The organism is Pseudomonas sp. Pseusp9, assembly GCF_059491265.1.
The window spans coordinates 2,820,932-2,936,274 of the sequence record NZ_CP168500.1 but is presented as its reverse complement, the minus strand read 5'-3'; the positions used below and the strand labels follow the sequence as shown (position 1 = coordinate 2,936,274).

Sequence of the window (115,343 nt, the reverse complement as noted above, 5' to 3'; positions counted from 1 at the left end):
CGTCTGTGGGGCAACGGCTGGATTCTGATTCTGCTGGCGCTGCTCAACTCAGGGATCGCGGTGTGCATCGCCTGCACTGTGGATTCGACGCGCAATTGGTACGCCATGGCCCGTGCCGAAGCGATCCCGGGCTGGCTGAAAAAAGTTCACCCTGTGCACCGCACTCCGCACACGGCGATCCTGACTCAAACGATTCTGGCGTTGATCGTCGCGCTGGTTGGCGGCAGCTTCATGCAACCTGACCAGGCCTTCTTCATGCTGGCGACACTGGCGACCATCATTTACGTGTTCGTCTATTTCATGGGCAATATTGGTGTCGCGCGTTTCTTCACCACAGTCATGCGCAAGGACTTGAATGTCATCGTGCATATCCTCTTCCCGATCATCTCGACCATCGCTCTGTTCACCGTTCTTTACTACTCGCTCGTGCCGCTGCCGGAACCTCCGGTGGGTTACGCACCGATCGCCTTCGTCGTGCTGATGATTCTCGGCTTGTGGCGTCTGGTGCATCTCAAGCGCAGCGGCAGTGACACCTGGAAGACGCTGTCCAAGTACGTGGTGGAGAACGACAACCGCACCGACGCTTCATCGCAACCGGTGTCACCTGCAGCCCATCTGTCTGCGGCACGCAAAGCCTGACACCCCGATTCAAGGCAGCCCCGGATTCACGGGGCTGTTTCAGCCAAACATGTTTTTACTGGGTTACTCAAGATGGTCAATAAGGTTAACGAATTTGATTACGTCATCGTCGGTGCAGGGTCGGCAGGCTGTGTCCTGGCCAACCGCCTGACCGAAGATTCCAGTGTCACGGTCTGCCTGATCGAGGCCGGGCCCAGCGATAAAAGCATTTTCATCAAGATGCCCGCCGCCCTGACCTTTCCCATTGAAAGCGATGTCTTTAACTGGAAGTTCGAGAGCGAACCCGAGCCCGAACTGCATGACCGGGTGATCGGCCAGGCACGTGGCCGCTGCCTGGGCGGCAGTTCATCGATCAACGGCATGGTCTATGTCCGGGGCAGTGCAAAGGACTATGACCATTGGCGCACGCTGGGCGTCGAGGGTTGGGACTTTGCCGATTGCCTGCCGTTCTTCCGCAAGATGGAAAGTTTCGAAAATGGCGCTGACCCTGCACGCGGTGCGGACGGCCCGATCACCGTGGTACGCAGCAAGGCTGACCACCCGCTGTACCAGTCGTTTCTGGACGCCGGCCAGCAATTCGGCCTGGACGACGCCGGCGACTACAACAGCGGCAATCAGGAAGGCGTGCATGTCACCCAAACAACCATCCGCGATGGCGTGCGTTGCAGTACCAGCCTCGGCTACCTGAAACCGGCGATCCGCCGGCCAAACCTGACCGTTCTGACCAATTGTCTGGTCAAGCGGGTGAACCTGGAAGGCAGTGTCGCCAGCGGCGTCACGGTGCAGCACAGGGGCGAGCAGAAAATCATCCACGCTGCCCGGGAAGTCGTGCTTTGCGCCGGCACAATCGGCTCGCCTCACCTGCTGATGCTATCGGGTATCGGCAACCGCGATGACCTTGCCGCCCATGGCGTGATATCCCGCATGCACCTGCCCGGTGTCGGTGCCGACTTGCAGGATCATGTGGTGGCGCCGTTGCGCTTCAAGTCACCCTCCGGCGTATCCATTTGCAAAGCGTTGAATACCTTCGGTCGATTGAAGCTCGGGGTGCAGTGGTCACTGTTCAAGACAGGCCTTGGGGCCACGCCGTTCTTCGAGGTGGGTTCATTCTTCAAGAGCAGCGACGACGTCGACTACTTCAATATGCAGCATGAATTCCTGCCCTTCCTCGCGGACTTCCAGTCCGGCAAGGTGCATATCGCCGACGGCTTCCAATACTTCGTCAGCCAGATGCGCCCGCACAGTCGCGGCAGCATCACGTTGCGCACAGCCGATCCACGTCACAAACCGGTGATTCGCTTCAACTATCTGACCGATCAGCGTGATGTTACGCAGATGGTCGATGGCATTCGCAAAACCCTGGAAATGGTCGAGCAGCCGGCCTGGTCGCGTTATCGCGGTGAATCGGTGGACACCCCCGGCCTCAAGGCGACGGACAGCGAGCTGGCCGCGTGGTTGCGCCAAGTGGCCAACACCGAGCATCACCCTACCAGCACGTGCCGCATGGGCGTGGACGACATGGCCGTCACCGACAACCAGGGTCGTGTACATGGGGTGAGCCGTCTGCGGGTGGTCGATGGTTCTATCCTTCCACGGGTTCCAACGGCCAACATCAATGCCCCCATCATCATGGTGGCAGAGAAAATCGCCGCCTCGATAGCCGCCCGATAAAGAGCGGCGCTGCCCGCCCGCGGGATGAAAACCGCGGTGGGCTTACATGCATTACCCGCACAAGGAAACCCGCAGCGATGGCGTACTACCGCACTCCTCACGACGTTACCGCTCTGCCCGCCTGGCAAGCGTTGAATGACCACCGCCAAGCCATGCAGGATTTCAGCATGCGCGAAGCCTTCAATGCCGATCCGCAGCGCTTTACCCAATTCACCCTCAGCAGTTGCGGCCTGTTTCTCGACTACTCGAAAAACCTGATCAACGCCGAGACCCGCAACTTGCTGGTGGGCCTGGCCAACGAAGTCGACCTCAAGGGGGCGATCAAGTCGCTGTTCGACGGCGAAATCGTCAACGCGTCCGAAGGCCGTCCAGCCCTGCACACCGCCCTGCGCCGCCCGGTTGGCGACAAGCTGTCGGTCAATGGCGTCAACGTGATGCCGGAAGTGCACAAGGTGCTGAACCAGATCACCGACCTCGTCGGCCGCATCCACGACGGTCTGTGGCGCGGTTACACCGAGAAGCCGATAACTGACGTGGTCAACATCGGCATCGGCGGCTCCTTCCTCGGCCCGGAGCTGGTGTCCGAAGCCTTGCTGTCCTACGCCCAGAAAGGCGTGCGCTGCCATTACCTGGCAAATATCGACGGCAGCGAGTTCCACGAACTGACCATGAAACTGCGTGCCGAAACCACGCTGTTCATCGTCTCGTCGAAATCCTTCAACACCCTCGAAACCCTGAAGAACGCCCAGGCCGCCCGTGCCTGGTATCTGGCCCAGGGTGGTTCGGAAGCCGAGCTGTATCGCCACTTCATCGCGGTATCGAGCAACAACGCCGCCGCGGTGGCGTTCGGCATCCGCGAAGAGAACATCTTCCCGATGTGGGACTGGGTCGGCGGGCGCTACTCGCTGTGGTCGGCCATCGGTTTGCCGATTGCCCTGGCCATCGGCATGTCCAACTTCAAGGAGTTGCTGTCCGGTGCCTACACCATGGACCAGCACTTCCAGAGCGCACCGTTCGAACAGAACATGCCGGTGCTGCTGGCCTTGCTCGGCGTGTGGTACGGCAACTTCTGGGGTGCGCAAAGCCATGCGATCCTGCCGTACGATCACTACCTGCGTAACATCACCAAGCACCTGCAACAGCTGGACATGGAATCCAACGGCAAGAGCGTGCGCCAGGACGGCAAGCCCGTGTCCACCGACACCGGACCGGTGATCTGGGGCGGCGTCGGCTGCAACGGCCAGCACGCCTACCACCAGTTGCTGCACCAGGGCACCCAACTGATCCCGGCCGACTTCATCGTGCCGATCGTCAGCTTCAACCCGGTGTCCGACCACCACCAGTGGCTGTACGCCAACTGCCTGTCCCAGAGCCAGGCGCTGATGCTCGGCAAGACCCTGCCGGAAGCCGAAGCCGAGTTGCGTGACAAAGGCATGAGCGAAGCGGACGTGCAAAAGCTTGCACCGCACAAGGTGATCCCGGGCAACCGTCCGAGCAACACCCTGGTGGTCGAGCGCATCAGCCCGCGTCGCCTCGGCGCGCTAGTGGCGATGTACGAACACAAGGTCTTCGTGCAAAGCGTGATCTGGGGCATCAACGCCTTCGACCAGTGGGGTGTGGAACTGGGCAAGGAGCTGGGCAAAGGTGTCTACAACCGCCTGGTCGGCAGTGAGGAAACCCCGGCCGAGGACGCCTCGACCCAAGGGTTGATCAACTACTTCCGTGGTCGCCACCGCGGCTGATCTGACGGAATCAATCGAAGCTAACCAGTAGCTATGGGTCGACTGCTGCCCTTCACGACAGGCAGCAATCGGCCAGAAGCAGACACTCGGTCGAAGCATTAGCTCTCAATACGATTTGCCCGGGGTGGTCCTCACATCAGGATGTAAAACGGAGCGCCAGGCAAACTCACGGTTCGCAAACCGTCACGACGTTCTTCCGAAGGGGTGACCAGGCTGAACCAGGTTTACTACAGCCGTCACCAGGTCATCTATAGACCAGGGCTTAGCCAGGTACGTAGTTGAGTAAGGCACTATTGAGGCATCCAGCAAGTAACCGGAGGTGAGAATCGTAGCGGTAGCGGGCCATTTCGCCTTCACCATCTTTATGAATTCCGCACCTTGGAGTTGACCTCGCAAAGCTTGATCCGTGATCACCAGCGGGCAACCGTCCGGCATGCTCCTTAAGTAGGTCAAAGCGTCATCGGCAGTGTCGAAGTCCAGGGAAAGGAGACCGATCTCGTTCAGAATATCGACTATCAACTTGCGAATTGTCGGGTCGTCCTCAACAACGACCGCCCATCCCATTACCAGCGAGAGCTTTCCCCGTTCACTGTACACACATGGCTCCTTAATCGGGTTCGAACTCCGAAATAGGCGGAGATACGGCATCACGGGGAAACACGGGGTTGCAGCCAGCTTGTGAATGCCGTCAAACCCTCGCAATTCCCCGAACTACCCCCGACCCGCCGCGAAAGACTGGCCCTGGAATTGGCCCAGCCATCCCCGGCGCTCTGCCGAACCAACCGCATTCCGAAAACCAGCCTGGTGCATAGCCGACGGTCTCAGCGACTGAGCTTGCTAATCTTTGAACCCTGCAGCCCCACCCCAGCCATCAAGCCCTTTTGATCAAAGATGAACGCATGGATATCAGACTGAATCGTTGACGTAGTCAGCGACTTGGCCACGCCTGCATCTTCGACCACGATGCTTGGGCCCACGCCGACCTCAAACCCGTTGCCAGTTTTCAGATCTTGCAGCGCAGAATCACTCATGAAGAACATCACGTACCCGAACCTCTGCACGCCTGCCTGAAGGCCGTATGAGGCTGCTGTCGTCGAGTAGTACCCCGTGACTTTGCCGTTCTCGATCAATTCGCCTTCGCCATGGTGAGCGCCGGCGATGAACCCCGCTTTCACCACATCCGGGAAAACGAGGATACCCTTGGCTTTCTGCGCCAGGGCGCGCGATTTCGGTGTATTGGCGTACAAACTCTGTAACGCCGCTTTCGCTTCCTGGTCCATCGCAGCGTCCGCAGCCTTCGTTCCGGAGGCGGAAGTGGATTGATCCATTTGGCAGCCCGCAGTGATTGCGAGGATTGAAATCATTGCCATCATTCGAAGGTATTTGATCATGAGAAATACTCCGTTTCTGCACTTGCCGTTGAGGAGCCTGAGTGATGACAGTCGCCGCGGATCAAAGACTGACGGGGCTGACCTTTATTGTGTCGCTACTCAAAGACAATAGACCTTAATCCTGATACGTGATTGGTCAAATGCTATGCAGATGCATGTTCAAATCAGTTCAATAGCGGTGTTGCACACAGCGCCCGCAATCGCCAGCCCACCCTGCCTCGAAAGTCCGTCCAATCCTGGGCAACCGAAATCCACCTTCCTCCGGCGACCTGCCGACCGAACACAATTCATCTTTCGCCGTAGTGAACCATCAAAAAATCGCTGGTAGTCTCGCCGCCACGTTCGCTCGGCATTAAGGGATGTTGGCGAAAATAGAAGCCCCGAGGCCGCGAACCTGCGGGGCTTTGCTTTTTCTGCCTGGAGCTACGTGGACCTCATGGCCGAGGAACTGCCAAGCCAGATTCTGACCTGCGCCCTTCCCTGCTTTTCAAAATCAACGAAAACCAGCCTGCCCTCAGGCCTCCAACCCGAACGGGTCGTCTACGCAATGGCTCGGCTGGGTAAACCAGCGCGGGCCAGTGGCGGTCATGTAGAAATGATCCTCCAGGCGAATGCCGAACTCGCCCGGCACACAAATCATCGGCTCATTGGAGAAGCACATGCCCTCGGCCAGCGGCGTCTGGTCACCACGCACCAGGTAGGGCCCTTCGTGAATGTCCAGGCCGATGCCATGTCCGGTACGGTGCGGCAGGCCGGGTAACTGGTAGTCCGGGCCGAGACCGGCGGCTTCCAGGCTAAGCCGCGCGGCGGCATCCACCACCTGGCAGGGTTCGCCCAGGCGCGCGGCGTCGAAGGCGGCCTGCTGGGCGGCCTTTTCCAGGTTCCACATGGCGCGCTGGCGGTCGCTCGGGGTGCCAAACACGTAACTGCGAGTGATATCCGACTGGTAGCCATGGAGCAGGCAGCCCGTGTCGATCAGCACCATGTCGCCGTCCTTGAGCTCCTGCGCGTGTTTCACCCCATGGGGGAAGGCGCTGGCCTCGCCGAACAGCACGATGCAGAAGGTCGAACCCGGCGCGCCCACCTTGCGGTGCGCCTCGCGGATGAACTCGGCAACCTCGGTGGTGCTGATGCCTGCGCGCAGGATGCTGGCGGCAGCCTTGTGCACTTCCAGGGTCATGTCTTTGGCGCGCTGCATCAGCGCCAGTTCTGCAGCGGACTTGTGATAGCGACACAGGTTTGTCACGCAAGAAGCGTCTACGAACTCGAAGCCCGACCCGAGGCGGCGGATTGCGTCGAACATGAAGAACGCCAGGGATGGGCACAGGCCCACCACTGCGTCGGCGGCAATGCCCATTCCAGCGAGCATATCGAGCAGCAGGCGGTAGGGACTCTCGTGCTCATGCCAACCATGGATAACCCCATCCACCTCGCGGAAGTCGCGGATGGTGCCCTCTTCGAAGGCCGGAGCGATATAGGCCAGCGGGCCGTTGGCGGGCAGCACGGCGCCGACCATGCGTTCGCTCGGGCTCCACTTCACCCCGGTGAAGTAGTACAGGTTGCTGCCAGCGTTCAGGTAGAGGGCGGCGATGCCCTGCTCGAGCATCAGGCCCTGGGCCTTGGCAATGCGTGACTGGTATTCGTCGAGGCCGATGGGCTGCATGCCCGCGGTCATCTTCGCCAGGCCGGCCAGCGCCTGTTCCGGAGTTTTGCCACCTACACCCACTGTCATCTCGTTCTCCCGAATTATGTTGCAGAGCACGAAATTTAAGCCTGACTTAAACTGGCGTCAATACGAATTTTCAGTGTCACTTAACTTCAATCAGGCGAAAAGCCTTTTCGGCAATGCGCTGCCCGCTATACTGGCGCCTTTTCAGAACACGAGCCACGCCGATGACCGCAGAACAGATCGGGGAACGGCTGCGCCGCTACCGCCGCGCCGCCAACAAGACCCTGAACCAAGTCGCCACTGAAACAGGCCTCACAGCCAGTTTCCTGTCCCAGGCGGAGCGTAACCTCACTGGCGTGTCCATCTCCTCGCTGGCGAGAATCGCAAATGCGTTGGGCATTCCGCTCAACACCCTGTTCGACCAGCCCGCCCAGCCCCAGCCCGACTCCCACCAGGGCCAGCGCGTGCGGTACTCCATCGGCAGCCAGCCGCTGGTCTACGAGCGCCTGTCCAGCAACTTCCCCGGTAACCTGATCAATGCGATGAAGGTGACCATGGCGGTGGGCTACCAGTCCGAGCTCATCTCCCACGAAGGCGCAGAGTTTACCTATGTGCTCTGCGGGCAAATCGTCTACACCATCGAAGGCCACACCTACCCGCTCGGCCCAGGGGGATCGGTGCATTTCGACTCCACCAAGCAGCATTCCATCGCCAATTCCGGCGACGAAGTTGCCGAAGTGCTGGTCGTCACCACCATGGGGGGCCTGCTCGACGATCACCCCACGGCCTGACGGATCGCCTCCAAAATGTAAGTGCCACTGAATTTAAGTTGAAATTAATTTTAGAATGACTTAATTTTTGCCTCGGCCGGTGGCGGCGCGAGCATCCCTCCCCCTTCAGCGCTACCGCCCGAGCCAGGACGTCGGCCTTCTGTTGCCTGTTCGCAAATGACGGGCAGCCTACAGCCCGTAAAGCCGCAGGGTCAGGTGCATCCCCCCAGGAATGGACTATCTGATCTGCTGCCCTCAAAAATAACAACAATGAGGTTCGCATGCGCAAAAAAACCACGCTCAAGACCATGATCGTCGCCGGCCTGATACTCGGCTCCGGTTTCACCCACGCCGCCAGCAGCCTGGTGTTCTGCTCCGAAGGCAGCCCGGCTGGTTTCGACCCGGGCCAATACACCACGGGGACCGACTTCGACGCGTCAGCCGAAACCGTATTCAACCGTCTCTCGCAGTTCGAACGTGGCGGCACCAAGGTCATCCCGGGCCTGGCGACCAGCTGGGACGTTTCTCCCGATGGCCTGACCTACACCTTCCACCTGCGCGACGGGGTCAAGTTCCACACTACCGACTACTTCAAGCCGACCCGCGACTTCAACGCCGACGACGTGCTGTTCACCTTCAACCGCATGCTCGACAAGGACATGCCGTTCCGCAAGGCCTACCCCACCGAATTCCCCTACTTCACCGACATGGGAATGAACGAAAAAATCACCAAGGTCGAAAAAGTCGACGACCATACCGTCAAATTCACCCTCAAGGGTGTCGACGCAGCGTTCATCCAGAACCTGGCCATGAGCTTCGCCTCGATCCAGTCGGCCGAATACACCGACCAGTTGCTCAAGGAAGGCAAGGCCCAGGACATCAACCAAAAGCCGATCGGCACTGGCCCGTTCGTGTTCAGCAAGTACCAGAAAGACGCCCAGATTCGCTACAAGGGCAACAAGGATTACTGGAAGCCTGAAGACGTGAAGATCGACAATCTGATCTTCGCCATCACCACCGACGCCTCGGTGCGCATGCAAAAGCTGAAAAAGAACGAATGCCAGATCACCTCCTACCCGCGTCCGGCCGATATCAAGCCGCTGCAGGAAGACAAGAACATCAAGATGCCTAGTCAACCAGGCTTCAACCTTGGCTATATCGCCTACAACTTCACCCACAAGCCGTTCGACAAGCTCGAAGTACGCCAGGCGCTGGACATGGCGGTAAACAAGAAAGCCATCATCGAAGCCGTTTACCAGGGCGCCGGCCAGTTGGCCGTCAACGGCCTGCCGCCGACCCAGTGGTCCTACGACGAGTCCATCAAGGACGCCGGCTACAACCCGCAGAAGGCCAAGGAGTTGCTGAAGGCTGCAGGCGTGAAAGAAGGCACACAAATCACCCTCTGGGCCATGCCGGTGCAGCGCCCCTACAACCCCAATGCCAAGCTGATGGCCGAAATGCTCCAGGCCGACTGGGCCAAAATCGGCATCAAGGCCAACATCGTCAGCTACGAATGGGGCGAGTACATCAAGCGCGGCCACGCCAGCGAGCACGACGCCATGCTGATCGGCTTCACCGGCGACAACGGTGACCCGGACAACTGGCTGGGCACCCTCTACACCTGTAACGCGGTCAACGGCAACAACTTCTCCAAGTGGTGCGATGATGGCTACGACAAACTGGTGAGGGCCGCCGAAGCCACCGCCGATGTGCAAAAGCGCACCGCGCTGTACAAAGAAGCGCAGCATGTCCTCAAAGCGCAGGTGCCGATCACCCCGATCGCCCACTCCACGGTCTACCAGCCGATGCGCGTCAGTGTGAAGGACTTCCAGATCAGCCCCTTCGGACTCAGCAGCTTCTACGGCGTCCACAACGAACAGTGAGCGACAGGGGCCGGCCAAGCGGCCCCCTTCGCCTTCCTCGAGCCGGCGCCAGACCGGCGAGGACTTTCTCACCGGCTACAACGAAAAAAATCAAGCGCCACACCGGAAAACGTCGAGCCGGAGCCTTTACTCACGCAGCCTGAACTGCTGAGAACGGCCAGCACGATGACCGGCATTACAAAAAAAACAAGGAGTGAGTCGCCCAAATGCTGAGTTTTATTACCCGCCGACTGGGGTTACTGATCCCCACGTTTTTCGGCATCACCTTGCTGACATTCGCGCTGATTCGCATGATCCCTGGCGACCCCGTGGAAGTCATGATGGGCGAACGCAGAGTCGACCCGCAAATGCACGCTCAGGCAATGGAACGCCTAGGTCTGAACAAACCCCTGTATGCCCAGTACCTGGATTACATCGGCAAACTGGCCCACGGCGACCTCGGTGAATCCCTGCGAACCCGTGAAAGCGTCTGGTCCGAGTTCAGCTCCCTGTTCCCCGCGACCCTGGAACTGGCCACGGCCGCCATGTTGTTCGCCGGCATCCTGGGCCTGCTGGCCGGGGTGATCGCGGCACTCAAGCGAGGGTCCCTGTTCGACCATGGGGTCATGGGGGTCTCCCTCGCGGGATACTCGATGCCGATCTTCTGGTGGGGCCTGATCCTGATCATGTTCTTCTCGGTGAGCCTGGGCTGGACCCCGGTGTCCGGGCGGATCGACCTGCTCTACGACATCGAGCCGCGCACCGGCTTCATGCTGATCGACACGCTGCTGGCCGATGACGTCAGCGCGTTCCTCGATGCCCTGCACCACCTGATCCTGCCGGCCATCGTGCTCGGCACCATCCCGCTGGCGGTGATCGCGCGGATGACCCGCTCGTCGATGCTCGAAGTGTTGCGCGAAGACTACATTCGCACCGCCAAAGCCAAGGGCCTGTCGCCGTCGCGCGTGGTGTTCGTGCACGGCCTGCGTAACGCCCTGATTCCGGTACTGACGGTGGTCGGCCTGCAAGTCGGCACCCTGCTCGCCGGTGCGGTCCTGACCGAAACCATCTTCTCCTGGCCCGGCATCGGCAAATGGCTGATCGAAGCCATTGGCGCCCGGGACTATCCCGTCGTGCAAAACGGCATCCTGTTAATCGCCTGCCTGGTGATTGTGGTCAACTTCGTCGTGGACATCCTCTACGGCTTTGCCAACCCACGCATCCGTCATCAGCGCTGAGATCATGACCATGACCACTCCAATTCCATCGGTAGCAGTCGATCAAAGCCTGCTGTACCCGTCGCCGTACAAAGAATTCTGGCAAGCGTTCTCCAAGAACAAAGGTGCCGTCGCCGGCCTGATGTTCATGCTGCTGGTGATTTTCTGCGCCATTTTCGCGCCGTGGGTTGTTCCTCACGACCCGAGCGAGCAATACCGTGACTTCCTGCTGACCCCGCCGGCCTGGCTGGAAGGCGGGCAGCTCCAGTTCCTGCTCGGCACCGACGAACTGGGTCGCGACCTGCTGTCGCGCCTGATCACCGGCTCGCGCCTGTCCTTGATGATCGGCTTGTCGTCGGTGGTCATGTCGCTGATCCCGGGGATCCTGCTGGGGCTGTTCGCCGGGTTCTTCCCGCGCGTGGTCGGCCCGACCATCATGCGTCTGATGGACATCATGCTGGCCCTGCCGTCCCTGCTGCTGGCCGTGGCGATCGTCGCCATCCTCGGCCCTGGCCTGATCAACACCGTGATCGCCATCGCCGTGGTGTCCCTGCCGTCCTACGTTCGCCTGACCCGTGCTGCGGTCATGGGTGAACTGAACCGCGACTACGTGACCGCCGCGCGCCTGGCCGGTGCCGGCCTGCCGCGCCTGATGTTCGTCACCGTGCTGCCCAACTGCATGGCACCGCTGATCGTGCAGGCGACCCTGAGCTTCTCTTCGGCGATCCTCGATGCCGCCGCCCTGGGCTTCCTCGGCCTTGGCGTACAACCGCCAACCCCTGAGTGGGGCACCATGCTGGCTTCGGCCCGCGACTACATCGAACGCGCCTGGTGGGTGGTGAGCCTGCCGGGTTTGACCATTTTGCTCAGCGTGCTGGCAATCAACCTGATGGGCGACGGCCTGCGCGATGCGCTGGACCCGAAACTCAAGAACGCCGCCTGAGGAGATTCCCATGTCACTGTTAGAAATCAAGAATCTCAACGTGCGCTTCGGCGACAAAAACGCCACGCCAGTCGTCGATGGCCTCGACCTGAAAGTGGACAAGGGCGAAGTGCTGGCCATCGTTGGCGAGTCCGGTTCCGGCAAATCCGTGACCATGATGGCGCTGATGGGGCTGATCGAGCATCCAGGCATCGTCACCGCCGACTCGCTCAGCTTTGACGGCAAGGACATGCTCAAGCTCAACAATCGCCAGCGTCGGCAAATCGTCGGCAAAGACCTGTCCATGGTCTTCCAGGACCCGATGACCGCGCTGAACCCGAGCTACACCGTCGGCTTCCAGATCGAAGAAGTCCTGCGCCTGCACCTGAAAATGTCCGGCAAGGCGGCGCGCAAGCGCGCCATCGAACTGCTGGAAAAGGTTGAAATCCCGGGTGCCGCCAGCCGTATGGACGCCTACCCGCATCAACTGTCCGGCGGTATGAGCCAGCGTGTCGCGATCGCCATGGCGATTGCCGGCGAGCCGAAACTGCTGATCGCCGACGAACCGACCACGGCCCTCGACGTGACCATTCAGGCGCAGATCATGGACCTGCTGCTGGCGTTGCAGAAAGAGCAGAACATGGGCCTGGTGCTGATCACCCACGACCTCGCCGTCGTCGCCGAAACCGCCCAGCGCGTGTGCGTGATGTACGCCGGCCAAGCGGTCGAAGTCGGTCAGGTGCCGCAACTGTTCGACATTCCGGCACACCCGTACAGCGAAGCGCTGCTCAAGGCGATTCCGGAACACAGCCTGGGCGCCTCGCGCCTGTCGACCCTGCCGGGCATCGTTCCCGGTCGCTACGACCGTCCGCAGGGTTGCCTGCTGTCGCCACGCTGCCCCTACGTGAAAGACAACTGCCGTCAACAACGTCCGGCACTTGACCCGAAAAGCAACAGCCTCGCGCGCTGCTTCTACCCGCTGAACCAGGAGGTGGCGTAATGGCCGTCGTTCTTACCGCCCGCGACCTGACCCGTCACTACGAGGTGTCCCGAGGCCTGTTCAAGGGACACGCCACCGTGCGCGCCCTCAACGGCGTATCGTTCGAACTGGAAGCTGGCAAGACCCTCGCCGTCGTGGGTGAATCGGGCTGCGGCAAATCCACCCTGGCGCGTGCCCTGACCCTGATCGAGGAGCCGTCCTCCGGCTCGCTGAAAATTGCCGGGCAGGAAGTCGCCGGTGCCGACAAGGCCCAGCGCAAGCAACTGCGCAAAGACGTGCAGATGGTGTTCCAGAGCCCTTACGCCTCGTTGAACCCACGGCAGAAAGTCGGTGATCAGCTTGCAGAGCCATTATTGATCAACACCAACCTGAGCGCCGCGGAACGCCGTGAGAAAGTCCAGGCGATGATGAAACAGGTGGGCTTGCGTCCCGAGCACTACCAGCGTTACCCGCACATGTTCTCCGGCGGTCAGCGCCAGCGGATCGCCCTGGCCCGCGCCATGATGCTGCAACCGAAAGTGCTGGTGGCGGACGAACCGACATCGGCACTGGACGTGTCGATCCAGGCACAGGTGCTCAACCTGTTCATGGATCTGCAGCAAGAGTTCAACACCGCCTACGTGTTCATTTCCCACAACCTGGCGGTGGTGCAGCACGTGGCCGATGACGTGATGGTGATGTACCTCGGGCGCCCGGTGGAAATGGGGCCGAAGAACGACATCTACGAACGTCCCCTGCACCCTTACACCCAGGCACTGCTGTCGGCCACGCCGACGATTCACCCGGACCCGAACAAGCCGAAGATCAAGATCGTCGGCGAGTTGCCCAACCCGCTGAACCCGCCGTCCGGCTGCGCCTTCCACAAGCGCTGCCCGTACGCCACCGAACGCTGCAGCACTGAAGAACCGGCCCTGCGCCCGCTCGACAGGCGCCAGGTGGCTTGCCACTACGCGGAAGACATCAACGACTGAGCCAGCGGGGTTGACAGGCCACGCCCTTGTCCGCCCCCACGCCAGCCGACGGACTGAGCGCCCCGGGTTTCCTGGACAGATCTGACGGACAACCCTGTGAAAGGAGATCTCCGTCAACGTCCGCTCCTGGCCGATTGCTGCCCGTGACGAAAGGCAGTAGGCGACTGTGGATTCAACCGGTCGATGCAACAGATTGGCTAAAACGTTCTGCGAGCTGGTCATCCGTTGGTCAGGAGCGGCCTGGTTTTCAAAAAATCATTGACGCATGTCAACGGTGACCACCTTGGCCGGGGCGCATATTGAAACCGAGGGAAGCAGTAATCCCTCGGCTCTGAGGTCGCCGCGACCTCTTGTGGTGAGCCCATATGAAGCTCCTGACCGACACCACCACCTTGGCGCGCATGAGTCTGGCCGGCAGCCAAGTTGGATATATTGCATATCCGAATATGGTTTTTTGCTTGGTGCGGCCTGGGATGGCTGCCCTCTATCATTGTTGCCGTAATCGCAAGTGCGCTTTGGCCGCTGATAGCGTTGGCAATTGGGTTTATAGTTTTTTATCTTAAAACATTAGAGCCTGGGACTCCTGAAAAATGTGTTCAGCACGGGTACCAAAAGGGGGCAGATTTATTTTCTCTCTTGCTCTTCCTTTAACTCAGGCGTGCAGTCGTCCTTATCATTAACGAAAAGCTGCAATCGGCCACTAACTGCCCTTCGAATCTATCGCCTCCTGCCGTCGGGCGACCTCTGATCGCGCCTTCGCCAGCACCTGGCCGGCCGCAAGCAGCCCAAGCAGCTAACTGTAATGGTCATTTTGATGGGAACTAATGCATACCTTCTCAGGCGTTTTTCCTGATCTCAGTCAATAGCCACGGCCAGAGGCGGTGAACAAAAACTACAGAACTTGCCGCTCTTTCTTTTTCCCCTCTGCCGGTTAGTCACACCGTCGGACGGAAACAGGAAGCTCTATGATTACCGCAGTCGGAGTTATTCACCATGCATGAGCGAGCCCTTGAGATACTTGTTAGAAGCTGTTTGGAGGATATTTTCGGAACTGGCTGGGGTCTGCTTGCTCAACAACTTTCGCTGCCCTCTGGACGTTTAGATATGCTAATTGCGGATGGTGCTGGAAATCGTCATCTCATCGAACTGAAGAAGGGGCGCGCTAAGCCGGACGCAATCACTCAAGCCATACGCTATTCCAAAGAACTGTCTGCCTTGCTGGATGGCGCCACAGTAATGCCATGGGTTGTTGCTCATGAGATACCCTTCCAGGTCGCGGAGCAAGCCGAAAACGCAGGGGTCAAGACGCTTGCTATCTCATATTCGAAATGTGAGGCACTGATGTTGGCGCGCGGTCTTGGTGAAAAAGATCTTATTGGCGAACGCAGAGCTGCCGGCGTACTACATGGAGGCACTGGAAAGTCAGGCCTATGGGAAGCAATCGACAATGAGGGGGCGTTCAGTGAAATGCCGCACCCCACGGCCTCGCTATTGCGCGGACTCGAAAGAACAATGCATTTCATTGTGCAGTCGGGAAGGATGCAAACCGCTGTTTACTACCGCGGAGTAAAACTTGGTGGTGTAAATCGCAAGCATCGTCACTGCTACATTTCGTCCGGTGTTGTCCTCCGAAGTGATTTTATTGAGTTTCTTTCGTGCCACGGGTTTAGGCGCAAATGCAAGACCCAGGCATCAAGCTCCCATGAGCATATTTGGTGGGACGTGCCGTTGCAGAAATCCATAGAGTTCGGTTTGGCATTGCAGCAGGCCAAGCTTGTCGTTGATCGCTCACTTCGCTTGATGTAAGTCTCTTTCGATTGCCACAGGAGCCTATCCAACTAGCTTCTCAAGATTTTTGAAGTACTGGTGCGGAAAGTGGATGGATTTACTTTTTCTGCCCTGGAACTGCATGGGGGCAGGCATGGCTAGGCTAAAGAAAATAAATACGTCCCGACTTTCGGAGTACTGACCATGTCCAATGGGTACTTATACCTGCTCGTCCACAGTGGCGGCGATGTGTTCAAGGTTGGTATCAGCAAGGTGCCTACCAGCCGTCTCCAAAAGCACACCCGCCAAGACTTCATCGTCGCCGAGGGTACGCTCTACAAGCTGCCAAGTATCGAAGCCGCGCGTCACATCGAGTTGCTAATCCTGCGCTCACTACAAAACGCACGCGGTAAGGGGGCGAGTCGCATCACTGATGGCCATACGGAATGTTTTCGTATTGGCTACCTGCGCCTGGTGAGTAACCTCCTCCACGCCGCGCTGGAGTCGCCGTTGGGTAAGGGCTATGAGGTGTGCGACATCGAGGGCCACAGCAAAGTCCCGACCAGAATGAACGGCTGGAACATTCCGGAGGTGCGGGCAGCACGTCTGGACAGCCCCCAATGCAGGGTCAATGGGGTGATATACAAGAGCTTTCGAAATGCATGGCTCGAGCTATTCGGAGAAGCAACTCCTGGCCGCCAAGCCGCACGGATAAAGTGGAAGAAGGCAGGTCAGCTGGAGATTCGAGGTCTGTTTTTCGAGAGGATTTAAGGACAGAGGAATTGGTCACAGATTTGCTTTCTCGACTCTAAGCCTCCACTCATGCCGACTGGATCTGATAGGCAGCTTCTGGCCGATTGCTGCCTGCCGAGACCGGCGGAAACCGGTCGAGGCTGTGTAAAAACGTTTTAGAACACGTTTGGCAGTCGGGACTGGAACAAAATCGCGCGCCTGCGCAAATTTCTGGTCTGCTGATTACACAGGTACCAGCAGATTCTATGTAGCAACGCAGACTTCAAAACGGCACATGCGTTTTTACACACCTTGGGCCAGAAGGAGACATTCGTTTGCGTCGGGATGCCCCTATCCTGTCGTCAGGCATCAAGCACTGTTGAGATGGTCGCGTATGAACTCGATGAACTGCCGGGTCTTCGCAGGAAGCAGCCGTGTTTCGGTCAGTGTGTAGACCGAGATGCGAGTGCGACTACAACGAAATGTGCCACATCCTCGAAGGCGAGCAGTCAGGCCCGCGCCTCGCCAGGGAGCGCCGGCAGCCCGTACGTCAACGCAAGTTCCAAGGCCGGTTACAAAGGGTATAACTATCAGAACAAAAGGCGGGTCACCCAGAACAGGCCCTCCAGAGGCAGCGCCCGGGCCAGGCGCTCCAGGCCTGATCGGCGCCTGCGGCGCGGAGGGATGTGATGAGTTCCAGAGAATGGCGATGGGTTCGCAAGAGCGTCCTTGGCTGCATCGAGCTGGCCTTGCTGGTCGCTCCACTGTGCGCCAGCGCCATGTTCAAGTGCCAGACCAGGGACGGAGCCATCAGCTACACCAGCCAAGCCATCGCCAGCGCCCGCTGCACTCGCCTCAATGGCACGGCGAACGCCGGTGTCGGTGCCAAGGCAATGGCCCTGCCACGGCTTGTACGGGACGACGACCCGGACGCGGTGCGGATTCGGGTGTGGACCTTCATCCACAAGGGCGTTCGTCAATATGTGAGCCGGCGCCCCGTCGGGATCTCCGCACGGGTCGATGTCCTTGAGCTCTATTACATCAAGGGCTGCTATCTGTGCATGGCGTCGAAGGATTTCAAGGTCGCCTCACTGCGCCTGGACACCCATTCCTATCGGCAGGAGATCGAAGCCGCTGCGGATCATTATGGTGTCGACAGGGCGCTGATTCGCGCAGTGATGCATGCCGAGTCGGCGTTTCACCCCAACGCCATTTCCCAGGCCGGCGCCCAGGGGCTGATGCAGTTGATGCCCGCCACTGCCGAGCGCTTCGCCGTGGACGATCCGTTCGACGCACGACAGAACATTCGTGGCGGCGTGCGTTATCTGGCCTGGCTGCTCAAGCGCTTCAACGGCAATCAGGTGCTGGCGTTGGCAGGTTACAACGCCGGCGAAGCGTCCGTGGTCGAGTACAACGGGGTGCCTCCCTACGCCGAGACGCAATCCTACGTCACCCGCGTGCAGTCTTTGACCGAACGCTATCGCAACCATCGCTAGTACCGCAGGGCGCATAACCCGGAACAGCTGGAAACAAGTGATTTACCCAGGGGGAAATGGGCTTGACGCCTCATCGCGCTACAGATCCAGCTGTAGATTCGCTACTATGTTTGCCCGCCTTCCCTCTCCGCGGATTTCTTCACTACTGGAGCCCGAATGCCTAGTCAAAAGGACTTCTGCGCTGAAAGCGGCGCACCGATGATCCCCGAGCAGCGCCGTGAATTGATGCTGCGACAGTTGCGCAAGCATCAGGTGCTGAGCGTTCATCAATTGATGGAAATGTTCGACTGTTCGCACATGACCATACGCCGCGACATCGCGCTGCTGGAGCAGGAAGGTCGTGCCTACTCGGTAACGGGTGGGGTGCGGATCGCCAGCCAGCTGCACAGCGAGCCCAGCCATCAGTTCAAGGCGGTGGTGGAGTTGCCGCAGAAACAGGCCATGGCCAAACTCGCCGCCCGGCTACTGCATGCCGATATGGCGATTTACCTGGATGCGGGAACCAGCACCCTGGAAATTGTTCCCTACATCAAGGCGCTGTCCGGCATGACCGTGGTGACCAACGATTTCGGCATTGTCCAGGCCCTGATCGAAGCGCCGCATGTCACGGTGATTCATACCGGCGGGCAACTGGATCACTCCAATCAATCGTGCGTGGGCAGCCTGGCGGTCGCCACCTTGCGTCAGGTCGTCACCGATATCGCGTTCATATCGACCAGCTCATGGGATTTGCGGCGCGGACTGACCACGCCTTCGGCGCTGAAGGTGGAGGTCAAGCAAGCTGCAATGCAATCGGCCTCGCAAGTGGTGCTGGTGGCCAGCAGTTCGAAATACGGCACTTTCAGTATGTACAGGATCGCCGGTCTCGAGCAGTTCGACATTATCCTCAGCGATGACGCGTTGGCCCCTGCCGCGGCCGATGGCATCCGCAAGCAGGGGGTCGAACTGTTACTTCCAGCGGACAATAGCGTGGCCTGAAACTGCGGGCTCCCGCTTCCAGCGGAGCCCATGGTCCAGCTTCGTATTACGCTTGACGCGCCTTCCAGTCCCGCAACCATTGCAAGCCGGCAGACGTGTTGCCTCGTGGCCGGTATTCGCACCCTACCCAGCCGTCATAACCCAACTGGTCGATCAGCTCGAACAGATAGGGATAGTTGACTTCTCCCAGGTCCGGCTCGTGCCGGTCAGGCACGCCCGCGATCTGGATATGGCCGATACCGTCGAAGTCCCGACGCAGTTTAGTGGCCAGGTCGCCCTCGACGATCTGGCAGTGGTAGCAGTCGAACTGGACCTTCAGGTTACTGGCGTCCACTTCCTTGCAGATGGCCTGGGCCTGATCCTGCCGATTGAGGAAAAAGCCCGGCATGTCCCGCGTATTGATCGGCTCAAGCAATACCGTGACGCCTGCCTTGGCTGCCTGAGCGGTGGCATAGGCGAGGTTCTCCAGATAAATGCCGTGATGCCGTGCCCGATCATTCTCGGAAGGCAGCAGGCCGGCCATGACATGGATGCGTGAATTGCCCAGCACGCCGGCGTACTCCAGGGCGCGATCAAAACCGCTACGAAATTCACTCTCTCGCCCTGGCAACGACACCGTGCCCCGCTCGCCCGCCGCCCAATCACCGGGCGGCGCATTGAACAATGCCTGCACCAGGCCGTTGTCGCTCAAGCGTTGTTTGAGTTCTTCAGCGCTGTAGTCGTAGGGGAACAGATACTCCACCGCTTCGAAACCATCGGCCGCCGCGGCGGCGAAGCGATCCAGAAACTCATGTTCCGGGTAAAGCATGCTGAGGTTGGCAGCAAAACGAGGCATGGTAGCTCCTGAGATATCGGGTTAGACAAAGGGCCAGATCAGCAGGGTAATACAAAAACCCAAGGTGCCGAGCAACGTGGTCAGCACCGTCCAGGTGCGCAAGCCGTCGGCCACGTTCAGCCCGGACAGCTTGGTGAAGATCCAGTAACCGGCATCATTGATATGGGACATGGCCAAGCCCCCGCCGCCCATGGCCAGGCACAGCAGCGCCATGTGGTTCGGGGTGAGATTGAGCGTTGCAATCAGCGGGCTGATGATGCCGGCAGTGGTCACCAGCGCCACGGTGGTCGAGCCCTGCACCGCGCGTAACAGCATGGTCAGCAGAAAGCCCAGTGCCAGTACTGGCAGACCGGTGGTGCGCAGCATATCGGAGACCACGGCACCGATTCCGGTATCCACCAGCACCTTGCCGAACACGCCGCCGGCACCGGCAATCAGGATCACCATGGCCACACCGGGCAAGGCCGAGCCGATCACGTCGGACACCTGATTGCGGCTCCAGCCCCGACGCGAACCCAGCAGCCAGGCACACAGCAAGGTATCGATCAGCAGCGCCACCAGCGGTGCACCCAGCACCGTCATGACGCCGCGCAGGGTCGATTCCGCAGGCAGCAACGAGGTAGACAGAGTCCCCAGCAGAATCAGGATGATGGGCAGCAGGATCAGACTGACGATCAGGCCAAAACCCGGCGCCGGTGCCGCTGGCAACTTGGAAACAATGCTGCTGGTGGACTCTTCCAGGCCCATGTGCGACACGGCCACGGCCGCTCGCTCAGGGCTCTTGTCGTTGCCATTGGACCAGGCGGCCAGGTCCTCGTTGGTGACATGCGGACCATAGACCTCGGCGCGGATATCATCGGTCATCGGGAACACCCGACGGGTCATGCGTCCGGCCACGCGGTAGCCGACATAGCAAAGGAACGCGGTCATTGGCAGGCCGAACATCAGTACACGGCCAAGGTCCGCGCCCAATTGGCTGGCAGCGGCCACGGCGCCCGGATGCGGCGGCAGGAAGGCGTGGACGGTCAACAAGGCGGCGCACATCGGCAGCGCAAACACCAGCAACGGCTTACGCGCACTGCGGGCAATACCGTAGGCCAGCGGCATGAGGATGATCACCCCCACCTCGAAGAACACCGGCACCCCGACCATGAAGCCGGCAATCGTCAAGGCCAATGGCGTACGCCGATTACCGAAACGGGTTATCAGCGTCTTGGCCAGCGCCTCGGCACCGCCGGAGAGCTCGATGATCCGTCCGATCATCGCACCCAGGGCAATGATGATCGCAATATGGCCCAGGGTCTTGCCCATGCCGCCTTCGATGGTAGCGACCAGATCGGCCGGCTTCACCCCGGCCACCAGCGCCACCAGGATGCTCACCAGCATCAAGGCTACGAAGGGCTGGAACTTGTACTTGAGCACCAGGAACAACAGCAGCGCAATGCCGACCCCTGCGGTCATCATCAAGAGTAAAGGGCTCATTTCAGAAACCCTCCACGCCCGGTGAACGAAACGGTGCCGCCACTGGATCTGAACATGCCGCAATGAAGATGAGTCATGTCGGGTTTTCCTCTTGTTATTGTATTTTTTGGCAAGCCGAGTCCGTCGAGAGTCGCTGTGCGTCTCCCGGGCAGGGCTTGCGGTATCGATCTGTCGAGTTAAGCCAACGCCTTACCAGTGCGCACCAAAAGTCTCTCGCAGCTCGTCCAGCGCCGCCTGATCGAGCGGTTCAGGCTTGGGATTGCTCATCAGCCAGAGTCGTGCGGTTTCCTCGAGTTCTTCCAGGGCGTAGCTGGCCCTGGACACCGAACTCTCCCAGACCACCGGGCCGAGTCGTTCGAGCATCACGCCGCGAACGCTGTTGGCCAGTTGGGCGACCTGTTCGGCAACTTTTGACGAACCCGGTCGCTGGTAGCCAATCAACGGGATATGCCCGACTTTCATGACCTGATACGGCGTCAACGGCGGCAGAATGTCGCCCGCCTGCCAGACACCGGCCAGGGTCAATGCCACCAGATGGGTGGAGTGGGTATGCACCACGCCACCGACGCCCGGGTTGCGGTCGTAGACCTGGCGATGCAGGGCCAGGGTTTTTGAAGGCTTGTCACCGGACACCCATTCACCCGCCAGATTGACCTTGGCGATGGTCGCCGGATCGAGGCGTCCGAGGCAGACGTCAGTCGGGGTGATCAACCAGCCGTCGTCCAGGCGCGCGCTGATATTGCCGGCGCTGCCGACGGTGTAACCGCGCTGGTAAAGACTGCAGCCTACCTCACAGATTTCTTCGCGCAGCGCGTTTTCGCTACTCGCTGCACGGCTCATTGCGCACCCCCGGCCGGGGCAAGCTGGCTCAAGGCTTTGCTGAAGAAATCCCGGCCGCCGAAGTTGCCCGACTTGAGTGCCAGCGCCAAGGGCTCGTCGGTGTTGCTGACGGTCGCCGGCACACCCGGATCGATCTGCGCGCCAATCTGCAGCAGCTGTACGCCCAGCGCCTGAACCACAGCGCCCGAGGTTTCTCCGCCGGCGATCACGAAACGGCGCACGCCGATCTGGCGCAGGCCCCGGGCAATTTCGCCAAAGGCGTTTTCCACCAGACTCCCGGCTTGCTCGATGCCCAGTTGCTGTTGCACCAACTTGACCTCTTCCGGTGAGCTGGTGGCGTAGATCAATACGGTTTGTTCGTTATCGCGAGCAAAGGCCAAGGCTTGCGCCACCACCGGCTCACCGGCAGCCAAGGCCAAAGGGTCAATGCGCAAGGCCGGTCGACCCGCTTCGAGCCAGGCTGCTACCTGTCCGTTGGTGGCGATCGACGCACTGCCGGCCAATACCACTTCCAGACCTGACACCGCCGGGAGTTTCGCGGCATCGAGGTCGCGCAGCTTGCCGGCCCGACGGAAGTTTTCCGGCAAGCCCAAGGCCAGTCCCGAACCGCCCGTCAACAACGGCAAATCGGCGCAGGCGGTACCGAGGGTGTACAGATCGCTGTCCGACAAGGCATCAGCGATGACCATGCCGACACCCTGTGCCCTTAGCTCTGCGATGCGTGCCCGCACCTGCTCAGTGCCACGGGCAATGGTGTCGTAGCGCAACAGACCGACATTCAGGCGGGTCTGCGATTGCAGGACCCGAACCAGATTGGCATCGGTCATCGGCGTCAGCGGGTGATGTTGCATGCCCGACTCGCTGAGCAGCTGATCCTGCACAAACAAGTGGCCGCGAAAGATCGTCCGGCCATTTTCCGGGAACGCCGGGCAGGCCAGGGTAAAGTCGCTACCCAGTGCGGCCAGCAGCGCTTCGCTGACCTGGCCGATATTGCCGGCCGCGGTGGAGTCGAACGTCGAGCAATATTTGAAAAAGATCTGCTCGCACCCTTGTTCGCGCAGCCAGGCCAGCGCGGCGAGTGACTGCTCGACCGCTTCGGCGACCGGCGTGGTACGCGATTTCAGGGCAATGACGATGGCATCGGCATCAAGCCCGGCGGCAATTTCCGCGCTCGGAATACCGATGCTTTGCACGGTGCGCATACCGCCGCGCACCAGCATGTTGGCCAGATCCGTGGCACCGGTGAAGTCGTCGGCGATGCAGCCCAGCAGCGGGCGTGCAGTGGATGTAGTCATGGGGTGTTCCTCGAACGGGCTCAGGCTTCAAACGGACTGGGGCTTGGCAGTCGGCAATTCGATGCCCGGGAAAATCTTGATCACCGCCGAATCGTCCTCACGGCCGAAGCCGGCACTGGACGCCTGCATGAACATCTGGTGAGCGGTGGCCGACAGCGGCAGCGGGAATTTGCTGGCCCGGGCGGTATCCAGCACCAGGCCCAGGTCCTTGACGAAAATATCCACTGCGGACAATGGCGTGTAGTCAGCCTTGAGAATGTGTGGCACGCGGTTTTCGAACATCCATGAATTACCGGCGCTGTGGGTGATCACCTCGTACAACGCATCGGCATCGACCCCTTCACGCAGGCCCAGCGCCATGGCTTCGGCAGAAGCGGCAATATGCACCCCGGCCAGCAGCTGGTTGATGATCTTGACCTTCGAACCCAGGCCATGGACGTCGCCCAGGCGATACACCTTGCCGGCCATTCCAGCCAGGATCGACTCGGCCTTGGCATAGGCGTCAGCCGGGCCCGACGTCATCATGGTCATCTCGCCAGCGGCAGCCTTGGCGGCGCCACCGGAAATCGGTGCATCCAGATAAAGCAAACCCAGCGCGGCCAGGCGCTGGCCCAGGTCCACCGCGTAGGTCGGAGCGACTGTGGCGCAGCCGATCACCAGGCTGCCCGGCCGCAGACGGGCCACGGCCCCGCCCTCACCAAACAATACGGTCTCGGTCTGCTCGGCATTGACCACCACGGTAATGATCACGTCACACTCAGCGGCCATGTGCGACGGTGACGGGCAAGCCACACCGCCCTCCCCGGCGAACTGCTCTGTCACGGCAGTACGTACATCACAGGCATGCACATTGAAACCGCTTCGCAGCAACGAGCGGGCAATGCCCAACCCCATCGCGCCCAGACCGACTACACCGACATTCTTGTTATTCATGGGGTACTCCAGAGGAAAGCAGCGACTGCTTCAACACCTGCAAGGTGCAGACGTTGGCCGCGTTGTAGACAGGGCTTCGGCAGACAGGATCAGCACCGAGCGGGTAAACCCGCTGGGCGGCGCTGTCGTTCAGGACGTGAGTCGGGATCTCGGCGAACATCAAGGCAGTCCTGTTTTTGTCGTGTTATCAGGTTGTCATACCGGTTGGGCAGATAATCCACCAATGAACGGATTATGTGAAGTGTTTTCTGCAAATAACATTTTTTAACATCGCTTGTGTTACGCCGAGCGAAAAGATGCTGCCTCCCGATGGAAGACAACCGAATCACGAACCCGTTGAAAACCTGGATTGGCCAAGGCTGGCGCTGGCTGCTGGCCACCGGTATCGGCGGTTTCTTCCTCGGCAATCTTTGCGACAAGATCGGCCGCCGGAAAACCATGGTGCGTGACTACTCCCATGGCCGCCGTGGTTCGGTGCATGTCCTGGCCAATGGCAGTTTTTCCGCTGCAGCACGCGAAGTGGGCCTATCTCAATCCCGGGTTTCCAGGATTGTGGCCGAGCTTGAAGCCGATCTCGGCACCTGGCGGTGACGGCGGTCTATTCGGGTCGTGGTCGATATTCTGTGCCTGGAGGACGGTGTGATGGTCGAGCACCGGGACGTGATCCAGGACGAGGCAACACGCGAAGGTTGCGCCGGCGGGCACCCCATGTTTGGACATCAGCTCCCCGGCTGACACTGCACACCACCTCGCTCGGCGGTCTCTGATCAACCAGCGCACTGCTGAAATATCACTGCCCGGGATCTTGAACGGGCAACCGATGGGCATTTGAGTGAAAGGAGAAAGGGAGGGCATCCGTTGCCCTCCCTTCTTCTGTTCCGCCCTCTTGCGACAGTACTGACCAGGACCTCAGGTGGCCAGAATGAAGTCCGTCTGATCAATGGCCGCACTGCTGACACCAACAAGACGGATGCTGTCCGTCCCGATCCCCACCACCGTATCCGCCCCATCAGCGGTGATGCTCACGGCAGCAGCGAACGTTGCGCTGGAGATCCCCAACACCGAGACATCGAGCAAGTCCTGTGCTGCGCCCGGATTGGCGCCGAAGTTCAGGATCTTATCGTTGCCGAAACCCAGGCCATCAAACACGAAAGAATCGTTGCCGGCGCCGCCATTCATCAGGTCGTGACCGCCACCGCCGTTCAGGACGTCATTACCCGCCCCCCCCACGAGTATGTTGTCCAGCCCGTTGCCGCTGCCCGCAAAGTTGCCGCTGCCGCCGAAAAACAGATTCTCGACTTCGGCACCCAGGGTGTAGTTCGCGAGCGAGGTCCACACCGTGTCGTTGCCGGCACCGGCGAGTTCGCTCACCACGTCCCCAGGGTCGGTGACTTCGTAGATATCGTTGCCGACACCGCCGTCCATCGCGTCGGCACCGCCGCGGCCAATGAGCACGTCGTTACCTGCGCCACTGATGAGGGCGTCGTTACCCGCACCGCCCACGATAATGTTATCGAGCAGGTTGCCGCTGCCCGCAAAGTTGCCGCTACCGCCGAAAAACAGATTGTCGACGTCGGCACCCAGGGTGTAGCTCGCGAGCGAGGTCCACACCGTGTCGTTGCCGGCACCGGCGAGCTCGCTCACCACATCCCCGAGGTCGGCAACTTCATAGTTATCGTTGCCAACGCCACCGTCCATCGCGTCGGCACCTGCGCCACCGATGACGATATCGTTACCGCCACCGCCGATGAGGACGTCGTTACCCGCACCGCCCGCGATCACGTTGGCCAGCGCGTTGCCGGTGCCCGCGAAGTTGCCGCTGCCGCCGAAAAACAGATTGTCGACGTTGGCACCCAGGGTGTAGCTCGAGAGCGAGGTCCAGACCGTGTCGATGCCGGCATCGGCAAGCTCGTTCACCACGTCCCCGAGGTCGGCAACTTCATAGTTATCGTTGCCAACGCCACCGGCCATCGCGTCGGCACCTGCGCCGCCGATGAGGACGTCGTTGCCCGCACCGCCCACGAGCGTGTTGTCGAGCGCGTTGCCGGTGCCCGTGAAGTTGCCGCTGCCGCCGAAAAACAGATTCTCGACGTCGGCACCCAGGGTGTAGCTCGCGAGCGAGGTCCAGACCGTATCGATGCCGGCACCGGCGAGTTCGATCACCACGTCCCCGGAGTCGGTGACTTCGTAGATATCGTCGCCATCTCCTCCGGCCATGATATCGGCACCCGTACCCCCGATGAGAATGTCATTGCCCGCGTCACCATTGAGGATGTCGTTGCCGCCCAAGCCGTTCAGGATGTCGTTGCCAGCACCTCCACTGGCCAGGTCGTCACCTACCGAGCCGGTCCATATGTCGGCACCGGCGGTACCGACAAACAGATCACCGACCACTGTCGTTGCCGCAGAGGTGACTCGCTCAAGTGTGCCGAGGTCATCGGTATAACTCGCCACGACCCGCAGTTGCTGACCGGACTGCGTCGAGTCGGGCGTGAAGGTCGTGCCCGTCGCACCGGCGATGTCGGTAAAGATCGCCCCGCTCCCCACTTGCCACTGATGGGCAATCACCGAGGTCGTGGTCCCGTTGGCGTCGGTGAACGCATCCGTGGCGGTCAAGCTCGAGCCTGGCGTCGGAGTCGTATCGCTGATCAGCACCGTGCCAACCGGCAGGACATTGACGGTGCCGGTACCGGCCGGTGTGATCGGTGCGGTCGGCGCCGAGAACACCTCCTCCAGCACGCCATTGGCGTCCTTGTAGACCGCCCTGACGCGCAGAGCCAGTCCGGTTGCCACGACGAGTTGCGGAATAGCCGGCACGGCGCCAATGAGGGTTGCCGGTGGTGCGACCCTGAGTTCCGAGCCCACCTCGACGGTCGTACCCTCCGCGCGTGCGACCTCACCGGCGGCAAAGAAGGTGATGTCTTCGAAGACCCCCGAGCCCGGGCGCGCTTCGAACTGCCAGAAGTAACTGATGGGGCTGGTGATCGCGCCGCCAGTCGCGACATTGTTGGCATCAGTGATGTCGGCCGCCGAGACGGTCAGCGTCTGGCCAACGGCTGGCGTGGGATCGTCGATCCTCAGCGAACCGACTGGCTCCGAGTTCAATCCACCGAGCACAACCGACTGATCGGCGAACTGCAACCGCTCGATGTTGCTGAGGGTGTCAATCCCGTCCCTGCCAGCGACACTGTCGGTGACCGTCAAGGTGCCGTTGGCGTTATTGACCACGGTGTAATCCGCAAGATTGCCGGAGAACAGTGCGGTGTCGAAGTCCGGACTGGTCGAGGTCAGGAGCTCACGGACGATCTGGAGCTGGCCGGGGTTATAGGTGCCGTTCAACATCAGCGGGACCAGCGGCGTCATGCTGTCGAAGGTGGCGATTTCCGGGCCGGTGCCGTCGATGTTCTGCCGCACGCTGATGCGTACGTTGAGCCACTTGTCGCCGTCGATGAGGTCATCGCCGCCACGGCCTTCGATGACGTCGCTGCCAGCGCCGCCAAGGACGATGTTGCCCCCGTCGAACTTGTCGTCGGCCGTGCCGGCGATGCCATCCGCCCCGTTGCCGGCGATGCCGACGAAGTCCCGCAGACCGCTGATGAGGTTGAAGTTGGTGAGCACGCTGCCCTTGGCGCCGGCCACTGCGAGCAATGCCGCGGTGGAATCGTCACCACTGAGGAAGTCGGCGTGTGACGACCCCGACAGCCCTTCCACCAGGTCCAGCCGGGCAAGGATCGACGCGGTGGAACCGGGCACCTGCGGTTGGTCGAAGAACCGCAGCCTGGAGTTGAGGCCAATGGTCACGCCAGCCGGGTCGTCCTTGAAGGTTGCCCAGTCATAACCGGAGAAGCCGATGAAACGGTCCGCCTCGCTGGGGCTGCCGATCATGATGTCATCACCGCCCTCCCCGTCGAAGTTGTCCGGTCCGCCATCGCCCATGAACACATCGTTGCCATTGATCGGATCGTTCCCGAATGCGTCGAAGTTGTCGCCGGCAACACCGTCGGCGGACCCGCCCTGGATCCAGTCGTCACCTTCGCCGCCGCGCGCGAACTCGTTCGCCTTGCTGCCGAGGATGAAGTCGTTGCCCAGGCCGCCGCTGGTATCGGCCGCGTCCTCGCCGGTGATGATGAAGTCCTGGCCGGCCTGGCCGAGGATCAGGTTGAGGCCGTTGCCGCCCTGGATGACGTCGTTGCCGTCCTCGCCGTGGATGACGTCGTCGCCGCCGATGTCGGTGATGATGTCGTCACCGGTACCGCCGAAGAGTTGGTCGTTGCCGTAGCCGCCATCGATCCGGTCGTTACCGGCATCGCCATAGACCGTGTCGTCGTCCGAGTCGCCGGCAATGAGGATGTCGTTGCCGGGCGTACCGCCCAACACGACCGTATCGGCACCGGTGTAGTGCAGGTAGTTGGTATCCAGGCCCGGTGTGGCAGGATTGTCGCGGATCACCAGTGGCGTGAGGAAGTCACTGCGTGGTGAGCCAATCGGATGGTTCGACGGGCCAAAAGGATCGGCATTGGCCGGCAGATCGTCCAGGGTGCCGACAATACCGTCGGGACCGGCTATCACACTCGGGTTGTACTGGTTCGCCTGGTTGGTCTCCAGAATGTAGGCCGGCGTCAGGAAAACCCTGCCCGGAAGGTGAGTTGCGTCGGTATTGGCCATGACCAGCGCAGAGAACGTGTTGTTCTCAAGCTCCGCGCCAAAGTCCATCGAGGCGGTGCGCTCCAGATAGTAGAAGCGGTCACCGTCCTGGAGTTTCTCCATCTGGTTCTCGAAGACGAAGTTGAAGGTCGAGCCGAGCATGCCGCCAAACGGCATCTTCTCCTCGGCCAGCCCGCCGACCCAGAAGTCAACGTTATCCAGGCCGGTGATGGTCACATCGTCTGCCGTGTGCAAGACACCGTCCGCACCAGCGGTGCTGGTCCAGGCGCCGGTGCTGTTGAGGAAGTCGACACGGTCAGCCGGTGCGGTCGCACCGCCCAACACCAGGTCCGCAGCCGCGGCGCGCTTGTCCGCCAGCGTGGTGGCAGCGGTGATGGTCGAGTGCGTGCCGTAGGCGGCGATGAAGTTGATCAACGATTCCGGGTGCTTCATGTGCTGCACGAAATCGGCCCAGCTCGTGTAGGGCTTGAGCTCGGCGTCGCCGGTAGGCCCATAGAACTCCCGCCGCGCCGCGTTCAGGGACGGAATGCCGGTATCGCGGCCGCGCGCCAGGTTGATGGCGGGCAGATCGAGCGGCAGGCCCAACAGGTTATTGCGCAGGGCTTCGGTGACGAACTCATCGATCTCGTTGCCCACCTGGCGGGTCACGCCGCGCACGATGGCGCCGGCGGCCTGTTCCGGAGTGGGACCGCTGCCCGCGAACTCCAGTGGGTTGAGGAAGGCCTGAATCAGCCCGATATCGCTCGAGGCGAAGTTCGGATCCAGCCGGTCGACCTGCTCCAGCAGCATCGAGTGCCCGAAGCGATAGACAGTGTGCGCGAACTCGGCAACGATGCTTGGATCGATCGCCGTGTCGTACACCTGCCCCGGGGCGAAGAACGGATCGACCATCGGTTGGATAGTACGCGCGAACTCCTCGAACACCAGGTGCTGGTACTGCATCTCGGTGCCGAATTTCGCGGTCTGGAACAGGCGCTCGCCGTTCCAGTCGAGGGTCGAGGTATCGGCGGGAACGGCAGTGACAGGCGTCAGCAGCCACTCGTTGAGGAACGATACATCGCCGCTTGCCGCTGTCGCCAGGACCACCGCCTTGGTGTGATCGACCAAGCGGTTGTGCTCATGGTGGAAGATGGAATGGACGGTGGTCAGACCGATGTTTTCGTTGACCCGGCCATCACCGGCAATGTAGTGCGCATCCAGCAGTTCGTTGTCGTAGAAGCCAGGCGCTGGCGTGCCACCCACGACATTGTCCGCATCGGGCAGCAGTGCTGCGCCGGTCTGGTCGTCCACCGGAACGGCGGTGTGGGCGATGTCGTTGAGGAAGGCATGGCCGGTGCGCACGGCATCGACCAGGCTGATGGGCGCCGCAGGATTGCCTTCAACGAGCACGTCGTCGGCCGTACCGGCAATGCCGTCCGGTCCCTTCATCACCACTTGTGGAAAACCGTTCGGACCCTTGATGAAATTGCCGTAGGCGTCGGTCGCCAGCAAAGGCACGTTGTCGAAATCGGCATCCGTGAGATTGATGCCGAGCAGATCATGGGCTTGCGCCTTGACCACCTTCCAGGTGGCCATGCCGCCGATCCCGACGTCATCGGCCGTACCGAACACGCCATCGGCGCCCAGATCACGATTTTCGATCAACTTGCCGGTGGCCACCGGATCGCCAGCCGCGTTGAGCTCATAGGCACGCAGGAACACCTGGTGCGAAGGGTGCGAGCTGTAGGTCTGGTTCTGGTCGACAAACGGCGAGGTGGTGTTGGTGTTCTCGTGGATGTCGTCGGCCGTGCCCAGAACGCCATCGGGGCCAGGTTGATTGGTGGCGCGCGTCAGCACCATGAAATTGGTCGGGCTACCGGGCACGAACAGCGGATCATCCGGCTGCAGCGGAATGAACACAGTGCCCGAGCCGCCCTTGGTGACCAGGTCCAGGCCATGGTCGAAGAACTGGCCGAAGAAGGTCATCCATTGGTTGAAGGGCGCAGTCAGGCCCGCGTCGGGGCTGATGTTCGGATCAAAGAAGGTCTGGAACGTCGTGCCGTCGGTACGGGTTCCCGTAACCACCTGCGCACCAGCCTTGAGGACATCGTCAGCCGTGCCGAGGATGCCATCCGCACCGGGATCGAAGGTGGCCGCGACCGCCGCCGGGTTGTTCGCGGTCTGATCGACGATCAGGTTACTGATGGTGCGCGGCTGCGAGTCGATCACCAGGCCGCTGGTCTGGGTGTAGCTCGTGCCGGCGTCGGCCGGGCGGAAGTTCGGCGTGGTCAGGCGCGGGAATACATTATCGGCGGCCCCGAACTCGGGATGGAGCAGGTTGTTTTCCGTCCCTTCGACCGTGCGTAAACCGAACGGCATCCGTACGTTGTCGAGCAGCGAGTTGAGGTTCTCACCGGCCGCGTTGTGTTCCGCAATCTTGATCTGGTCAAGGATGAACGCCAGGTCCGATTGCGTGTAACGCACACCGTTGCTGGGGGCCGTGGTCTGCGGATCGATCAGCGAAGGCGCCACTACCGGGCCCGGGGCCGCAGCCACTACTGCCGTCGTCGGTGCCGAGAATACCTGCTCGGTCACCCCATGATCGTCGGCATAGAAGGCTTTGACGCGGATTGCCAGGCCGGCAAGATCCGGTGTCACCGTGAAAGTGGACTGGTCGGCTCTGGTAAATCCGATACCGATGCGGCCTGGGCCGAGGATGATGTCCTCGAAGACGCCCGAACCCGGGGTCGCTTCAAACTGCCAGATGTAGCTGATGGAATTGTGGATCGCCCCACCCGCGTTGTCGCCATCGGTGATGCCTGCCGCCGACGCGGTCAGCGTCTGGCCAACGGTTGGTGCGGTGTTGCTCACCGTCAGCGCACCCACAGGCCCGGCGTTGACCCCCTGCACGAGGACCACTGCCTGATCGGAGAACTGCAGCCGCTCGATGTGGGTGAGACGGTCGGTTTCTTCCTTGCCGACATTGTCGGTCACGGTGACGATGTCGGTGCCGACGATATTGAGGGGAACGGCGGGATCAACGACGATGCCGTTGACTGCGATCGTGTAGTTCGCCAGAGGGCCCAGGAAGTTGACGGTGTCGAACGCAGCCCCGCCTGTGGATGTACCGGGCAGGATCTCACGCACGGCGACGAGCTGGCCGGGATTGAAGGTGCCATTGAGCATCTGCGGGATCATCTGCGTCATGCTGTCGAAGCTGGCGATTTCCGGCCCGGTGCCATCGATGTTCTGCCGCACGCTGATGCGCACGTTGAGCCAACTGTCGCCGTCGATGAGGTCACTGCCGCCACGGCCTTCGATGATGTCGCTGCCATCGCCGCCGAGGATGATGTTACCCGCGCCGAACTGGTCGTCGGCCGTCCCGCCGATACCGTCGGCACCGAAACCGGCGCTGCCGACGAAGGTCCGCAGGCCACTGACGAGATCGAAGTTGGTGAGGATGCTGCCCCTGGCCGTGATGTTGGCGATGATGGCCGCGTTCTGTTCATCGCCGCGCAGGAAGTCGGCGAATGCCGACCCCGACAGGCCTTCCACTTCCGCGAACCGGTCATAGACCGCATCGGGCGATTGCGCGAATGCACCCACGATATTGCCCGTTGCATCGGGCACCGGGTGATAGGGGCTGAAGAAAGGAACGACCATGTCGACGGTCACGCCGTACTTGTCATTCTTGTAGGTGGTCCAGTCGAACCCGGACATGCCGTCCATCTTGTCCTGAGCGTCGCTGGCGACGAAGACGTCATCGCCGCCCTCGCCGATCATTTCATCGAATCCGCCGGTGCCGATGAAGATGTCGTTGCCGGGCACATCGTCGGTCAATGTCGGGCTCATGTTATCGCCGGGTGCACCGTCCTGGGTGCCGCCCTCGATCCAGTCATCGCCTTCGTTGCCGGTGGGCGCCAGGTTGACCTTGGCGCCGAGGATGAAGTCGTCACCCGCGCCGCCGAAGGTCATGGTGATGTCTTCGGTGGTGATGATGAAGTCTTTGCCCGCACCACCGAGCACCAGATTGTTGCCGCCGAGGGTCGAGTTGCCGGCCTGGATGACGTCGTTGCCGTCCTCGCCGCGAATGACGTCGTCACCGCCGATGTCGGTGATGATGTCGTCACCAGTGCCGCCGAAGATGTTGTCGTTGCCGTAGCCGCCGTCGAGCCGGTCGTTGCCGGCGTCGCCATAGACGGTGTCGTCGTCCGAGTCGCCGGCAATGAGGATGTCGTTGCCGGCTGTACCGCCGAGCACGACCGTATCGCCGCCGGTGTAGTGCAGGTAGTTGGTATCCGGGCCCACTGTGTCGGGGTTGTCACGGATCACCAGCGGCGTGAAATGGTCGATCCGTGGTGAGCCGATCGGGTGGTCCGACGGGCCGAAGGGGTCGGCGTTGGCTGGCAGATCGTCGAGCGTGCCGACAATGCCGTCCGGCCCGGCCACCACGCTCTGATTGAACTGGTGCAACGGGTCGGTCTCGAGGATGAAGGCCGGCGTCTGGAATATGTTGGCCGGGAGGTGTGTGGCGTCGCTGTTGAGCATCACCAGGTTGGAGAACGAGTTGTTCTCAAGCTCGGTGCCGAAGTTGAGTCCCGCGGTGCGGGCCAGGTAGTAGAAGCGGTCGCCATTCTGCAGGTTTTCCAACTGGGTTTCGAAGACGAAGTTGAAGGTCGAGCCCAGCAGTCCGCCAAAGGGCATTTTCTCCTCGGCCAGGCCGCCGATCCAGAAGTCGACGGCGTCCAGGCCGGTGGTGGTCACGTCGTCTGCGGTGTTCAGAATACCGTCCGCACCGGCGGTGCTGGCCCAGGCGCCGGTACTGTGCAGGAAGTCCAGGCGATCAGCCGGTGCCGTGGCGCTGCCGAGCACGAGATCCGCAGCCGCGGCGCGCTTTTCCGCCAGCGTCGTAGCGCCGGTGATGGTTGAATGCGTACCGTAGGCGGCGATGAAATTGATCAGCGATTCCGGGTGCTTCATGTGCTGCACGAAATCGGCCCAGCTCGTGTAGGGGGTCAACTGGCTGTCGCCGGTCATGTGGTAGAACTCGCGCCGCGCCGCGTTCAGCGACGGGATGCCGGCGTCGCGGCCGCGCGCCAGGTTGAGGGCGGCCAGGTCCAGTGGCAGACCGACCAGGTTGTTGCGCACCGCGTCGGTCACGAACTCATCGATCTCGTTGCCGACCTGGCGGGTCAGGCCGCGAACGATGGCGCCTGTCGCCTGCTCAGGGGTCGGGCCGCTCGCAGCAAATGCCAGCGGGTTGAGGAAGGCCGCGATCAGGCCGGTCTGCTGATTGCCCGGGTCAGTCGGATTGCCGTCGCCGACGACGTTGAAGTTGGGATCGAAACGATCGACCGTCTCCACCAGCATCGAGTGACCGAAGCGAAAGACCGTGTGCGCGAACTCGGCGACGATCGACGGGTCGATCGTGGTGTCGTTACCCATGGGGGCAAGGAAGACGTCGACTTGCGGCTGGATGGTGCGTGCGAACTCCTCGAACACCAGGTGCTGGTATTGCATCTCGGTACCGAACTTGGCGGCCTGGAACAACCGCTCGCCGTTCCAGTGCAGGGCCGCGATGTCGGCCGGTGTCAGCGGCAACGCTGTCAGTTGGGCGTCAGGCATCAGCCACTTGTTGAGGAAATCGAGGTCGTTGGAGGCCAGCACCGTTTCCTTGGTCTGGTCAACCAGCCGGTTGTGCTCGTGGTGGAAAACGGAGTGAACGGTGGTCAGGCCGATGTTCTCGTTGACGCGGCCATCGCCGGCGATGTAGTGCGCATCCAGCAACTCGTTGTCGTAGGTGCCGGGCGCTTGCACCCCGCCAATGACATTGTCCGCGTCGGGTGTCAGGCCGCCAGTCGGATCGGCGCTGTGCGCAATGTCGATGAGGAACTGGTGGCCGGTGCGCACGGCGTTCGTCAGGTCGACGGGAGCGGCGCGGTTACCCTCGACGAGTATGTCGTCGGCGGTGCCGGCAATGCCATCCGGGCCCATCATCACCACTTGCGGAAGACCGTTGGGCCCCTTGATGAAGTTGCCATAGGCGTCGGTCGCCAGCAGCGGCAGATTGAACACATCGGCATCGGTCAGGTTGATGCCGAGCAGGTCATGGGCCTGGGCCTTGACCACCTTCCAGGTGGCCATGCCACCGATTTCGGTATCGTCGGCCGTGCCGAACACACCGTCGGCACCCAGGTCACGATTGGTGATCAGCTTGCCGGTGGCGACCGGATCGCCGGCGGCGTTGAGCTCATAGGCGCGCAGGAATACCTGGTGCGAGGGGTGCGAGCTGTAGGTCTGGTTCTGGTCGACAAACGGCGAGGTGGTGTTTTGCTGTTCGTGGATGTCGTCGGCCGTGCCGAGGATGCCATCGGGGCCGGGCAGATTGGTGGCCCGCGTCAACACCATGAAGTTGTTCGGGCTACCGGGCACGAACAGTGGATCGTCGGGCTGCAGCGGAATGAACACGGTGCCGCTGCCGCCCTTGGTGACCAGGTCCAGGCCATGGTCGAAGAACTGGCCGAAGAAGGTCATCCAGGCGTTGAAGGGCACGGTCAGGCCCGCGTCTGGCGTGATATTGGGGATCTGGAAGACGGAAACGTCGTCGGCGGTGCCGAACAGGCCATCGAGTCCTGGGCTGGTGACAGTCTGTGAATCCGGATTGAACGCTGCGGCCGCGACCGCCGCCGGGTTGTTGGCGGTCTGGTCGACGATCAGGTTGCTGATGGTGCGCGGCTGCGAGTCAAAGACGAAACCGCTGGTCTGCAGGTAGGAGGTCGGCGTGGTTCCGCCAGGATCGGCCGGACCGAAGAAGCCGGCCGGCTGTACCTGCGCGGTATTGAACACCGGCGGCGTCATGCGCGGGAAGATGTTGTCGGCGGCGCCGAACTGGGGATCGGCCAGGTTATTGTTGATGCCCGAGACGGTGCGCAGGCCGAAAGGTACTTCTACGTTCGGCAGCATGTCTATCAGGCTCGCCCCTGCCGCATGCCGTTCAGCGATGAAAATTTGTTCGAGAATGAACTCGAGATCGGACTTGATGAAGCTGGCCATGGCTGTTTCCTCGATGCTCGACTAATCAGGAAACCACACGCATGAAACACGGCTGAAAGCGCGCGGTTTAGTGTTGAACCCCATATATGAAAATCGAAAATTGAACGACGGGACCTGGTCGTAAGGCGCACGGAGCCCTTGCTGAATGGCGTGCAATCAGCAGTGTTCAACCAAGGGTCAGTTCCCCGTGACAACCGTACCTACAGACTGGTGTTGCGCCTCAAGGAGGCGACGGTCCGTGAACGCAGGTTGAGTAGAAGGTGCAACTTGCCAAATGCCCCGTCACGTATCGGGGCTCTATGCATTTGTCCATGAAGCTCTCTCAGGCATGGTGGGCTTGTCACAGATGCCACACATCCAGCGACCGGAGTCATTGGCCGGAATATGCGGGCGAAGATCGACATAGTCCGGGACTTCCTGAGGGGTGATGGCACGGTTCTGCGTCCATGCGGCTTCGTCAACAAGCCTTTTATCCATGAGAAAACTGGCATCGACCACGAATTGACTAGTATCTACTGGAGACGGGGCCCACGCGCCTGGTGTTGAACCGGGTTTGACTTGAATGCCAGGCGTGCAGTCGTTTCCGTCCTGGTCTGTATGGCCATGAGGTGACAGTTCAAGGCGCGAATGACCGACCACATCATGGGTAATGACCGCCGGCTGTTGTTGCCGGAAATAGCGATTATCCAGATGGGTCGAGAATCTTTTTAAACTATTCATCGCGCCTCCCGCCTTCAACCTCAAACGCCAGCTTTACACTCCATTGAAAATGAGTATTGAGGTGCTACCCGGATGTGTACAGAGACGAAAGCCCAATCAAATTCTGAGACCTTGGTCAGTGAATCCGATCAGACCTTGGTCCAATCAGACGTTGGCCAAACGTCCAGTGGTGGAGTGCCCGGAAGACAGAGCGCCCGTGCGAAATTGCGCCTTTTGAGCCGTTCAACCCAGTTCGTGATCTGCGCCACAATAATTCTGGGTTTGACCATGACGTTCGTTGGAAACCTCGTGAGCCAGAGTATCGAAGACGCAACGGTCCAAACGGCGGCAGAAACGGGCGCGCGTTATATGGCGAACTTTCTCGAACCTTTCGTCCAGGGATTGACCACTGCCAACGAACTCCCCGATGAAACTGTTCAGACCATTGATAACCTGCTGTCCAGCACCTCGTTCAGTACACATGTTGTCTCGGTGAAGATCTGGCTTCCGGACGGCACGATTGTCTACAGCACCGACAAATCTACGTTCAAGAAAAACTTCCCGACAGAGGAGATCTCACAGGCGCTGGCAGGCAGGATCTATACAGAACTGAACGAAGACCTTGTTGATGATACCGAGGATGCTTTTGAGCGAAGCCTGAACATTCCGTTCTATGAGATTTTTGCTCCACTGCGCGAAGCGGGTACTGGAAAGATTGTTGCGGTTGGTGAGTTCTACGAAACCGCGCAAGCGTTACAGCGCGAAATCAATAACGTTCGCAAGAAAGTATGGGCGATTGTCGGTACAGCAACGATGGCGATGATTTTGCTCTTGTTTTTTATCGTTCGGCGTGGCGACAAGATAATAAAGCAGCAGGAAAAAGCACTTCAATGGCGAATGCATGAGCAAGCCAGGTTGCACTCCAATAATGCCGCCCTTCAGCACAAAGTCACTACCGCCAATCACGAGTTCGCCAGAATCAACGAACTCACCCTTCGTCGGATCGGGGCAGACCTTCATGATGGTCCTGCCCAGCTGTTGTCACTGATTCTCCTTCGCCTTGAAGAGCTCGAAGATTCGCAAGGCGCCTCGGATGGGGAAGCCCTCGAAATGATCAGACGTGCCGGCGAGGATGCTTTAAAGGAAGTGCGGGAAATATCACTTGGCCTGGCCGTTCCGGAGGTCAATGACCTGACCCTGCACGATGCGCTGGTATTGCTTGTCCAGCGGCACGAAGATCGAACCGAGACGCGAGTCGACCTGCAGCTTGATACTCTTCCAGACGACGTACCGATAGCGCATAAAATCTGCATTTACCGCTTCGCCCAGGAAGCATTGAACAATGCCTATATTCACGCTGGAGGAAAAGGCCAAAAGCTCAGCGCCTCTCACTCCGAAGGCCTGCTGCAAGTGCAGGTCGAGGATGCGGGAGTGGGTATTTCAACCGAGAAACCGAGTGTGTCAGGTCGAGGTAGAACGCATCTGGGCCTGGTCGGCATGCGCTATCGCGTCGAATCCCTCGGCGGAACATTCACCATTGAATCGGCGCCCCATGCCGGAACCAAAGCCAGGGCGCAGTTCAGAATCTGATCACCCGTGCCAAAGTGATCGTTGCAATCAAGTCACCGCAAGCGCCAATGGCTCGTTATTTGGCTAACCGTTGTCATTCAAGTCGCGGCGTTGAAGAACACTGCATAAGCCAGGTACATGGTCACTCTCCCAATGCCGTCTCACTGCTGCGACTGCCTGCGTCCGGTTACGAACGTGCAGCTTGTACATCACATTCGTCATGTAGTGCTTGATGGTCTTCTCGCAGAGTTCGAGCTTGATAGCAACCTCACGGTTGGTCAGACCCTTCGATACCTCCCGGATAACCTGTTCTTCACGATGGGTCAGCTCGACCTTTTGCTTGTCACCCGCGTGCTTTCTGAAATTGCTTAACATCTTGCTGGCAAGCCTGGGAGTAATGAAGGTTTCACCACTGGCGACATTTCTGATGATCTGTACAAGCTCACGACCGCTTATACCTTTCAATGCATATCCCTGCGCGCCCGCTTCGAGGGCGGAATAGGCGTCTTCGATGGATTCGGATACCGTCAGCATCAAAACCTTGACTGCCGGCGAAGAAGCTGAGATCGCTCGCACGGCAGCAAAGCTGTCGCCCGGCATGTTTACATCCATCAGCAATACATTCGGAGCAAAACGAGCGGCAATTTCCAGGGCTTCATCGGCAGACCCACCCTGCTCGACTACCTGAAAGTCAGCTATTTTTTTCAGCGCCATTGTGACCCCATCCCTCAACAGCGGGTGATCATCAACGATGCCGATCCTGATCATTGAACTCATAGGAAGCTCCTCATTAGAGGCGATGGAGCTGCTTGGCGGTGTCGCGTGTTTCATTTTTCTCCCCTCGCGTCATGCCGAACCTGGCAATCCCCGTCGTCTCCATGATGTCGGGGACGACAGTTGTTGCGGGTACCTGGGGGCTGCAACTAATGAGCCATTTCAATGGGGCGAAGAAAAAGCTCAAACCAATTAACAAGATGATTCCGGATGTTTCGAGCGAGAGAACGGTTGAGGCGGGGAATATTCCTCAAATCAGGTGGTAAACACCCGGTTGGGTGGGTGAAATGCCCCATTTTTGGCGGTTGAATCGGCCCTGATTCGCCGAGCGCTTCTGGGGGGGGCATTGTCACGAGTCGACCCCGCCACCCGGTTGACCCAACAGGACAGGTCTGGCCGCGTCAGCATGCTCTTGGCCCTGGGAGGCAAGCGCGGCGTACACGCTACTTGCCACCTCCATCAGAGCACTCTACGAAATCTCAAGCCCATCACCCATGTGCTAACGTTCGCGCTTCATCAATTCCAAGTCGTACGCCAATGTCCATTGCAGACAACCTCCTTGCCTTTACCTTGGCCGCCACCCTGCTGACGCTGACACCGGGCCTCGATACCGCGCTGGTCTTGCGAACCGCAACGGTGGAAGGCAAACAGCAGGCGTTTCGCGCTGCACTGGGTATCAATGCCGGCTGCCTGTTGTGGGGCGCGGCTGTCGCCTTTGGCCTGGGTGCTCTGATTGCGGTATCGGAGCTGGCTTACAGCCTGTTGAAGTACTGCGGCGCCGCTTACCTGGCGTGGCTCGGATGGAACATGTTGCGGCGTCCACGCAGCTCATTGTCGCCCGTCGAGGCGGACGCAAAACCGAATGCAAACTGGTTTCTCAAGGGCATGATGGGCAACGTCCTCAATCCCAAGATCGGGATTTTCTACGTCTCCTTTCTCCCGCAGTTCATTCCCCAAGGGCACAACCCGATTGCCTGGACATTCGGTTTGGTCAGCATTCACGTAGTGCTCGGTTTGATGTGGTCGTCGACGTTGATTGGCGCAACTCAACAACTCGCCGGCGTTCTGCGGCGCGAGAAGGTAATCACCTGGATGGATCGCACAACAGGCTTGATCTTTGTGCTGTTCGCCGCCCGGTTGGCCCTTGGCAAGCGTTGAGGACGGTCTCAGCGGCGAGCACCCGCAAGCGGCACTTGTCCGTCAGCTGCACTGACTCCGTACATTTCTGCGCCGAGACCGCGGTTTCCGGTCCGGACCACGGCTCCGATTCACCTTCGATGTAGCGCATCACTCCCCTCAGTCTCAGCTAAGTTTCGCTGCGTATTGTCTCCCTTGCGCAAGTTCGGCGCTGCACAGGAGAGGCAACCCGCCCATGAAACCCGATACAGCCGGATGGCTCAACAAAGTACCCGAAGTGACCCTGTCATTCTGGGTGATCAAGATCCTGTCCACGACGGTGGGTGAAACCGGCGCGGACTTTCTCGCTGTCGATGCCGGCCTCGGCCTGGGCTGGACCAGCGTCGGCATGGCGACATTGCTGGCCATCGCCCTGTTCATTCAGATGCGCAAAACCGCCTGCTCGCCCTGGATCTACTGGCTGACCGTGGTACTGGTGAGCATCGTCGGGACGCAGCTCACCGACATCCTGACCGACGTTCTCGACGTCAGCCTGTACACCAGCACGGCGGTGTTTTCTGTCTTGCTGGCAATCAACTTTCTCGTCTGGTACCGGGTGGAACACAACCTGTCGATCCGCGAAATCGTCACACCACGACGGGAATGGTTCTACTGGACGACCGTGCTCTGCACCTTTGCCCTCGGTACCGCCGCCGGTGACCTCGCGACCGAGGCACTGGGCCTGGGCTTCACCCTCGGCGCGGTGATTTTCGGCGCGCTGATCGCCGCAACCCTGGTGGCCTGGCGCCTGGGTGCCAATGTGGTACTGGCCTTCTGGGTCGCCTACATCCTGACCCGGCCGTTCGGTGCCTCTCTGGGCGACTTGCTGACCCAGTCCAAGACCTACGGCGGCCTCGGCATGGGCGCCACCTGGACCAGCGCGATTTTCCTGTGCGTGATCGTACTGCTGGTTGCGGTCGCGCAGATCAGCGTCGGCAACCGTAAAACCGTCACTCAGTAACGCTAAACAGTCCATCAAGGAAACGTCATGCGCCCTTTTCAAAACATCATTCGCCACGTCGCCATTGTCTCGTCGATCTTTTTGCTGAGCATCGCCGCCGGTTGCTCGAAACCTGCCGACAAGCCTGCTGCGGGTGCCACATCCGGTGCGATGAGTGCACAAACCCAGGCCGGTTCAAAACTGGGGGACCTGTCCGAGTTCCGCAGCATCGCCGCCGACGTTGCCGCGCTCGTCGACAAAAATGACCTGCCGGGGGCGAAAGCCCGCATCAAGGACCTGGAGAGCGCCTGGGATTCTGCCGAAGCCGGCATCAAGCCTCGCGCCGCCAGCGACTGGCATGTCCTGGACAAGGCCATTGACCGCGCACTCGACGCCTTGCGCGCCAGCAGCCCGCAACAGAGTGACTGCAAGGCCCGCATGGACGAGCTGATGAAGGCCTTCGACTCGATGAAAGGCGCGCAATAACCGGGCGGACAAACGCCAGTACAGGTGCTTCAATACAGGCGCGACGGTGAAGACCGCCGCGCCTTTTTTTTTCGGAGCGGAACATGCGCATATTGCTGGTCGAAGATGACCCGATGATCGGGGATGCCATCCAGGGCGCACTGAGTGATGCGAGCTACGCGACCGACTGGGTGAAAAACGGCCTGACCGCACTTTCAGCGCTGGAGACCCAGCCCTACGACCTGGTACTGCTCGACCTCGGATTGCCAGGCAAGGACGGGCTCGATGTGCTCGACAGCATTCGCGGCCGCAACAACCCGGTGCCTCTGCTGATCATCACCGCACGGGACAGCCTCGACGATCGCCTGCGCGGCCTCGACGGAGGCGCCGACGACTACTTGCTCAAACCCTTCGACATGGCGGAGTTGCTGGCCCGCATGCGTGCTGTGCTGCGCCGCAAAGGCGGTAGCGCCCAGTCATTGCTGGACAACGGTGTGGTGGCACTGGACCTGGTGTCAAAACAGGCAAGCACTGCCGAAAACCCCGGCGTGCAACTGTCCAGCCGCGAATTCGCCCTGCTGCAGGCCCTGCTGATCCGCCCGGGGGCGATCCTCTCGCGCAGCGAACTCGAAGACCGCCTTTACGGCTGGGGCAACGAAGTGGAAAGCAACGCCGTGGAGTTTCTGATTCATTCGTTGCGACGCAAGTTGGGCAACCAGGTCATCAAGAACGTCAGGGGTATGGGATGGATGGTTTCAAAAAGCGCCTGAGCGACTCGGTCCAGGTACGGCTGTCGGTCGCATTGTCGCTGGCCATCCTGCTCGTGGCCGCGCTGGCCGGGGTGTTTGCGTTCGTCTCGGCCCTCGACGAGGCCCACGAAATGCAGGACGAAACCTTGCGTCAGGTGGCTGTCCTGTTCGATCGGCAGCAGATGACCCTGCACTACCCCGCTGCCGGAAAAACCGCCGGCGACGATGAAGAGTCCAGGGTCATCGTGCAATACCTGGCAGACAGCAGCAAAGCCGTCGGCAGCACTGACGACAACGTCCTGCCGCTGCCCTTCCCCACGACGCTGGCCGAGGGACTGTCGACCTTGAGCATCGCGGGCGAAGACTTTCGCGCACTGGTCAGGACCACCGCCCGTGGCGAGCGCATCGTCGTCGCCCAGGAGACGGGGGTTCGCGACAAGGAGGCGCGCGAGAGCGCCTTGCGCAGCCTGTTGCCCTTTCTCATTCTGTTTCCGGTGCTGTTGCTGGTGGTGGGTGATCTGGTGCGCAAGCTGTTTCGCCCCATCGCAGCCCTGTCCGACGAAATTGATCGACGGGACAAACAGGCCCTGCACCCGGTCGATGAACACCATTTGCCAACCGAGATCCGCCCTTTTGTCGTGGCCATCAATCGCTTGCTGGCGCGGGTTGCGCAGTCCATGGAAACCCAGCGCCGCTTCATCGCCGACGCCGCCCACGAACTGCGCTCGCCCATGACCGCCCTGTCCCTGCAAGCCGAGCGGCTGCAGGCCACACCCATGCCGACACAAGCCGCCGAGCGCCTGCTGCCACTGTCGCTCGGCATTGAGCGCAGCAGAAAGCTGATCGATCAGTTGCTGGCCCTGGCCGCCGCGCAATCGAACGCCGAGCGGCCGCAGACCATGGTTTCGGTGCATGAGGTCTATCGACGGGTGCTGGAGGACCTGTTGCCCCTGGCGGAGCGCAAGAACATCGACATCGGCGTTGAAAGCACCGAAGACGTGCAGCTCGTCATCAACGAAATGGACCTGCTGATCCTGGTCAAGAATCTGGTGGACAATGCGATCCGCTACACCCCTTGCGGCGGCCGCGTCGACCTGTCGGTGGAGCTGGCGCAGGAAACCGTGATCCTTCAGGTCAAGGATTCCGGCCCGGGTATCACCACCGATGAACAAATGCGCGTGTTCGACCCGTTCTATCGCAGTGTAGGCACCGAAGAACCGGGCTCCGGGCTGGGCTTGTCCATCGTCAGGGCCATCGCCGAGCGTACCGGGGCTCGTCTGCATCTGGGATTTTCCAATGAGACGGCCAAAAGCGGGTTACGTGTTTCGGTCGGGTTACCAAGAGGCTCACGCTAAGCTCGTGTGTATCACAGTGTGTCAGCGCGTATGCCCGATACACAGACTTTCATCCGGCCTGCGATTCGACACAGGCCGGATACGTTGTCGCGTTTCAATGCAAGCAAGGTTTCAAGGGGTTCAGACGGGACCCCGACCCATGGCTCGTATGGAGGCATCCCATGAAGAAGGCACTGCGCAACAACAACCCTGGCCACACTCGCCGCCACCTGGTCGGCCCTTCGATCCTCGCGCTTGCACTGTTCGGCGCGCTTGGCGCGGCCCATGCACAATCGGCCACCACCGAGCAGTCAGCGGCGACCCCAGCCACACAGGCGGCGCCCTTGCCCTTCGGCCCGCTCAAGCATATCAATGCCGGACTGCTGGACGTGGCGTACGCCGAAACCGGCCCGGCCAACGGTCCGGTGGTGATCCTGCTGCACGGCTGGCCATACGACATTCACAGCTATGACGAGGTCGCGCCGTTGCTGGCGGCCAAGGGTTATCGGGTGCTGATGCCCTATGCGCGAGGCTATGGCGACACACATTTCCTGTCCGAAAAAACCCTGCGCAACGGCCAGCCGGCTGCGCTGGCCAGTGATGTCATCGACTTCATGGACGCGCTGAAGATCAAACAAGCGGTGCTCGGTGGCTATGACTGGGGTGCGCGTTCGGCCGACATTGTTTCGGCGCTGTGGCCGGAGCGGGTCAAGGCACTGGTCTCGGTCAGCGGTTATCTGATCGGCAACCAGGCAGCCGGCAAGAACCCGCTGCCACCCAAGGCGGAATTGCAGTGGTGGTATCAGTTCTACTTCGCCACTGACCGCGGCCAGGCCGGTTACGAGAGAAACACCCACGACTTCGCCAAGCTGATCTGGCAACTGGCTTCGCCGAAATGGGCGTTCGATGACGCCACCTTTGACCGCAGCGCCAAGGCATTGGACAACCCGGACCATGTCGACATCACCGTGTTCAACTACCGCTGGCGCCTGGGCCTGGTCGAGGGCGAAAGCCGATACGACGCACTGGAGCAGAAACTGGCCACGGCGCCGTCCATCAGCGTGCCGACCATCACCCTGGAAGGCGATGCCAACGGCGCACCGCACCCTGCGCCCGAAGACTATGCCAAGCGTTTCACCGGCAAATACGAGTTCCGGCTGATCAACGGCGGCATTGGCCACAACCTGCCGCAGGAAGCTCCGCAGGCGTTCGCCAAGGCGGTGATCGATGCCGACCATCTTTGAGGGTTGATTCGGTTTACGCGCTTTCCCGCGAACAACGACCTCCACGGCACGGCTCGTTTACGTAAACGGGCCGTGCGCATGCGCGCTTTGAGTCAAACACAGCACACCGATTCAATATTCCCGGCCCGATCTACGTAACCATGGCGTCGCCAAAAACATGAAACAACAAGCGACTGCAGGCGGACTCCTGTAGGAGCGAGCCTGCTCGCGATGGTCGATAACGATAACGCGTGTTTACTGCCTGAACGCGGCGTACTTGAGACCATCGCGAGCGAGCTCGCTCCTACAGTGAGTCATCACCCACCGTCGCTGAGCCTGTGGTGAACAATAGATGACGTGTGACTCGCAAGACCTCAGGGCCGGATTGCCGTTCTGGTTATCGGTGCTGCTCGCCGGCACGGCCGGGACCGCCGTGGCGGATGAATCGGCGCCGGGCTTTCTGGACGGCGCGACGCTTGGCGTGCTCAGTCGAAACTTTTACCTGAACAGCGACTATCGATCCCCCTCGCCGACCGGCAAGAATTACAAAGCCGAGTGGGCTCAAGGTTTTATCGGCACTTTTGAATCCGGCTTCACACCGGGCACGCTCGGCTTCGGCCTCGATGCCCATGCCTTTCTCGGATTGAAGCTCGATGGCGGCAAGGGCCATTCCGGAACCGGTTTGCTGCCCGTGGGCAGTGATGGTCGCAGTGAAAGCGATTACTCCAGCGGTGGCGGCGCGATCAAGCTCAAGGCCTCGAAAACCACCCTGGCGTTTGGCGAAATGATGGTCGAGTCCCCGGTATTCGACACTGCGGACAAACGCCTGCAACCGGAGTACGCCACCGGCTTTCTGCTCAACAGCCGCGAAATCGACGGCATGAACCTGCAAGCCGGCCACTTCACGGCGTTCAAGAATCAGGACAGTGCTTCAGGCAAGGGCGACTTTTTCGGGTATGGCGCCAGCACCCAGGCCGGCGGCATTTCGTTCGTCGGCGCCGACCTGTTTACCCGAAGCCCGGTCGGCGGCGCGCTGTACGCCTCGGAGCTGACCGACACCTGGCACCAGTACTACGGCAACCTGCACTTCAAACAGTCCGATGTGTTCCTCGACGCCAACCTCTACCACACCCGGGACACCGGCCAGGCGCTGGCCGGCGCCATCGACAACACCGCGTACAGCCTGTTGGGCCAATACACGCTGGGTGCCCATGGTTTCACCCTGGCGTATCAGAAAGTCGACGGTGATACGCCGTTCGATTTTGTCGGTGGCGACTCCATCTACCTGGCCAACTCGATCAAGTTCGCCGACTTCAATGGCGCCCACGAACGCTCCTGGCAGGTTCGTTACGACCTGGACCTGGCCACCTTCGGGATACCCGGCCTGAAGTTCATGACCCGCTACGTCACCGGCGACCAGATCGACGGCACGCATGCGCCACAAGGCGGGGCCTACAACCCGTTCGACCCGGCGACCGGCTCCTTCGTGCCGCAACAAGGTGCCGGGGGCAAGCACTGGGAGCGCGACATCGACCTGCACTACGTCGTGCAGTCCGGGTCGGCCAAGGGTTTGTCGCTGCAACTGTCCCATGTGTCGCACCGGGCGAACGCGGCCCAGGCCGGCGATGACATCGACCGGATATATGTAGTGATTCAGTACCCGCTGGGGTTCTGAGGAATGCACTCGGAAATGTTTGGAATGCATTCAACTGTTGGAGCGGGCTTGTCGCAAAGTTGCAAATTCTGGTCGGATTGGATGAGTCGCAATAGAATTCCGACCGCTCGATACCGCACCAATAGTATGATAATTTGCACACAGTCACCCATCTCCGTAGAGGCCCAATCATGGGAACCGTAAGAAAAACCATCACCGTGACTGACCAGCAAGACAACTGGATCAAGGCGCAGATAGAAGCGGGCCATTACACCAACGACAGCGAATATATTCGCGATCTGATCCGTCGTGAACAGGAGCGCAGCGCTGAACTCGAAACGATCCGTGCCGCCCTTCTCGAAGGCGAATCCAGCGGAAAACCTCGCCCATTCGATCCAGCTGCATTCAAACAGAGAATGTTAGCCGCGCATGGCTGAATATCGTCTAACGCCTGCCGCAGAGGGTGACCTTGAGGCCATCTGGAGTTACACCGCTCGCCAGTGGGGCCTGGATCAGGCCAATCGCTACATTGACATCCTTACCTCAGCATTTTCGCAATTGGCCGAGCGCCCGAAAAAGGCGCCGGCCTGCGACACTATCCGTCCTGGTTATCGGCGCTGCAGCGTAGAGCGGCACATGATCTATTTTCGAATCACTGCGTACGGAATTGCGATCATCAGGGTCCTTCATGATCGGATGGAAGCGCAGCGCAATCTCTGACGATCCATTTCGCAACCCCGTGTAAAAACTGGACGAATGCGTTGCTTCGACCAACCGCCATCGCGAGCTGGCTCGCTCCCAAAGGGGACTCGGTTGAGTCAGCAAGTTTGGGGTTGATTGGCGGAAGGCAGCCGGAGTCGAACCTGCCCGGGAACGGATGCCGTCCCCAACCGGGTTTGAAGCCCGGCCGCGCCACCGGGCGCGATTGCCTTCCTTGATCAAAGCTCTGTGCGCTGGGCCAACGCGCTGTCCGGGCGAACCTGCCGACGATCGCCAAAGCGCCGGGTCAGGCCGATACGGTCGAAGTACTCCAGTATCTGGATACTGCGCTTGCGCCCCAGACCCACCGCATCACGAAACGCCGCCACCTGAATCACCGGGTTGGCGTCCGCCAGTTGCAACAGCATAGCCGCCAATCGGCGAATCATGCTGTCGGGGTAGAACAGGTCCCGCACCACTTGGTGCATCAGGCCCAGACGCGCCATTTTGCGTAGCAGCCCGCGCACGGCCGCTTCGTCATGCCCCAGGTCGCGCACCCACGGTGGGGCGAAGCCCGCCCGTTCGAACAGCGGCTGCAATTGCAGCCACAGGGCCTCGTCCTCTTCGCTCAAACGCACCTGATGCCCGGGCAGATGCAACCACGGGCCGCTGCTGGCGATGTCGCCGCTGGCCAGCAATTCGTCGAGCAGGCTGATAAACGTCGAACGCTCCATCTCGCTACCGGTGAATCGGCGCAGGCGGTCGCGGTCCGGCCCCATCTGATCCGCTTCAAGATGATGGAAACGCTCGAGGTGCCCGAGCACTGCAACTTTCAGGGCTTCCCAGCGGCTGGCACTGAACAGCAACGCGCCTTGGCGGGTGTCGATCAAGCGCACATCGGCGGGCAACACCCAACTGCTGCGCGGTCGGTTGAACTGCCGCTCCAGGCGCTGCGGTTCGAGCCCGCTGTCGCTGTGGGCCAGCAATGCCGGCAACACATCTTCCAGCCTCGCGTTGTTCGCCAGCGCCTGCAGTTGCGCCAATCGTTCGGCGCTGCGACGTTGCCGAGCGGGTGCAAACGGATCGAGCACCCGGCCACCACCCAGGGTGCGCTGGGCACTCTGATCGCGCAGGATCAGCGGGTCGCCTTTCACCGCCTGCACCGGTGTATTGAGCAGCAGTTGCGCGAACATCCGCCCACCAGGCTCCAGACTGACGCCTTCGAGCAAGGCGGCTCGACCGGTGACGTCCTGGGTGCCGAGGTGCACGTGCACCGGTTGAAAGTGCTCGAAGGCCCGGGGTTCGCCGGGGAGCAGCTGCAGGTCGATGTCCAGGCGTTGGGTCGGTGCGTACAAGCCGGCGGCCAGCAACCAGTGACCACGATGGATGTGCTCCAGAGCCAGCCGTTCGGCGCTCAGGTTCAATGCCACGCGCTGGCCGGCAACGGCGTGGTCGGCGGCCTGGTTTTGCGCGTGCAGGCCACGAATGCGCACCGGTTTGCCTTGAGGCCCCAGCAGCAAGGTATCGCCCACCGCAACCTGGCCGGACAGCGCCGTGCCGGTCACCACGATACCGGCCCCGGCCACGCTGAACGCCCGATCGATCGCCAGGCGAAAACCACCTTCGGTGCTGCGTTGCGCCACTTCACGCTGGGCATCGAGCAACGCCTTGCGCAAGGACTCAATGCCCTCGCCGGTCACACTCGACAGCGCAATCAGCGGCGCATCGGCATACGGTCCGGGCGCGAGCAAGGTGCGGACCTGATCGCACACAATCTGCACCCTGGCGCTGTCGACCCGGTCGCACTTGTTGATCGCCACCAGCGCCCGCGGGATGCCCAGCAACTCGACAATCGCCAGGTGCTCGCGGGTCTGCGGCATCACTCCGTCATCGGCGGCCACCACCAGCAACACCAGATCGATGCCCTGTGCCCCGGCAAGCATGTTGTGGGTGAAGCGTTCATGCCCGGGAACGTCAATGAACCCGGTCAAGCCCGATCCCGGTTCCAGCTCGGCATACAGGTAGCCGAGGTCGATGGTCATGCCGCGCTCACGCTCCTCCCGGCGCCGGTCACCCGCCTGACCGGTGAGCGCCTGGAGCAGTGCCGTCTTGCCATGGTCGATGTGCCCTGCGGTGCCGACAATCACCCTGCCCGGCCCTCCACCTGCAATTGATCAAGTTGGGCCAGCCATGCCGGCTCGTCGTCCAGTTGCCGCAGGTCCAGCCACAGGGCGTCATCGTCAATGCGCCCGAGTACCGCAATCGGCAAGGCGCGAAAGGCTGCTTCCAGGATCAACAGGGAACGCCCGCGCAAGCGCTTGGACGTCAGCGCACGCAAACACAGCGCCGCGCTGGCCAGCCGCGCCACCGGTTGGCTGCCGCTGCCGATCATGCCCAGTGCCGGCATGGCGCTGACGCTCCAGCCCTCACCCAGCACCTGGGCCAGCGCCGGCCGCAGTCGCTCGGCCTGGGCGAGGATATCGGCCTGTGGCCGGGTCAACAGGCGCAGGCTGGGCAAGCGCTCGGCCAGCCGGTCCGGGTTGCGGTACAGACCCAACACCGCTTCCAGGGCCGCCAGGGTCATTTTGTCGACCCGCAGCGCACGCTTGAGCGGGTTCTTCTTGATCCGGGCGATCAGCTCCTTGCGGCCGACTATCAGCCCGGCTTGCGGCCCGCCGAGCAGTTTGTCGCCACTGAAGGTGACGATGTCCGCGCCATCGAGCAACGCCTGACGCACCGTCGGTTCAGCGGGCAACCCCCAACGCGTCAAATCCAACAGGCTGCCGCTGCCGAGGTCTTCGAGCAGCGGCAAACCGTGCCGGTGTGCCAGTTGCGCCAGTTCGGCGGTCGGCACGCTCGTGGTGAAGCCTTGGATACTGTAGTTGCTCGCGTGCACGCGCATGACCAATCCGCTGCGTGGGCCGATGGCAGCCTCGTAGTCGCGGGCATGGGTGCGGTTGGTGGTGCCGACCTCAACCAGTTTCACCCCGGCGCGGGCCATGATGTCGGGAATGCGGAAGGCGCCGCCGATTTCAATCAGTTCGCCACGGGAAATAACTCCTTCCTTGCGCGCACCCAGGCTGTTGAGAGTGAGCAGGACCGCTGCGGCATTGTTGTTGACCACGGTCACCGCTTCGGCGCCGGTCAGTTCGCGGATCAAGCCTTCGATCAGGTCGTCGCGGTCACCGCGCTTGCCGCTGCGCAGGTCAAACTCCAGGTTGAGCGGATAGCGGGCAGCCATTTGCACCGCCTCTATCGCTTCTTCGGGCAACAATGCCCGCCCGAGATTGGTGTGCAGCACTGTGCCGGTGAGGTTGAATACCCGCCGCACATGGCTGCGATGCTCGATTGCCAATCGTTCGCCGACCCGGCCCGCCAAGACTTCAGCGCTGACTTCTACAGGTTCGAGCACACCTTGCTGCACCCCAACGCGCAACTCTCCCAGCAAATGCCGCAGGGCCGCCAGCAAAACGTCGCGGCCATAGCGCGCGGCCAACGGCTGGCACGCCGGATGCCGCAACAAACTGTCGATGGAAGGTAGACGCAAGGGTTGGCTGGCACCGTGTGCAGACATCTGGCGCTCCTGAAAACGAATGACCGTCGCGCCAGAGTGTAGACGCTGCGGTTATTCGTCTCCCGGCGCCAGCAACAGATTGGGTGCCAAACGCTGATAACCGTCCTGGGCCAGGCGCATGTCGAGCATCAGGCTGCACAGGTCTGCCGACAGGGCTTCGGCGTCCGCATCGTTCTCCAGATAGAGCAACTTCAGATAGCTGTTGCAACCGGGGCAGACTTCGGCGCGCAAAGGCGCCTGGTTGGCGGCATGGCGGTCATCGTCAAGGCTGAGGTATTCCAGGCCCTTGCTCTGCTCGCAATACACGCACTTGACCCGCACCACATGCCACTCGCAGGCGCACAGCGAACAGACCAGGTAACGCAAGCCGTTGTGCTTGCCGCGATGGCGGATGACCCCGGCCATGGCCGGCGAACCACAGGCCGGGCACTGGCTGAGACTGTCGCCGGGAGTCAGCGCCAGGTTCGGCGTACTCAACAGCCAATGGCTCCACGCTGTTTGCAGCGCCGCACCGAGAAACGGCACCAGTGCCGCCGGCACCAGCGAATACTGGCCGCTGAGCAATGCCACCGCCCAGGCGCGGCGTTGCCCGGCACCGGCCAGGCGCAAGGTTTGCACGGCATCGGCCACAGCAGAGGGTGCCGGTGCGCCATAACGCTGCAGCAAAGCATCGAGGTAAAGCTGCCAATCCTCTTCGCGCGCCAGGCTGTCGGCCGCGAACGGCGGCAGGCCATGTTGCTGGCACAACTCGATGCGTTGCCGGTCGAGGGGCTCGCCAAGTGGCGGGTCGTCCAGCACCTGTTGCTGCACCCGGCACAACCCGGCAATCAGGTGCAGGTAATCGGCCAGTGGATGCCCCACGGCCAGCGTTTCCAGGCGCTGGGCGCGCAGGCTGAACAGGTTATGCGGTGGCATGTACAGAAACGGCGGCGAACTGGCCGCTGCTTCGATTTCTCCGGGTTCGAGGATGGTTGGCAAAGGTCAGCCCTTTTTGGTGATCGGTCGCGCGGGAGCTTCGTCGCGGGTCTCATCTTGAGTCACTTGGCGATACCAGAGTTCGTGGTGCTTCTTCGCCCAGCCGCGGCTGACCCGGCCGTGCAACATGGCGCTGACCGAGCCCTTGATCCAGATGCCGGCATAGATGTGCACGATGATGCTCAGGATCAGCACAAAAGCGGCCAACGCATGCAGCAACATCGCCCAGCGTATCGTGGTGATGCCGAACCAGTCACTGAAGTACGCACGCCAGATCACCAAGCCGCTCAATAGCAGCACCAGCATGCACAGCAGTAAAGTCCAGAACAGCAGCTTCTGCCCGGGGTTGTATTTGCCGATGGGCGGCACGCCCTCCTCTTTGTTCAGCATCACCCGATCGATGCGCTTGAGCCACAGGCGGTCATTGGCGATGAACTGGTTGGCGCGCCAGAAGCGCAACACCAGGCCGAGGAACAGCACGAACATCAGCACGCCCATGAACGGGTGGAGGATGCGTGTCCAGGGGCCGCCGCCGAACAGGTTGCTCAGCCAGAACAGCGCCGGGTGGAACAGCGCCAGCCCGGACAACCCGGCCATGAAGAACAGAATCGCCACCAGCCAGTGATTGGTGCGCTGGTTGCTGGTGTAGCGCAGGATCGTCTTGTTGCTCATGGCCTGCCCTCCCCACGGGGATCGAAGGTGTGCACCGACGGATCGACTTCGTGCACGGCATTGTCCGGCGGCGCCGGATGTTCATCCTCTTCGACGATTTGCGGGCCGACGCGCACGTAGTGGAAGAACCCGGCCAGCACCGCGGCGCCCATGGCCAACAGCGCCAACGGTTTGCTCACGCCTTTCCAGAACCCTACCAGCGGGCTGATCGCCGGGTGATCGGGCAAACCGGCGTACAACCTTGGCGTATCGGCATGGTGCAACACGTACATCACGTGGGTGCCGCCGACGCCTTCGGGGTCATACAGGCCAGCGTTTTCAAAACCCCGGCTCTTGAGATCGACGATACGTTCGGCGGCATGCACCTTCATGTCGTCCTTGGAGCCGAACACAATGGCGCCGGTCGGGCAGGTTTTCACGCAGGCCGGTTCCAGCCCCACCGCCACCCGGTCCGAGCACAAGGTACATTTGTAGGCCTTGTGATCCTTTTGCGAGATCCGTGGAATGTTGAACGGACACCCGGTGATGCAGTAGCCGCAACCGATGCAATGGTCCTGGTTGAAATCGACGATGCCATTGGCGTGCTTGATGATCGCGCCGGGGCTGGGGCACGCCTCCAGGCAACCGGGCTCGGCACAGTGCATGCAGCCATCCTTGCGGATCAGCCATTCGAGGTTGCCGGCGTCGGTCTCGTGCTCGGTGAAGCGCATCAGCGTCCAGGTTTCTGCGGTGAGGTCCTGGGGGTTGTCGTAGGTGCCATGGTTGTGACCGACCTCGTCGCGCAGCTCGTTCCATTCCGAACAGGCAACCTGGCAAGCCTTGCAGCCGATGCATTTGGTGGTGTCGATCAGCTTGGCGACTTCCTCCAGCTGGCGTACCGAGGACGGGGCGGTGGTGGTGGCCGAGCGGGCGATGATGTCTTGGCTGGCCATTTAGACTTTCTCCACGTTGACCAGGAATGACTTGGATTCCGGGGTCTGGGTGTTGCCATCGCCGAGGAACGGCACCAGGGTGTTGGTCAGGTAACCGTGCCGCGTGAGCCCGGTGAACCCCCAGTGCAACGGAATGCCGATCTGGTGCACCACCTGATTGTTGACCTGCAGCGGACGAATCCGCTTGGTCACCACGGCCACCGCTTCAATGAAGCCGCGCTTGCTGCTGACCCGCACCCGGTCGCCGGCGACGATGCCTTTTTCCTTGGCCAGCACTTCGCCGATTTCCACGAACTGCTCGGGCTGGGCAATCGCGTTGAGCTTGCAATGCTTGCTCCAGAAGTGGAAATGCTCGGTCAGCCGGTAACTGGTGGCAGCGTACGGGTAATCCTTGGCCACGCCCAGGGAATCCCAGACCGAATCGAAGATCCGCGCCGCCGGGTTGCTGGTGGCTTTCTTGTTTTGCGGGTGCAACGGGTTGATACCGATCGGTGTCTCGAACGGCTCGTAGTGCTCGGGGAACGGGCCTTCGTTCATCTTGTCGACGGCGAAGAATCGCGCCACGCCCTCGGGGTTCATGATGAACGGATTCATCCCCGCTTCCGGCGGCACGTCAGCCTTGTAGTCCGGCACATCGGTGCCGGCCCAGGCTTTGCCGTTCCACCACACCAGGCGCTTTTTCGGATCCCACGGTTTGCCTTGCAGGTCCGCCGAGGCGCGGTTGTAGAGAATCCGCCGGTTGGCCGGCCAGGCCCAGGCCCAGCCCTGATGCTGGTGCATGCCGTACGGGTCGCTGTTGTCGCGGCGGGCCATCTGGTTGCCCAGTTCGGTCCAGCTGCCACAGAAAATCCAGCAGCCGGACGCGGTGCTGCCATCATCCTTGAGCTGACCAAACCCGGCCAGTTGCGAATTGCCCTTGATCGCCGCGCCCGTGGCGTCGGTGAAGTCAGTGGTGGCGTAGCCGTTGATTTCCTTCGCCAGCTCCTCGGGCGAAGGTTCGTCCGGGATCTTGTACGGCCACGACAGTTTGAGCAGCGGATCGGGGTACTTGCCGCCTTGTGCCTGATAACGCTGGCGCAGGCGTACGAACAGCTCGCTCATGATGCGGATGTCGGTCTGCGCTTGCCCCGGCCCGTCGGCGCCCTTCCAGTGCCATTGCAGCCAGCGACTGCTGTTGACCAGCGAGCCGTCCTCCTCGGCAAAGCAGGTGGTGGGCAGGCGAATGACTTCGGTCTGGATGTCGGCACTCTTCACATCGTTGTACACCCCGACATTGCGCCAGAACTCCGAGGTTTCGGTGGCCAGCGGGTCCATCACCACCAGCCACTTCAATTTGGCCAGTGCCGCGGTCACGCGGTTTTTGTCCGGCAACGCGGCAATCGGGTTGAAGCCCTGGCACAGGTAGCCGTTGACCTTGCCCTGACCCATCAAATCAAACACCTTGAGGATGTCGTATTGGGGAATGTCCAGTTTCGGCAGGTAGTCATAGGCCCAGTTGTTTTCGGCCGTGGCGTTGGCGCCGTACCAGGCTTTCATCAGGCTGACGTGGAATTTGCCGTAGTTCTGCCAATAGGACAGTTGTCCCGGACGCAGTGGTTTCTGCGTGCGCTTGACGATGTAGGCGTTGTAATCCTGTTCGGCATCGCCGGGTAGCGTGAGGTATCCCGGCAGTGAGTTGGACAACAGCCCAAGGTCCGTCAGCCCCTGGATGTTGGAATGCCCGCGCAGGGCATTCACGCCCCCGCCCGGCATGCCGACGTTGCCCAGCAGCAATTGCACCATCGCCGCGCTGCGGATCATCTGCGCGCCAGTCGAGTGCTGGGTCCAGCCCAGCGCATAGAGGATGGTCATGGTCTTGCCCGGTTGCGAGCAAGTGGCGATCTCCTCCCATATTTTCTGCATGGCATCGACCGGCATGCCGCAAATCTGGCTCGCCAGTTCTTTGCTGTAGCGGCTGTAATGCTGCTTCATCAACTGATAGACACAGCGTGGGTCCTGCAGGGTCGGATCGACCTTGGCAAAGCCGTCCTCGCCCAGTTCATACCCCCAGCCGGACTTGTCGGTGTACAGGCGTTTGGCCGCATCGTAGCCGCTGAAGATCCCGTCCTCGAAGCCGTAGCCGGCTTTGACTATGAACGACACGTCGGTGTAGTTGCGCACGTACTCGTGCTGGATCTTGTCCTCGGTCAGCAGGTAATTGATCAACCCGCCCATGAAGGCGATGTCGGTGCCGGTACGGATCGGCGCGTAATAGTCGGCCACCGAGGCGGTCCGGGTAAAACGCGGATCGACCACGATCAGCCGCGCCTTGTTGTGCGCCTTGGCCTCGGTCACCCACTTGAAGCCGCACGGGTGCGCTTCTGCTGCGTTGCCGCCCATCACCAGAACCAGATTCGCGTTGGCGATATCGGTCCAGGTATTGGTCATGGCACCACGGCCGTACGTCGGGGCAAGACTTGCCACCGTCGGGCCGTGTCAGACACGCGCCTGGTTATCGAACCCCAGCATGCCGAGACTGCGCACCACCTTGTGGGTGATGTAGCCCGCTTCATTGGAGGCCGCCGATGCCGCGAGGAAACCGGTGGTCAGCCAGCGGTTCACCGTTTGGCCCTGGGCGTTCTTCTCGATGAAGTTGGCGTCGCGGTCGGCCTTCATCAGGTCGGCGACGCGATCGAGCGCTTCATCCCAGGTGATGCGGGTCCACTCGGTGCCGCCGGGCTTGCGCATCTGCGGGTATTGCAGGCGGCCCGGGCTGTGTATGAAGTCCAGCAGGCCTGCACCTTTGGGGCAAAGGGTACCGCGGTTGACCGGGTGGTCGGCGTCGCCTTCGATATGGATGATGTTTTGCGCGACATTCTTCGCCGTATCGCCCTGGCTATACATGATCAAGCCGCAACCGACCGAGCAATACGGGCAGGTGTTGCGGGTTTCATGGGTGTGGGCGAGCTTGAAATGACGCACCTGTTCGGCAAAGGCTGGCGTCGGGGCCATGCCCAACGCGCCCAGGCTAGAGCCTGCAAGGCCGATACCGGCGACCTTGAAGAACTGACGACGGCTGAGATCCATCGTGCACTCCTGATCAGGTGGCGCCCGGTACATGGCCGGGCTTTTTCGAACAAACACGGTCGCGGCAGACTGGCTGCCGACACTAAAAACTGTAGTCAATGCTGTCGAATTCACCATGACAGCCGACCGTCGGCCGGCCGGCTCCCCCCCCTGTAGGAGCGAGCCTGCTCGCGATGGAGTGTCAGTCGACACCAAGGCGTCTGATACACCATCGCGAGCAAGCTCGCTCCTACAAGGATTGGCGCTTATCATGGCGGGCATGATTAACCCTGCCGTTACGAGACCCCGCATGACTTTCGATTTTGATCAGGTGTTCGACCGCCACGACACCGGTAGTACCAAGTGGAGCCGCTACCCGGCCGACGTCTTGCCGATGTGGGTCGCCGACATGGATTTCGCTGCGCCACCGGTGATCATCCAGGCCCTGCAAAAGCGCCTGGAACACCCGATGGTCGGTTACAGCGTGGCCCAGGATGACCTGCGCGAGGCGATCGTCGCCGACCTCTGGAACAAATACGCCTGGCGCGTCGAGCCCCAGGAGCTGATCTTCCTTCCGGGCGTCGAGTCGGGCTTCAACATGGCCTTGAACGCCCTGGTGCAGCCGCAGCAGAACGTTGTCGTGCAGGTTCCGAACTACCCGCCACTGCGCCACGCACCCGGGCACTGGGGCCTGAACAAGGTCGAGCTGAATTTCGATGCGCAAGCCGATGGCACCTACAGCACGCCGCTGGATTCCTTGAGCCAGTCGCTGCAAGGCGGTGGCGCACTGCTGCTGAGCAATCCGCATAACCCGCTGGGCAAGGCCTTCCCTCGCGCAGAACTGCAAGCCATTGCCGACATCTGCCTTGAGCACGACGCCTGGATCATTTCCGACGAGATCCACGCCGACTTGTGCTTCGACGGCCGCACGCACATTCCGATGGCTACCCTGAGCCCGCAGATCGCCCAGCGCACCATCACGCTGATGTCGGCGAGCAAGGCCTACAACATCGCCGGCCTGAAAACCTCGTTCATGATCATCCAGGACCGCCACCTGCGCGAGAAGGTCAACCACGCCCGTTGCGGCATGGTCGACAGTGTCAATCCGCTGGGCATGGAGGCCACCCGCGTCGCCTACAGCGAAGCGGCGCCATGGCTGGCCGCTTTGAAAGTCTACCTGCAGGGCAACCGCGATTTCCTCGCCGAGGCCGTGCGCACCCGCCTGCCGGGCATCACCATGAACCTGCCACAAAGCACCTACCTGGCATGGCTCGACTGCACGGCATTGGGGCTGGACAACCCGCAGCAGTTCTTCCTGGAACAGGCCCGGGTCGGCTTGAGCGCCGGCCTGGACTTCGGCGATGACTGCCAGCAGTTCGTGCGCCTGAATTTCGGCTGCCCACGGTCGCTGCTGGAAGAAGGCATCGCGCGGATGGAACGCAGTTTGCGCAATCTCAAGGCCTGATACCCCTTGTAGGAGCGAGCCTGCTCGCGATGGTGTGTCAGTCGACACTCACTCAGCTGACACTCCATCGCGAGCAGGCTCGCTCCTGCAGATACCGGGCAATCTGGTCTGCCGCGTCACTTCATCGCCAGGGCAATGATTTCCACCAGGTGGAGTTGGGTAAAGGGTTTCGACAACCGTGGCAGATGGGTGGCAAAGCCTTCCAGCCGTTCGGCATAACCGGTGGCGAGGATGATCGGCACGCTCGGTCGAATGATCCTGATGGCACTGGCCAGTTGCGCGCCATTCATCTGAGGCATGGCCATGTCGGTGATGACCAGGTCAATATCCGGTTCACTTTCAAACAACTCCAGCGCCGTTGCACCGCTGGCCGCACTGATAACCCGGTGCCCGAGGTCCTCGAGCAACAGGCTGGTGCTGGTCAACACCAGGCTGTCATCGTCCACCACCAGTACGCACAGGCGAGGTACCGTTACGGCCAGCGCCTTGGCGACCGGCTGGACGGCCGAACCACTGGTGGCGACCGGCAACCAGAGTTCGGCGGTCGTGCCCTGGTCCTTGCGGCTATTGAGGATGAAGCGCCCACCCAATTGCTCGATAAAGCCGTGAACCATCGACAACCCAAGACCCGTGCCCTTACCCACGCCCTTGGTGGTGAAGAACGGGTCCATCGCCGAGGCCAGCGTGGTTTCGTCCATGCCCTCGCCCGTATCGGCAATACTCAGGCAGACGTAACGCCCCGCTGCCAGGGATGAGCTGGCGCCGTCTGTCACTTCATTGGTTCTGGCACTGAAGATGATGGTCCCGCCGTTGGGCATGGCATCACGGGCATTGGTCGCCAGGTTCAGGACCGCCAGTTCCAGCTGGTTGAGGTCAGCCATCACGGGGTCGAGACCCTCGGGAAAGCGTGTTTCGATTTTCACTGAAGGCCCCAGGGAGCTACGCAACAGCCCGGAGATGCCTTCCACCAATGCCGGTATCCGCACCGGCTCCGACTTGAGCTCCTGGCGTCGGGCAAACGCCAGCATGCGCTGGGTCAGGGACACACCGCGCAAGGCACCCTGGGTGGCATTGTCGATCAAACGGGTTACTTTGGGATCGTCCGTCACCCGCTTGCGCAGGATTTCCAGATTGCCGAGAATCACCGTCAGCAGGTTGTTGAAATCGTGAGCGATCCCGCCGCTGAGCTGGCCGATGGCCTGCATTTTCTGCGCCTGGAACAAAGCCTCCCGAGTTTGCTCCAGCGCCTGCTGCGCTTGCGTGACTTCAGTGATATCGCGGGTAATCTTGGCAAAACCGAGCAAGGTGCCGGTGTCGCCCCGGATCGGGTCGACAATGACATGGGCGAGGAATCGCGTACCGTCCTTGCGCATCCGCCAGCCCTTGTTTTCAAAGCGCCCTTCACGAACGGCGATGTCCAGCGTCCGTTGAGGCTCGCGGGCTTCGCGATCCTCCGGGGTATAGAACATCGAAAAATGCTGGCCAATCACTTCTTCGGGCAAGTAACCCTTGATGCGCTGGGCGCCAGGATTCCAGTTGCTCACGCGTCCGTCCGGCGAAAGCATATAGATCGCATAGTCCGTAACGCTCTGCACCAGCAGGCGGAACTGCTGCTCGCTTTGCTTGAGGGTTTCCTCGGCCATTTTGCGATCGGTCAGGTCCCGGGTGATCTTGGCGAAACCCAGCAACGTGCCCGACGGATCAAGGATCGGGTCGATGACCACATGGGACCAGAAATGCGTACCGTCCTTGCGCACCCGCCAGCCTTCGCCTTCGAAGCGCCCTTCGCGAATGGCCGTGTCCAGTGCCCGCTGGGGCAAGCCGGCACGGCGATCTTCCTCGGTATAGAAACGTGAGAAATGCTGGCCGAGAATCTCCGCTTCCTCATAGCCCTTGAAGCGCCTGGCGCCGGCATTCCAGCTGGTGATGATGCCATCGGGATCAATCATGTAGATCGCGTAGTCAATCACCGCATCGATCAAAAGCCGAAAGCGACCGTCTTCGATGGCACTGCCCCTGGTTCGATCTTCGCTCATTGATCCCACCGCCTCATTGACTCTCGGGAGTATGCGTCACACCGGAGTTTTGGAAAGCCCACCAACGCGGCAGCAATTGCTTGACCTTGCTCTCGCCAAAACGGTCGTCGATCAGCATCACCACCCCTTGATCCTGTTGCGTACGGATGACCCGACCAGCGGCCTGCACCACTTTCTGTATACCGGGAAACAGGTAGGTGTAATCGTAGCCGGCACCGAAAATCGCTGCCATGCGCCGTTTCAACTGCTCGTTGACCGGGTTCAGTTGTGCCAGTCCCAACGTGGCGATGAATGCACCGATCAATCGGGCACCAGGCAAATCGATGCCTTCGCCAAAGGCCCCGCCCAGCACCGCAAAGCCGACTCCCTGGCCGTCGGCCTGGAATTGATCGAGAAACTGCTGACGCTGCGCTTCGTCCATGCCTCGGGACTGCGACCACAGACTGATGTGCGGATGTTTCTCGGCGAGTAACTGCGCCACCTGCTGCAAGTAATCGAAGCTGCTGAAAAACGCCAGGTAATTGCCGGGGCGTTTGCAGAACTGTCTGGCGATCAAGTCCACGATCGGTTCGAGAGAGGACTGGCGATGTACGAACCGCGTGGAGATCTGGCTGACGATGTGCACCTGCAATTGATCGGCGTGAAACGGCGACTCGACGTCGATGCACACCGTGTCCGCCGGTGTTCCCAGTAAATCGGCGTAATAGTGCCGGGGGCTGAGGGTCGCGGAAAACAGCACCGTGCTGCGCGCGGCAGTCAGGCGCGGGCGGATGAACCCGGCGGGTACCACATTGCGCAAGCACAGCTGCGAGAGATTGCGCTTGCGCTCGAGGTCGCGCTTGCTGATGTCGAACAGGAAATTTTCGTCGAAAAGCTCGGCCACCCGGCAAAAATGCAGCATGTCGAAGTAAAAGCCCTGCAGCGTGCTGTCCAGCCCTTGCGGGTAATCGTTCAGGTAGTCACCGATGCTGGCGCTGCACGATGACAGTGCCTGAAGGAGCTTTTCCGGCGCCTTGTCATAAGCCTGGTAGGCGCCGGTTTGCGCGTTATGCAGGGCATTCCACTCGCGGTTGACTCGCTGCATCGGTTTTTTCAGCACTTCGGGTGCGGTTTTGCGCACAGCGTTGAAGGTCGCCTGGTCGAGGCTGGCGCTGTACATCTGCCGGCCGCGTTCCACCAGGTTATGGGCTTCGTCGACCAGCACCGCGACTTTCCAGTTGTTCGCCTGGGCCAGGCCGAACAGCAGCGCGCTGAAATCGAAGTAATAGTTGTAGTCGGCAATCACCACGTCGGCCCAGCGCGCCATTTCCTGGCTAAGGTAATACGGACAGACATCGTGGGCCAGGGCCACCTCGCGCAAGGCGCTCTGGTTCAACAGGCTCAGTTGACTGGCCGCCTGCCGTGCCGCGGGCAGGCGATCGTAGAAGCCCCGGGCCAGTGGGCAGGACTCGCCGTGGCAGGCTTTGTCCGGGTGTTCGCAAGCCTTGTCCCGGGCGATCATCTCCAGCACCCGCAATGGCGGCGCATGGGTGCTGGCCAGAATCACCTGCGCGGCGTCCAGGGCCAGCTTGCGTCCCGGGGTTTTCGCCGTGAGGAAGAACACCTTGTCCAGTTGCTGTGGCGCCAGCGCCTTGAGCATGGGAAACAGGGTGCCCAGGGTCTTGCCGATTCCCGTGGGCGCCTGGGCCATCAGGCAGCGCCCCATACTGACCGCCTTGAACACCGACTCGGCCAGGTGGCGCTGCCCCGGCCGAAAACCGGCGTGGGGAAACGCCAGATGCTGCGCCGCAAGATTGCGCCCGTCGCGATGGGCGACTTCCTGTTGCGCCCATTGGAGGAAGCGCACGCAGTGTCGCTCGAAGAACTGTTGCAGCTGCGCAGCCTCGAAGGGCTCGACCAGGCAGGTTTCCTTTTCGCTGACGATGTCGAAATACACCAGCGCCAGATTGATCCTCGGCAAGTCCAGTTTGCGGCACATCAGCCAGCCGTAGATTTTCGCCTGGGCCCAATGCAATTGACGGTGGTTGGCCGGTTGTTTGCTCAAGTCACCGCGATAGGTCTTGACCTCTTCCAGGCAGTTTTGCCCAGGGTCATAGCCATCCGCCCTGCCCTTGACCGTCAAGGTTTGATACTGGCCTTCAAGGGCGACTTCGCTTTGATAGCCCTCACTGCGCCGCGCAGCCACCGTACGGTGCCCGACGATGCCCTCCAGTGCGGTGGGCGACGGCGTGAAGCGCAGATCGAGGTCGCCAGCCTTGGCGGTGAACTCACACAACGCCCGCACCGCAATGCTGTAGCTCAATCGCCCTGCTCCGCCCATTGCACGTAGCACACGGCGATCGGCATCTGGTGTTCGTGGCAGAACTCCAGCCAGCGCAACTGGTTGTCCTGCAGGCGATCGCCCGGGCCTTTGACTTCGATCATGCGGTAGGTCTTTTGCTGCGGCCAGAACTGGATCAGGTCCGGCATGCCGGCGCGGTTGGCCTTGATGTCCAGCAAGAGGCGGTTGAACCAGTGCTTGAGGTGCTCGGCCGGGAGGCAATCGAGGGCTTGCTCCAGCAGTTCTTCGTCGAGCACGCTCCAGAACACGAACGGCGACTGCACGCCCCACTTGGCGGCATAACGTTCGCGGATGGTCTGCTTATAGCGCCCGTCGTCGAGTTCGGCCAGACAAGCCTGAAACAGTTCCGCCCGGCGGCCATGGAAGTCTTCGCTGAGCAAATCCACCGGCCCACGCTGGAACGGGTGAAAAAAGGCACCCGGCAAAGGCGCGAAAATCGCTGGCCAACACAGCAGGCCAAACAGTGAATTGACCAGGCTGTTTTCGACGTAGTGCACCGGCGCCGACGCTTGCGCCAAATGCGCCTGGACATGAAGTTCCACCGATAGCGCCGGGTCAGTCCTGGGCAATTGCAGGTCCAGACGCTGCATTTGCCGAGGCGCTGCCCGCTTGATCGGCGGCCCGCCGAGCTTGCGCCGCAGGCGTGGCAACACGCGGAGCAACTGCTGGTGTTCGGCGGCACTTTCCGGAGCCTGTTCGGCCTGTGCGGCCAGATCCAGCGCCAACCCAAACTCGCCACTGCGTTCCAGCACGCGAATCAACCGCGAACGCGCGCCCGGATAGGCGCATTCACGGTAGAGATCCAGGGCCATGGCGAAATCCGCGATGCGTTCGCAATGCTGGCCTATCTGGAACAGCAACTTGCCGCGGCGCCGTTGCAACCATGGATTGTCCAGCACCAGCCCCTTGATACGCTCGACCACCTCTTCCAGCGCTTGCCCCGCCTCGAATTGTTGCTGGTACCCATGCAGCAGGACACAGGCATCCACGTCTTCCCGGCTGCGCAAGCCACGGGACTCGGCACAGAATTCGACTTTTTCGTAGGTATAAATGCCGAGGTCGGCCAACACGAATTCCGACCAGTCCTGGTACAGGTTGCCGAAGAACATCAGGCGCAGGCGATCGCACAGATCCATGATGGTCAGGCTGAACAGGCACTCATCCAGCCACGGGCACCAGGCATTGAAGCTTTGCACCTGGGGAAACCGCTCGCAGAGCGTCGGCAACCAATCGGCTTTCTTGCCTTTGGGTTGATCGATGACAGCGACAAAGGTCTGGAGGATTTCCGCTTTGAGCAGCACCTCGAACAGCTCGTCGATGGCGATGGGCATTTGCCCGTCGACCCAACCCAGTTCGAGCAGCGGGCTCGCGGCTGTGCCGATATCGCCGATTTCGTCGTAATGCAGCTTGCTCGCCCTGAAATGCACGCCTTTGCGCATCACCATCCTGACCAGCAGTGCCTGCGACTCGCGGGGCAAGCGCTTAAACTCATCGATGAAGCGCTGCTCTTCGACGCTCAGCACATCGCTGGAGCGCTGCTCAAGCCAATCAAGCACTTGCATGAAGTTGTTCAAGTAATAGAACGGATCGTCGAGGGGATTTGCGGTCACAGGGAAATGGGCCATGGCGAGCGAGTACTGGTTATGCGTACAGATACCAGTTCCGACCTGCCCGGTGCAATCGGAAAAGGATAAATGGCGGCGCTGTGCGGAATATTTCCCGGGCAGCAGAACTTTATGCCCCCCCGGCGCCACCAACTGCCATAGAGGTGCAGTGGCAGCCTTGAACGGATGGCGCTGCTCCAAAACGTACGGGAGGTGATCATGGACATCAAGACGCTTGGCTTGCCCCTGGCGTCAGCGGCCCTGCTGGTGCTGGCCGGCTGCTCGACGCCAACGGTGGTGACGCTGCAGAACGGCACCCAGTACCTGACCAAGGACATGCCGAAGACCAGAACCAGGGACGGGTTCTTTGAGTTCGAGGACATTTCGGGAAAGATGGTGAAAGTCAGGGCCGATGAAGTGGCAACGATTCGTGAGGAAGACTGACGTTTCTCAAGGCACGATGTGGCAGGTTTCGAGCACTGCTTTACACTCGATAGACCCCGTGCGACCGAATGACTGTGCAACGCTTGGATACAGGCGTTGCAATACGGGCATCACGCAAAGACTCAGGTGACGCCGAAATGAAAATGGTCATGCCACTTCTGGTCTCTGTGCTCGCCGTCAGCATGTGCGTGACGGCGGGCCTGTGTGACGCCGCCACAAAGGCCAAGGCCAAGCCGAAGCCCTTGCCAACGTACAAAACCAGTTTCGATTGCGCCAACCCCCAGGCATCCGCCGAAAAACTTGTCTGTCACGACGCCCAACTGGCGCGCATGGACCTGGAGCTCAATCGTCTTTATCTCCTGGCGCTCACCGACGACCATTCAGTGCCGCGCCCGAATAAAGTCGAGATTGATCAGCGGTTCTGGATCGAGACCCGTAACCAGTGTGATGGCGGGACTGAAGCCAAGCCGTGCGTCATCCGAAGTTATGCCGAGCGTGCGTTCCAACTGCGCCAGGGCTCGGCCATTGCCAGAACGAAGGACCCAAGCAGGCTCACGGAAGGCCCGGTGGCTTATCGTTGTGCAGGGTTTAATGCATTGGTTGCCGCGACCTTCTTTACGGTAGAACCGGGCGTCGTGTTCCTGAAATGGGCGAACACCTCCATCACCCTGAACCAGGTACCGAGCCATTCCGGAACCCAGTACACGGGCAAGGATTACAAAGGCAACTACAGCTTCTGGCAAATCGACAATGACGTGTTTTTACAGATACCCGGCTCAGGCCAGATGAGTTGCGCAACCGAGCCGGTCAGCTGATGACGATGGCATCGGGACGTCCTGTCCCGATGGCCGCTCGAGGCCTCAGCTGCCGGTGCGGATCTTGTTCCAGACCCGGGTACGCACCCGGTCGATGTTCAGTGGCATCGCTTCCAGCGCAAACAGCTTGCCCATCATGTCAGGGCTTGGGTAAACCTTGGTGTCGTTCTTGATCGCCGGGTCGATCAGGCTGTCGGCCTTCTCGTTGCCATTGGCGTAATGCACGTAGTTGCTGACGCTGGCCATGACGTCCGGGCGCAGCAGGTAGTCCATGAAGGCGTAGCCGGCCTTGTCGTCCGGAGCGTCGGCGGGCATCGCGACCATATCGAACCAGATCGCAGCGCCTTCCTTGGGAATCGAATAACCGATGTCGATGCCATTGTTGGCTTCCTTGGCGCGGTTCTCCGCTTGCAGGATGTCGCCGGAGAAACCGACCGCGACGCAGATATCGCCGTTGGCCAGGTCACTGGTGTACTTGGACGAGTGGAAATAGCTGACATATGGCCGCACTTTCATCAGCAGGGCTTCGGCCTTCTTGTAGTCTTCCGGGTTCTTGCTGTGATGCGGCAACCCGAGGTAGTTCAACGCGGCCGGCAGCAGTTCGGGGCCGTTGTCGAGGATGGCCACGCCGCACTTCTGCAACTTCTGCATGTTCTCGGGTTTGAAGATCAGGTCCCAGGAATCCACCGGGGCGTTGTCGCCCAGCACCGCCTTGACCTTGGCAATGTTGTAGCCGATGCCGGTGCTGCCCCACAGATACGGGAAGCCGTGCTCGTTGCCCGGATCGTTGGTCTGCAATGCCTTGAGCAATACCGGGTTGAGGTTTTTCCAGTTCGGCAACTGACTCTTGTCGAGCTTCTTCAATGCGCCGCCTTCAATCTGCCGGGCCATGAAGTGGTTGGACGGGAACACCACGTCGTAACCGGATTTGCCGGTCATCAACTTGCCATCGAGGGTTTCGTTGCTGTCGTAGACGTCGTAGGTGAAGCCGATGCCGGTTTCTTTCTGGAAGTTTTTCGTGGTGTCCGGTGCGATGTAATCCGACCAGTTATAGATTTTGACGGTTTCAGCGGCCTGGCCGATTGATGCGACCAGCATCAGCGGGGCCAGCGTCAGGGTCTTTCGGATCATGAGTCGATTCCTGTAGGGGTTGTTGTTATTGGCAGGCAATCAAAAGATCAGCTTTCAAACTTCAAAAGCATTCAAAAAATCAAAACGTAGGTCTTGCGCACGGTTTCCTGGATGTCCCAGATACCGAGGCTGTTGGCCGGCAACATCAGTGCGTCGCCGGCTTCAATGTGCAGCGGTTCACCGCCGTCCGGGGTGAAGGTGCAGCGGCCCTGAATGAAGTGGCAGAATTCCTGGGCGACGATCTGCCGCCGCCAGCGCCCGGGCGTGCACTCCCAGACACCGGTCTCGACACCGTCGTCGCGTTCGACGCTGGTGGTCGAGGCCACGGCCACGGGAGTCCCCAGAGGCACGGCGACCGGGTTGGACTCTTGCAGTTTCAGGGTTGCGGTGTTCTTGAATTGCGTGATGCTCATGGGGATACCTGTCGATATAGAGACGTCGTTCAGTGCATGAAACCTTCCATGAAACCGGCAACCCCGCTGGCCAACTTGCGCCGCCAAGGTGCAGTGGCCGGGTTGGCCAGGGTCTGGTCCTCATGGACAAAGCTGCGGATGATTGCGTTGTAGCCAAGCCAGCGGATGGGTTCCGGCTCCCAGGCCCTGAGCGCGTCCAGGCCTCGCTGGGGGATGACCCAGGGTTGGCGTACCAGATCGGTGTCGCGCTCCAGGATCAGGTCGGCCAGCGTCCGCCCTCCCAGGTTGCTGGCGCCAACACCCTCCCCGCCATAGCCGCCCGACAAGGCAATGCCGTTGGCCCGGTCGCAGAGCATGTGCGGCTTGAAGTGCCGGGACATGCCCAGGTTGCCGCCCCAGGAATGGGTGATCTGCACGCTCTTCAACTGCGGGAACAACTCGCCGAACAGATAGCGCCGCAGCTCCTTTTCATCCGTAGTCAGGTCGAAGTCGTGGCGCAGCTTGCCAGCGAACTGATAGCCGCCCCGGGCACCAAAGATCAAACGGTTGTCAGCGGTGCGCTGGCCGTAGGTCACCTGGCGACTGGCCTCGCTGAACGCCTGGCCGTGGCTCAGGCCGATTTCGTCCCAGATGGCCGCCGACAGTGGCTCGGTCGCGACAATCAGGCTCTGCACCGGCATCTGATAACGCCCCAATGGCGGCAAGGTGACTGAGTAGCCTTCAACCGCCGGCACTACCCAGCGACTGCGCACCGAGGCTTTCGCCGTGCGCAGGCTGCCGGACTGCCAATGGGTGACCGGGCTGTTTTCGTAGATTCTGACCCCAAGGCGCTCCACCGCCCGGGCCAGCCCGCGTACCAGCCTGGCCGGGTGGATGGTCGCAACGTGCGGCGCGTAGATACCGCCGTAGGGTTTGGCGACGCGCAGCTGTTGCGCCAGTTGTTCCGGGCTCAGCCAGCGATAGTGGCTGTCGTTGAGGCCCTGGCGGTGGAGATCGTCCAGATAACGGCGAAGGCTGGTCTCCTGCTCCGGATAGCGTGCCGCGCAATACAGCACCCCGCCTTTACGGTAATCGCAGTCGATCCCCTCGCGTTCGAGGACAATCTCCACTTCATCCGGAATGCTGTGCAACAAATCGTAGGAAGCGCGGCGTTCTTCGGCCGGCAGACCGGCGAGCAGGCGATCCTCACCCAGCAAATTGCCCATCAGCCAGCCGCCATTGCGGCCCGACGCGCCGAACCCGGCGGTTTGCGCTTCGACGATGGCAATATTCAGGTCAGGCTTGTGCTGCTTGAGGTAGTACGCGGTCCAGAGGCCGGTGTAGCCCGCGCCGATGATCGCCACGTCCACGTCCAGATCCCGCTCCAGCGCCGGACGCGCCAAGAGAGGCTCGTCGAGCTGGTCCATCCACAAACTGATAGTGCGCCACGCCGGCATGCAAGACTCCGCCACTCAAACTTCGATGACGTCGATCCTAGTGCGTGGGCTCAGGGGCTGTCTTGCGCGCGTGCACGCAAAGAAATTTGTTTGACGTAGGCCTTGGGGGACTGGCCGGTGTGCTGGCGGAAACAGCTGTAGAACGCCGACAGCGAATTGAACCCGGCAGCGAAGGCCAGCTCATCGATACGCAGTGGCGTCGTGGCGCCATCCAGCGCGGCAAGCAGATATTGCAGGCGCGCCTGGTTGACGTAGCGATAGAAGCTCTGGCCCAGCACCTGATTCAACAGATAGGAAATCTGATTGCGGCTGTACCCGCACTCCTTCGCCACCCGTTGCAGGTCGAGTTCCGGGTCAAGGTACGGCTGTTGGCGCTGGAAATACTGCTGCAGGTCATCGGCCATGAAGCTCAATTGGCGAGGCGAAAGGCCGAGTCGGCTGACCGCCGGGCGCTGATTGCCGGAAGTCTTGCAGCCGGGTTGTTCGTGCACCAATGAAGCATATTCATTGACCCGCCAGATCAGCCCGTCCCTGACGGTGATCGCTTCACTGGCGCGAAACGACACCAGCCCTTCACCACCGCGCAAGGTGATGCGGTATTGAATGAACGCGGTATTGCCGTCCAGGCGAATGCGGTCGGAGTGCTCCAGGGCTTCATCCGGGTCCCGGGGCATGCTGCTGCGTACGTACTCGCGCAATTCGGCCAGGCCCATGACCCGGTTCTGGAAAAAGTCGTTGTACTGGACTTCGGGGTGATAGAGCGCCATGACGCCATCCAGATCCCGGTGCTTCCAGCGCAAGTGATAGCGCATGACCGTCTCGCCCGTGGCCTGGGTCTGCAACGGGCCATCATCCTCGGCGTGCATTGAAAATCTCGACGGAAAAAAACCGAGCTTGCCCAACTTCCGCTTTGTCTTCAACGACTAAACAGAGGATGGCCGGTACCCGCAAATGGCGAATAAGACTGAGCTGAATCAAAAAAATGGCAGCAATCGCCAAACGAACTGAAAAAACCACTTTTTTTTCACATCCGGATGCTACTTTTAAAAACTGTCACTGGTTGAACCAATGAAGGTTCTTTCCTCCTACCATGAGCTAAAGGAATCGCTCGAAAATGAAGGCGGGCAACACATGAATAGAGGGTTCAGCAAGGTCACGTTTCCAAACGCCTGCCAGCTGATGCGCTGGCATTTTCATCCCATGGGTTTCGAGGCGAGCATGGACGCGCCGGGCAGCATGATTGCCCGTCTATTTGACCGTGCCACTGGCGAGACCATGATCGCCATTGCCGGCATTCCATGCGCCACCGTCATGAATGCCACGGATGTAGAACGAATAATCGAAGCGGTAGAGGATGAGCTTGAAACCTTCACCCCACCGGAGGCCCTCAGGAGTTATGCCTGAAGGTTCAGTTATTGAAAAGCCCACTTCACGTGGGCTTTTTGTTGAACGCTGTTCCCTGCACCTGCACCTGCACCTGCACCTGCACCTGTAGGAGCGAGCTTGCTCGCGATGGACTCAAGGGCGCTGCGTTTAGTCAGTAAATACGCGTTATCGTTAACGACCACCGCGAGCAAGCTCGCTCCTACAAAAGTCAGGCGGTGATCTGGCTTTTACGCTGGTCGGCAAAAAACGCCTTGCCCTTGCCGATCCGGTCGGATGCCTTGGGCAGGTTCGCGGCCTGGGTGTCCTGCGCATCGACGTACCAGTAGCAATGGCTGACAGCGCGGGTGATACCCACGTAGGCCAGCCGCAGGATCTCGTCCTTCTGCGCGTTGTCGTAGGGTTCGCTGTCACCGGCCTTGCCCAGGCCCGCCATTCGGTAAACCTGATTCTTGTAGGGCGAACTGGTCAGGTGCTGGCAGTCGCCCAGCAAAAACACTGCATCGGCCTGGAGGCCCTTGGCGCTGTGATACGTCAGCTGCTTGAGCCTGCGCGCCTCATGCGGCAATCTCGAATCAACATTAATTACAGACTGAATATGCTCCTCTATCAATGACTTATCGCTACTTTTTCGATAAAGCATCAAGATCGAATCACCCTTTCGGTAATGTTCCATCAAGCGTTGGGCCATGCCTTGGTCATGACGATCGAGGACGTTCACTGGCAACAATGCCTTGGGTTCACCGCTGGCCTTGGCTTTCTTGCCGGCAATCGCCGGTGCCGCGCGCACGATGTGCTCGGCGGCATCGATGATGTGCTGGTGGCTGCGGTAGTTGTCGCTGAGCATGACCTTGGTGGTGCTCGGCGACGGGAACTCCTTGTTGAACTCCATGAAGTAGGTCGGCGAACTGCCGCGCCAACCATAGATGGACTGCCAGTCATCGCCCACACAGAGCAGCGAGGAACGCTGGGCTGCGCGTGCGACATGCATGGCCGGTCCGCGGCTGCGGATCTCTGCCAGGCTGGCCCTGATCCAGGAGACGATCTGCGGCGAGACATCCTGAAATTCGTCGATCATCAGGTGCGACAGCGGTCGCAGCAGCTCGTCGCCGAGCAGTTTGAGGTTCTCCGGCGAATGCTCGCTGAACAGGGCAAACATCCGGTTGTAAGTCATGATCGGCGGCTTCTGATCGAGCAAATGATCTTCCAGCGCTCGCCAGTAAAGGCTCAAGGCCTCGAAGAAGAACCGGTCGGGATCGTCCTTGGCGAAACTCATCCGGGCCACGGCGTCCGGCACATCCAGCCCGAGGTTCTCGATGAACCCGGCGGCGGCGACAAAGCAATCGAGCAGCGGTGCAGAGGCGAGTTCGCCCTTGACCTTGTAGTCGAAGCCCGGCCCGGCGCTGGCATCGCCGGCGAGGGAAGCCAAAACACGCTTTGATGACTCGTAACTATCCAACCATATCAATGGTTTACGACAGAAAGCTTGAAACAGGGTGCGCTTTACCGCCCATTCTGCGCGCACCGACAGCTTGGCGTTTGGTCGGGTGACCTGAGGGTTTTCCCGAGGATCGAACCCCAGCACCACCCACGCATCCAGACTCGGGATGTAGCCGTGACAATGGAATTTCGAACCGTTGATATCGAACGACTGACGTTTCGGTTCGATCCCCTTGATGGGCCAGGCACCGGCACGAAACCACAGATCCTCAATGGCATCGCACAGCTCCTCATCGCGTTTGGCCGCCAGTTCGGTAACGCCCATGCGTTTCTGCACATCCGGGTGATCGCGCTCGAGCTCCTTGAGTTGCAAGGCATGCCGGGACAACGGCTTGATCAGCTCGCGAAAACGCTCATTGTCACTGTGCAGGCGGTGATAGCTGGCATTGAGCTGTTGGCGTTGAGCGTCATTGATGCGCAGATCGAACGGATTGCTGTCGACCTCCTCATCACCCTGCGCTGCCCGCAGGCTGAGGTTCTCGAATGCCTGCAAACGCTCGAAACCCGGAAGACTGCGCACCATGGGCAGGATCCGCGAGTGAAAGGTGCGCACCAGATCCCGCGCCTCCTTGAAACTGATCGTGCGGCCCCAGAGAGCAAACAGTTCGATCAGCTTGTTGATGAAGTCCTTGCGCGACTCACGGGTGAAGGTCACCACCGTCATCGAACTCAACTCGAAGCCCAGGTAATGGGTCAACAGCAGGATACGCAGCACCAGCGTGGTCGATTTGCCTGCACCGGCGCCTGCGATCACCGAAGTGGATGGCGTGTCGCTGAAGATCATTTTCCACTGGGCGGCGCTGGGTTGGGCATGGGCTGGCAACAACCGCGCGACATCAGCCTTCATGCGCTTCTTCAACTCGGCGCTCAACGGCAGGCGCCAATCGTCGAACAACAACTCATCGACATTCGGTGGCCGGTGTTCAGTGGAGCGCGAGTCGCGGATCAGCAGGACCTGTCGTCCCTCCTCCAGCCCTTCGAGCTTGCCTTCCTTATAGCCGTAATCGACCCCGGCGCTGTGACCGCTGCGAAAACCGTCGGCCTGGCCATGCAACCACGAGGCACGATGCTGTGCGTGCAGGCGGGTCAGGCTGTAACCGAAGAATCGGGCGAGCAATCGCTTGATCAGCGGCATCTCGGCCAGGGGGCGAAGTTCAGGCGGGAGATCGGGGGTGTGTTGCGGCACGCGGACTGACTCCAGGGTGTGAGGCTGTTGAGCGCTATGGTGTCTGCATTTGCCGTCGAGTTCTAGTGAATTGCTTATGACTCATTGGCTTATGCGATGAAGTAAAGGTTGGATGAGAAACTTTCGAGGCTATGTCATATCAATCCATTCGATGGGAATGCAGCATTTTTTACGCTTTTTATCGATTGTTGCCTGTTGGATGATGGCCGTCATCACTCACCGGTCTCGCTTCGTGGCTCAGGCACCTTGCCCCATGACGAACCTTTTCTGGAGACGATCATGCTTGAACTCAGACCTTTCAACTCGCTCGGCGGCGCTCACCACGGCTGGTTGGATGCTCACCATCATTTTTCGTTCGCCGAATACTACGATCCCAAGCGCATGAACTGGGGCAACCTGCGGGTCTGGAATGACGATGTGATCGCGCCCGGCACCGGTTTCCCGCAACACCCGCACCGCGACATGGAAATCATTACCTATGTTCGCGAAGGCGCAATCACCCACCAGGACAACCTGGGCAACAAGGGCCGCACCGAAGCGGGTGACGTCCAGGTCATGAGCGCCGGCACCGGGATTGCCCACAGCGAGTACAACCTGGAAGCGACGCCGACCAGGATTTTCCAGATCTGGATTATCCCGAACGAGTCCGGCCTGGCGCCGTCCTGGGGCGCCAAGCCGTTCCCGAAAGGCAACCGCGAAGGTTTTGTCACCCTGGCCAGCGGCAAGGAAGGCGACGATCAGAGCCTGCGCATCCGTGCCGATGCCCGGCTGGTAGCGGCCAATCTGAAGGCCGGCGAGTCTGCCGAGTACCCTTTGGACAACGGACGTCGTGCGTACCTGGTACCGGCCACCGGGGTGATTGAGGTCAATGGTTTGCGTGCACAAGCTCGAGACGGTGTAGCCGTTGCCGATGAACAGGTGCTGCGGGTGACTGCGATCGAGGACAGCGAAATCGTTCTGGTGGACCTGGCTTGACCTGCTGAACGCAATCCGAAAAAAAAGGGGCGCATCGAATGCGCCCCTTTTTTGTGCCCGAACCACCACCCCTTGTAGGAGCGAGCTTGCTTGCGATGGAGTGTCAGTCGACGCCCATGCAGCTGACACACCTTCGCAAGCAAGCCCGCTCCCACAGGGTCGTGGGTTTATTTCGCGGAAATGGCACCATCCACCAGCGTTTGCGCCTCTGCCACCAATTGCTTGAGGTGGTCGTCGCTGACAAAGCTTTCGGCGTAGATCTTGTAGATGTCTTCCGTGCCCGACGGACGCGCTGCGAACCAGCCGTTTTCGGTCATGACCTTGAGGCCGCCAATGGCCTGGTCATTGCCCGGTGCATGACTGAGGATGCTCTGGATCGGTTCGCCGGCCAGTTGGGTCGAGGTAACCTGTTGCGGCGACAGCTTGCCGAGCAGCGCTTTCTGCTCCGGGTTGGCCTTGGCATCGACCCGTACCGAGAATGGCTGACCCAGTTCATCAGTCAAGGCACGATACGCCTGGCTCGGGTCGCGGCCGGTGCGGGCAGTCATCTCGGCCGCCAGCAGGGCCGGGATCAAACCGTCCTTGTCGGTGCACCAGACGCTGCCGTCCTTGCGCAGGAACGAGGCACCGGCGCTTTCTTCGCCGCCAAAACCCAGGGAGCCATCGAACAGGCCATCGGCAAACCATTTGAAGCCAACCGGCACTTCGTACAGACGGCGACCCAGGCGCTTGGCCACGCGGTCGATCAAGCCGCTGCTGACCACGGTTTTGCCCACCGCAGCATCGGCGCGCCATTGCGGACGATTCTGGAACAGGTAGTCGATGGCAACGGCAAGGTAGTTGTTCGGCGCCAGCAAACCACCGGACGGCGTGACGATGCCATGGCGGTCGTGGTCCGGATCACAGGCGAACGCCACGTCGAAGCGTTGTTTCAGGCCGATCAGGCCTTGCATGGCGTGGCTGGACGATGGGTCCATGCGGATCTGGCCGTCCCAGTCGACGGTCATGAAGCGGAAGGTCGAATCGACCTCTTTGTTCACCACATCCAGGTCCAGACGGTAATGCTCGGCAATCGCCGACCAGTAGCGCACCCCCGCTCCACCCAGCGGATCGACACCCAGGCGCAGCTTGGCATCGCGGATGATGTCGAAGTCGATCACGTTGATCAGGTCGGCGACGTAGGTGTTGAGGTAATCGTGACGATGGGTAGTGCTGGCTTTCAGTGCCTGCTCGTAGCTGATGCGTTTGACGCCAGCGAGCTTGTTGGCCAGCAGTTCGTTGGCCTTGGCTTCGATCCACTTGGTGATGTGGGTATCGGCCGGACCGCCGTTGGTCGGGTTGTACTTGTAGCCACCGCTTTGCGGCGGGTTGTGGGACGGCGTGATGACAATGCCGTCCGCCAGGCCGGTGGTGCGACCACGGTTGTAGCAGAGAATCGCATGGGAAACGGCGGGCGTCGGCGTGTATTCGTCGCCAGCGGCGATCATCACGGTCACGCCATTGGCCGCCAGTACTTCGAGGGCACTGGCGCCGGCCGGCGTAGACAGCGCGTGGGTGTCGATACCGACAAACAGCGGGCCATCGATGCCTTGAGCTTCGCGATACAGGCAGATGGCCTGGCTGATCGCCAGCACGTGCCATTCGTTGAAACTCAAGTCGAACGAGCTGCCGCGGTGCCCGGACGTACCGAAGGCAACGCGCTGGGTGGAAATCGCGGCATCAGGCTGGCCGGTGTAATAGGCCGTTACCAGTCGCGGGATGTCGACCAACAGTTCTGCCGGTGCCGGTTTACCCGCAAAAGGACTGAGTGTCATGCAAAACCTCTGGAATAGAGTGGTTCAGGAATTGGGTCGCAGTTTACTGGCAGTTTGACCGCAGCGCGATGGGATCTACTCAACAGAGCGCAGGACGTTATTTTTTGTCTTGCTCACTCGATTGATTCCAGACGCAACGCATCCCCCAAAAAGCCCAGTGCGGCAGCCAGGTTGTGATCGCCGCCGAACGTATGACTCAAACGCAAATGCTGCCCATGCAGGCCTTGGAGGCTGAACAGTTCGCCCGGCGCAATGACCACTTGATGCGCCAGCAGGCGCTGGAACACTCGACGTACATTGACCCGACGCAACGAGCACACCCAGATCGTTGCACCGCCTTGCGGCTCGACGAAATGCAAGGCATCGGCCAATCGCTCCTGCAACAGAAGAGTCATTTGACTCTTGCGCTCCTTGAGCAACCGTCGCAGCACCAGCAGGTGCTGATCGATGCGACCGCTGCTGTACAAACGGGCGATGGCTTTCTGGCGAATCGGCGAGAGACGAAAGGAACGCAGCAGAAAATGCCGTTGCAGCTCAGCGCTCAAATGCCTTGAAAGCAGATAACCGTAGGGCGCTTCCGGACCGATGGTTTTCTCGAACGTAGAAAACACCATCAGCCGTTCCGGGTCCAGAAAGTCGCGAAAACGCAAGCAACCGAGGTCGAATCCAAGTTCGCCATAACAGTCGTTTTCCAGCACCCAACTGTCATGCGCGGCCAGAAGCCGGGCAATGGTTTGTCTGTTTTCGTCAGACGCCAGGCTGCCACGGGGCATGTTCAGGGCCGAAGACAGCATCACCAGCCTCAGCGACTCGGTGGCCAGCAGCATTTTGAGCTGCTCCGGATCGAGGCAGCCATCGGCTTGCACGGGCAACTCGATCACCCGCACGCAAGCGGCTTGAAACAAACGCAGGATCGCCCAGTCGCACGGCGATTCGACCACCACGGTGGCATCTTTCAAACCCAGCACGGCGATCAGGATTTCCAGTACACCGCGAAGGTCGGCGCCGACGTACACATCATCGGCATGCCAGTAACGCATTGGAGACGTGGTGTAGCGTGCTGCCAGGGCGGTGCGCAATTCGAGCTCGCCGCAAGGTTGCGAAGGCGATTGCGGCTGTCGGGGATACTGGCGCAGCAACTCTCGCTCCAGCAGTAGCAATGGCCTGTCGAGCGGCTGCAACAACGCCGGTTCATCGGCGCTCAGGACCAGCATCCCCGGGCGCCTGGCGTTGACGTAGACGGCTTCGAGCAGGTCGCTGCCGCTGTCCTGCGGGTTGATGGAGGACACTGGCAACGCGTAATAGCCGGACTTGGCCACAGAGTAGACGCGCCCTTCTTTCTCCAGCAACGAATAGGCGTACTGAATGGTCGAGATCGACACATTGAGGCGCTCCGCCAGATGCCGCAGCGACGGCAGGCGGATGGGGGTATCACCTTCCGACTCGTTGATCAGGCTGGCCAGGTATCGATAAACCGCCTGATAGGCGAAATCCGTTTCTCGTGGACCTTTCATGGTTCAAGGCCGACCGCTGTGGCTGAAAACCCGCCCACGTTCAGTGACCCGCCGACCATTCATCCACCAACGTGATATCAGCGTCAGGATCGGCCACAGTATTGTGCAACGCGGCCCGCTGGATCAGCGCCTCGGGCGCCCCCTCCATGCGATAGAGCTGGCCAATCAGGCTGACTGGCAATCCGCTGACATCCATCATCCATTGCATGATCTGCTCGGCGACCGGATGTCCCTGCATGGCCCGGTGCAACTCGGGCATGGCCACCAGCATGCCCGGATGGCACTGACGCAGAAAACGCTTGAGCCCCGCACCTTTTCCAACAAAAGGCGCAAAAAGCAGGCACACCAGTTGTGCTTCGCTCAAGCCCAGGTTCTTTTGCGCCTCGGCCGCCGCGCGGGCGCGCCGCTCACTCAGTGTCGCCGGGTTACCGAACACCTCGATGGCCTGCTCGCACAAACGTTCAGGCAAGCGCTTGCGGCGCATCATCACCAAGGCTTGTTGCAGGTATTGCGCAACGCCGGACTCGTAATTGCGACCCTGCTCGAAACACGCTTGCAACCCCCGGACGTGCGCCGAGATCGACGGGCTGACGAATTCGTTGTCATTTATCTGCGCGAACATTTCGTCAGGCTGGAACCGGAGAAATTCAGTCAGCAATGGCCAGCGCTCTTCCAGGTTACTGACCAGCAGGTCGTGAATCTCGATGCAAGCCGTACGACGACAGGTCTCAAAGCGCTCTTGCGGGCGCCATCGGGCCTGAGGGTTATCCGCGTAGAACGCCTGATAACAATCGCTGCCCAGCTCATCGAGCAATGCAAACAACCCCGCATAACCAGCCTCGCCCGAGTGCGAAGGCTTGAGCCCGGCCTTGGTGGCGGCACGCTTCAAACCGTCGATGAACTGTTTCTGCTGACGCGGCGTGTCACTGATGAGCAATGCATCGACACCACCGTCCCAACGGGCGATTTGTCCGTAGAATTCCCCCGTGGCCAGATAACCGTCATCCCACAGGTCGAACCCGCCGCGCCGTTCCCGGCGATGGCCGATCAGCAGCTGGTTCAGGCGGCTGGACTCGCGACCGGCGTCGGAGATCGGCGTCAGGTGGTTGAACGGCAAGACTTCACGATCATCGACCATCAACATTTCGACCCGGGGGTCGTCATAGACAAACAATGCGCTGTTGGTCCGGTGCATGTTTTCCACGGCTACGCAGCTTGTCCCGTTCAACCGCAACGAGGCGATACGCAACTGGAATGTCGCTGGCGCCCGTGTGGCAATGGTCAACTGCGCAGCGCGCAACAGTGCCAGGGTGTAGCAGTTGTCACGGGCCCCGGACTGGATCGCCAACACCTTGTAATCGCCAATGTGCTCCATACCCCCCGCCGCTACCGCCAGGCGCTGAATCAACAATTGCAATGCGGTACGTTCGGCGCGCGAGAAAAAACCCAGCAATCGCTGCAGCACTTGTTGATAGACATAGTTCATCGCTTGGTCATGGATGCTGGTCATCTTTATTTACCTGATGCTCGTAAGTTCAACATCGCGCAGACAGTAAATCCCATCGGACTGTCTACACGAATGAAGTCATGGACTTTATTGCCAAATGCTAGCACTTGAATTTTCCGGAAATCATTTGAAATGATCGCAACACCCTCTCGACTTAATGACGCAGGAGAGGCTGTAGCGCCCGGCTGGCAAGGGTTTTCTCGATTGATGTCGTAGTCCTAGGAAACGTCCGACAAAGTCCCACAGACACTTAACACAAGAAATAAAGAAGAAAGTTGTCGTTGTCTTTTTGGCGACTACACAACAACGAACTAATTTGGAGATTTGCACCAACGGCGCACATTGAAAAGTTACAGCCTGACACCCAGCCATGACTCATTCCTTGAGATGAAAGTAATCATTCAATTATCAGGGCTTAGTGGCTGATTAGAAGCTACAGATTACGAGCAAAAACCAGTTCAGTTGCTGGACCGGCCTGCGGATCGACGGTATTTTTTGGGGGGGCTGAAACGAAAGAGTCCGTGTGGCACGGACTCTTGAGCAGGGTTATCGGATGGCGTCCTGGGCGAGCGTCATGCCGGTTCGACCTGCAGCGCAACCCTTTCGCGACATGGGCATTCATCCATGTAGCGGTGTGCTTCGACAAACTCGGCAAACGGGAAGACCCGAGTCTTGAGCGGCAGCAGAACGCGGTCGGCGGTCAGCTGATTGATGTCGCGCAAGGCACGTTGCAGTGCGACCTGGTCCTGGGTGATGCCCAGTTCCGGCTTGCCCGTGAAGTTGCCGATGCAGTGTACGAAGAACTGAATGTTCTTCTGGAACGCTGCGCAAGCCGGGAAAGGCGTCTGGTTGCCACCTTGCAGGCCGTACAGCACCAGGCTGCCGCGTGGCGCCAGCACATCGCCAAGCAAGGACATCTGCGGACCGCCCAAACCATCGAACACCACATCCACGCCGCGGTTATCGGTGATTTTGTTGATCCGCATCAGCAGATCTTCTTCTTCGGTGACGATGACTTTCTCGGCACCCAGCGACAGCAGGTATTCACGCTCTTGTTCGCTCTTGGTCGCAGCGATCACTCGAACACCCAAGGCCTTGCCCAGCTGTACGAACGAGGGTCCGGCGCAATGGCTGGCATCGGTCACCAGGGCAAACTGCCCGGGTTTGACCCGTGCCAGATCCGTATAGCCGAAATAGGCAACCAGCAACGGTGTGTAGTGCACGCTGGCTTCGATCGGGCTGAGCACATCCGGGTAGCGGGTCACCGACGAGCGCGGCAGTACAATCAGTTCGCCGTAGACCGGATAATCGTTCGGGCTCTGGGCCGGGAAACTGGCGACTTTGTCACCGACGGCCAGGTCATCCACACCCTCACCGACAGCGGTGACGATACCGGCCATCTCCTGACCGAGGCCTGAAGGCAGCCGGGCATGGGACGAGGCCAGGTTCTGGCGCCACAGAGTGTCATACCAACTGATGCCGATCGCTTCGACGCGCACCTGCACTTCGCCCGGTGCAGGCAGAGCCGCCGCATGCTCTTCGCATTTGAGCACCTCGGCTGGACCAAACTTGTGAAAACGGATCGTGCGGGACATCGCAAACCTCGCCAAATGAACCTCTAATGCCTTGAACTCTAGCTGGGCTTTGAACCCAACACTATCAGTGGCTATTAATAGTCGACATGCCTGTCATTGATTCCACGGCATCGTCAAATGCCGCCGGAAACTGGCCTCCTTGGCAGGAAATCGGAATTACCCGGTGCAGAGTACCAGTCTTTCCCCGTAATATTCCCGCTGGCCATTGTTCTCATATGGCCGCTCACGTCAAGTTTGCTGACTCTGCCAGGACTCCAGATGAATCGTAATGACCTGCGTCGTGTCGACCTGAACCTGTTGATCGTTTTCGAAACATTGATGCACGAACGCAGCGTGACCCGAGCTGCGGAAAAACTGTTCCTCGGCCAGCCTGCCATCAGTGCGGCGCTTTCGCGCCTGCGCGGGTTGTTCGACGATCCGTTGTTCGTGCGTACCGGCCGCAGCATGGAGCCGTCCGCCCGGGCGATCGAGATTTTCGCCCTGCTGTCGCCGGCTCTGGACTCGATTTCCACGGCCGTCAGCCGTGCCGCCGAGTTCGATCCTGCCACAAGTACCGCGGTGTTCCGCATCGGCCTGTCGGACGATGTCGAGTTCGCCCTGCTGCCCATGCTGCTCAAGCGCCTGCGTGCCGAATCGCCGGGGATTGTGCTGGTGGTGCGCCGGGTCAACTACATCCTGATGCCGGGGTTGCTGGCATCCGGTGAGATCTCCATCGGCGTCAGTTACACCACCGACCTGCCGGCCAATGCCAAGCGCAAGGTACTGCGCCGCAGCAAGCCGAAGCTGTTGCGCGCCGACACCGTGCCGGGGCCGCTGAGCCTGGATGACTACTGCGCTCGCCCCCATGCACTGGTGTCGTTCGCCGGCGACCTCAGCGGCTTCATAGATGAAGAACTGGAAAAGCTCGGGCGCAAGCGTCATGTGGTGCTCGCGGTGCCGCAGTTCAATGGGCTGGGTACCCTGCTTTCCGGCACCGACATCGTGGCTACGGTGCCGGATTACACGGCTGATGCACTGACTGCCGCGGGTGGTGTGCGTGCGGAAGATCCGCCATTGCCGGTGCGCAGTTTTGAACTGCACATGGCCTGGCGCGGATCGCAGGACAATGATCCGGGTGAGCGCTGGTTGCGGTCGCGGATCCAGATGTTCTTTGGGGATCCGGATAGTCTTTGAGAAGGCCTCTAGAAACAATGGCAACCCCTTTTAATACGGCACATTACGAGACTTTCCAGTCCAAGACCGTCCGTTAAATTCCACTGACTTCCAAGGATCATGGGGCACAATTGGGGGCAAATTCCGGTCATTTTGAAAGTGATGTCCCCACATGATGCCTCCAGAGAAGGCCCCTGCTTTCAGATGAAAACTCAGCGATGCCTTAGTCCGATCCTTGACCGAACCCGGCAGCAAGTCCCTCGCCGGCTTCCGGGGCGCATTGACCAACCATGTCTTCCCGCTCATAGGCAAGAAGCCGGTCACCGAAATCAAGCTGGAGCACATCAGCGCGATTCTGACCACACTTCGCAGCCAAGGCACCATGGCCATGGCCAAACGCGTGCGCACTATCATCCGCGCCATTCTCGGTTTCGCCGGAGGTCGTGTTCCTTTGCCGGAACAAACCTTGGTTCTGCTGCGCGAGCTTCGGAAAACCTTTGTGGTTGATGAGCAAGGAAAGGGCTAGGTGTTCACTTCGCCGGCCTACCCTGGCCGACCAATCAATCCGACTTCGATGCTCAAGTCCTTCCAACGCATCTGGCCGGAGTACAACATCACCGCTCTCGGCTTTCGCGCTACCTACCGGACCATCGCGCATGAACACTTGGCCGTTGACCCTATCGTGCTGGAGTTATCACTGTCGCACCGGATGCCTGGCGCACTGAGATGCCGCGCAATTGTGGGCTGACTACCTGGACCAATTGCGAAGATAGGGAACGAACACCACGCGTCTTACGCGGCACTGGCCCTACGATGATGCAGACACTTGGCGTCACACGTTAGAAATAATCGATCGCAACCAGAATCACCTGCCGGGTGGCTCCAAAGTCCGTCGTCACTTACCAAGCACCGGCGCATCGTAGAGAGTCAGATTGAATTCATTAACGAAAAATCTGACATGACCAAGAAAGAATCGTACCGCATATGACTACAGCCATCAGGCTGGCAAAAAAACAATCTGACGCCTGGATTCAGGGGAATTACCCGGCGGAGACGGATCTGTCATCTCTGGTATGAGCGTCTCCTATGGGTCGTCATCTGTCGGTCATAGTCAGGGGCGTGCTGGTCAAATGCGGTTCAAGAGACTGTCAGGTCGAATGCAACAACTGGCGGACCAGGGCAATTGACTGTTGCTCGAGTTTCCTTAGCGAAAAACCGAAACCGAGGTCTATTTTTTAATAAAGCCGCCACATTCTGAGCCATCATGGCGATGAACATCAAAAAATGACGGCCTCTCAAGCCCTCCTTCACTTACAGCGCGAGTCGCGCCTTAAGCAATGCTTCGCTGGTCATCCAACACAATCCGACCAATAACCTGATACTTAATTTTGTTGAAGTATTTGAAATATAACGCAATGCCGCCGCCCAACAAAAAGCTCGCCGCCACGATGTAGGGGGTCAATTTATACAGGATAGATTCCGAAGCACTGCCGGCTGCGAAGTCCATGTTAATCCAGAGCAGATAGACCACGTACAGCATCGCAATGCCACCGATCAATGGCGCGAGAAAGGTCTTGAACCAGTTTGCGTTGTGGCGATTTTCAGGTGTGAAGTGAAAATAGGCGATCACCGCAAAGGCACAAAGTGCCTGAACGATCATGATACCCATGGTCCCGAGGATCGCCAGCAACGTATACATATCGGCATATGGGTCTTTGCCGGCTGCCCAGAAACCCAGAACTATCAGCGTAGCAATCACACTCTGACACGTTGATGCCACATGAGGAGACCCGTGACGTGAGTGCGTGCGACCAATGCTCCGACCGAGGCAATCAAAGAGGTTTTCGCGCCCCATCGCGTAAATGTAACGTGATGCGCAGCTATGGAAAGCCATGCCACAAGCGAAAGAGCCCGTGACGACGAGTATCTTGAACAGTGTAACGGCCCACTCTCCCAGGTAGGTGCGGGTCGGACCATAGAATAACTCAGCGGCAGTCGCTGGGTTTTGTGCCAGGCGTATTGCTTCAGCAGGCCCTGTACCGGCCACGGCCATCCAGGAAACGAACACGTAAAATACACCGATGCCCACCACCGCTAACATGGTTGCTAACGGAACAATGCGTTTCGGATCTCGGGACTCCTCGCCATACATTGCCGTCGACTCGAAACCCACCCACGACCAGAATGCGAAGAACAATCCCAATCCTGCACTCGCCCCTGCAACACCCTCGGCAGGTTTAAAAGCATTGAGTGGATTAATCGAATCTACGTGGAGACCTTGCGCATCTCCACCGTGGAAAAGCACGGCAAACGCCATCATCCCCAGCATCAGGATTTCCAGGCACAAGCACAAACCCAGGACCTTGGCGGCGAGACTTAAGTCAAAATAACAAAGCACGCCATTGGCGCACAGCATCAATAGGGCGAAGACCATCCAATGTATCTTGATGGCGGTCATCGTCATAATCAGGTCTTGGCAGAAGAATGCGAAAATACCTACCAAGGCAGCCTCAAACACGATGTAGGTCAGTGTCACGGCCATACCCGAAGCCATTCCGATCACGCGACCCAAGCCATGTGAGATGAAGCCGTAGAATGCACCGGTCGCGGTGATGTACTTTGCCATCTGGGAGTAGCCAACGGAAAAAAGCGCCAGAATGATAGTCGCCACCAAATAGCCTGCTGGAGCGTATTGACCGTTCCCGCTGCCGACTGCAATAGGTACGTTACCGAGCATCGCAGTAATTGGTGCTGCGGTCGCCACCGTCATGAAGAGCACGCCGAACAGCCCTACAGAGTTCTTGCGCAGTCTCTGCACATCGGTAGCTGGGGCATTGAATGGTTCATTAATCATCGTCACGGCATTACTCCTTTTGTATCAGGCCAGGGCCTGTAGCGATTCTGGAAGAATTTGACCGCCATCTATGATCAGGCTCTGGCCTGTAACATATCCGGCTTCTCGGGAGGCAAAAAACAGTGCCGCATTCGCGATGTCTTCGATGATGCCAAGGCGCTTCAGCGGAATCGAGGCGGCCATATCGGCGAGGTAACCCTCACCCATGTCCTGGAGACCTTCGGTCAGAATGTTGCCTGGTAACAAGGCGTTTATCGTTATACCGTCTCGCGCCAGTTCTATTGCAGCAGTACGCATGAACCCGAGTTGTGCAGCCTTACTCGCACCATAGTGTGCCCAACCTGGGAAGCCAGTGATCGGTCCCGTGATAGATGAGGTGAGAATGACGCGGCCATATTGAGCTTTGCGAAGGTACCGAAGAGCTGCTTGCACACAAAAAAATGTGCCTTTGGCATTCGTCCCCATCACATGGTCCCAATCGGACTCGCAGAGCGTGTCCAGACTTGCAGATGGAAAAACTCCGGCGTTACAACACAGAATATCCAGCCCTTGATGAGTATCAGCTACGGCCTCGATTAGCGCCTTTACGCTGCCTGCGTCGGCCACGTCAGCGACGAATCCACGGACGTTCAGCCCCTCGGCGCGCAGACTTTCAACCGCTGCATCCAGCTTCGCTGCCGTACGAGCACTGAGCGCGACATTGGCCCCTTGAAGGGCAAAACCACGGGCGATTCCAAGTCCGATACCAGCACTTGCTCCAGTGACTAAAACACTTTTGCCTTGCAATGATGTAAACATCAGCGACCCTCCTCTAGGGATAACTGCAAAGCATGTTGTGCTCCTTCAGCGATTCAAACTTGACCGCAGATGACAAATTTAAAGACCTGCTATCAAGTCGACCGTCGTGGACTGAAGCTTGACGACGGACGGGGAATTTGGGGGGGGCTTCGGACCCAGTGGCAGGTCTGAAGGGGATGCTTCAGACGAGGTTTCACTCTGCTTCAGAGCCCGATTATCAAAGGCTCATTCAAAGTTTTTGTGTAAGCCGGGATTGAGTGTTGACAGGCAGAGGGGATGGCAGAAGTTGCACGTGAGGATTTCGATTAACTGACAATCGAATAGAGTAATGCCAGATAGGACAGGCGGCTGGCCGACGGGTCATCACCCCCCACGTAAGGGAGTGTTAACTTTCGAAAAAACTCGCCTGGAAAAATTGCAGAGAACCCTTCTGTATCGGACTCTCTGCGTTGCAGCGCTTAAAGAGTTGCCTCGCGATTCAATCGCTTACCGATCAACTCATCCACCACTGCAGGATCGGCCAATGTACTGATATCTCCAAGTGTATCCAACTCGTTGCAAGCAATCTTGCGCAGGATCCGGCGCATAATTTTTCCTGAGCGAGTCTTCGGCAATGCAGGGGCCCATTGCACCAGCTCGGGTTTAGCAAAACTGCCGATTTCCTTGCTGACCATCGCCACCAACTCTCTCTTCAATGCCTCAGTCGGCTCCACGTTTCGCATTGTGGTTACAAAGGCATAGATGCCCTGCCCCTTTACATCATGGGGATACCCGACCACTGCCGCCTCGGCCACAGACTCATGAAGCACCAGCGAGCTTTCAACCTCTGCTGTGCCGATCCGGTGGCCGGAAACGTTGATCACATCATCGACACGACCTGTGATCCAGTAATAGCCGTCCTCGTCACGGCGCGCGCCGTCTCCTGTGAAGTAATGGCCTGGGTAGGGTTTGAAATAGGTTTCTACGTACCGGGAATGGTCGCCGTGAATCGTGCGTATCTGGCCTGGCCAGCTGGCTTTGATTGCGAGAACTCCGGAGCCAGGGCCGTGAACCTCCCGACCACTATCATCCAACAATACTGGTTGTACACCAAAGAATGGACGAGTTGCCGATCCTGGCTTGAGCGCAGTCGCACCTGGCAGCGGTGCGATCATGATGGCACCTGTTTCGGTCTGCCACCATGTGTCGAGAATTGGGCAACGCCGTTCACCGACCACCTTGTAAAACCACTCCCAGGCCTCTGGATTGATCGGCTCACCCGCAGTGGCCAGCATACGCAGGCTTTTCCTGCTGGTGGCCCGCACTGGATCGTCACCTTCGCGCATCAGGGCGCGGATAGCCGTTGGGGCTGTATAGAAGATATTCACTTGATGCTTATCCACCACCTGCCAAAGGCGCGATGCATCAGGATAAGTCGGCACGCCTTCAAAAATCAGTGTCGTCGCGCCGTTTGCCAGTGGACCGTAGACCACATAGCTGTGACCCGTGATCCACCCAATGTCGGCGGTACACCAATGGATGTCACCACCGTGATAGTCGAACACATATTTGTGCGTCATGCAGACCTGAAGCAGATAACCGCCCGTGGTATGCACAACCCCTTTGGGTTTACCCGTAGAACCTGACGTGTAGAGGATGAACAATGGTGCTTCGGCATCCATTGGCTCTGCCACACAGACATCATCGGCAACGCTTATAGCTTCGTGGTACCACAGATCTCGCCCGTCCACCCATGCGCATTGACTTTCAGTACGTCGCACAACCAATACGGTAGTTACCTGTGGGCAACTGACCAGGGCCAGATCGGTATTGACCTTGAGCGGAACGCGTTTGCCGCCACGAACACCCTCGTTGGAGGTAATCACCGTGGTGCAGTTCGCATCGTTGATGCGGTCACGCAGAGCGTCTGGGGAAAAGCCACCGAACACCACGGTATGGACTGCACCTATGCGCGTACATGCCAGCATGGCATAGACCGCTTCAATGACCATAGGCATGTAAATACAGACCCGTTCGCCTTTCTTCACACCACGACTTTTCAACACGTTAGCCAAGCGGCAGACTTGACGGTGTAGTTCGTTGTAGGTGACTTGCACCGACTCTGAAGGGCTATCACCCTCCCAAATGATGGCGACCTGATCGCCACGCTCGCTCAGGTGGCGGTCGATGCAGTTATACGAAACATTCAGTTGCCCCCCCTGGAACCACCGGGTTGCACCACTGTTTATGCCGTCTTGATATACCTGGTCCCAAGGTTTGAACCAACTGAGAAAGCGTGACGCCTGCTCCCCCCAAAACAGCTCAGGGTTTTCAATGGACTGCTGATACATCTGCAGATATTGATCGTTATCCAGATACGCACGTTCTCGCACTGAGTCGGGAATAGGGTATGTGGTAGTCTCGAACATAACGGTTCCTTTTTTATTGGGATAGGTTTCTACCGTACGTGTAGCGGGCTACTTGAGCCCCGACGCGCTGGCTTGTTGATGCGTAGTCCATTGGAGGTAGATGGATCCCACGGCCATCAAACCGAGGTAGATCCAATCCGACCAGCGCGTTGAACCGGGCAGCTTCTTGTTGTAAGAGTGCCCCCTATATGAATCCGGTGGGCGACACTCTCCCGTACCGACCCTGGTGTTTAGAAGAAGCCCAGCGGATTGATGTCGTAGCTCACCAGCAGGTTTTTGGTCTGCTGATAGTGGTCGAGCATCATCTTGTGGGTTTCACGGCCGACGCCGGACTTCTTGTAGCCGCCGAACGCGGCGTGGGCCGGGTACAGGTGGTAGCAGTTGGTCCACACACGGCCGGCCTTGATGGCGCGGCCCATGCGGTAGGCGCGGTTGATGTCGCGGGTCCAGAGGCCGGCACCCAGGCCGAACTCGGTGTCGTTGGCGATGGCCAGGGCTTCGGCTTCGTCCTTGAAGGTGGTGATGCTCACCACCGGGCCGAAGATTTCTTCCTGGAACACGCGCATCTTGTTGGTGCCCTTGAGCAGCGTCGGCTGGATGTAGTACCCGCTTGCCAGGTTGCCCTCGAGTTTTTCCACCTTGCCACCGGTCAGCAGTTCGGCACCTTCGCCCTTGGCGATTTCCAGGTACGAAAGGATCTTGTCGAATTGCTGCTCGGACGCCTGGGCGCCGACCATGGTGTCGGTATCCAGCGGGTCGCCACGTTTGATTTGCAGGACCTTTTTCATCACTACCTGCATGAATTCGTCGTAGATCGACTCTTGCACCAGTGCACGGGAAGGACAGGTGCAGACTTCGCCCTGGTTGAAGAATGCCAGCACCAGGCCTTCGGCGGCTTTCTCGATGAAGGACGGCTCGGCCTTCATGATGTCTTCGAAGAAGATGTTCGGCGACTTGCCGCCCAGTTCCACGGTCGATGGAATGATGTTTTCGGCGGCGCATTTCATGATGTGCGAGCCGACCGGGGTCGAGCCGGTGAAGGCAATCTTGGCGATGCGTTTGCTGGTGGCCAGGGCTTCGCCGGCTTCTTTGCCGAAACCTTGCACGATGTTCAGCACGCCCGGTGGCAGCAGGTCGCCGATCAGCTCGACCAGCACGGTAATGCCCAGCGGGGTCTGTTCGGCAGGCTTGAGTACCACGCAGTTACCGGCAGCGAGCGCCGGGGCGAGTTTCCAGGCGGCCATCAGGATCGGGAAGTTCCACGGGATGATCTGCCCGACCACGCCCAGCGGTTCATGGATGTGATAGGCCACGGTGTTGCCGTCGATTTCGGCAGCGCTGCCTTCCTGGGCGCGCAGGCAACCGGCGAAGTAGCGGAAGTGGTCGGCGGCCAGCGGGATGTCGGCGTTGAGGGTTTCGCGCACGGCTTTGCCGTTGTCCCAGGATTCGGTGATCGCCAGGGTTTCCAGATTCTGTTCGATGCGGTCGGCGATTTTCAGCAGCACCAGCGAGCGCGCCTGGGCGGAGGTGGCGCCCCAGGCATCGGCAGCGGCGTGGGCAGCATCCAGGGCCTTGTCGATGTCTTCGGCCGTGGAACGCGGGAATTCGGCAATCGGTTGGCCATTCACGGGCGAGGTATTGGTGAAGTACTGACCTTTGACAGGCGCGACGAACTCGCCGCCGATGTAGTTGCCGTATTTGGCTTTGAACGAAACGATAGCGCCTTCAGTACCGGGGTGGGCATAGATCATGGTTCTCTCCATTATATTTTTTTGTCATTTTTTGGGAAATATTCAAATACCGTGATCAGAGGCGTCCGAGAACACGCTCCAGGCTGCTGAGAAGAATATCCGCATGCTCACGCTGAAATACCAACGGGGGTCGGATTTTAAGCGTGTGGGCATGCGGACCAGACGCACCGATCAGGACTTTCTCCTCACGCAGACCGTTAACCACTTTGGCAGCTGTTTGAGCGTCAGGGGCGCCGGTTGGCGTTGTGAAATCCACTCCCGCAAACAAACCCATGCCACGGACCTCACCGATGACCGGGTAGCGGTCGGCAATGCCATTCAAGCCCTCAAGCAAATGCTTGCCGGTCTCGTGGGCACTCGCCATGAGGTTTTCCTGCTCGATAACTTCCAGTACCGCCAGGCCAACGGCAGACGACACCGGGTTCCCGGCAAAGGTGTTGAAGTAGCTCGATTCAGTGGCAAAGCGATGGAGGATTTCCGGCCTGATAGTGATACCCGCCATAGGGTGACCATTACCCATCGGTTTACCCAGGGTGACGATGTCAGGGACTAAACCATGGCACTCGAAACCCCACATATGACGGCCTGAACGTCCGTAACCGGGCTGAACTTCATCTGCGATATAGATTCCACCAGCTTCACGCACCGCCTCTACGGCTTCGCGAAGAAAACCTGCCGGCTCGAAGAAACCACCGTCACTGGTAAAGAAAGTATCCAGTAGCAAGGCCGCTGGTTTAATTCCATGCCGACGCATATCGGCTAAAGCTGCACGAACGTCAGCGGCAAAGCGTCGGCCAACCTCTTCAGGGTTTTTCGGATTGTGCGTTGGCGCCGCAACCATGCGCGCACTCTGGCTAACTGCGACCCCAGGTCCCATTGATGACGAGAGTTCCGCGATGCTCGCTGTCAGACCGTGGTAGGCGTAACCAGTGATAATCACACCAGTGCCGCCGGTGTATTCACGAGCGATGCGCACGGCAAGGTCATTGGCCTCGCTACCCGTGCAAGTGAACATCGTCTGGCTCAGTTCGGGAGGCATAGTCCCGACCAGCTTCTCGGCAAAATCCAGCACGTTATCGTGCAGGTAACGGGTATGGGTATTGAGTAGACGGGCCTGTCGGCAAAGCGCATCTACTACGTACGGATGGCAATGGCCGACTGCCGGTACGTTGTTATAGACGTCCAGGTACCGTTGCCCGTCGACGTCGTAAACCCAGACACCTTCACCGCGAACCAGGTGTAAGGGATTCTGATAAAACAGTTGATAGGCCGGCCCCATCACTCTGCGCCGCCGCTCAATCATCTCGCGGTTGCGCGACGAGAGCGAACTACTGTGTTCCACAGAAAAAGCGTTGGTTTTCAGCATAGTAATCCGGGCCTCCCGAGGCATACAAAAGGTGCAAAACATGGTTTTCGCGTTTCGATTGCTTGAGGGAAATAGTGCCGGTGGTTTCTAGACACGACTTGACCTTGAGTGAGTCATTACTCGCCTCCCAGTCAAGTTACTCAGCTAGTTCTTGCAAATGCCGCCTGCTGTCAAATTACGTTCACCCAAGGTCAAGCGCGTCCCCGAGCGTCCCCCCATCCTGATTATCACTTTCCATCAGGACGCTCAGGAGCTGCACTATGTTCACCCCCCAACATGAAGCAATTGACCTGCAGACTCAGCACACTTTGGCCATTGATATACTGAACCGCTGCTATCCACCCGCTGTGCAAGGGCACGTAACATTGCTTTGCCACTCAGAGAACGCCACCTATCGTATCGATACGCCGGCAGGGCATCGCTACGCCTTGCGAGTGCATAAGCTTGGTTATCACCAGCAAGCCGATGTCGAGAGTGAGCTGAACTGGCTTAATTCACTGCATGAATCAGGCATTCAGGTACCACGCCCCATATCTGGCCGGGATGGGCGTTACGTGCAGAAAGCTCGAGTGGCAACTGGTAGCATGCTTAACATGGTGCTATTCCATTGGGTAGATGGCTGCGAACCCACAGCAGATGTCGATCCCGGCGCCTTCATGCGCCTTGGCGCTATTACTGCAAAGTTGCATAAGCACAGTCAGGAATGGCAACGCCCTGCCGAGTTCCAACGGATTGTCTGGGATCACCAAACTATGGTCGGGCCGAACGGTCACTGGGGAAACTGGAGAAATGCAGCCCGCCTGGACAGCCACGGTTCAAGTCTGATCGAAGACACGATGCAGGTTGTGGCAAAGATGTTGTCTCGCTATGGTCAAAATGAAAAGCGCTACGGCCTGATTCACGCAGACCTTCGTCTGACAAACCTGCTCATTGAGCAGGACAAAACTCATGTGATCGATTTTGATGATTGCGGTTTAGGCTGGTACATGCACGACCTGGCCGCAGCGGTAAGTTTTCACGAGCATCATGAAAGGCTGAACGACTGGATCGAGAACTGGTTGTGCGGTTATGCAACTGTCGCCCGCCTGGAAGCCAGCGACATCGCAATGATCCCCACCTTCATAATCCAACGGCGAATCCAGCTTCTTGCCTGGACCGTAACCCACTCTGACACCCAGCAAGTACGTAGCCTCGAGGCAAACTGGGTCCAGCAAAGCGTTGAGTTGTGCCAGCGTTATCTGGATGGCCAACTGGCACAGATCACAGCTTGAGGACTCGTCAGTAGTCCGGCGTTTCAAAAGAACACATGCCCCTCCTTTCAAGATGGGTACAAAAAACACGATACGCACCAGAAAGGACCACTGGTGCTGGTGAAGATATCGAGCCTAGATAGGTTGTCATAATGGCATGCTACTTGCTATGACACCTTCCCTCATAATAATAAGAGAAATGCATTATGACCCCAGTCCTTGCTCCAGAGTCCGATATTTCTATCCAAATGTCGGCCAGTATCGGCAACCGAAACACTGGGGTTTTGGCAGCCGCAGCGAGTGGTCTCTATACCTTTATCAATCAGTATGGAGGTGACGCTGATCGAATTCTGGGCGTTTCAGGTATCAGTCCTGAAGACTTGCAGCATCCGACCCAGAGTGTAGGGCTGCCAAACTACTGCAAAGTTTTCGAGGAAACCGCTCGGCAGTCCGGATGCGATAATTTCGGACTTTATTTTGGTCATCAGTTCAAACCTCAGGCCCTTGGACTTCTCGGCTACATCGGGCTCTGCTCATCGACAGTCGAACAGGCGTTGATCAATGTCGCCCGCGCTTTCCCGTACCATCAACACAATAGCCTCATCCGCCTGGTCGATGACGGCGAGTGTTATCGTTTTGATTATCAGGTACGTCATAGTGCAATTATTAGCAAACGCCAGGATGCCGAACTGTCGCTGGGCATCATCAACAACTTGATCCGTCATGCGCTCGGCAGTCAATGGGCCCCTCGCGCCGTTCACTTCGAGCACCCCCGACCTGAGTCCTGGCACGACCATTGCCGCTTATTTAATACCCCGGTGCATTTCGGGCAGCCTTGCAATTCACTGATCATCCCCAAAGCTGACCTAGGGCGAAAAATGCCTGGAAGCGATCCGACCCTGTTAATGGTTATGCAAGACGCTATCCGTCAACTGAACATGCACGAAAAAACAGCTCCCAATATTGTGGATGACACTAAGGTACAGGTCCGCCATAAGTTATTGAGTGGTGAGCCTATGCTGGAAGATATCGCGCAGAGCATGGGGCTGACCAGTTGCTCGTTACAGCGCCGGCTTCGTGACCAAGGACTCCCATTTACCGTCTTGGTAGACAAAACCCGTTGTGAGCTTGCAACGCATTACTTGCAACTGCATCAACTACCAATTTCCGAGTTGGCGCCCTTACTAGGCTACTCCGAAGCCAGTGCGTTCTCGCGAGCGTTCCGCCGCTGGTTTGGGGTCAGCCCACGTCAATGGCGACAGCATCATGACTCTGTAGAAAAGCACAGCTTGGTGAGTTAGGCGACTCCCCGTACGACGGCGCCAATGTAAGGGGACTGCCTACATACTTGATGTCCTGGCCCGCAAATACAACGTACTGGTCTTCGTATCCACCGGTTATTTCCGCGGCTCTTCTGAACCGCCAATGCCGATTGAAAGCTGGCGGGAGGCGTAGGCGGCATTTCGCGCCACAACGCAACATGATTGCTGAACGAGAACCCCCGATGCTTCAGCTAGCCTTCTCAGAGCGATGCTGGTCAATCACGCTTGTATGCCAGCCGAGGTAGATTCCACGCTCACCGATGAAATGAAAGCCTATACGTATTTTGTGGTCTTCCGCTGTATGGGGGGCGATTACGAAGCCAGCGTGATTGCTTCAGGATTCGGGGGGATTGCCCTCGGTTCTACCGCGACAGCCATCGTCAACATGACGACCGTGACACAAAAATACGGTGCAGCCCACCAAGCCTTCCTCATCGTGCCGCTGGTGTGCGGCTTTTTCAATAAACTGGTCAATGCCGTGATCATTGACATGAATCGCCCCCCCCCCCGCTGCAGACAAAGAGGATGACAACCTCGATCGATGCAAGTGCGGAAGGGGATCCGGATAGCCTCTGAGAAGGCCTGCAGGCCACCTCCAAGAGGACCAGGTTTACTGCGCTTAATGCCTTCAGCCTTCCAGTGCAATCCGTCAAGATCCGCTTTATTCCAGCGCATCCGGGGGCATATTGGGGGCAGCTTTCTCCTTCTCAAAAAGGATGCCCCCAACCATGAGTGCGGACCTTGAGAGACCTTCTGGACGTAAAGTCAGTGACGCTCGCGCAAGGTCGCTGACAGAGCCAGGCCGATGGGTGAAGTCGACGCGGCGCAGGCCTGAATGAAAACGGGTGCATCGACGTCGAACCGGGGAAGATCAGCAAAAGAATTTCGTATACCCTAGCGCTATCTCACTCCAAATGACCGCCGCCGTGAACCTACCCAAACTCAACGCACCCGACCTTGGCAACACGCCTTCGACTTCGGAAATCATCACCCGCCATCTGCGGGATGCGATTGTCGCCGGGCATTTTGCCGAGGATGAGCCGATCCGCCAGGACGACATCGCCCGCCAGTTCAATGTCAGCAAGATCCCGGTGCGCGAAGCGCTCAAGCGGCTGGAGGCCGAAGGGTTGGTGATGTTCCAGCGCAATCGCGGGGCGATGGTCACGCGGGTTTCCGATGCGGAACTGGCGCAAATGTTCGAAGTGCGGATGTTGCTGGAGGACAAGATTCTGCGCCTGGCCATTCCGAACATGACCGAAGAGACCTTCGCCCGTGCCGAGCGCATCTGTCAGGAGTTCATCGGCGAGGACGACGTGGGGCGCTGGGCCGAGCTCAACTGGGAACTGCATTCCTGCCTGTACGAGCCGGCGCAGCGACCGTTTCTGGTGAGTCTGATCCGTTCGGTCAACGACAAGCTGGAGCGTTATCTACGCATGCAGATGAGCTTGTCGGCCGGCAAGGAACGGGCCGATCACGAACACCGCGAGATCCTGGCGGCCTGCCGCGCCGGGGATGTGGACCTGGCGGTGAAGCTACTGGACGAGCACATTGCCGGCGTCTGCACGACCCTGTTCGAGCACCTGCCCCACAGCCACTGACAGCTGCGGATACTGTGCCGATTTCGTCATCGACACAGGCTAAATCCATCAAGCCGGCACCCCGCCGCACGGGCCACTCTTGCGTTCACTCAACCGAATGGACGTGGCCCTCCCATGAAACGCATCTGTGTGATCGACTCCCACACCGGCGGCGAACCGACCCGCCTGGTGACCGCCGGCTTTCCCGACCTGGGCACTGGCAGCATGGCCGAACGGCGCAAGGTGTTAGCCGAGCAGCATGATCAATGGCGCGCCGCCTGTATGCTGGAACCACGGGGCAGTGACGTACTGGTGGGCGCCCTGCTCTGCACGCCGGTGGACCCTGGCGCCTGTGCCGGGGTGATATTCTTCAACAACACCGGTTATCTGGGCATGTGCGGCCACGGCACCATCGGCCTGGTGGCGTCGTTGGCGCACCTGGGCAAGATCGGCCCCGGCGTGCACAGCATCGAAACGCCGGTGGGCACGGTGCAGGCAACCCTGCACGAAGACCATTCGGTGAGCGTGCGCAACGTACCGGCCTACCGTTATCGCAAGGCGCTGGCAGTGCAGGTGCCGGGCATCGGCCAAGTGGTCGGTGATATCGCTTGGGGCGGCAACTGGTTTTTCCTGATCGCCGAGCATGGCCTGCGGGTGGCTGGCGACAACCTCCAAGCGCTGACCGATTACACCTTCGCCGTGCAGCAAGCACTGGAAAACCAAGGCATCCGCGGTGAAGACGGCGGCTTGATCGATCACGTCGAGTTGTTCGCCGATGACGATCACGCCGACAGCCGCAACTTCGTGCTCTGCCCCGGCAAAGCCTATGACCGTTCGCCCTGCGGCACCGGCACCAGTGCCAAACTGGCATGCCTGGCCGCCGACGACAAATTGCAACCGGGGCAGATCTGGCGCCAGGCCAGCGTCATCGGCAGCGAGTTCGAGGGTTCCTACGAACTGCAGGGTGAGCGCATCGTGCCGACCATTCGTGGTCGCGCGTTCATCAGTGCCGAGGCGAGCCTGATCATCGAACAGGACGACCCGTTCGCCTGGGGCATTCGCCCATGAACGAGGGCCAGGTGGCCGATGTGATCGTGATCGGCGCCGGCATTATCGGCGCTGCCTGTGCCCAGGCGCTGGCCCGTCGCGGCTTGCAGGTGCTGGTGCTGGACGCCGGCCTGCACGGCGCCACGGCCGCCGGCATGGGCCACTTGCTGGTACTCGACGACAACCCCGCTGAACTCGCCCTGAGTCAATATTCGTTGCAGCGCTGGCGCGAACTGGGCGCGGACCTGCCCGACAGCTGTGCCTACCGCTGCAACGGCACGCTGTGGCTGGCGGCGAATGTCGAAGAAATGGCGGTGGCCCACAGCAAATTCCTGAACCTGCAAGCCCAGGGCGTGGCTTGCGAACTGATCGGCGCCAATGCCCTGCGCCAGCGCGAACCGGAACTGAGCGAAGGACTGGAAGGCGGCTTGCTGATCATTGGCGACGGCATTCTATACGCCCCGGCGACGGCCGGATGGATGCTCGAAACACCGAACATCCGCCAGCGCCGGGCACGGGTCAGTGCGGTCGATGGCAACCGCGTCCGCCTCGATGATGGTCACTGGTTGAGTGCCGATGCGGTGGTGCTGGCCAACGGCATTCAAGCCAACGAGCTGTGCCCGGAATTGCCCATCGAGCCGAAAAAGGGCCACTTGCTTATCACTGACCGCTACCCCGGCAGCGTCACCCATACGCTGGTGGAACTGGGTTATGTCACCAGTGCCCACAACGCCACGGGGCCGTCGACCGCCTGCAATATCCAGCCGCGCCCCACCGGGCAACTGCTCATCGGCGCCTCGCGGCAATTCGGCACCACCGACCCGCAGGTCGAAGGCTGGATGCTCGCGAAAATGCTCAAGCGTGCCGCCGAATACATGCCGGGGCTGGCCCGGCTCAATGGCATCCGTGCCTGGACCGGTTTGCGCGCGGCCAGCCCAGACGGCTTGCCGCTGGTGGGCCAACATCCACAACGTCGAGGCTTGTGGCTGGCAGTCGGTCACGAAGGACTGGGCGTCACCACCGCCCCCGGCACCGCCGATTTACTGGTGGCGCAACTGTTCAACGAAACCCCGCCACTGGCCGCACAACCTTATCTGCCCCAGCGTTTTCTCGGAGAACCGGTCTATGCCTGAATTGTTGCTGGACGGCCACGCCCTGAAAGTCGCCGAAGGCACCAGCGTCGCCGCTGCCCTGGCGTTGGCCAGTGACGGCTGCACGCGTACCTCGGTCAGCGGTCAGCGCCGTGCGCCGCTGTGCGGCATGGGCATTTGTCAGGAATGCCGGGTGACCATCGATGGCCGGCGTCGCCTGGCTTGCCAGACCCTGTGCCGTGACGGCATGCAGGTGGAGACTCGCCCATGAATGAATACGCTGATCTGTTGATCATTGGTGCTGGCCCTGCGGGGATGAGCGCGGCCCTTGCCGCCGCCCCCAGCGGCGCCCGTATTGTCATGCTCGACGACAACCCGCTGCCGGGCGGGCAAATCTGGCGCGACGGACCTCAAGCCAAGGTGCCCGGTCAGGCCCGGCGCCTGCGCGAGCGTCTGGCGTCGTGCAACAACATCCGCCATCACGCCGGTACTCGGGTGATCGCCGCCCCCGGCGCGAAACAACTGCTGGTGGAAGATGACGACCATGGCTGGTTGATCAGCTACGACAAACTGATTCTGTGCACCGGTGCCCGTGAATTGCTGCTGCCCTTCCCCGGCTGGACCCTGCCGGGAGTCACCGGTGCGGGTGGGTTGCAGGCGCTGATCAAGGCCGGTTTGCCGGTGCAGAACCAGCGCGTGGTGATCGCCGGCAGCGGCCCGCTGTTACTCGCCAGTGCCGCCACCGCCAGACAGCATGGCGCGCAAGTGCAACGCATCGCCGAACAGGCCAGCCGCAGCGCCGTCGCCGGTTTCGCCGTGCAACTGCCGCGCTGGCCTGGCAAATGGCTGCAATCGTTCAGCCTGTTCGACCACCACTACCGCACCGCCACCCACGTATTGGCGGTGCTTGGCACCGACCGAGTGGAAGGCGTGCGCCTGCAACAGCAACACAACATCGTTGAGTTGGAATGTGATCGGCTGGCCTGTTCTTTCGGGTTGATACCGAATATCCAGTTGGGTCAGGCACTGGGTTGCGCCATCGAAGATCAAGCCATTGCAGTGGATGCCTGGCAGGCCAGCAACCGCGCCGATCATTATGCGGCGGGCGAATGCACAGGGTTCGGCGGCAGTGAACTGGCCTTGGTGGAAGGTGCGATTGCCGGCCACGCTGCGGTCGGCAATCTGGAAGCCGCCAAGCGATTCTGGCCACGTCGGGCGCGCTGGCAGGGTTTCGCCAAGGCGCTGAACAACGCGTTCGCCCTCGACCCGCGACTCAAGTCCCTGGCCCAACCCGACACCCTGGTTTGCCGCTGCGAAGACGTGCCCTACGCGGCATTGACTGGTCACTCTGCCTGGCGCGAAGCCAAACTCGCCAGTCGCTGCGGCATGGGCGCCTGTCAGGGCCGGGTGTGTGGCGGCGCAGTACGGCATTTGTTTGGTTGGCAGCCCTCAGCACCGCGCCCACCCTTCAGCCCGGCGCGGATCGAAACCCTGATGTCCCTGGACGATACCCCGCCAGCGTGATGACCACGCCTGGGGTTTCGGTCACGCTGCCGAGTCTCTATGAACCCGGGGGTCGCCCTCAGCCCCCCAGCGCCATGTATCCCTCGCTCACCACCTTTGAACCTTGCAATCTGCCGACGCTGCTGAACAGCCTTCAGCCCATCGCGCCGTTGCTCGATACCCTGTCGGACGTGGTGTTTTTCATCAAGGACTGCGAGGCCCGCTACGCCTTCGTCAACCAGACTCTGGCCCGGCGTTGCGGTCTCAAACATGTGGACGAGCTGCTGGGGCGCACCGCCGAAATGGTCTTCCCGGAACGCTCCGGTCCGCTGTACACCGAGCAGGATCGGCGAGTGCTGTCCAGCGGTCGCGAACTGGCCGATCAGCTGGAGCTGCATTTGTATTATGGCAATCAGTCGATCTGGTGCCTGACCCACAAACTCGCCTTGAAGGATGAACAGCGTCGAATCGTGGGCCTGGCCGGTATCTCCCGCGACCTGCAATCGCCGCAGTCCAACCATCCGGCGTTCCAGAAAGAAGAAGGTTCGCGGTTGCTACTGCACACCGGGTTACCGATTACCGGGATTGCCTTGCGCTGTGGTTACACCGACCACAGTGCCTTCAGCCGGCAGTTTCGGGTGCTGACCCGTTTGTCGCCGAGTCAGTATCGCGATAACTCGCGCTGAAGATCAAAAGATCGCAGGCTGCGCCAGCTCCTGCGCCCACCGTGTACACCCGCGATTAAAACGTCTGCCAGTGTTCCTTTAAGGGGCGCCCACGCTACCGCTGCTCCCATATGTAACACCTGCCCCCGATACCTTGGCGTCACCGTGCCTCGGGTTGCAGCGCTACAAAACCTCTACGCCAAGGCCTGACAACTAATTCACCCCTCGGACTGGAAATAGGCACGCTGGTTGCTATTGTTAATATCGTATACGAAATCTCCAATACGATATTCAATAGCACTTCACATCAACGAGGCCTCTATGAAAAACCCCGCATTTGCCGTAGCCCTCAGCGCTGTTCTCAGTACCGCCTTTATCGCCACTGCCCAGGCCGACAAGCTCGACGACATCATCGGTTCGGGCAAGCTGCGCTGCGCCGTGACCCTGGACTTCCCGCCCATGGGCTTTCGCGATGCCAGCAACTCACCGGCCGGCTTCGATGTGGACTATTGCCACGACCTGGCGAAGATCCTCGGGGTCGAGGCCGAAGTGGTGGAAACGCCGTTCCCGGATCGCATTCCGGCACTGGTCTCCGGGCGGGCTGACGTGATCGTCGCGTCTACCTCCGACACCCTCGAACGCGCCAAGACCGTTGGCCTCACCGTGCCCTACTTTGCCTTCCAGATGGTGGTACTGACCCGCGACGACACCGGCATCAACGGCTTCGACGACCTCAAGGGCAAAGCAGTGGGCAACACCAGCGGCACCTATGAAGCCATCGCCCTGGAGAAAGACGTGAAGAACTGGGGTTCGGGCAGTTTCCGAGCCTACCAGTCGCAGAGCGATACCCTGCTAGCCGTCGCCCAAGGCCACATCGATGCCACTGTGGTCACCAACACCGTGGCCGCCGCCACCCTCAAGTCGGGCAAATACAAAAACCTGAAAGTCGCCGGTAACGCCCCGTACGTCATCGACTACGTGTCCCTGGGTGCCAAGCGCAGCGAGTACGGCCTGCTCAACTACCTCAACCTGTTCGTCAACCAGCAAGTGCGCAACGGTCGCTACAAGGAGCTGTTCGTTAAATGGGTCGGCACCGAGATCCCGCCGACCAACCTGACCGTACCTCAGGTCTACTACTGAGATGACCGGCATGCCTGGGCCAATTTCTCTGACCGGACGCAGCCTGGTGGCGGGTGCCGCGCAAGGCACCCTGCTGTTCGCCGATGTCGGCTTGAGTTTCTGGGGCGGAGTCGATCCCTGCACGGGTGAAGTCATCGACCGCCATCACCCGCTCAGCGGCCAATACCTGGCCGGCCGCGTGCTGGCGATTCCCAGTGGTCGCGGCTCGTGCACCGGCAGCAGCGTGTTGATGGAATTGATCAGCAACGGCCATGCACCGGCGGCATTGGTACTGGCCGAAGCCGACGAGATCCTGACCTTGGGCGTGCTGGTGGCGCAGACCATTTTTGCCCGTTCCCTGCCGGTGCTGTGCATCGGTCGGGAGGCCTTCGCCGCCTTGCGCGGCCAGGCCTTCGCCCGGGTCGAAAATACAACGCTGAGCCTGTTCGATCACCTGCCGGGCGACGCCTGGCAGGCGCTCGACAGCCCATTGCCAAACACTGACAGCAGCGCCTCGATCAGGCTCACCGAGCACGATCGGGCGCTGCTCGACGGCCGACATGGCAAGGCCGCGCAAATGGCCATGCAGATCGTCCTGCGTATGGCCGAGCTGCAGGGTGCCGACCACTTGGTGGATGTCACTCAAGCACACATCGACGGCTGCATTTACACCGGACCGGCGAGCCTGCGCTTTGCCGGGCAACTGGTGCAATGGGGAGCAACAGTGCGAGTGCCCACCACCCTCAATTCAATTTCCGTCGACCAGCGCCGTTGGCGCGAACTGGGTATCGATCCGGCACTGGGTGAACCGGCCAGTGCCTTGGGCGATGCCTATATGGCGATGGGCGCACAGCTCAGTTTCACTTGCGCGCCGTACCTGCTCGACACTGCACCGAAGGCTGGCGAGCAAATCGTCTGGGCGGAATCCAACGCAGTGGTCTACGCCAACAGCGTGCTCGGTGCCCGCACCCTGAAATACCCGGACTATCTGGACATCTGCATCGCCCTCACCGGTCGCGCCCCGCTGATCGGCTGCCACCTGGACGCGCAACGCAAGGCCCGGTTGCAGCTCGAGTTGCCTGCCCTCGGTGAACTGGACGATGCCTTCTACCCGCTGCTGGGCTACCACATTGGTGCCCTGGCCGGCAGTCGCGTGCCGCTGGTGCTGGGGCTGGAAAAACGCCAGCCGAGCCTGGACGACCTCAAAGCCTTTGGCGCGGCCTTCGCCACCACCTCTGCGGCGCCACTGTTCCACATCGCCGGGGTCACCCCGGAGGCCATTGACCCGGCGCAGGTGCTGGATGCGGACACTGCCATTGCCGTGGAAAAAATCCGCCTGAAGGACCTGCTGTCGAGTTGGCGCGAACTCAACAGTGCTCGCGATAACCGGGTGGATGTGGTGTCGCTGGGCAACCCGCACTTTTCCCTCAGCGAGTTCGCTCACCTGGCGCGACTGTGCCGCGGACGACAAAGACACCCGGATGTGGTGCTAGCCATCACCTGCGGCCGTGCCGTGCTGGAGCAGGCCCGCGAGGCCGGGCACATCGCCGTGATCGAAGCGTTTGGCGCGACCCTGGTCACCGACACCTGCTGGTGCATGCTCGGCGAACCCGTCATCCCCCTGGCGGCTGAAACCCTGATGACCAACTCGGGAAAATACGCCCACTACGCACCGGGCCTGGTCGGCCGCAAGGTGCACTTCGCCAGCCTTGCCGAATGCGTCGACGCGGCCTGCACCGCAACGGCCAGCGGACGTTTGCCGGCCTGGTTACAACCTGCTGCCCTACTGGAGAGCCCTGCGCATGTTTGACTACAGTTTCCAATGGCGCTCCGCCTTGCGCGCCCTGCCGGACATGCTTGCCGGTGCCATCGTCACCTTCGAAACCGCCGCGCTGTCGATGATCTTCGGCGTGCTGATCGCCCTGGCCCTGACGGTGATGCGCGAGGCCAAACACCCATTTCTGCGCGGGTTCGGCAACGGTTGGGTGTCGATTGCCCGCAACACCCCCTCGCTGTTCCAGATCTACATCCTCTACTTCGGCCTCGGCTCGCTGAACCTGCATGTCAGTTCCTGGTTCGCCCTGCTGGCCGGGATCACGTTCAACAATGCCGGGTATCTGGCGGAGAACTTTCGCGGCGGCCTCAAGGCCGTGCCTGGCACGCAGGTGCGTGCGGCGCGTTCCCTCGGCATGAGTGCCTTCCAGGCCTACCGCATGATCATTGTCCCGCAACTGCTGCGGATCGTGTTCTACCCGCTGACCAATCAGATGGTCTGGGCGGTGTTGATGACGTCGCTGGGGGTGATCGTCGGGCTAAACAATGACCTGACCGGTGTGACCCAGGAATACAACGTCAAAACCTTCCGCACCTTCGAGTATTTCGCCATCGCAGCGGTGCTGTATTACTTGATTGCCAAGGCGATCGTCGCGGCAGCCCGGCTGATGGCCTGGCGGTTGTTCCGTTACTGAGGAGCTGTCCATGTTTTCCACCGATTTTTCCTCGAACGACCTGATGTTCCTGCTCAACGGTGCATGGGTCACGATGCGACTGACGTTCTGGTCGATCATTCTCGGCTCCTTGGCCGGGTTGCTCTTCGGCCTGCTGCGCGCCTTGTTGCCACGGGCCAGCCTGCCGTTGGCCTGGGTGCTGGACGTGTTTCGCAGCGTGCCGTTGCTGATCCAGTTCGTACTGTTCAACTCACTCAAAAGCATCATCGGTTTGAACATCAGCGCCTTTAGCGTCGGCTGCATTGTGTTGGGGGTTTACGCTGCGGCGTACTTCACCGAGATCGTGCGTGCCGGCGTGCTGGCGGTGCCGTTCACCGTACGCCGGGCCAGCCGTTCGCTGGGGCTGAGCTTCTTGCAGGACTTGCGCTGGATCGTCCTGCCGATGGCCACCCGGGTAGCGTTCCCCGGCTGGCTGAACCTGGTGCTCGGTGTAATGAAAGACACCGCGCTGGTGATGTGGATCGGCATCGTCGAACTGCTGCGCGCCTCGCAAACCATCGTCACCCGCATCCAGGAACCGTTGCTGGTGCTGTGCATCGCGGGCCTTATCTACTACGTCATGAGCCTGGTGGTCGCACGCCTGGGCGCTCGTCTGGAAAGAAGGTGGCAAGAAAATGATTGAGATCGACAACGTACATAAATCCTTCGGCAACCTCGAAGTGGTCAAGGGCGTCAACCTGACGGTGAACAAGGGCGAGGTGGTGTCGATCATCGGCGGCTCCGGCTCCGGCAAATCGACCTTGCTGATGTGCATCAACGGCCTGGAACCGATCCAGAAAGGCAACATCCGCGTTGACGGCGTCGAGGTCCATCACAGCGCCACCGACCTCAATCGCCTGCGGCAGAAAATCGGCATTGTGTTCCAGCAATGGAATGCCTTCCCGCACCTGACGGTGCTGGAAAACGTCATGCTCGCGCCACGCAAAGTGCTGGGCAAAAGCAAGGCTGAAGCTGAAGAACTGGCGGTGAAGCAACTGACCCACGTCGGGCTGGGCGACAAGCTCAAGACCTTCCCCGGCAAGCTGTCCGGTGGACAGCAACAACGCATGGCCATCGCCCGTGCCCTGGCCATGTCACCGGACTACATGCTGTTTGACGAAGCTACCTCGGCCCTCGACCCGCAGTTGGTAGGTGAAGTGCTGGACACCATGCGCATGCTCGCCGAAGACGGCATGACCATGGTGTTGGTGACCCACGAAATCCGCTTTGCCCGAGACGTGTCCGACCGCGTGGCGTTCTTCCGCAATGGCCTGGTGCATGAGATCGGTTCGCCGGATCAGGTGATTGGCAACCCGGTGCGTGCGGAGACTGCAGAGTTTCTGAAATCAGTGAAATAGCGACCGAGGCCTTCACAGGCGAAACAAGGAGCAAACCATGCGTTCATCAAAAGTCATTCATGTCGTCAGTTGCCACGCCGAAGGCGAAGTCGGTGACGTGATCGTGGGCGGTGTCGCCCCGCCGCCCGGCGCCACCGTGTGGGAACAGTCGCGCTGGATCGCCCGGGACGAAACCCTGCGCAACTTCGTCCTCAACGAACCCCGCGGCGGCGTATTTCGCCACGTCAACCTGCTGGTCCCGGCCAAGGACCCACGGGCGCAGATGGCCTGGATCATCATGGAACCGGCGGACACCCCGCCGATGTCCGGCTCCAACTCGTTGTGCGTCGCCACCGTCTTGCTCGACAGCGGCATCCTGCCCATGACCGAGCCGCAAACCCGCCTGGTGCTGGAAGCGCCCGGTGGCCTGATCGAAGCCGTGGCCGACTGCCGGGATGGCAAGGTGCAACGGGTGGAAGTGAAAAACGTGCCGTCTTTCGCTGATCGACTGGATGCGTGGATTGAAGTCGAAGGTATCGGCTCGCTGAAGGTCGACACCGCTTATGGTGGCGACAGTTTTGTGATTGCCGATGCCAAAGGCCTGGGTTTCTCCATCCGCCCGGATGAAGCGGCCGATCTGGTGGCGGTCGGGCTGAAAATCACTCGGGCGGCCAACGAACAACTGGGCTTCGTGCATCCGCTGAACCCCGAGTGGTCACACATTTCCTTCTGCCAGATCGCCGCGCCGATCGTCCATGAGAACGGCATCGCCACCGGCGCCAATGCGGTGGTGATTCAACCGGGCAAGATCGACCGCTCCCCCACCGGCACGGGTTGCTCGGCGCGCATGGCGGTGTTGCAGGCCAAAGGCTTGATGCAGGTTGGCGAGCGCTTTGTCGGCCGTTCGATTATCGGTTCCGAGTTCCACTGCCGCATTGATTCGTTGACCGAAGTCGCCGGCCGCGCCGCGATTTACCCATGCATTTCCGGCCGGGCGTGGATCACCGGCACCCATCAGTTGCTGCTCGACCCAAGCGATCCGTGGCCACAAGGCTATCGCCTGTCCGACACTTGGCCCGGCGCCTGATCACGCAATCCCTGCCCCCCCGGACCATCGGCCAGTAAAACCCCCTGAAAACCCAAAAAAGCACTGGCCGAGCATTGTCACTTTAAAATTCGTATACGAAATACAATTAGCCAATCGGAGACAACAATGAGCAAGCGCATTAACTGGAGTGGCGTCTTCCCGGCGGTGACCACTCAATTCAACGATGACTACTCTATCAACCTGGAAAAAACCCATCAGGTGATTTCCAACGTAATCCGCGACGGCGTGTCGGGCCTGGTGGTCTGCGGCTCGGTGGGTGAAAACACCTCGCTGACCGCCGAAGAGAAAATCGCCGTGACTGAAGTCGCTGTCGATGCCGCCCGTGGTCGCGTACCGGTGATTTGCGGCGTGGCCGAGTTCACCAGCCTGCAAGCGGCCAAGGTCGCCAATGCCGTACGCCGGGTCGGCGTCGATGGCGTGATGCTGATGCCGGCGCTGGTCTACGGTTCCAAGCCGTTCGAGACCGCCGAGCATTACCGCTACGTGGCGAAAAACGCCGACGTGCCGCTGATGGTCTACAACAACCCGCCTATCTATAAGAACGACGTCACCCCGGACATCCTGATTTCCCTGGCCGACTGCGACAACGTGGTGTGCTTCAAGGATTCTTCCGGCGACACCCGCCGCTTCATCGACGTGCGCAACGAAGTCGGTGACCGTTTCGTGCTGTTCGCCGGCCTCGACGACGTGGTGCTGGAAAGCATCGCCGTGGGTGCCGAAGGTTGGGTCTCGGGCATGTCCAACGTGTTCCCGAAAGAAGGCGAAACCATCTTCCGCCTGGCCAAGGCCGGTCGTTTCGCCGAAGCCATGCCGATCTACGAATGGCTGATGCCGATCCTGCACCTCGATGCCCGTGCCGACCTGGTGCAATGCATCAAGCTGTGTGAAGCCATCGCCGGGCGCGGCAGCGCCTTGACCCGTCCGCCACGCCTGGCCCTGCCGGAAGCCGACCGCGTATTTGTCGAGCAGATCATGGCCAAGGCGTTGGCCAACCGCCCGGAACTGCCGGACGTCGGTCTCTGAGTGATTGCCGGGCGGACCTCTACTGGCCCCGCCCGGCTGCCCGTTCTTTTGCACCTTTAACAAGGTACGTCAGCATGTCGAATCCTCAACACACGCAAAGCGCAACCACACCCTCGGGACTCAAACGCGTAGTGGCCGCCGCCATGGCTGGCACCGTCGCCGAATGGTATGAGTTCTTTCTCTACGGCACCGCCTCGGCATTGGTTTTCGGCAAGCTGTTCTTCCGCCAGACCGACAACCCCATCGACGGCATCATCGCCGCCTTCGCCTTGTACGCGGTCGGCTTTCTCGCCCGGCCGTTGGGCGGCTTGGTATTCGGTCACTACGGTGACAAATTCGGCCGCAAACGCCTGCTGCAACTGAGCCTGGTAGTGGTCGGCATCACCACCTTCCTCATGGGTTGCCTGCCTGGCTTCGACCAGATCGGTTACACAGCGCCGGTGCTACTGGTGCTGTTGCGGTTGATCCAGGGCTTCGCTTTCGGTGGCGAATGGGGCGGCGCGATTCTGCTGGTGTCCGAACACTGCCCGGACAATCGTCGGGGTTTCTGGGCCAGTTGGCCGCAAGCCGGGGTGCCGGCCGGTAACCTGGTGGCCACGGTCGCCCTGCTGCTGTTGTCGTCGAACCTTACAGAGCAACAGTTCCTTGCCTGGGGCTGGCGCGTGGCGTTCTGGTTCTCGGCGGTAGTCGTGTTGATCGGTTACTGGATTCGCACCAGCGTCGATGACGCGCCGATCTTCAAGGAAGCCCAGGCCCGTCAGGCACAGACCAAACAGCAGCAGCTCGGTGTGGTGCAAGTGCTGCGTCATCACTGGCGTTCGGTGCTGGTGGGAATCGGCGCACGCTTTGCCGAGAACATCCTTTACTACACCGTGGTGACGTTCTCGATTACCTATCTGAAACTGGTGGTGCACAAGGACACTTCGCAAATTCTGCTGCTGATGTTCGGCGCGCACCTGGTGCACTTTTTCCTGATCCCGCTGATGGGCTATCTGTCGGACATCGTCGGGCGCAAGCCGGTGTACCTGACCGGCGCGGTGCTCACAGCGTTCTGGGGGTTCATCGGTTTCCCGATGATGGACACCGGCAACAACTGGCTGATCATGGCCGCCATCACCCTGGGCCTGGCCATCGAGTCGATGACTTATGCGCCTTACTCGGCGCTGATGGCTGAACTGTTCCCGACCCACGTACGCTACACCGCGCTGTCCCTGTGCTACCAGGTGGCGCCAATCTTCGCCGGTTCCCTGGCACCGCTGATCGCCATCACCTTGCTCAACAAGTACCAGAGCTCGACTCCGATCGCCTGGTACCTGGTGGGCGCCGCGTTGATTTCCGTGGTGGCTGTCGGCCTGACCCGCGAGACCCGTGGCAAGTCATTGCGCCAGGTGGATGCCGAGTCGGCGGCGCGGATTGCTGCCGTGGACGCAGCCGTGCCGGCCGCCCCGCGCCGGGGTGACTCTTTGGCTTGATGGCCCTGAAAGATCGCAGGCTTCGCCAGCGCCTGCACCGACCGCATTCGTCCGTCATGAACGGATGGATACCGTTCCCGCAGGAGTTGCCGCAGGCTGCGATCTTTATTGAGCACTTTGATTCAATCAGGCGAGCAAGGCCTTGAGGTCGTTGTACAGCGCCTCGGGAATTTGCACGCCTTCCACCTGGCTGCGTGCCCGCGACGCGTAACGTCGTTGCGACGGTAAGCGTGCGCCCTGCCCTTCAATGCCCTGGAACAACGTTTCGGCCCGGGCCAAATGTTCTTCAGTGGCGTCCCCCAGAAAGCGCCGAGGGTCCAGGGCGATGATCAACTCGCCATGGTACGGCGACGACTTGCTGCCCTCGTCGTAAATCAACGACTCGGCACTGGTCAGGTCACCAATCAGCGGCCCGGCAATCAACTCCACCATCGCCGCCAGAGCCGACCCCTTGTGCCCGCCGAACGTCAGCATCGCGCCGCTGTCGAGCACCACGTTGGCATCGGTGGTCGGCTGGCCTTGGGCATCGACGCCCCAACCTTCGGGAATCGCCTTGCCGGCACGCCGGTGCAGTTCGATATCACCACGGGCAATCGCGCTGGTGGCGAAGTCGAACACAAACGGATCCTGCCCCGCACGCGGCCAACCGAAGGCAATGGGATTGGTGCCGAACACCGGCAGTCGTCCACCGGCCGGCGCCACCCAGGCGTGGCTCGGATTACACGCCAGTGCCACCAGACCGGCAGCAGTCAGCTGCTCGATCTCCACCCACAGCGCCGAGAAATGTACACAGCGGTTGATTGCCAACGCCGCAATGCCGTTGGCCCGGGTTTTCTGCGCCAGCAACGGCAACCCCGCCTGAAACGCCAACTGCGAAAAGCCACCGCCAGCATCCACCCGCACAATCGACGGCGCCTGGTCGATCACCTGTGGCTCGGCATCGGCTGACACCTTGCCGGCCCGCAGGGAGTTCACGCACCCCAGAATCCGGTACAAACCGTGGGAGGCACAGCCATCACGTTCGCCAGCAATCACCGTTGCCGCCACTGCTTGTGCGTGGGCCAGATTAAAACCGTTGTGCAACAAGATCGATTCGGCCAAATTACGGGCTTCGATCAGGGTCAGTCGGATCATGGTCATCTCCTTGGACAGACCGGTCAGAGTGGTCTGTCCAAGGCGTTATGGCTTGATGGGTTTGGGCATTGGCGGTGACGAAATTGGCACAGCGCAGGCAAGCCCACAGCGATTTGGGAACGACAAAGATCCCTGTAGGAGCGAGCCTGCTCGCGAAAGCCGCAACACGGTTCCAAGTCTGACTATTGCATCCAATGCAACACACAATTGTCATCAATCCAGTTGATGACGACCGAACGCAAGGCGCAGGCTAGAGGGCTGGCTTGGGTCTCATATCATTCCGAATGATAGTTACCTTTGCCCCATTCGATTCGTGAGATACAAACCCGCCGCGCATCATTCGCCAATCTCAACACATTGGCGGATGCATCCATGGAACAGTCACTCAAACATTTGCGCTTCCCGTTGGCCTTGTTGGCCGTAGTGGTGATCAGCGCTTGCGGCAAGGCCCCGGAAACTGCCGCCAGCATGCCCGCAGCCAAGGTCAGCGTGGCCAAGGTGCTGGAACAACCGGTCAACGAGTGGGACGAATTCACCGGCCGTCTCGAAGCGCCGGAAACAGTCCAGATTCGTCCACGGGTCTCCGGCCAGATCGATGAAGTGGCCTTCACTGAAGGTGCCCTGGTCAAGAAAGGCGACCTGCTGTTCCAGATCGACCCGCGTCCGTTCCAGGCTGAGGTCCGCCGCCTCGAAGCACTGGTTGCACAATCGCGCGCCAACGCCACCCGCAGCGAAAACGAAGCCCAGCGCGGTGAGCGCCTGCGCACCAGCAACGCCATTTCCGCCGAACTGGCCGATTCGCGTACCAGCGCCGCACAGGAAGCCCGCGCCGCCGTCGGCGCCCTGCAAGCGCAGCTGGACCTGGCTAAATTGAACTTGAGTTTCACCCGCGTCACCGCACCGATCAACGGCCGCGTCAGCCGTGCGGAAATCACCGCCGGCAACCTGGTGACCGCCGACACTACTCCACTGACCAGCGTGGTCTCCACCGACAAGGTGTACGCCTACTTCGACGCCGACGAACGTGTGTTCCTCAAGTACACGGAGCTCGCTCGCCAGGGCAAGCGCGGCGCCACCACCCCGGTTTACATGGGCCTGTCCAACGAGGACGGCAACCCGCATCAGGGCGTGATGAACTTCGTCGACAACCAGGTCAACCCGAAAACCGGCACCATCCGTGGCCGCGCCGTGTTCGACAACAGCGATGGCAGCTACACCCCGGGCCTGTATGCACGCCTGAAACTGGTGGGCAGCGGCACCTACAGCGCCATGCTGATCAACGATGAAGCGGTCGGCACCGACCTGGGCAAGAAGTTCGTGATCGTGATGGATGGTGACAACAAGACTGCCTACCGCGCCGTGGAACTGGGTCCGAAGATTGAAGGCTTGCGCATCGTGCGCAACGGTCTGAACAAGGACGACACCATTATCGTCAAGGGTCTGCAACGGGTACGTCCTGGCTCACCGGTCACCCCTGAAGTGATTCCGATGGCCAGCGAACAAACCCTCGCGGCACTCGCACAACAACGTCAAGCGCTGGAAGCCAGCAACCTGCCCCAAGTCGCGCCCGCCAGGGTTGCACCGGGTACGGCTGTGAAACTGGCTGCCACGACCCCACGCGGTTAAGGGATTTCCAAGATGAATTTTTCCCAATTCTTCATTTCACGGCCGATCTTCGCAGCGGTGCTGTCGCTGCTGATCCTGATCGCCGGTGCGATCTCGCTATTCCAGCTGCCGATCAGCGAATACCCGGAAGTCGTGCCGCCCACCGTGGTGGTGCGCGCCAACTTCCCGGGTGCCAACCCGAAAGTCATCGGCGAAACCGTGGCCGCGCCCTTGGAGCAAGCCATCACCGGCGTCGAGAACATGTTGTACATGTCCTCGCAATCCACCGCTGACGGCAAGATCACCCTGACCATCACCTTTGCCCTGGGCACCGACCTGGACAACGCGCAGGTGCAGGTGCAGAACCGCGTGACCCGGACAGAGCCGAAACTTCCCGAGGAAGTGACGCGCATCGGTATCACCGTGGACAAGGCCTCGCCCGACCTGACGATGGTGGTGCACTTGACCTCGCCGGACAAACGCTACGACATGCTGTACCTGTCCAACTACGCGATCCTCAACATCAAGGACGAGCTGGCGCGCCTGGGCGGTGTCGGTGACGTGCAACTGTTCGGCATGGGCGACTATTCGCTGCGAGTCTGGCTCGACCCGAACAAAACCGCTTCGCGCAACCTGACCGCCACTGACGTTGTAACGGCCATTCGTGAACAGAACCGTCAGGTGGCCGCCGGTGCATTGGGCGCTCCCCCTGCCCCGAATGCCCAAAGCTTCCAACTGTCGGTCAACACTCAGGGCCGTCTGGTCAGTGAGGAAGAGTTCGAGAACATCATCATTCGCTCCGGCGAAAACGGTGAAATCACCCGCCTCAAGGACATCGCACGCGTCGAGCTGGGCTCCAGCCAGTACGCCCTGCGCTCGCTGCTGAACAATCAGCCGGCGGTAGCAATCCCGATCTTCCAGCGCCCTGGCTCCAATGCCATCGAAATCTCCAATGAAGTGCGGGCCAAAATGGCCGAACTGAAGAAGGGCTTCCCCGAAGGCATGGACTTCAGCATCGTCTATGACCCGACGATCTTCGTGCGCGGCTCCATCGAGGCGGTGGTCCACACCCTCTTCGAAGCGCTGATCCTCGTGGTGCTGGTGGTGATCCTGTTCCTGCAAACCTGGCGTGCCTCGATCATTCCGTTGGTGGCGGTGCCGGTATCGCTGATCGGTACCTTCGCGGTGATGCACCTGTTTGGATTCTCGCTCAACGCCTTGTCGCTGTTCGGCCTGGTCTTGGCGATCGGTATCGTGGTGGACGACGCCATCGTGGTGGTGGAGAACGTCGAGCGCAACATCGAACTTGGGCTGACCCCGGTGGAAGCCACCAAACGCGCCATGCGTGAAGTGACCGGGCCCATCATTGCCACGGCGCTGGTGCTGTGTGCGGTGTTTGTTCCGGCGGCGTTCATCTCCGGCCTGACCGGCCAGTTCTACAAACAGTTCGCCCTGACCATTGCGATCTCCACGGTGATCTCGGCCTTTAACTCGCTGACCCTGTCGCCAGCGCTGGCCGCCGTGTTGCTAAAAGGCCACGACGCGCCGAAAGACCGATTCTCCAAGGTACTGGACAAGATTTTTGGCGGCTGGCTGTTCCGTCCGTTCAACCGCTTCTTTGAAAAAGCCAGCCATGGTTATGTCGGCACCGTTGCCCGTGTGATCCGCTCCAGCGGCATCGCCCTGCTGCTGTACGCCGGCCTGATGGTCCTGACCTTCTTCGGTTTTTCCAGCACCCCGACCGGTTTCGTGCCCGGCCAGGACAAGCAATACCTGGTGGCTTTCGCGCAACTGCCGGACGCCTCGAGCCTGGACCGCACCGAAGACGTGATCAAGCGCATGTCCGAGCTGGCGCTGAAACAGCCTGGCGTGGAAAGTGCGGTGGCCTTCCCCGGCCTGTCGATCAACGGATTCACCAACAGCCCGAACGCCGGCATCGTGTTCGTGACCCTCAAGCCGTTCGACGAACGCAAAGACCCGAGCATGTCCGCAGGGGCCATTGCCGGCGCCTTGAACGGCCAGTACGCGAACATCCAGGAAGCCTACATGGCGATCTTCCCGCCGCCACCGGTACAAGGCCTGGGCACCATCGGCGGTTTCCGCCTGCAGATCGAGGACCGGGGCAACCTGGGCTACGAAGAGCTGTACAAGGAAACCGTGAACATCATCGCCAAGAGCCACAGCGTTCCGGAACTGGCCGGCCTGTTCACCAGCTACACGGTGAACGTGCCACAGGTCGATGCGGCTATCGACCGGGAAAAAGCCAAGACCCACGGCGTGGCCGTCAGCGACATCTTCGACACCCTGCAGATCTACCTGGGCTCGCTGTATGCCAACGACTTCAACCGCTTTGGTCGCACCTATCAGGTCAACGTCCAGGCCGAACAACAGTTCCGCCTCGAATCCGACCAGATCGGCCAGCTGAAAGTGCGCAACAACAAGGGCGAGATGATCCCGCTGGCGACCTTCATCAAGGTCAGCGACACCTCGGGTCCGGACCGGGTGATGCACTACAACGGCTTCATCACCGCTGAAATCAACGGTGCGGCAGCCCCAGGCTACAGCTCCGGCCAGGCCGAAAAAGCCATCGAGAAACTGCTCAAGGATGAACTGCCCAACGGCATGACCTACGAGTGGACCGACCTGACCTACCAGCAGATCCTGTCCGGCAACACCGCGCTGTTCGTGTTCCCGCTCTGCGTGCTGCTGGCGTTCCTGGTACTGGCGGCTCAATACGAAAGCTGGAGCCTGCCACTGGCGGTGATCCTGATCGTACCGATGACCCTGCTGTCGGCCATCACCGGTGTGATTGCCTCGGGCGGTGACAACAACATCTTCACCCAGATCGGCCTGATCGTACTGGTGGGCCTGGCCTGTAAGAACGCGATCCTGATCGTCGAGTTCGCCAAGGATAAACAGCTCGAAGGTCTCAACCCGCTGGCGGCGGTCCTGGAAGCCTGCCGCCTGCGTCTGCGGCCGATCCTGATGACCTCCTTCGCGTTCATCATGGGTGTCGTGCCTTTGGTGTTCTCCAGCGGCGCCGGTGCCGAAATGCGTCATGCCATGGGTGTGGCGGTGTTCTCCGGGATGCTCGGGGTGACCTTCTTCGGTCTGTTGCTGACGCCGGTGTTCTACGTACTGATTCGTAACTTTGTCGAGCGCGGCCAGGCACGCAAAGCTGCCAAGGCCAACCTGAAGCTGGAGTCGCACTGATGAGTTTGAAAGCGTTCCTGCCGAGCCTGCTGGCACTGGCCTTGAGTGCCTGTGCCGTGGGCCCCGACTACAAGACTCCAACCACCGAGGCGGCCAACATCACGGCCGCCACCGACGGCGCCGCCGGCCAGAAGAACTTTGACCGTTCACATTTCGAAGGCATCTGGTGGCAGCAGTTCGAAGACCCGACCCTCAACCAGTTGGTGACGCAATCACTGCAAGGCAACCGCGATTTGCGCGTCGCCTTCGCCCGCTGGAAAGCCGCACGGGCAATCCGCGATGACGTCAGCAACGACGCCATGCCGACCATCACCAGCCGCGTCAGCAGCGACCTGGGCAAAGGCCAGATCCCGGGCCAGACCACCAAGCGGGTCAACAGCGAACGCTATGACCTGGGCCTGGACATGGCCTGGGAGATTGATCTGTTCGGTCGCATCCAGCGCAACCTGGAGTCGGCCAACGCCGAGCAACAGGCGTTCGAGGCCGACCTGTACCAGTTGCAAGTGACCATGATTGCCGAACTGGTGGATTCCTACGGTCAACTGCGTGGTGCGCAACTGCGCGAGAAAATCGCCCTGGCCAACCTGGAAAACCAGCGCGAGTCGCGCAAGATCACGGTCAACCTGCGTGATGCCGGCGTCGGCGATCAGCTCGATGTGGAGCGTGCCGATGCGCGACTGGCGTCGGTTGAAGCCAGCGTGCCGCAACTGCAGGCCGAACAGGTGCGGCAGAAAAACCGTATCGCCACCCTGCTGGGTGAACGTCCGGACAAGCTGACCGTGGACTTGAGCCCAAAAGACCTGCCGGCGATTGCCAAGGCCTTGCCGATCGGTGATCCGGGTGAACTGCTGCAACGCCGTCCGGACATCCTCAGTGCCGAACGCCAACTGGCTTCGGCCACCGCGCGTATCGGCGTGGCCAAGGCCGATCTGTTCCCTCGGGTCAGCCTCAGCGGCTTCCTTGGCTGGACCGCCGGACGTGGCTCGCAGATCGGTTCTTCGGCGGCCAACGCCTGGGCGCTGGGCCCGAGCATCACCTGGGCCGCGTTTGACCTGGGCAGCGTAAAAGCCCGTATACGCGGTGCCGACGCCGATGCCGAAGGCGCCCTGGCGACCTACGAACAGCACGTGTTGCTGGCCCTGGAAGAGTCGGAAAACGCCTTCAGCGACTACGGCAAACGCCAACAGCGCCTGATTTCGCTGATTCGCCAGAGTGAGTCCAGCCGCTCGGCCGCCGACCTGGCTGAAATCCGCTACCGCGAAGGCACCGCCGACTTCCTCGTGCTGCTCGATGCCCAGCGTGAGCGCCTGGCGGCCGAAGACACCCAGGCCCTGGCCGAAGTGGACCTGTATCGCGGCATCGTCGCGATCTACAAGGCCCTCGGAGGCGGCTGGCAGCCGGAGACGGTCGCGAGCAGGTAAACCTTTTTCAACGAGCTCCTTGGGTTGGCCGCAGCCAACCAATTTCCTTGCCCTGCGTCTCATTCGGTCGCGGGGCTTTTTTATGCCTTTTTCCAGGCAACGCATATCCCTTGTAGGAGCGAGCTTGCTCGCGAAGAACCAGAGAACACCGCGTTAATTCAGACTGCCCGCGTCATCGTTGACCAACATCGCGAGCGGGCTCGCTCCTACAAGGGATCAGGGGTGTTCCTGGACGGTCACAGTGGCCGTGGTCCCCGCTCTCAGGTTGTTTTTACCGGCATAGTCGGCATCGATCTCGATCCGCACCGGCACCCGCTGCGCCAGTTTGACCCAGGTGTAGCTGGGGTTGATGTTGGCCAGCAGTCGTCCGCCCGGCAGGTTTTCCCGGTCGGCGATGGCGAAGGCAATGCTCTGCACTTTGCCACCAAACGTTTCGCCACTCATCAACTCGATCTTCACCCGGTCGCCCTCCCCGATCCGCGGCAACTTGGTTTCTTCAAAGTAACCACTGACATAGAACGAATCGCTGTCCACCAGCGCCAGCAATGGACCGCCAGCCGAGGCGTAGTCGCCCTCCCGGGTCAACAGATTGGTGACGTAGCCGGTCACCGGGGAAACAACGTGGGTACGCTGCAAGTCGAGTTCGGACTGGGTCAGTGCCGCGACGGCCAGTTGCACATTGGCCTGGGCCAACACCAGGTTGGCCTGGTTGCGCAGCAAGTCGGCCTGGGCCACCGACACATCCGTATTGGCCTTTTCCCATTCTTCGCCGGAAATCGCCGAACGATCCTTGAGCGTGCGCCGCCGTTGCTCCTCGCTCTGACGTTGTTTGAGCAAGGCTTCGCTGGCGGTAATGTTCGCCTGGGCCTGGCCGAGCGAGGCTTTCGACACCTCAACGGCACGTTTGGCATGCTCCACCGCCAGTGTGTAACGCGCCGGATCGATTTCCAGCAGCGCCTGGCCTTTGTTCACGTGTTGGTTGTCCTGCACGGCCAGGCTGACGATTCGCCCCGAAACATCGGCGGACAAGGTCACCACATCGGCACGCACCCGGGCATCCCGGGTCCAGGGCGCGCGGGTGTAATGCTCCCAG

General features: G+C 60.3%; 86 protein-coding genes, 1 tRNA gene and 3 pseudogenes (2 of these 90 running past the window's edge). 51 read left to right on the top strand and 39 right to left on the bottom strand.

What is annotated here, in order from left to right; translation table 11 throughout:
- From ACEN8E_RS13225 to pgi, 3 genes are all read left to right on the top strand, one after another.
- On the top strand, positions 1-639 hold the 3' portion of the coding sequence (locus ACEN8E_RS13225; RefSeq protein WP_495592995.1) for an APC family permease. 852 nt of this gene lie to the left of the window's left edge; 639 of the gene's 1,491 nt are visible here — the last part of the coding sequence; its start codon lies off the left edge, out of view; it ends in the stop codon at positions 637-639.
- A 72-nt stretch (positions 640-711) separates the two neighbouring features.
- The gene (locus ACEN8E_RS13220) at positions 712-2,310 is read left to right on the top strand and encodes a choline dehydrogenase (protein ID WP_495592994.1); all 1,599 of its coding nucleotides are present in this window, start codon (positions 712-714) and stop codon (positions 2,308-2,310) included.
- Positions 2,311-2,387: 77 nt separating this feature from the next.
- Complete coding sequence (gene pgi / locus ACEN8E_RS13215; RefSeq protein ID WP_495590307.1) at positions 2,388-4,052, top strand: glucose-6-phosphate isomerase; 1,665 nt, start codon at positions 2,388-2,390, stop codon at positions 4,050-4,052.
- A 183-nt stretch (positions 4,053-4,235) separates the two neighbouring features.
- Here pgi and ACEN8E_RS13210 read toward each other — a convergent pair whose 3' ends face one another.
- The 3 genes from ACEN8E_RS13210 to ACEN8E_RS13200 form a co-directional block, all read right to left on the bottom strand.
- Entirely contained in the window at positions 4,236-4,649 is a 414-nt protein-coding gene (locus ACEN8E_RS13210) for a response regulator (protein WP_495592993.1), read from the bottom strand.
- 224 nt (positions 4,650-4,873) lie between these two features.
- Positions 4,874-5,443 carry a lipid-binding SYLF domain-containing protein gene (locus ACEN8E_RS13205; RefSeq protein ID WP_495592992.1) on the bottom strand — a complete coding sequence of 190 codons (570 nt, stop codon included), beginning with the start codon at positions 5,441-5,443 and terminating at the stop codon, positions 4,874-4,876.
- A 514-nt stretch (positions 5,444-5,957) separates the two neighbouring features.
- Positions 5,958-7,175, bottom strand: a complete 1,218-nt coding sequence (locus ACEN8E_RS13200) for a M24 family metallopeptidase (protein WP_495592991.1) — start codon at positions 7,173-7,175, stop codon at positions 5,958-5,960.
- A 161-nt stretch (positions 7,176-7,336) separates the two neighbouring features.
- On the opposite strand from ACEN8E_RS13200, the gene ACEN8E_RS13195 reads away from it, so the two are divergent.
- From ACEN8E_RS13195 to ACEN8E_RS13160, 8 genes are all read left to right on the top strand, one after another.
- Positions 7,337-7,903: a helix-turn-helix domain-containing protein gene (locus tag ACEN8E_RS13195; protein WP_495592990.1), complete on the top strand. Its 567-nt coding sequence runs from the start codon at positions 7,337-7,339 to the stop codon at positions 7,901-7,903.
- A 260-nt stretch (positions 7,904-8,163) separates the two neighbouring features.
- Positions 8,164-9,765, top strand: a complete 1,602-nt coding sequence (locus ACEN8E_RS13190) for an ABC transporter substrate-binding protein (RefSeq protein ID WP_495592989.1) — start codon at positions 8,164-8,166, stop codon at positions 9,763-9,765.
- Positions 9,766-9,971: 206 nt separating this feature from the next.
- Positions 9,972-10,982: an ABC transporter permease subunit gene (locus tag ACEN8E_RS13185; RefSeq protein ID WP_495592988.1), complete on the top strand. Its 1,011-nt coding sequence runs from the start codon at positions 9,972-9,974 to the stop codon at positions 10,980-10,982.
- Between the two features lie 10 nt (positions 10,983-10,992).
- Positions 10,993-11,904 (top strand): ABC transporter permease subunit, encoded by a 912-nt coding sequence (locus ACEN8E_RS13180; protein WP_495591436.1) that lies wholly within the window; start codon positions 10,993-10,995, stop codon positions 11,902-11,904.
- A 10-nt stretch (positions 11,905-11,914) separates the two neighbouring features.
- Entirely contained in the window at positions 11,915-12,883 is a 969-nt protein-coding gene (locus ACEN8E_RS13175) for an ABC transporter ATP-binding protein (protein ID WP_495591435.1), read from the top strand.
- Entirely contained in the window at positions 12,883-13,854 is a 972-nt protein-coding gene (locus tag ACEN8E_RS13170) for a peptide ABC transporter ATP-binding protein (RefSeq protein WP_495592987.1), read from the top strand. The genes ACEN8E_RS13175 and ACEN8E_RS13170 overlap by 1 nt, the downstream gene beginning before the upstream one ends.
- Before the next feature lie 993 nt (positions 13,855-14,847).
- Positions 14,848-15,660 carry an endonuclease NucS domain-containing protein gene (locus tag ACEN8E_RS13165; protein ID WP_495592986.1) on the top strand — a complete coding sequence of 271 codons (813 nt, stop codon included), beginning with the start codon at positions 14,848-14,850 and terminating at the stop codon, positions 15,658-15,660.
- A 165-nt stretch (positions 15,661-15,825) separates the two neighbouring features.
- The gene (locus tag ACEN8E_RS13160; RefSeq protein ID WP_495592985.1) at positions 15,826-16,392 is read left to right on the top strand and encodes a GIY-YIG nuclease family protein; all 567 of its coding nucleotides are present in this window, start codon (positions 15,826-15,828) and stop codon (positions 16,390-16,392) included.
- Between the two features lie 330 nt (positions 16,393-16,722).
- Here ACEN8E_RS13160 and ACEN8E_RS13155 read toward each other — a convergent pair.
- Positions 16,723-16,815 (bottom strand): annotated as a pseudogene (locus ACEN8E_RS13155) (LysR family transcriptional regulator); the annotation flags it as partial.
- 227 nt (positions 16,816-17,042) lie between these two features.
- Between ACEN8E_RS13155 and ACEN8E_RS13150 the strand changes: the two are divergent.
- Positions 17,043-17,849: a lytic transglycosylase domain-containing protein gene (locus ACEN8E_RS13150; protein ID WP_495592984.1), complete on the top strand. Its 807-nt coding sequence runs from the start codon at positions 17,043-17,045 to the stop codon at positions 17,847-17,849.
- A 156-nt stretch (positions 17,850-18,005) separates the two neighbouring features.
- A complete protein-coding gene (locus ACEN8E_RS13145; RefSeq protein ID WP_495592983.1) occupies positions 18,006-18,827 on the top strand; it encodes a DeoR/GlpR family DNA-binding transcription regulator in 822 nt (273 codons plus the stop codon).
- Between the two features lie 46 nt (positions 18,828-18,873).
- Here ACEN8E_RS13145 and otnI read toward each other — a convergent pair whose 3' ends face one another.
- The 6 genes from otnI to ACEN8E_RS13115 form a co-directional block, all read right to left on the bottom strand.
- The gene (gene otnI, locus ACEN8E_RS13140) at positions 18,874-19,662 is read right to left on the bottom strand and encodes a 2-oxo-tetronate isomerase (RefSeq protein ID WP_495592982.1); all 789 of its coding nucleotides are present in this window, start codon (positions 19,660-19,662) and stop codon (positions 18,874-18,876) included.
- A 21-nt stretch (positions 19,663-19,683) separates the two neighbouring features.
- Entirely contained in the window at positions 19,684-21,144 is a 1,461-nt protein-coding gene (locus ACEN8E_RS13135) for a GntT/GntP/DsdX family permease (RefSeq protein WP_495592981.1), read from the bottom strand.
- 189 nt (positions 21,145-21,333) lie between these two features.
- Positions 21,334-21,984 carry a 3-oxo-tetronate 4-phosphate decarboxylase gene (gene otnC / locus ACEN8E_RS13130; RefSeq protein ID WP_495592980.1) on the bottom strand — a complete coding sequence of 217 codons (651 nt, stop codon included), beginning with the start codon at positions 21,982-21,984 and terminating at the stop codon, positions 21,334-21,336.
- Positions 21,981-23,279 (bottom strand): 3-oxo-tetronate kinase, encoded by a 1,299-nt coding sequence (gene otnK / locus ACEN8E_RS13125; protein ID WP_495592979.1) that lies wholly within the window; start codon positions 23,277-23,279, stop codon positions 21,981-21,983. The genes otnC and otnK overlap by 4 nt, the downstream gene beginning before the upstream one ends.
- Before the next feature lie 27 nt (positions 23,280-23,306).
- Positions 23,307-24,212, bottom strand: coding sequence for an L-threonate dehydrogenase (gene ltnD / locus ACEN8E_RS13120; RefSeq protein WP_495592978.1), 906 nt, complete (start codon positions 24,210-24,212; stop codon positions 23,307-23,309).
- Positions 24,205-24,372, bottom strand: coding sequence for a hypothetical protein (locus ACEN8E_RS13115; protein WP_495592977.1), 168 nt, complete (start codon positions 24,370-24,372; stop codon positions 24,205-24,207). The genes ltnD and ACEN8E_RS13115 overlap by 8 nt, the downstream gene beginning before the upstream one ends.
- Before the next feature lie 149 nt (positions 24,373-24,521).
- Here ACEN8E_RS13115 and ACEN8E_RS13110 point away from each other — a divergent pair, with 149 nt between their 5' ends.
- Entirely contained in the window at positions 24,522-24,803 is a 282-nt protein-coding gene (locus ACEN8E_RS13110) for a helix-turn-helix domain-containing protein (RefSeq protein ID WP_495592976.1), read from the top strand.
- Positions 24,804-25,121: 318 nt separating this feature from the next.
- Here the strand turns inward: ACEN8E_RS13110 and ACEN8E_RS13105 are convergent, their stop codons facing one another.
- Positions 25,122-35,909, bottom strand: a complete 10,788-nt coding sequence (locus ACEN8E_RS13105) for a peroxidase family protein (protein ID WP_495592975.1) — start codon at positions 35,907-35,909, stop codon at positions 25,122-25,124.
- A gap of 297 nt (positions 35,910-36,206) precedes the next feature.
- Positions 36,207-36,629, bottom strand: a complete 423-nt coding sequence (locus ACEN8E_RS13100) for a hypothetical protein (RefSeq protein ID WP_495592974.1) — start codon at positions 36,627-36,629, stop codon at positions 36,207-36,209.
- Between the two features lie 72 nt (positions 36,630-36,701).
- On the opposite strand from ACEN8E_RS13100, the gene ACEN8E_RS13095 reads away from it, so the two are divergent.
- Complete coding sequence (locus ACEN8E_RS13095) at positions 36,702-38,198, top strand: sensor histidine kinase (RefSeq protein WP_495592973.1); 1,497 nt, start codon at positions 36,702-36,704, stop codon at positions 38,196-38,198.
- Positions 38,199-38,261: 63 nt separating this feature from the next.
- On the opposite strand, the gene ACEN8E_RS13090 is transcribed toward ACEN8E_RS13095, so the two are convergent.
- The gene (locus tag ACEN8E_RS13090) at positions 38,262-38,954 is read right to left on the bottom strand and encodes a response regulator (protein ID WP_495592972.1); all 693 of its coding nucleotides are present in this window, start codon (positions 38,952-38,954) and stop codon (positions 38,262-38,264) included.
- A 534-nt stretch (positions 38,955-39,488) separates the two neighbouring features.
- Here ACEN8E_RS13090 and ACEN8E_RS13085 point away from each other — a divergent pair.
- The 9 genes from ACEN8E_RS13085 to ACEN8E_RS13045 all read left to right on the top strand — a co-directional run bounded on the left by ACEN8E_RS13085 (position 39,489) and on the right by ACEN8E_RS13045 (position 47,212).
- Positions 39,489-40,109: a LysE family translocator gene (locus ACEN8E_RS13085; protein WP_495592971.1), complete on the top strand. Its 621-nt coding sequence runs from the start codon at positions 39,489-39,491 to the stop codon at positions 40,107-40,109.
- Positions 40,110-40,323: 214 nt separating this feature from the next.
- On the top strand, positions 40,324-41,088 hold the full coding sequence (locus tag ACEN8E_RS13080) for a COG4705 family protein (protein ID WP_495592970.1): 765 nt from the start codon (positions 40,324-40,326) through the stop codon (positions 41,086-41,088).
- 27 nt (positions 41,089-41,115) lie between these two features.
- On the top strand, positions 41,116-41,553 hold the full coding sequence (locus tag ACEN8E_RS13075) for a hypothetical protein (RefSeq protein ID WP_495592969.1): 438 nt from the start codon (positions 41,116-41,118) through the stop codon (positions 41,551-41,553).
- A gap of 83 nt (positions 41,554-41,636) precedes the next feature.
- Positions 41,637-42,302, top strand: a complete 666-nt coding sequence (locus ACEN8E_RS13070) for a response regulator (protein ID WP_495592968.1) — start codon at positions 41,637-41,639, stop codon at positions 42,300-42,302.
- Entirely contained in the window at positions 42,278-43,636 is a 1,359-nt protein-coding gene (locus ACEN8E_RS13065; protein ID WP_495592967.1) for an ATP-binding protein, read from the top strand. Before ACEN8E_RS13070 ends, ACEN8E_RS13065 begins: the two co-directional genes overlap by 25 nt.
- A gap of 161 nt (positions 43,637-43,797) precedes the next feature.
- Positions 43,798-44,859: an alpha/beta fold hydrolase gene (locus ACEN8E_RS13060; RefSeq protein WP_495592966.1), complete on the top strand. Its 1,062-nt coding sequence runs from the start codon at positions 43,798-43,800 to the stop codon at positions 44,857-44,859.
- A 331-nt stretch (positions 44,860-45,190) separates the two neighbouring features.
- Positions 45,191-46,513, top strand: a complete 1,323-nt coding sequence (locus ACEN8E_RS13055; RefSeq protein WP_495592965.1) for an OprD family porin — start codon at positions 45,191-45,193, stop codon at positions 46,511-46,513.
- A 170-nt stretch (positions 46,514-46,683) separates the two neighbouring features.
- Complete coding sequence (locus ACEN8E_RS13050; protein WP_495592964.1) at positions 46,684-46,929, top strand: type II toxin-antitoxin system ParD family antitoxin; 246 nt, start codon at positions 46,684-46,686, stop codon at positions 46,927-46,929.
- Positions 46,922-47,212 carry a type II toxin-antitoxin system RelE/ParE family toxin gene (locus ACEN8E_RS13045; RefSeq protein ID WP_495592963.1) on the top strand — a complete coding sequence of 97 codons (291 nt, stop codon included), beginning with the start codon at positions 46,922-46,924 and terminating at the stop codon, positions 47,210-47,212. Before ACEN8E_RS13050 ends, ACEN8E_RS13045 begins: the two co-directional genes overlap by 8 nt.
- A gap of 118 nt (positions 47,213-47,330) precedes the next feature.
- Here the strand turns inward: ACEN8E_RS13045 and ACEN8E_RS13040 are convergent.
- From ACEN8E_RS13040 to fdnG, 7 genes are all read right to left on the bottom strand, one after another.
- Positions 47,331-47,426: transfer RNA gene (locus ACEN8E_RS13040), tRNA-Sec, on the bottom strand.
- Between the two features lie 4 nt (positions 47,427-47,430).
- The gene (gene selB, locus ACEN8E_RS13035; protein WP_495592962.1) at positions 47,431-49,338 is read right to left on the bottom strand and encodes a selenocysteine-specific translation elongation factor; all 1,908 of its coding nucleotides are present in this window, start codon (positions 49,336-49,338) and stop codon (positions 47,431-47,433) included.
- Positions 49,335-50,765 carry an L-seryl-tRNA(Sec) selenium transferase gene (gene selA / locus ACEN8E_RS13030; protein WP_495592961.1) on the bottom strand — a complete coding sequence of 477 codons (1,431 nt, stop codon included), beginning with the start codon at positions 50,763-50,765 and terminating at the stop codon, positions 49,335-49,337. Before selA ends, selB begins: the two co-directional genes overlap by 4 nt.
- A 51-nt stretch (positions 50,766-50,816) precedes the next feature.
- On the bottom strand, positions 50,817-51,743 hold the full coding sequence (fdhE, locus tag ACEN8E_RS13025) for a formate dehydrogenase accessory protein FdhE (protein WP_495592960.1): 927 nt from the start codon (positions 51,741-51,743) through the stop codon (positions 50,817-50,819).
- 3 nt (positions 51,744-51,746) lie between these two features.
- A complete protein-coding gene (locus ACEN8E_RS13020; RefSeq protein WP_495592959.1) occupies positions 51,747-52,412 on the bottom strand; it encodes a formate dehydrogenase subunit gamma in 666 nt (221 codons plus the stop codon).
- Positions 52,409-53,344 (bottom strand): formate dehydrogenase subunit beta, encoded by a 936-nt coding sequence (gene fdxH, locus ACEN8E_RS13015; protein ID WP_495592958.1) that lies wholly within the window; start codon positions 53,342-53,344, stop codon positions 52,409-52,411. Before fdxH ends, ACEN8E_RS13020 begins: the two co-directional genes overlap by 4 nt.
- Positions 53,345-56,410: a formate dehydrogenase-N subunit alpha gene (fdnG, locus tag ACEN8E_RS13010; protein ID WP_495592957.1), complete on the bottom strand. Its 3,066-nt coding sequence runs from the start codon at positions 56,408-56,410 to the stop codon at positions 53,345-53,347. It lies immediately after the preceding gene.
- A 289-nt stretch (positions 56,411-56,699) separates the two neighbouring features.
- Here fdnG and ACEN8E_RS13005 point away from each other — a divergent pair, with 289 nt between their 5' ends.
- A complete protein-coding gene (locus ACEN8E_RS13005; protein ID WP_495592956.1) occupies positions 56,700-57,854 on the top strand; it encodes a MalY/PatB family protein in 1,155 nt (384 codons plus the stop codon).
- Between the two features lie 116 nt (positions 57,855-57,970).
- On the opposite strand, the gene ACEN8E_RS13000 is transcribed toward ACEN8E_RS13005, so the two are convergent.
- Genes ACEN8E_RS13000 through ACEN8E_RS12990 form a run of 3 tightly spaced genes read right to left on the bottom strand, consistent with a single transcriptional unit; the run spans position 57,971 to position 63,856 of the window.
- On the bottom strand, positions 57,971-59,890 hold the full coding sequence (locus ACEN8E_RS13000; RefSeq protein ID WP_495592955.1) for a hybrid sensor histidine kinase/response regulator: 1,920 nt from the start codon (positions 59,888-59,890) through the stop codon (positions 57,971-57,973).
- 13 nt (positions 59,891-59,903) lie between these two features.
- On the bottom strand, positions 59,904-62,192 hold the full coding sequence (locus tag ACEN8E_RS12995) for an ATP-dependent DNA helicase (RefSeq protein WP_495592954.1): 2,289 nt from the start codon (positions 62,190-62,192) through the stop codon (positions 59,904-59,906).
- On the bottom strand, positions 62,189-63,856 hold the full coding sequence (locus ACEN8E_RS12990) for a VRR-NUC domain-containing protein (protein WP_495592953.1): 1,668 nt from the start codon (positions 63,854-63,856) through the stop codon (positions 62,189-62,191). Before ACEN8E_RS12990 ends, ACEN8E_RS12995 begins: the two co-directional genes overlap by 4 nt.
- Positions 63,857-64,054: 198 nt before the next feature.
- Between ACEN8E_RS12990 and ACEN8E_RS12985 the strand changes: the two genes are divergently transcribed.
- Both ACEN8E_RS12985 and ACEN8E_RS12980 read left to right on the top strand, forming a co-directional pair.
- A complete protein-coding gene (locus ACEN8E_RS12985) occupies positions 64,055-64,279 on the top strand; it encodes a YgdI/YgdR family lipoprotein (protein WP_495592952.1) in 225 nt (74 codons plus the stop codon).
- Positions 64,280-64,416: 137 nt separating this feature from the next.
- Positions 64,417-65,094, top strand: coding sequence for an MliC family protein (locus ACEN8E_RS12980; RefSeq protein WP_495592951.1), 678 nt, complete (start codon positions 64,417-64,419; stop codon positions 65,092-65,094).
- Positions 65,095-65,139: 45 nt separating this feature from the next.
- On the opposite strand, the gene ACEN8E_RS12975 is transcribed toward ACEN8E_RS12980, so the two are convergent.
- From ACEN8E_RS12975 to ACEN8E_RS12960, 4 genes are all read right to left on the bottom strand, one after another.
- On the bottom strand, positions 65,140-66,225 hold the full coding sequence (locus ACEN8E_RS12975; protein WP_495592950.1) for a polyamine ABC transporter substrate-binding protein: 1,086 nt from the start codon (positions 66,223-66,225) through the stop codon (positions 65,140-65,142).
- A gap of 71 nt (positions 66,226-66,296) precedes the next feature.
- Positions 66,297-66,638 carry a cupin domain-containing protein gene (locus tag ACEN8E_RS12970; protein WP_429368715.1) on the bottom strand — a complete coding sequence of 114 codons (342 nt, stop codon included), beginning with the start codon at positions 66,636-66,638 and terminating at the stop codon, positions 66,297-66,299.
- A gap of 29 nt (positions 66,639-66,667) precedes the next feature.
- Positions 66,668-68,074 (bottom strand): NAD(P)/FAD-dependent oxidoreductase, encoded by a 1,407-nt coding sequence (locus ACEN8E_RS12965; protein WP_495592949.1) that lies wholly within the window; start codon positions 68,072-68,074, stop codon positions 66,668-66,670.
- Positions 68,075-68,124: 50 nt separating this feature from the next.
- Positions 68,125-68,940, bottom strand: a complete 816-nt coding sequence (locus ACEN8E_RS12960; RefSeq protein WP_495592948.1) for a helix-turn-helix domain-containing protein — start codon at positions 68,938-68,940, stop codon at positions 68,125-68,127.
- Between the two features lie 265 nt (positions 68,941-69,205).
- On the opposite strand from ACEN8E_RS12960, the gene ACEN8E_RS12955 reads away from it, so the two are divergent.
- Complete coding sequence (locus ACEN8E_RS12955; protein WP_495593314.1) at positions 69,206-69,478, top strand: DUF1652 domain-containing protein; 273 nt, start codon at positions 69,206-69,208, stop codon at positions 69,476-69,478.
- Between the two features lie 190 nt (positions 69,479-69,668).
- Here the strand turns inward: ACEN8E_RS12955 and ACEN8E_RS12950 are convergent, their stop codons facing one another.
- Entirely contained in the window at positions 69,669-72,143 is a 2,475-nt protein-coding gene (locus tag ACEN8E_RS12950; RefSeq protein ID WP_495592947.1) for a UvrD-helicase domain-containing protein, read from the bottom strand.
- A gap of 279 nt (positions 72,144-72,422) precedes the next feature.
- Between ACEN8E_RS12950 and ACEN8E_RS12945 the strand changes: the two genes are divergently transcribed.
- The gene (locus ACEN8E_RS12945) at positions 72,423-73,118 is read left to right on the top strand and encodes a pirin family protein (protein ID WP_429368723.1); all 696 of its coding nucleotides are present in this window, start codon (positions 72,423-72,425) and stop codon (positions 73,116-73,118) included.
- A 167-nt stretch (positions 73,119-73,285) separates the two neighbouring features.
- Here the strand turns inward: ACEN8E_RS12945 and pgm are convergent, their stop codons facing one another.
- From pgm to ACEN8E_RS12925, 4 genes are all read right to left on the bottom strand, one after another.
- A complete protein-coding gene (pgm, locus tag ACEN8E_RS12940; RefSeq protein ID WP_495592946.1) occupies positions 73,286-74,932 on the bottom strand; it encodes a phosphoglucomutase (alpha-D-glucose-1,6-bisphosphate-dependent) in 1,647 nt (548 codons plus the stop codon).
- Positions 74,933-75,045: 113 nt separating this feature from the next.
- Positions 75,046-76,446, bottom strand: a complete 1,401-nt coding sequence (locus tag ACEN8E_RS12935; protein WP_495592945.1) for an aminotransferase-like domain-containing protein — start codon at positions 76,444-76,446, stop codon at positions 75,046-75,048.
- A 40-nt stretch (positions 76,447-76,486) separates the two neighbouring features.
- Positions 76,487-77,956 (bottom strand): hypothetical protein, encoded by a 1,470-nt coding sequence (locus tag ACEN8E_RS12930; protein ID WP_495592944.1) that lies wholly within the window; start codon positions 77,954-77,956, stop codon positions 76,487-76,489.
- A 569-nt stretch (positions 77,957-78,525) separates the two neighbouring features.
- Complete coding sequence (locus ACEN8E_RS12925; RefSeq protein WP_495592943.1) at positions 78,526-79,548, bottom strand: zinc-dependent alcohol dehydrogenase family protein; 1,023 nt, start codon at positions 79,546-79,548, stop codon at positions 78,526-78,528.
- Between the two features lie 258 nt (positions 79,549-79,806).
- Between ACEN8E_RS12925 and ACEN8E_RS12920 the strand changes: the two genes are divergently transcribed.
- A complete protein-coding gene (locus ACEN8E_RS12920; protein ID WP_495592942.1) occupies positions 79,807-80,721 on the top strand; it encodes a LysR family transcriptional regulator in 915 nt (304 codons plus the stop codon).
- Positions 80,722-80,950: 229 nt separating this feature from the next.
- Positions 80,951-81,473, top strand: a pseudogene (locus tag ACEN8E_RS12915) (phage integrase central domain-containing protein); the annotation flags it as partial.
- Between the two features lie 557 nt (positions 81,474-82,030).
- Here ACEN8E_RS12915 and ACEN8E_RS12910 read toward each other — a convergent pair.
- The 5 genes from ACEN8E_RS12910 to ACEN8E_RS12890 form a co-directional block, all read right to left on the bottom strand.
- Positions 82,031-83,554: an APC family permease gene (locus tag ACEN8E_RS12910; RefSeq protein WP_495593313.1), complete on the bottom strand. Its 1,524-nt coding sequence runs from the start codon at positions 83,552-83,554 to the stop codon at positions 82,031-82,033.
- Between the two features lie 24 nt (positions 83,555-83,578).
- The gene (fabG, locus tag ACEN8E_RS12905) at positions 83,579-84,352 is read right to left on the bottom strand and encodes a 3-oxoacyl-ACP reductase FabG (RefSeq protein WP_495592941.1); all 774 of its coding nucleotides are present in this window, start codon (positions 84,350-84,352) and stop codon (positions 83,579-83,581) included.
- A 458-nt stretch (positions 84,353-84,810) separates the two neighbouring features.
- Complete coding sequence (gene acs, locus ACEN8E_RS12900; protein ID WP_495592940.1) at positions 84,811-86,760, bottom strand: acetate--CoA ligase; 1,950 nt, start codon at positions 86,758-86,760, stop codon at positions 84,811-84,813.
- A gap of 230 nt (positions 86,761-86,990) precedes the next feature.
- Positions 86,991-88,511 (bottom strand): acetaldehyde dehydrogenase ExaC, encoded by a 1,521-nt coding sequence (gene exaC, locus ACEN8E_RS12895; protein ID WP_495592939.1) that lies wholly within the window; start codon positions 88,509-88,511, stop codon positions 86,991-86,993.
- 55 nt (positions 88,512-88,566) lie between these two features.
- Positions 88,567-89,877, bottom strand: coding sequence for an aspartate aminotransferase family protein (locus tag ACEN8E_RS12890; RefSeq protein ID WP_495592938.1), 1,311 nt, complete (start codon positions 89,875-89,877; stop codon positions 88,567-88,569).
- Between the two features lie 260 nt (positions 89,878-90,137).
- On the opposite strand from ACEN8E_RS12890, the gene ACEN8E_RS12885 reads away from it, so the two are divergent.
- From ACEN8E_RS12885 to abaF, 17 genes and pseudogenes are all read left to right on the top strand, one after another.
- Positions 90,138-91,148, top strand: coding sequence for a phosphotransferase enzyme family protein (locus ACEN8E_RS12885; RefSeq protein ID WP_495592937.1), 1,011 nt, complete (start codon positions 90,138-90,140; stop codon positions 91,146-91,148).
- A gap of 185 nt (positions 91,149-91,333) precedes the next feature.
- On the top strand, positions 91,334-92,428 hold the full coding sequence (gene qhpR / locus ACEN8E_RS12880; RefSeq protein ID WP_495592936.1) for an AraC-like transcriptional regulator QhpR: 1,095 nt from the start codon (positions 91,334-91,336) through the stop codon (positions 92,426-92,428).
- Between the two features lie 295 nt (positions 92,429-92,723).
- Positions 92,724-92,978, top strand: a pseudogene (locus tag ACEN8E_RS12875) (sodium/glutamate symporter); the annotation flags it as partial.
- A 397-nt stretch (positions 92,979-93,375) separates the two neighbouring features.
- Positions 93,376-94,047: a GntR family transcriptional regulator gene (locus ACEN8E_RS12870; RefSeq protein ID WP_225923675.1), complete on the top strand. Its 672-nt coding sequence runs from the start codon at positions 93,376-93,378 to the stop codon at positions 94,045-94,047.
- 114 nt (positions 94,048-94,161) lie between these two features.
- Positions 94,162-95,094 (top strand): 4-hydroxyproline epimerase, encoded by a 933-nt coding sequence (locus ACEN8E_RS12865; protein WP_495592935.1) that lies wholly within the window; start codon positions 94,162-94,164, stop codon positions 95,092-95,094.
- Positions 95,091-96,206, top strand: coding sequence for an NAD(P)/FAD-dependent oxidoreductase (locus ACEN8E_RS12860; RefSeq protein WP_495592934.1), 1,116 nt, complete (start codon positions 95,091-95,093; stop codon positions 96,204-96,206). Before ACEN8E_RS12865 ends, ACEN8E_RS12860 begins: the two co-directional genes overlap by 4 nt.
- Complete coding sequence (locus ACEN8E_RS12855) at positions 96,199-96,435, top strand: 2Fe-2S iron-sulfur cluster-binding protein (RefSeq protein WP_007994312.1); 237 nt, start codon at positions 96,199-96,201, stop codon at positions 96,433-96,435. The genes ACEN8E_RS12860 and ACEN8E_RS12855 overlap by 8 nt, the downstream gene beginning before the upstream one ends.
- Positions 96,432-97,688 carry an FAD-dependent oxidoreductase gene (locus tag ACEN8E_RS12850; RefSeq protein ID WP_495592933.1) on the top strand — a complete coding sequence of 419 codons (1,257 nt, stop codon included), beginning with the start codon at positions 96,432-96,434 and terminating at the stop codon, positions 97,686-97,688. The genes ACEN8E_RS12855 and ACEN8E_RS12850 overlap by 4 nt, the downstream gene beginning before the upstream one ends.
- Before the next feature lie 74 nt (positions 97,689-97,762).
- Positions 97,763-98,353 (top strand): PAS domain-containing protein, encoded by a 591-nt coding sequence (locus ACEN8E_RS12845; RefSeq protein WP_495592932.1) that lies wholly within the window; start codon positions 97,763-97,765, stop codon positions 98,351-98,353.
- A 300-nt stretch (positions 98,354-98,653) separates the two neighbouring features.
- A complete protein-coding gene (locus tag ACEN8E_RS12840) occupies positions 98,654-99,472 on the top strand; it encodes an ABC transporter substrate-binding protein (RefSeq protein WP_495592931.1) in 819 nt (272 codons plus the stop codon).
- Positions 99,473-99,482: 10 nt separating this feature from the next.
- Positions 99,483-101,261 carry a cis-3-hydroxy-L-proline dehydratase gene (gene lhpI / locus ACEN8E_RS12835; protein WP_495592930.1) on the top strand — a complete coding sequence of 593 codons (1,779 nt, stop codon included), beginning with the start codon at positions 99,483-99,485 and terminating at the stop codon, positions 101,259-101,261.
- On the top strand, positions 101,254-101,919 hold the full coding sequence (locus tag ACEN8E_RS12830; RefSeq protein WP_495592929.1) for an amino acid ABC transporter permease: 666 nt from the start codon (positions 101,254-101,256) through the stop codon (positions 101,917-101,919). Before lhpI ends, ACEN8E_RS12830 begins: the two co-directional genes overlap by 8 nt.
- Positions 101,920-101,929: 10 nt before the next feature.
- Positions 101,930-102,580 carry an amino acid ABC transporter permease gene (locus ACEN8E_RS12825; protein ID WP_495592928.1) on the top strand — a complete coding sequence of 217 codons (651 nt, stop codon included), beginning with the start codon at positions 101,930-101,932 and terminating at the stop codon, positions 102,578-102,580.
- Positions 102,573-103,295 carry an amino acid ABC transporter ATP-binding protein gene (locus ACEN8E_RS12820; protein ID WP_008018646.1) on the top strand — a complete coding sequence of 241 codons (723 nt, stop codon included), beginning with the start codon at positions 102,573-102,575 and terminating at the stop codon, positions 103,293-103,295. The genes ACEN8E_RS12825 and ACEN8E_RS12820 overlap by 8 nt, the downstream gene beginning before the upstream one ends.
- 37 nt (positions 103,296-103,332) lie before the next feature.
- Positions 103,333-104,361, top strand: coding sequence for a trans-3-hydroxy-L-proline dehydratase (locus ACEN8E_RS12815; RefSeq protein ID WP_008018645.1), 1,029 nt, complete (start codon positions 103,333-103,335; stop codon positions 104,359-104,361).
- Positions 104,362-104,487: 126 nt separating this feature from the next.
- The gene (locus tag ACEN8E_RS12810; protein WP_095942202.1) at positions 104,488-105,405 is read left to right on the top strand and encodes a dihydrodipicolinate synthase family protein; all 918 of its coding nucleotides are present in this window, start codon (positions 104,488-104,490) and stop codon (positions 105,403-105,405) included.
- A 74-nt stretch (positions 105,406-105,479) separates the two neighbouring features.
- Complete coding sequence (abaF, locus tag ACEN8E_RS12805; protein WP_495592927.1) at positions 105,480-106,877, top strand: fosfomycin efflux MFS transporter AbaF; 1,398 nt, start codon at positions 105,480-105,482, stop codon at positions 106,875-106,877.
- Positions 106,878-107,003: 126 nt separating this feature from the next.
- Here abaF and ACEN8E_RS12800 read toward each other — a convergent pair whose 3' ends face one another.
- Positions 107,004-108,011 (bottom strand): Ldh family oxidoreductase, encoded by a 1,008-nt coding sequence (locus tag ACEN8E_RS12800; protein ID WP_495592926.1) that lies wholly within the window; start codon positions 108,009-108,011, stop codon positions 107,004-107,006.
- A 372-nt stretch (positions 108,012-108,383) separates the two neighbouring features.
- Here ACEN8E_RS12800 and mexE point away from each other — a divergent pair, with 372 nt between their 5' ends.
- The 3 genes from mexE to ACEN8E_RS12785 are packed head-to-tail and all read left to right on the top strand — an operon-like array spanning position 108,384 to position 114,250.
- A complete protein-coding gene (gene mexE, locus ACEN8E_RS12795; protein WP_495592925.1) occupies positions 108,384-109,637 on the top strand; it encodes a multidrug efflux RND transporter periplasmic adaptor subunit MexE in 1,254 nt (417 codons plus the stop codon).
- A gap of 12 nt (positions 109,638-109,649) precedes the next feature.
- Complete coding sequence (locus tag ACEN8E_RS12790) at positions 109,650-112,829, top strand: efflux RND transporter permease subunit (RefSeq protein ID WP_495592924.1); 3,180 nt, start codon at positions 109,650-109,652, stop codon at positions 112,827-112,829.
- Complete coding sequence (locus ACEN8E_RS12785) at positions 112,829-114,250, top strand: efflux transporter outer membrane subunit (RefSeq protein ID WP_495592923.1); 1,422 nt, start codon at positions 112,829-112,831, stop codon at positions 114,248-114,250. The genes ACEN8E_RS12790 and ACEN8E_RS12785 overlap by 1 nt, the downstream gene beginning before the upstream one ends.
- A gap of 216 nt (positions 114,251-114,466) precedes the next feature.
- Here ACEN8E_RS12785 and ACEN8E_RS12780 read toward each other — a convergent pair whose 3' ends face one another.
- Positions 114,467-115,343 carry the 3' portion of an HlyD family secretion protein gene (locus tag ACEN8E_RS12780; RefSeq protein WP_495592922.1) on the bottom strand. It continues 71 nt past the right edge of the window, so only the last 877 of its 948 coding nucleotides appear in the window; its start codon lies off the right edge, out of view; it ends in the stop codon at positions 114,467-114,469.

What these genes read in the sequence shown, in the direction of transcription:
- ACEN8E_RS13220 (WP_495592994.1), top strand. Translation starts at nt 712, where the DNA reads ATGGTCAATAAGGTTAACGAATTTGATTACGTCATCGTCGGTGCAGGG.
- pgi (WP_495590307.1), top strand. Translation starts at nt 2,388, where the DNA reads ATGGCGTACTACCGCACTCCTCACGACGTTACCGCTCTGCCCGCCTGG.
- ACEN8E_RS13205 (WP_495592992.1), bottom strand. Translation starts at nt 5,443, where the DNA reads ATGATCAAATACCTTCGAATGATGGCAATGATTTCAATCCTCGCAATC.
- ACEN8E_RS13200 (WP_495592991.1), bottom strand. Translation starts at nt 7,175, where the DNA reads ATGACAGTGGGTGTAGGTGGCAAAACTCCGGAACAGGCGCTGGCCGGC.
- ACEN8E_RS13195 (WP_495592990.1), top strand. Translation starts at nt 7,337, where the DNA reads ATGACCGCAGAACAGATCGGGGAACGGCTGCGCCGCTACCGCCGCGCC.
- ACEN8E_RS13190 (WP_495592989.1), top strand. Translation starts at nt 8,164, where the DNA reads ATGCGCAAAAAAACCACGCTCAAGACCATGATCGTCGCCGGCCTGATA.
- ACEN8E_RS13185 (WP_495592988.1), top strand. Translation starts at nt 9,972, where the DNA reads ATGCTGAGTTTTATTACCCGCCGACTGGGGTTACTGATCCCCACGTTT.
- ACEN8E_RS13180 (WP_495591436.1), top strand. Translation starts at nt 10,993, where the DNA reads ATGACCACTCCAATTCCATCGGTAGCAGTCGATCAAAGCCTGCTGTAC.
- ACEN8E_RS13175 (WP_495591435.1), top strand. Translation starts at nt 11,915, where the DNA reads ATGTCACTGTTAGAAATCAAGAATCTCAACGTGCGCTTCGGCGACAAA.
- ACEN8E_RS13170 (WP_495592987.1), top strand. Translation starts at nt 12,883, where the DNA reads ATGGCCGTCGTTCTTACCGCCCGCGACCTGACCCGTCACTACGAGGTG.
- ACEN8E_RS13165 (WP_495592986.1), top strand. Translation starts at nt 14,848, where the DNA reads ATGCATGAGCGAGCCCTTGAGATACTTGTTAGAAGCTGTTTGGAGGAT.
- ACEN8E_RS13160 (WP_495592985.1), top strand. Translation starts at nt 15,826, where the DNA reads ATGTCCAATGGGTACTTATACCTGCTCGTCCACAGTGGCGGCGATGTG.
- ACEN8E_RS13150 (WP_495592984.1), top strand. Translation starts at nt 17,043, where the DNA reads ATGAGTTCCAGAGAATGGCGATGGGTTCGCAAGAGCGTCCTTGGCTGC.
- ACEN8E_RS13145 (WP_495592983.1), top strand. Translation starts at nt 18,006, where the DNA reads ATGCCTAGTCAAAAGGACTTCTGCGCTGAAAGCGGCGCACCGATGATC.
- otnI (WP_495592982.1), bottom strand. Translation starts at nt 19,662, where the DNA reads ATGCCTCGTTTTGCTGCCAACCTCAGCATGCTTTACCCGGAACATGAG.
- ACEN8E_RS13135 (WP_495592981.1), bottom strand. Translation starts at nt 21,144, where the DNA reads ATGAGCCCTTTACTCTTGATGATGACCGCAGGGGTCGGCATTGCGCTG.
- otnC (WP_495592980.1), bottom strand. Translation starts at nt 21,984, where the DNA reads ATGAGCCGTGCAGCGAGTAGCGAAAACGCGCTGCGCGAAGAAATCTGT.
- otnK (WP_495592979.1), bottom strand. Translation starts at nt 23,279, where the DNA reads ATGACTACATCCACTGCACGCCCGCTGCTGGGCTGCATCGCCGACGAC.
- ltnD (WP_495592978.1), bottom strand. Translation starts at nt 24,212, where the DNA reads ATGAATAACAAGAATGTCGGTGTAGTCGGTCTGGGCGCGATGGGGTTG.
- ACEN8E_RS13115 (WP_495592977.1), bottom strand. Translation starts at nt 24,372, where the DNA reads ATGTTCGCCGAGATCCCGACTCACGTCCTGAACGACAGCGCCGCCCAG.
- ACEN8E_RS13110 (WP_495592976.1), top strand. Translation starts at nt 24,522, where the DNA reads ATGGAAGACAACCGAATCACGAACCCGTTGAAAACCTGGATTGGCCAA.
- ACEN8E_RS13105 (WP_495592975.1), bottom strand. Translation starts at nt 35,909, where the DNA reads ATGGCCAGCTTCATCAAGTCCGATCTCGAGTTCATTCTCGAACAAATT.
- ACEN8E_RS13100 (WP_495592974.1), bottom strand. Translation starts at nt 36,629, where the DNA reads ATGAATAGTTTAAAAAGATTCTCGACCCATCTGGATAATCGCTATTTC.
- ACEN8E_RS13095 (WP_495592973.1), top strand. Translation starts at nt 36,702, where the DNA reads ATGTGTACAGAGACGAAAGCCCAATCAAATTCTGAGACCTTGGTCAGT.
- ACEN8E_RS13090 (WP_495592972.1), bottom strand. Translation starts at nt 38,954, where the DNA reads ATGAGTTCAATGATCAGGATCGGCATCGTTGATGATCACCCGCTGTTG.
- ACEN8E_RS13085 (WP_495592971.1), top strand. Translation starts at nt 39,489, where the DNA reads ATGTCCATTGCAGACAACCTCCTTGCCTTTACCTTGGCCGCCACCCTG.
- ACEN8E_RS13080 (WP_495592970.1), top strand. Translation starts at nt 40,324, where the DNA reads ATGAAACCCGATACAGCCGGATGGCTCAACAAAGTACCCGAAGTGACC.
- ACEN8E_RS13075 (WP_495592969.1), top strand. Translation starts at nt 41,116, where the DNA reads ATGCGCCCTTTTCAAAACATCATTCGCCACGTCGCCATTGTCTCGTCG.
- ACEN8E_RS13070 (WP_495592968.1), top strand. Translation starts at nt 41,637, where the DNA reads ATGCGCATATTGCTGGTCGAAGATGACCCGATGATCGGGGATGCCATC.
- ACEN8E_RS13065 (WP_495592967.1), top strand. Translation starts at nt 42,278, where the DNA reads ATGGATGGTTTCAAAAAGCGCCTGAGCGACTCGGTCCAGGTACGGCTG.
- ACEN8E_RS13060 (WP_495592966.1), top strand. Translation starts at nt 43,798, where the DNA reads ATGAAGAAGGCACTGCGCAACAACAACCCTGGCCACACTCGCCGCCAC.
- ACEN8E_RS13055 (WP_495592965.1), top strand. Translation starts at nt 45,191, where the DNA reads ATGACGTGTGACTCGCAAGACCTCAGGGCCGGATTGCCGTTCTGGTTA.
- ACEN8E_RS13050 (WP_495592964.1), top strand. Translation starts at nt 46,684, where the DNA reads ATGGGAACCGTAAGAAAAACCATCACCGTGACTGACCAGCAAGACAAC.
- ACEN8E_RS13045 (WP_495592963.1), top strand. Translation starts at nt 46,922, where the DNA reads ATGGCTGAATATCGTCTAACGCCTGCCGCAGAGGGTGACCTTGAGGCC.
- selA (WP_495592961.1), bottom strand. Translation starts at nt 50,765, where the DNA reads ATGTCTGCACACGGTGCCAGCCAACCCTTGCGTCTACCTTCCATCGAC.
- ACEN8E_RS13020 (WP_495592959.1), bottom strand. Translation starts at nt 52,412, where the DNA reads ATGAGCAACAAGACGATCCTGCGCTACACCAGCAACCAGCGCACCAAT.
- fdxH (WP_495592958.1), bottom strand. Translation starts at nt 53,344, where the DNA reads ATGGCCAGCCAAGACATCATCGCCCGCTCGGCCACCACCACCGCCCCG.
- ACEN8E_RS13005 (WP_495592956.1), top strand. Translation starts at nt 56,700, where the DNA reads ATGACTTTCGATTTTGATCAGGTGTTCGACCGCCACGACACCGGTAGT.
- ACEN8E_RS13000 (WP_495592955.1), bottom strand. Translation starts at nt 59,890, where the DNA reads ATGAGCGAAGATCGAACCAGGGGCAGTGCCATCGAAGACGGTCGCTTT.
- ACEN8E_RS12990 (WP_495592953.1), bottom strand. Translation starts at nt 63,856, where the DNA reads ATGGCCCATTTCCCTGTGACCGCAAATCCCCTCGACGATCCGTTCTAT.
- ACEN8E_RS12985 (WP_495592952.1), top strand. Translation starts at nt 64,055, where the DNA reads ATGGACATCAAGACGCTTGGCTTGCCCCTGGCGTCAGCGGCCCTGCTG.
- ACEN8E_RS12980 (WP_495592951.1), top strand. Translation starts at nt 64,417, where the DNA reads ATGAAAATGGTCATGCCACTTCTGGTCTCTGTGCTCGCCGTCAGCATG.
- ACEN8E_RS12975 (WP_495592950.1), bottom strand. Translation starts at nt 66,225, where the DNA reads ATGATCCGAAAGACCCTGACGCTGGCCCCGCTGATGCTGGTCGCATCA.
- ACEN8E_RS12970 (WP_429368715.1), bottom strand. Translation starts at nt 66,638, where the DNA reads ATGAGCATCACGCAATTCAAGAACACCGCAACCCTGAAACTGCAAGAG.
- ACEN8E_RS12965 (WP_495592949.1), bottom strand. Translation starts at nt 68,074, where the DNA reads ATGCCGGCGTGGCGCACTATCAGTTTGTGGATGGACCAGCTCGACGAG.
- ACEN8E_RS12960 (WP_495592948.1), bottom strand. Translation starts at nt 68,940, where the DNA reads ATGCACGCCGAGGATGATGGCCCGTTGCAGACCCAGGCCACGGGCGAG.
- ACEN8E_RS12955 (WP_495593314.1), top strand. Translation starts at nt 69,206, where the DNA reads ATGAATAGAGGGTTCAGCAAGGTCACGTTTCCAAACGCCTGCCAGCTG.
- ACEN8E_RS12945 (WP_429368723.1), top strand. Translation starts at nt 72,423, where the DNA reads ATGCTTGAACTCAGACCTTTCAACTCGCTCGGCGGCGCTCACCACGGC.
- pgm (WP_495592946.1), bottom strand. Translation starts at nt 74,932, where the DNA reads ATGACACTCAGTCCTTTTGCGGGTAAACCGGCACCGGCAGAACTGTTG.
- ACEN8E_RS12935 (WP_495592945.1), bottom strand. Translation starts at nt 76,446, where the DNA reads ATGAAAGGTCCACGAGAAACGGATTTCGCCTATCAGGCGGTTTATCGA.
- ACEN8E_RS12930 (WP_495592944.1), bottom strand. Translation starts at nt 77,956, where the DNA reads ATGACCAGCATCCATGACCAAGCGATGAACTATGTCTATCAACAAGTG.
- ACEN8E_RS12925 (WP_495592943.1), bottom strand. Translation starts at nt 79,548, where the DNA reads ATGTCCCGCACGATCCGTTTTCACAAGTTTGGTCCAGCCGAGGTGCTC.
- ACEN8E_RS12920 (WP_495592942.1), top strand. Translation starts at nt 79,807, where the DNA reads ATGAATCGTAATGACCTGCGTCGTGTCGACCTGAACCTGTTGATCGTT.
- ACEN8E_RS12910 (WP_495593313.1), bottom strand. Translation starts at nt 83,554, where the DNA reads ATGATTAATGAACCATTCAATGCCCCAGCTACCGATGTGCAGAGACTG.
- fabG (WP_495592941.1), bottom strand. Translation starts at nt 84,352, where the DNA reads ATGTTTACATCATTGCAAGGCAAAAGTGTTTTAGTCACTGGAGCAAGT.
- acs (WP_495592940.1), bottom strand. Translation starts at nt 86,760, where the DNA reads ATGTTCGAGACTACCACATACCCTATTCCCGACTCAGTGCGAGAACGT.
- exaC (WP_495592939.1), bottom strand. Translation starts at nt 88,511, where the DNA reads ATGATCTATGCCCACCCCGGTACTGAAGGCGCTATCGTTTCGTTCAAA.
- ACEN8E_RS12890 (WP_495592938.1), bottom strand. Translation starts at nt 89,877, where the DNA reads ATGCTGAAAACCAACGCTTTTTCTGTGGAACACAGTAGTTCGCTCTCG.
- ACEN8E_RS12885 (WP_495592937.1), top strand. Translation starts at nt 90,138, where the DNA reads ATGTTCACCCCCCAACATGAAGCAATTGACCTGCAGACTCAGCACACT.
- qhpR (WP_495592936.1), top strand. Translation starts at nt 91,334, where the DNA reads ATGACCCCAGTCCTTGCTCCAGAGTCCGATATTTCTATCCAAATGTCG.
- ACEN8E_RS12865 (WP_495592935.1), top strand. Translation starts at nt 94,162, where the DNA reads ATGAAACGCATCTGTGTGATCGACTCCCACACCGGCGGCGAACCGACC.
- ACEN8E_RS12860 (WP_495592934.1), top strand. Translation starts at nt 95,091, where the DNA reads ATGAACGAGGGCCAGGTGGCCGATGTGATCGTGATCGGCGCCGGCATT.
- ACEN8E_RS12855 (WP_007994312.1), top strand. Translation starts at nt 96,199, where the DNA reads ATGCCTGAATTGTTGCTGGACGGCCACGCCCTGAAAGTCGCCGAAGGC.
- ACEN8E_RS12850 (WP_495592933.1), top strand. Translation starts at nt 96,432, where the DNA reads ATGAATGAATACGCTGATCTGTTGATCATTGGTGCTGGCCCTGCGGGG.
- ACEN8E_RS12845 (WP_495592932.1), top strand. Translation starts at nt 97,763, where the DNA reads ATGTATCCCTCGCTCACCACCTTTGAACCTTGCAATCTGCCGACGCTG.
- ACEN8E_RS12840 (WP_495592931.1), top strand. Translation starts at nt 98,654, where the DNA reads ATGAAAAACCCCGCATTTGCCGTAGCCCTCAGCGCTGTTCTCAGTACC.
- lhpI (WP_495592930.1), top strand. Translation starts at nt 99,483, where the DNA reads ATGCCTGGGCCAATTTCTCTGACCGGACGCAGCCTGGTGGCGGGTGCC.
- ACEN8E_RS12830 (WP_495592929.1), top strand. Translation starts at nt 101,254, where the DNA reads ATGTTTGACTACAGTTTCCAATGGCGCTCCGCCTTGCGCGCCCTGCCG.
- ACEN8E_RS12825 (WP_495592928.1), top strand. Translation starts at nt 101,930, where the DNA reads ATGTTTTCCACCGATTTTTCCTCGAACGACCTGATGTTCCTGCTCAAC.
- ACEN8E_RS12820 (WP_008018646.1), top strand. Translation starts at nt 102,573, where the DNA reads ATGATTGAGATCGACAACGTACATAAATCCTTCGGCAACCTCGAAGTG.
- ACEN8E_RS12815 (WP_008018645.1), top strand. Translation starts at nt 103,333, where the DNA reads ATGCGTTCATCAAAAGTCATTCATGTCGTCAGTTGCCACGCCGAAGGC.
- ACEN8E_RS12810 (WP_095942202.1), top strand. Translation starts at nt 104,488, where the DNA reads ATGAGCAAGCGCATTAACTGGAGTGGCGTCTTCCCGGCGGTGACCACT.
- abaF (WP_495592927.1), top strand. Translation starts at nt 105,480, where the DNA reads ATGTCGAATCCTCAACACACGCAAAGCGCAACCACACCCTCGGGACTC.
- ACEN8E_RS12800 (WP_495592926.1), bottom strand. Translation starts at nt 108,011, where the DNA reads ATGATCCGACTGACCCTGATCGAAGCCCGTAATTTGGCCGAATCGATC.
- mexE (WP_495592925.1), top strand. Translation starts at nt 108,384, where the DNA reads ATGGAACAGTCACTCAAACATTTGCGCTTCCCGTTGGCCTTGTTGGCC.
- ACEN8E_RS12790 (WP_495592924.1), top strand. Translation starts at nt 109,650, where the DNA reads ATGAATTTTTCCCAATTCTTCATTTCACGGCCGATCTTCGCAGCGGTG.
- ACEN8E_RS12785 (WP_495592923.1), top strand. Translation starts at nt 112,829, where the DNA reads ATGAGTTTGAAAGCGTTCCTGCCGAGCCTGCTGGCACTGGCCTTGAGT.